This is a genomic window from Streptosporangium album (assembly GCF_014203795.1).
Classification (GTDB): domain Bacteria; phylum Actinomycetota; class Actinomycetes; order Streptosporangiales; family Streptosporangiaceae; genus Streptosporangium; species Streptosporangium album.
Genome location: NZ_JACHJU010000006.1, coordinates 225,548 through 340,890, shown reverse-complemented (window position 1 = coordinate 340,890; position 115,343 = coordinate 225,548). Strand labels below are relative to the sequence as shown.

Genomic DNA, 115,343 nt, shown 5'->3' with positions numbered 1-115,343 from the left:
GAACTGCTCGGCGACGGCGTGTGGTCGGTGAAACTGACACTGCCAGAAGCAGGCGCCTACCGGGCGTTCGCCGACTTCGCTCCGGAGGGCGGCACCGGCATGACCCTGGGCGCGGATCTGTACGCCGACGGCGACCACACGGCCAAGGCGCTGCCCGCGGCCAGCCGTACGTCCACGGTCGACGGCTACAGCGTCACCCTCACCGGCGACCTGGTCCCGGGCGGTACCGGTAAGCTGACCCTCAAGGTGAGCAAGGACGGCAGGCCGGTCACCGACCTGCAGCCTTACCTGGGCGCTTACGGCCACCTGGTCGCACTGCGTGCTGGAGATCTGGCCTACCTGCACGTGCACCCCGACGGAGAGCCGGGCGACGGCAGGACCCGGTCCGGCCCGGAGATCACCTTCCAGGCCGAAGCGCCCAGCCGGGGCGATTACCGCCTCTTCCTGGACTTCCAGCATGAGGGGACCGTGCGCACCGCGGATTTCACCGTGCACGCCGGTGAGGCCACGTCCGCCCCTCCGGCAGACCCGGCCACGACCGGCTCGCACGGCGAACACACCCACTGACGGCAGGCATGACGCGAGAAAGGAGAGGTGATGTCCCCTATCACCGATGACAGGCCGCCAACCGGCGCGGTCGAACTCTCGATCGGCGGCATGACCTGCGCGTCCTGCGCCAACCGGATCGAACGCAAACTCAACAAGCTCGACGGTGTCACCGCGACCGTGAACTACGCCACCGAGAAGGCCAAGGTCACCTTCGCCGAGGGCATCGACCCGCACGACCTCATCGCCGAGGTGGAGAAGGCGGGTTACCGCGCCGAACTGCCCACCCCGCCCAGCGTCGAAGGCGCGCCCCAGGAGCCTCACGACGAGCTCCAGTCGCTGCGCAACCGGTTGATCACCGCCGTGGTGCTCGCCGTACCGGTGATCGCGATGGCGATGATCCCGCCCCTGCAGTTCACCTACTGGCAGTGGCTGTCGCTCACCCTCGCCGCCCCCGTCGTGATCTACGCGGGCTGGCCGTTCCACAGGGCGACCTGGACCAACCTGCGCCACGGCGCCGCCACCATGGACACCCTGATCTCGCTCGGCACGATCGCCGCGCTGGGCTGGTCGCTGTGGGCGCTGTTCCTCGGCAGCGCGGGCACTCCCGGCATGACCCACCCGTTCACGTTCACCATCGAGCGCACCGACGGCTCGGGCAACATCTACCTGGAGGCCGCCGCCGGGGTCACGGCGTTCATCCTGGCAGGACGCTACTTCGAGGCCCGCTCCAAGCGCCGCGCCGGCGCCGCACTGCGCGCCCTGCTGGAACTCGGCGCCAAAGACGTCGCCGTACTGCGCGGCGGCAAGGAGATCCGCATCCCCAGTGATCGACTCGCGGCCGGGGACCGGTTCGTGGTCCGGCCGGGCGAGAAGATCGCCACCGACGGCGTGATCGAGGAAGGGACCTCCGCGGTCGACGCCTCCATGCTCACCGGCGAGTCCGTCCCGGTCGAGGTGCGACCCGGCGACGCGGTGACCGGCGCGACCGTGAACGCCGGAGGCCGCCTGGTCGTCCGCGCCACCCGCGTCGGCGCCGACACCCAGCTCGCCCAGATGGCCAGGCTGGTCGAAGACGCCCAGACCGGCAAGGCGCAGGTGCAGCGCCTCGCCGACCGCATCTCCGGGATCTTCGTCCCCATCGTCATCGCGCTGGCCGTCGGCACGCTCGGCTTCTGGCTCGGCACCGGCGGCGGCGCCGGCGCGGCCTTCACCGCGGCGGTGGCCGTGCTGATCATCGCCTGCCCCTGCGCCCTGGGCCTGGCCACACCGACCGCGCTGCTGGTGGGCACCGGCCGAGGCGCCCAGCTCGGCATCCTGATCAAGGGCCCCGAGGTGCTGGAGTCCACCCGCAGGATCGACACCGTGGTGCTCGACAAGACCGGCACCGTCACCGAGGGCAAGATGACGCTGGTCGAGACGCACGTGGCCGACGGCGAGGACACCGACGAGGTTCTCCGCCTGGCCGGTGCGCTGGAACACGCCTCCGAGCACCCCATCGCCCAGGCGATCGCCCGGGCCGCGGCCGAGCGGGTCGGCGAACCGCCCACGCCGGAGGACTTCGCCAACGTCGAAGGACTCGGCGTCCAGGGCGTCGTCGACGGGCACGCCGTGCTGGTGGGCCGCCCCCGGCTGCTGGCCGACTGGTCGCAGCACCTGCCCGCCGATCTCGAGCGGGCGCTCACCGAGGCTCAGGCGGCCGGCCGTACGGCTGTCGCGGTCGGCTGGGACGGCAAAGCGCGCGCGGTCCTGGTCGTGGCGGATGTGGTCAAGCCCACCTCCGCCGAGGCCATCGCTCAGCTACGTGCGCTGGGCTTGACCCCGGTGCTGCTCACCGGCGACAACGAGGCCGTCGCCCGGTCGGTCGCCGCCGAGCTGGGGATCGACGAGGTCATCGCCGAGGTACTGCCCGCGGACAAGGTCGACGTCGTCAAGCGCCTGCAGGCCGAGGGCAGGTCGGTGGCCATGGTCGGCGACGGCGTCAACGACGCCGCCGCGCTCGCCCAGGCCGATCTGGGCCTGGCCATGGGCACCGGCACCGACGCGGCCATCGAGGCCTCCGACCTCACCCTGGTCCGCGGCGACCTGCGGGTGGCCGCCGACGCCATCCGCCTGTCCCGCCGCACCCTGGCCACCATCAAGGGCAACCTGTTCTGGGCCTTCGCCTACAACGTGGCCGCTCTGCCACTGGCCGCGCTCGGCCTGCTCAACCCGATGATCGCCGGAGCCGCCATGGCGTTCTCCTCGGTCTTCGTGGTCACCAACAGCCTGCGCCTGCGCGGCTTCAAGTAACGACGGGCATGGCCCGCCCCGCCGGGAGGCGGGGCGGGCCATGCGGTTGTCACGGCCGTTATGGGGTGGCCTTGTCGGGGCGCTCGGAGATACGGATGGAGTTGACGATGGGATCGCCGATCCGCTTGGCGAACCGCAGGTTGAGCTGGCCGTGCTCGCCTTGGTGCCGCTGCCGACGTAGCCGTAGCCGCCCGTGGCGTACTTCCGGTCGGCGCTCCAGCGGTCCCCGGTGGCGTCGACGACGTCCTTGGTCCCTCCTGCCTCGACGGCGACCTGGAGCTTGGGCACCACGACCGTCACGATGATCTCGATCTGCGGGTCGCGGCCGCTCGCCGAGCGCACCAGCACCTTGCCGGTGCGGACGGTGCCCCGCAACGCGCCGAGCGCCCCGACGGGAGCGGCCTGGACCGCCGCGAACGCGTCGAGCCGGCCCTCCCCCCAGATGTTGTTGTCCGCGGCGGTGCCGCCGCAGTGCGTGTCGTCGACGTCGATCGCGGTCCGGTCGAGCAGCTGCCGGGTGGAGGCGATGTCGCCCTGCAGGGCGGGAGAGGCCGACCACATCAGCGCCACGGTGGCCGCCACGTGCGGGCTGGCCATGGACGTGCCGGAGAAGACGTCGTACCCGCCGGGTATGGACGAGCGCACGTTGACGCCGGGCGCGGCGAGGTTCGGCTTGATCTCGCCGTTCTCGCCGGAGCCCCGGGTGGAGAAGCTTGCGATGGCGTTGTTGACGTCGAACGCGCCGGCGCTGTAGCTGGAGCCGTACTGCCCGGGCGAGCCGCTGGAGTTGCATCCCGCGCCGGTGAGGTTGCCGTTGGAGAAGGCGGGGAAGATGCCCGCCGCGACCCATGCCTCGACGATCTCCTTGTACCAGGGTCGAAGCCGGCGCCGCCCCAGGAGTTGTTGACGATGTCGGGCGCCAGGTCGGGGCGCGGGTTGGCGCCGTTCAGGTCGGTGGGCGCGAGCACCCACTGCCCGGCGGCGAGAAGCGAGACGTCGGAGCAGCTGTTGGTCGCGCAGCCCTTGGCGGCGATCCACGTCGCACCGGGGGCGACGCCGACGGTGTTGGCGCCGTCACTCCCGGCCATGGCGCCCATGGTGTGGGTGCCGTGGTCGTTGTTGTCGCAGGGCGCGGCGCTGGGGCACACCCCCGTCGGGTCGAACCAGTTGTAGTTGTGGTCGACGCTGCCGTCGGCCTTCCTGCCGCGATACTGGGCGGCCAGAGCGGGGTGGTCGAACTGCACACCGCTGTCGATGTTGGCCACGACGATGCCCTCACCGCGGGTGCTGGGCGGTGAGAAGCTTGCGCAGTCCCGCCTGTGACGTCGCGGCGAGCTCGGTCTTGGCCTTCTCGTTCTTGGTCTTCGCCTTTCGGGCGGCGCTGAGGTCGGCGTCGCTCTTGAGGCGTACCCAGAAGGTTGCCTTGTCGTCCGCGGACAGCTCCGCCAGGACGGACTTATCGATCTTTTCGGGGACGGGTGCGGCCTGGGCCACACCCCGGGGGATCATGAGCGTGAGAGCGGCGACGGTCCCGATCAGGACCGATCGCCAGTGTCGGGGGCGTTGGACACACGATCTCTTTCACGCCGGGCGAGGGTGACCCGCCGGGGAAAGCGACACGGGATGCGCATGATCTTTACAGACCATGTGGAGAATCGTGAATCGATCTTGTGTATTTTTCAAGTACTTAGCGCATCAAATTGCGATATGTCACAAGAATTAACGCGGAAAGGCCGCACCCGCCCGGGACCCGGGCTCCACCCTCCGCCGGACTGATCAGCCGACCATCCGAAGATCGCGAAACATCGAGACTAAGTGATGGTGAACGCTCGAGCACCGTAGGCAGGCACCCAGACAAGCACCTTCGAACCGCCCTCTTCAGGTCGATAAGCCTCTACTGAGCAGCTGAGATCCAGAACGTCCACCAGCCGATCGCCTGGTCGGACGAGCCGGCAATCCACGTTGATGTCCGCCTGGCGGGCGGTGGCAGCACTGTTCAGAACCACAAGCACCTCTTGAGAGCCATGGATACGGCTGAAGGCGAACAGGCCGGGCCCTTCGGGATCCGACCATCGAACCCACTGCTCACCTCTGCGCAGCGCCACGAACCGACCTCGGATCTCCGCCAGCCTGCGAATCCACTGGAAGGTGCCCGACATCGTGGCGAAGTTGTCGCCGGCTGAGCTCTCCGACTTGTACTGCCCCTCAGCGAACATGTCCTCCCGGTTCTGTGGAGACGCTCGATGCGCCGAGGACTCGGGCTCAAGACGGTTCGTCGACTGCCGAAAACCCTGTTCGGTTCCGTAGTAGACGAGAGGAATACCGATGGAAAACATCAGGAAGGCGAGAGCCATCCTGAGCAGGCCCTCCGGCTCTCCGACCCGGAGGAAACGATAAACGTCATGATTGTCAATGAATCGGACAACATTTCCCAGTGCCGGACCAAGGGCATGTGAAGCGATTCGAAAGCTGTCCTCGAGATCCCCTGTCGGTGAACTTCCGTGGAGCGCCCAGTTCTGCCGCCGATACTCGGGATAATTGTATGCGCTGTTGATCCCGGTGCGAAAATCATCGGCGATATCGAAGCAATTCCCCGTGGAGTGCTCGCCGAGGATCAACAGATTATTCTTGCCCAGACTAATCGCGTATCTTTTGACTTCATTTGCCAGATTACAGAGGAAGCCCCTGTCCAAGTGACGGATCGCATCGACCCTGAAACCGTCGGCATCAGTCTCCTTCAACCACCAGCAGGCGATGTGGATGAGAAGTCGCTGAGTTTCCGGCCGCTCGGTGGCAAACCGCCGAAAATTCGGCGGAAAATCACCGAAAGCAGCCTGCTCGGGACTGCTCCAGTCCTCGATCACGCCCCGACGGGTGAAATGCTCGGCCCTCGCCAGCTCGGTCGGATTGAAGCTATTCCATCGCGCGATGACCCCGCGCCGGCCTTCCTTCTTCCACTCGTTCCCGTCGGCGTATTCGAAGATCGGGCCAGCGTGATTGACCACCAGATCCAGAATTATCCGCATTCCGCGCTCATGCGCCCGAGCAACCAGATCCACCAGATCGGATAGCCTGCCCAGATGTGGGTCGACCTCCAGCAGGTGGACAGGCGCATACCCGTGGTACGTGCCAGGCGCGGTCACCGTGACCGGAGACAGGAGGACCGTTGTCACCTTGAGTTCCTCCAGGTATTCGAGACGGCCGGCCAAACCCGCGAGATCCCCGCCGTGCCTGGAGTCTCCGGAGCGCGAATCGCCTACGATGACGCAATCAGCCCCCGGCTGGAACCGGTCGATTATCAGCGAGTAGAAAACCTCGTCACGCCAATCATCTGGCGATGGCCAGTAATCGTGTTTCGGACGCGGCCGCAACGTGGTCTCGGCTATGGAGTTCGGCGCATCAACCGGATCCCCGATCGAGGGAATTCTTCCACCCACCCTCGGAACCCCTTTTCGGCTAGCTCAAGCTGGATTTCAGCGAACCTGTCCGGTTCACCGACTGGGGCGAGGGCGCGCCAACCATCCAACAACGAAGATTGTGTAATCGAATAGTTGCTGAAGAGCGAAAAGAATCCAGAACAAGTGCATGGAACTACTGGCGAATATTGACGACGCCAGCGCCAGAAAAAGGTCACGGCCCTGTTGAATATGCGATCGCGTATGGCGGCCGATGCGACCTTTGTCGTACAAGGCGTTGAGGCCGCGATAGCCCAACGTTCCGGATACCGAACCGGCGACCACCACGATGCTCACGTCCCGCCAGTAAGCAGCCTGCCAAGGGAGAATCGTGGACGGTATGGCCAGCCAGGTTAATATGCGGTAGATCGCCAGCGTCACTTGCATGTAAACAAGGTTCAGAACCGTCTGGTATATGAAACTCCGCGAGCCGATGATGGCCTGGAATTCCTGCCAGGAGTAAACCCATATACCATGGAACCCCTCATGTAACACCGTTATGGTAATTATGATCGCGAAGATCACCGGGTGGTTGGGGAGAAGCAGGCTCGTCCACCATGCGATCGACACGAAGATGCCAGGACCCTTTGATATCACCCCGCCCACGACTTCATTTTTGGTAGGCCAGGTCAAGGCGCAGGCAAGGGCACGGAACGGGAAGGAGATCTCGGATATCAGGGAGGGAGTGACACTCACGTCGGCCCGCAACCCCGGCTCGATGTTTGCAGATCTCAAAATTCACCCCCCTTTCGCGGCCACTGGTGATTCCTATGCTGACGGCACATGTCTCTTGCCGACGTGATGGAGCACCACAGCGCAACGGAGGAAGGTCACCCGGTCCTGCCATCGATCATGATGGTTTCCTTGTCTCCGGGCGGCGAATGCGCCGGAGGCCGACCGATACCCGCGCACGGTCCGGCCAGTGGTCGGCCGCGGGTCGACCACGTCCGCTTCGACCACGTCCGCTTCGATGACGACCACTGCCACATCACCGAGAGCGATCACCTTGAAGATCCTGCTCAAGCGGGCCCCGGTCACCTCACACCACGGCTCACCGCTCGCAACCTCTGGGCCAGGGTCAGCCGGAGGCGGACCGCGGCGAAGATCGGCGCGTGCCTGGCACGGCGCCGTCCCGACGCCGGATCGTCGACCGGTCCCACCCGTGTGGAGTCGATCTGCCACCCCCTCACCTGGTACCCCCATTGGCGATCTGCACTGCGACCTCACCCTCGCCCTGCACTGCGACCTCACCCTCGCCGAAGTCACAGCGCGCAACGGACGCGCGACGGAGACGCGGTGTGACGCCCGGTACGGCACCACCGCCCCGAGCCGGGCGAGCTTCGCCCTGATCTTGGCGACGGTCAGCCGGTCCGCCTGCCCCCCATCCGTGGGCCTGCTCGCGATCGACCATCACCGCCGCATGTCGTCAACCCGTTCGGACACCTACCCCTACGCTGCTGAACTTGACTGAGCGATGCCGGTCACAGGAGCGGCTCTGAGATGTGCAGACTGCCAGCCGCGCCTGCGGTGACCGCCATCGCTGATTGATTACCAGTGATCTCGGCTTTTCATGGCGGATTTATCTTGAGATGACCTTTTAAATGAAAAAAAATGCCTAATTTTGAGAGGGACAGAGCTTGCCTGAGGTCCAGTCCACATCAACTCAAGAGGCATAATCCACACAAACCATACCACTCGTCCCGAGGCCCCAGCAAGCCTCTGACCTCGATGGATCGACATCCGGAGTCGCGGCCGAGCCGGCCCGGCCGCGATAGAGGCAACCGACCGAATTTGAACGGGAACGCTTACGGAAAGAGCAATCCGTTTCGCCCTGGAGGTGTTGAGGTGAACCGCTTTCCCTCCGCCGAGACCTGCGGTCGCTCTTTCGGGGTGATGTGACTGGCCGAGTATTGAACAATTCCCGTTTATAATTTTACGATTCCGCCGGTCAGTGTGGGTAGGTGCATCTGGTCCTCCCGGCGGACGGCTGAGCACCATCCCGTTCCGCTCCGGGACCGTCAAGCCGACTTATGTAAATCTTCAGGCGCAGATGAGAGCCGGACCCGAGTTATCGATCAGCAAAAAACGCAACATCACGGATGATGCGGGAATGTATGACAGGTGTGCTTGTTTACCGAATAGCAGCCCAACGACTATATCCGTCAGTTTCTTACAAAATCTGCAAAGCCTCGCAGGCCCAAGTCACATCAAGACCATGGAAATGCAAACACAGCATAAAAGGTGGGATCACAAAGATATTCATGTCGGAAAGCTCAGAGAACACGAGGAGGTCCAATGCGCGTCCGTGTTGCGGTGGCCGCCGTCGCGGTGGCGGTGCTGGCCTCTGCCGTCACGGCCTGTAGCGGCCAGACGCCTGCCGCGGCAGCCCCCGGCGCGATAACGGCTACCTCAGCCCTCGCGAAGGGCAGCGGCAGGCTTGTCGTCTGGGCTGACCCCAACAGGACCAGGGCCCTCAGGCCTTTCGCCGACAAGTTCGGCACCGAGCACGGTGTCACCGTCGAGGTGAAGGAGATCAGCGACAACAACCAGCAGACTTTCATCACCGCCTCGCAGCAGGGCAGCGGCCCCGACGTGATGATCGGCGCGCACGACTGGATCGGCAACCTGGTCCAGAACGGCGACATCGACCCGGTGCACCTGACAGCCGAGCAGAAGGCCTCGTTCTCCGAGATCGCGCTGAAGGCGGTCACCTTCGACGGCCAGGTGTACGGCGTGCCGTACACCGTGGAGAACATCGCGCTGATCCGTAACACCAAACTGGCGCCCAACGCCCCGGCCTCCATCGAAGAACTGGTCAAGACCGGCAGGAAGCTGAAGGACGACGGCAAGGTCAAGGAGATCCTCTGCCTGCCGGTCACCCAGTTCGGTGATGCCGTCCACATCTACCCGATCTTCGCCTCGGGCGGCGGCGCCCTGTTCGGCACCACCGCCTCCGGTGACCCCGGCCCCAAACAGGTCCTGGTGGACTCCAAGGGATCGGTTGCGGCGTTCGGCAAGCTGAGGGACCTCGGGGAGAAGGGCGACGGCGCGCTGAAGACCTCGCTCACCAACGAGAACTCCATTTCGACCTTCGCCGCGGGCAGATGCGCCTTCCTGGTCTCCGGCCCATGGGCGATGACCGATGTGAAGAAGAGCGGCCTGAGCTACGACATCACCGCGGTCCCGGGTTTCGAGGGCGGCAAGCCTGCGACCCCGTTCGTCGGGGTGCACGCCTTCTACGTGGCTTCCAAGGGTAAGAACAAAGCCCTCGCCCAGGAGTTCGTGACCAACTATGTCACCAATCCGGACGTCGCCACGGCCCTCTACGAGGCCGATCCCCGCCCTCCGGCGCTGACCGCCGTCTTGGACACGGTCAAGGCCACCGATCCTGACGCCGCCAAGTTCATGGACGCGGGCAGGAAAGGTCTCCCGATGCCGGCCATTCCCGAGATGTCAGCCATCTGGATGACCTTCGGCATCGCCGAGAGCACCGTGATCAAGGGCGGCGACCCGGCCAAGGCCGCGGCCTCCGTGCAGAAGGCCATAGACAACTTGCTGAAGAACTGACCCGGGAAGGCCGATGTCCACTCCAGAAACGACGACGGCCGTGGAGGGCGGGAGCCCTCCACGGCCGAGGCCGCGCGGTGGAGCCGGGAACCAAGGGCCGGCTCCCAGACGACGTGAGATCTCCAGGGCCTTCGTGGTGAGCCGGATCGCCGTGCTCGGCGTCGTGTCGGCGATCCTGCTTTATGCGGGGCCCCCGCTGATCGCCACGGGGGCCTGGGTCGCGCTCGCGGTTCTGGGCGTCGTCACCGGGGTAATCGGCTATCTCTATCTGAGCCGCCGGTTCATCCCGGCCAAGTATCTGGTGCCGGGCACGATCTTCCTGCTCGTCTTCCAGGTCTTCCCGATCGTCTACACGATGACCACGGCCTTCACCAACTTCGGCGACGGCCACCGCGGGGACAAGCAGGCCGCGATCGCGGCGATCGAATCCGACTCGGTACGGCAGGTGCCCGGCTCACCCGACTACGGCCTCACCCCCGCGCTCAAGGGCGGCAAACTGGTCTTCCTGCTGACCGACACCAAGATCAAGCAGGTCCAGGTCGGCACCGCCGACGGGCTCACCCCGCTCCCCGGTGCGAAGATCGGCATAAGCGGCAAGGTCGCGCAAGCTCCTGGCTACACGATCCTGACCACTCCGCAGGCGGCCGAACGCGGGCCGGAGATCTCCGCCCTCTCCGTCCCGGCCCCGAACGGCACCATCAAGGCCAATGGCCTGAGCCGGGCCTTCGAGGGCAGGGCTCAGAAGACCTACGACGCCGCGTGCGATTGCGTCACCGACGCCGAGACCGGCCGGCGCTGGGTCGCCGACGGGTCCAGGGGCTTCTTCGTTGATCCCTCGGGCCGGCACCTCATACAGGGCTGGCAGGTCGATGTCGGCTTCGCCAACTTCGCGCGAGTCCTCACCGACCCGGCTATCTCGGGCTACTTCCTCGGCGTCTTCGCATGGAACATGGTCTTCGCGCTGGCGTCCGTGGCCACCTCGTTCGTACTCGGATTGGGAGTGGCGCTCACGCTGCACCACCCGCGGATGCGGGGCACGAGGATCTACCGGGTCGCCCTGATCCTGCCGTACGCGATGCCGGCCTTCGCGATGCTGCTGGTCTGGCGGGACATGTTCAACCGCGACTTCGGCCTGATCAACCATATGCTCGGGCTGAACCTGGATTGGCTGGGCGAACCGACCACGGCCAGGTTCGCAGTCATCCTGGTCAACCTCTGGCTCGGTTTTCCCTACATGTTCCTGGTGGCCACCGGTGCGTTGCAGGCGATCCCCCGAGAGCTGACAGAGGCGGCCGGCATCGACGGCGCCTCAATGGTGTGCACCTTCCGCAAGGTGACGCTGCCGCTGCTGCTGGTGGCGCTCTCGCCGCTGCTGATCTGTTCTTTCGCGTTCAACTTCAACAATTTCAACGCGATTCAGCTCACCACCCAGGGCGGCCCGTTTCCGGCGGACAGCCCCCAGGTCGGCGCCACCGACCTGCTCATCACCTACACGTTCCGGCTGGCGTTCGGCACCGGTTCGGCCCAGTTCGGCTTCGCCGCCGCCATCTCGGTCTTCATCTTCGCGTTCGTGGCCCTCGTTTCGGCGATCACGTTCCGGCAGACCCACCGTCAGGAGGAGGTGCACGCATGACGCGCTGGTTCAAGCAGGTCGGCTGGCGCCATCTGGTGGTGCTCGTGGTGGTGGCGTTCGCGCTCTTCCCGATTCTGTTCGTGTTCTCGGCGGCGATCAACCCGCTGGGCACGCTCACCTCCTCGCAGCTACTGCCGACCGGGGCGAGTCTGGACAACTTCGCCAACCTGTTCGGTTCCGTCACCTATCCGTTCGCACGGTGGTTCTTCAACTCGGTCTTCATCGCGCTGTCCGCCTCGTTCGCGAGCCTGCTGCTGAGCGTGCTCGCGGCCTACGCCTTCAGCCGGATGCGTTTCCGGGGCCGCCGCGTGGGAGTGCTGACGCTGCTGCTGGTCCAGATGTTCCCGCAGTTCCTGGCAATCGTGGCGATCTTCATCATCTTCACGAAGGTCACCGAGCTCTACCCGGCCTTCGGCTTCAACGGGGTGTGGGGCCTCATGCTGCTCTACCTCGGCGGTGCGCTCGGCGGGAACACCTGGCTGATGAAGGGCTTCCTGGACACGATCCCGAAGGAACTCGACGAGGCTGCGAGGGTCGACGGCGCCACGCACGCGCAGATCTTCTGGCGGATCATCCTGCCGCTGGTGACGCCGATCCTCGCGGTCACCGGGATGCTCGCCTTCATCAGCACGATGAGCGAGTTCATCATCGCCAACGTCTTCCTGCGCGACCCGGAGAGCAAGACCCTCGCGGTGGGCATGTTCGGAATGATCGCCGGTGATGGGCGCAACGCCAACTTCGGCATGTTCGCGGCGGCCACGCTGATCACCGCGGTCCCCACGGTCGGGGTCTTCCTCTGGCTGCAGAAGTACATCGTCTGCGGTCTCACCTCCGGAGCGGTCAAGAGCTAGCGATCGCAACCCGGGAACCGGCCCGGAGAACCGGGTTCCGCGACCATGGTTTCGGTGGCGACCACGAGATCTCATCCCGAAGACCGGCGATGCCGGGTGCGAGGACTCCCCTCCTGCGCGGCAATTCGGGCGATACGGTAAGGCGTCATGAGGTTGATCCACGCCGTGACCGCAGTGCCGCTCGTAGTCGTCCTCGCGGGATGCGGTGGTGCGGCGGACGGATCGGCGGCATCGGAGCGGCCCGTCCCGAGCGCTTCCCAAGCACCTTCCCCGCAGGCGGGGGCCGCGGATACGCCCGCGGACGCGCCCGCGCCTGATGTCCGCATCCCCACCGACCCCGTGAAACTGGCCGGCGCCCTGAAAAAGACGACCGCCGCGCTGGATGAGGCGATCGACGGCTGGACCAAGGGATCGCAGGAGCGGCCGCCGCGGGACGTCGTGCTGTTCGCGCTCCATCAGCAGCGCATCTACCGGGCGATGGCCCGCAGCACGGCGCTGGCCCGGGGGACCATCAGGCGGTTGCCCGAACGGCCGGCCGCCGAGGCGCGCGACAATGTCACCGCCGTCGGGAAGCTGTTGTCCCTGGCCCGGCCGATCAGCGCGGCGCGGCGCGAGCGGATGCGCTTGACGGAACCGCCCCCTGCCAAGCGGCTGCGTGACTTCATGGTGCGCGCCGAGAAGCGGTTCGGCGTCGAGTGGGAGGTTCTCGCAGCGATCATGCTCGTGGAGACGAAGTTCGGCCGGGTCAGGTCGGCGAGCTCCGCCGGGGCGCAGGGGCCCATGCAGTTCATGCCGGGCACGTGGCGGCAGTACGGACTGGGCGGGGACGTCCACGACGCGCGCGACGCTGTGTTCGGCGCGGCCAACTACCTCAAGGCGTCGGGGGCACCCCGGGACTACCGTCGTGCGGTGTTCGCCTACAACCACGACAGCCGGTACGTCGACGCCGTCCTGGCGCACGCCCGCCAGATCAAGCGCGATCCCCGCAGCTTCTACGCCTACTACAACTGGCAGGTCTTCGTCCTGTCCGCGGAGGGCGACGTCCGTCTCACCGGCCCCCGCTGACGGTTTCCGAGCTGGGCGGACCCGGATATCCGTCCGGTGTCTCCCTGAGCCCGCCATCGGATCGAACGCGTTTTCGACCGGCGGGAATACCGCGTCAGGTGAAATCTGCGCGGCCTTAGAGGAGGAAGTCGGCGATCTGCATCCACCCGGACGGGCCCAGAGCCGGTGAACTGACCGGATGACGGAGTGGGTCGTAGTCGGCGCGGGTGACGCCCTCGATGAGGAAGGCGATGACGAACAGCGGGCCGCCGATCGCGCCGCAAACGAGCAGCTTCTTCGTCGATGCATTCATCCGATCCGATCGGGATGAGATTTCAGCGGGCGGGGGTCCGAAACGTGGAAGATCGCCCATGCCTGTCAATTTAGGTTGACAGAGAGGTCACCGTCAACTCATGTTGACGCGAACGATCGCCTTCTTCCCGAGAAACGATCTTCTGATCAGCTCCTTGGCCGAGCCTGGCGAGGGCGCGTGCGGCGGCCGGTTCGTCGCCGATCTCGGGAACGAGCCGGTCGTCCGGACCGCGGCGAGCATGTCCCGCGCCCGAAACGCTGACCACGGCCGGAACGGCCAGTGCGGCACGGGCATGAGTGTCATCACCGTGTTCGGTGATGTCGATGGTGACATTCCAGCGCTTGCCGATCATCTTCGGTCCTCCTCGGAGGGCGGCAGATGTCCATAACATGCTTTCACGCCTACGGGGCGCAGGGCCCCCTCTCCGGCCGGAGGGACGCGCCCACCTTCCCGACCGCAGCCGGCCTGCGGCCCCATTGACTCACGGCAAGGACGGGCGTATCCGGGCCCGAGACCGCCGCGGAGGGCGTCTCGTCGGGGCGCCGGCGACGACGCGGGCGTACGCGAGCCGGGCAGGGCGGGATTCAGTCCACGCCGGAACTCGACAACAGGGGCAATGAATTCATTCCATTAATTCGTGAGCCATTTCCGGCATGCTAGGTTGAGGGCATTGCCATAAAAGAAACGAGCATGAATTCATTTCATTGGGAGAATCATGGATTCGCTGGTCATCGAGCGGGTGGAGACATTCGTCGTGGAATTGCCGACCATCCGGTCGTTCAGCATTTCCGGGGGGAGCGTCACCACGGCGGGGAGGCCCGCCGAACGGGTTCTCGTCAAGGTGACGGCCGGAGGGCGGACCGGCTGGGGGGAGGCGACGCCGACGCCCGCCTGGACCTACGAGACCGTGGAGTCGATCTCGACGACGATCGACCGCTACCTCGCTCCCGCGCTGATCGGACGGCCGGCGTGGGATCTCGACGGCGCCTGTGCGGCCTACGAGAGGGTGATCAACCGGGGGCTGACGATCGGCTCGCCCATCGCCAAGTCCGCACTCGACATCGCGCTGCACGACCTGCTCGGCCGGGCGCTCGGAGTCTCCGTCGGCCTGCTCTGGGGCCAGCGCCGCGTCGACCGCATCACGCTCGGCTGGATCGTGGCCGGCCAGACCCCGGCCGAGGTACGGCAGGCGGTCGAGGAGGGCCGGGCGCAGGGCTATCACGCGTACAAGGTCAAGGTAGGCCTGCACGACGAGGCGACGGACGTCTCGGTCGTGGCGGCGGTCAGGGAGGCGGCCCCGGACGCGCCCATCTGGGTGGACGCGAATCAGGCCTACACCGTGGACGGCGCGTTGCGCATGGCGCGCAGGCTCGCCGACCTGGACGTGTCGGCGTTCGAGCAGCCGCTGCCCGCCAACGACGTCACCGGGCTGCGCAGGCTGCGGGACCGGAGCCCCCTGCCCGTGGCGCTGGACGAGAGCCTGCGCCATCCCTCCGACCTGGCCACGTTCGTGAAGCTCGACGCGGTCGACATCGCCATCGCCAAGGTCCAGCGTTCAGGCGGTCTCACGCTGTCCCGCCGGCTGTGCCAGCTCGCCGAGGACGCGGGGCTGCGCATCATGGGCTCGGGGCTGACCGACACCGATCTCGGGTTCGCCGCCTCGCTGCACCTGTTCGCCGCGTTCGGCGTGGACACCCCTGTCGACCTCAACGGACGGCAGTTCGTCCACTCGGCCTATGTCGGGGGGAGCACGGTGGAGGTCGTGGACGGCACGGCTCTGGTGCCCACGGGGCCGGGACTCGGCGTCGAGGTGGACGAGGACGCGGTCCGCGCCCTCTCCACGGCGTACTGGAGCGTCTGACGAGTCTGACAAGGTGAAACCGCCGCTCCCTGACGAGAGCGGCGGCTCACCGAATCGCCTGCGCGGCCCGGGGCCGGGGATGCACTCCCCACCCCCAGGCTCCCAGCCCCGGCCTCAGCACCCCAGGCCCCGCGGCCTCGGTCTCCCGCCTCGGTGCCCAAGGCCGTGGTTCACCTGTGGTCAGCGCAACCAGTCGTCCAGGTGGGCGGCGACGAAGTCGTCGTCGACCAGCCAGGGATAGGCGGCGCCGACCCGGGCGATCTCCTCGGCCTGTCCCGGGGACAGCCCTTCGGCCGGATCGAGGCACCACGTGCCGGCCAGGAGGCCCTGTCCGCGCAGCACCTCGTGGACTCCGGCGATACAGCCGTGGAAGCCGCCGGCCACGTCGAAGACGGCGCCGTTGGCGTCGGTGAGGTCGGCGGCACGGCCCAGCAGGGAACGGAGGACCCGGTCGTCCCCCGCCCACGCCTGCCGCACCTCCTCGAACATGAGCACCGCCGCGCGGGTCCACACGGCCCACTGACCGAGCAGCCCGCCGACGATGCGGCGTCCCGCGACCGGCGTGAGCAGGTCGGCCAGGATGTTGTCGTCGTTGCCGGTGTAGAGCGCGACGCCGTCGCCGCGCCCCGACGCCACGACGGCGCTGACCACGTCGAGCGTGCGGTATCGGTCGAAGGGTGCCATCTTGATGGCCACCAGGGACTCCTGCTCGCTCAGCGAGCGCCAGAAGGACGGGCTCAACCTGCGGCCGCCCACCGCCTCCTGCAGATAGAAGCCGATGACGGGCAGCACCTCGCCCACGGCCCTGGCCCGCTCCAGCAGCTGCGGCTCACCCGCGCCCGGCACCATCGGCGACAGCAGCACGGCGTGGTAGCCCAGCGACGCCGCCAGCTCCGCCTCGGCGACGGCCTGCGCGGTGTCGCCGCAGGCGCCGGCGACCATGACGAACGGCCGGTCCGCCTCCTTCGCGACCACGTCGGCGGAGATCTCCAGCACCGGCCGGAGCAGCCCTGCCTGGCGGATCTCGAACTGCGTCGTGTGCACCGCGACGGCCACCCCGCCCGCCCCAGAGGCGAGGTAGTAGCGGGTGAGCGCGCGCTGGCGGCGCTCGTCGAGCGTGCGCCGTTCGGTCAGTGCCAGCGGATGGGCGGGGATGACGGTCCCCTCCCTGAGCAGGTCGATAGACATCTCAGAACCTCCCGTCGCGCACCGCGAACTTGGTCGGCTTTCCCGAAAGGGGCAGCCCGCGCGCCAGCCAGTCGGCCTGCCACGCGATCAGCGTGTCCAGCGGCACGTCCGGATAGCCGAACAGGCCGTGGCAGCGGGAGGCGTCGTTCAGCAACGCCGTGCCGCTCTCCCGCCTGGTGAAGGCCGCCTCGACGCCGAGCGCGGCGGCGAGCCGGGTGGCCGTGCGCCGTACCGAGGCGGTCTCGGGCCCTGTCAGGTTGAGCGTGAACGCCTCCGGGGCGCGCGCGTGCAGCAACGAGCGCAGCGCGACCTCGTTCGCATACCCCTGCCACACGACGTTGACGTGCCCGGTCGTGACGTCGACCGGCTCGCCCGCCGCCACATTGGCGGCGATGTCCGCGATCACGCCGTAGCGCAGGTCCACCGCGTAGTTGAGGCGCAGGATCGCGACCCGGGTGCCGTACGTGGCGGCGGCGTGTTCGAAGATCCGCTCGCGGCCGAGGCAGCTCATCGCGTACTCCCCCACCGGTCCCGGCTGGTCGCCCTCCGCGCTACCTCCGGAGGCCACGTCCACCAGCGGGTACACGTTGCCGGTGGAGAACGCCGTGATCGCCGAGTCGCGGTAGCGGCGGGCGACGGCGGCGGGCAGCGCCGCGTTGACCGCCCACGCCTGGTACGGCGCGGCCGACGTGCCGAACTTGGCGCCGACCATGAAAACGACGTTCGCCGCGTCGGGCAGCCCGGCCAGGTCGTCGCCGCCCATCAGGTCGTGGCGCACCACGTCGACGCCCTGGTCCGCCAGCGCCTTGGCGGCGGCGTCGTCCGACCAGCGCGACACGGCGTACACGCGGGCGGACTTCCGTCCCGCGGCGTCCAGCGCGCGCCGGGCCAGCCGGACCAGGCTCGGCCCCATCTTGCCGCCGGCACCGAGCACGACGAGGTCGCCGTCCAGCTCGCCGACGTCGGTGACCAGCGCGGCCGAAGGGGTGGCCAGCCGGTCCTCAAGTTCCCGCTCAGAGGTGAACATGTCGCGCTCCTTCGTCGTGTGGCCGCCGGTAGCCCACGCCCAGGCGGTCGAGGAGCGGCAGGTGGGCGGTCAGCCGCCGGGTGAAGTCGCCGAGGTCCCGGCCGGAGGACCAGGCGGCCTCGGCGACGGCGCAGAGGCGGGGAAAGGCGTTGTAGTCGAAGCGTTCCCGCGTGGGGAGGTACTCGCCCCAGAGCTGGGCCTGCATGCCGAGGACCCCGTCCCCCGCGTCGAATCCGTAGACGGTTTCCAACGGAAGCGGCCCCGCGATGCTGACCGGCTCTCCGGGAGCGTCCGATTCGGCGTAGTCGAGGTAGGTGTGCGTGTGCGGGGCGGCGACCACGTCGTGGCCCGCCCGCAGAGCCGCGTCGATCCGGTCCACGCCCCGCCACGCCATGATCACCATGTCCTCGGGCGGATCGTGGTCGAGCATGTCGTCCCAGGCCACCGCGCGGCGGCCGAGCCCACGCAGGTGATCGGCGAGGAGCCGCCCCCACCAGCCGTGCAGGGCGGCCGGCCCGGCGAGCCCGGCGCTCGTCACCCGCCGCGCGGCGTCGGGACTGGCGGCCCATTCGTCGCCGCGGACCTCGTCACCGCCGATATGGACGAATCGGGACGGGAACACGTCGCACAGCTCGTCGAGCACGTCGCGGGCGAAACCGGCGGCGCGGTCGCTCACGTTGAGCACGTGCGACGAGATGCCCCACGAGGTCCGCACCTCGACGGGTTCGGCCGGCGAGTGGCCGAGCCAGGGGCAGGCCGCGATCGCGGCCTGGGAGTGTCCGGGGAACTCGATCTCGGGGACCACGGTCACACCGCGGGCGGCCGCGTAGTCCACCAGGTCGCGCAGCTCCCGCTGGGTGTAGAAACCCCCGTGCGGGGTGCCGTCGAACCTGCCCTCCCGTGCGTGGCCGGCGGGGGACTCGGCGCGGTGGGCCCCGACCTCGGTGAGCCGCGGGTGCCCGCGCACCTCGAACCGCCAGCCCTGGTCGTCGGTGAGGTGCAGGTGCAGGACGTTGAACTTGTGCAGCGCCAGCAGGTCGACGTACGCGCGCAGGAACGAGACCGGGCGCCACCATCGGGCCACGTCGATCATGACGCCGCGCCAGGCGTACCTGGGCACGTCGCGGACGGTGCCGCACGGCACGCCGCCGGGCCCACCGAGCTGGCGCAGCGTCTGGACGCCCCAGCGCAGGCCCGCGACGCCCGCCGCGCCGATCTGGACCCCTTCCGGGGCGACGGTCAGGGTGTACCCCTCCTCCCCCAGGGACGCGTCGTCCACGAGGCGGAGGGTGATCTCCCCGGGACCCTCGCCGTCCGCGGCCAGGCCGAGCAGCTCCCGCGCCGTGCCGGCGTGCGGACCGCGCACCCGCGCGCCCCGGTCCAGCGGGAACAGCCCCTGTCCCGGGGTCGACGAGGCCACCTGCGGGATCATCGCCCGATCACCTGGCGAAAGGCCGCGAGGGCCTCGCCTATCGGGGGCGCGTCGGGATACCACATGCGCTCCCACTCCAGCGCGAGGTATCCGGAGTATCCGATGCGGTCGAGCTCGGCGAGCACGCCGGGCACCCCGACCGCGCCCTGTCCCGGCAGCACCGGCGCGAGCTCGGTGGGCGCCGCCGCGTCCTTGATCTGCACGTGCCGCAGGTACGGCGCCAGCGTGTCCGCCGTGTCGGCGGCCGTCTCCCCCGCGCGCCACGGGTTGACCACGTCCCACAGCGCGCCGACCCGTGGCGAGCCGACACCGGCGAGGACCCCGGCGATCGCCTCGCCGGTGAGGAAGACGTCATGGGTCTCCAGCAGCACGTCGACGCCGTTGTCCGGCAGCCGGTCCGCCACCTCCGCGAGCCTCCGAGTCGCGGTGGTGGCCGGGTCGTCCTGGCCCTCGACCCCGCCGAAGACCCGCACGTACGGCGAGCCGAGCGCCTCGGCGATCTCAACGTGGCGCAGCACCTCGGCCACGGGATCGCCGTCCGGCCGCGCCACGCGGGTGTAGGAGCAGACGGCGACGATCTCGATTCCGGCGGCGTCGAAAGCGCGCGCGACCGCGCGCAGGTCGCCGGGCGATGTGTCCGGGGAGACGATCTCACCTTCGGCGCAGCGCAGCTCCACGCCGGCGCAGCCGTACCGGGCGGCCACCGCGATCACCTCGTCGGCGGGGGCGCCCGGCATGCCGAGCGTGCTGAACGCGAGCGGGTTCACATCTGTCCCTTCACTGTGACGGTGGAACCTTGACGGGCGGACTCGTAGACGGCGAGGGCGACGTCCAGGACGGACAGCGCGTACTCCGGCGTGACCTCGGGCGCGGTCCCCGCCGCGCAGGCCCGCGCGAAGTCGGCGAGCTGCGCGGCGAACGCCCTGGACATCTCACCGGGTTCGGGAGCGGCCACCTGGGTGGCGACGCCTCCGCGGAAGGACCAGACGCCCTCGCCTCGGCTGATCCGTACCGCGCCCTCCCCGCACACGATCTCGGCCTCGTCGGTGAACGGCAGGCCGGTGCCGGTGACGGAGATCGTCGAGCGGGTGCCGTCGGCGTGCCGCGCCAGCGCGACCGCCTCCGTCTCCACCGACCCGCCGGCGGCTCCGGCGATGTGGCCGGTGACCTCGACGATCGGCGAGCCGACGAGCATCTGGAGCTTGTCGATGCTGTGGGTGCCGACGTTGAGCACGATCCCGCCGCCGGCCATGCCGGCGTCGAGGAACCAGCGGGGCCGCGCGGGGTCGGCGTAGTCGGCGGTACGCCGTTCCGAGGCCACGACGACGTGGCCGAGTTCGCCCGAGGCGAGGTAGGCGGCCGCGGCGCGCAGCGTCGGGACGAAGCGCAGGACGTGCCCGACCGCGAACACGACGCCGGCCGCGCGGCAGGCGTCGATCATGCGGATCGCGTCCTCGCGCGTGGTGGCGATCGGCTTCTCCACGAGCACGTGCAGCCCGGCCGCGGCGGCGTCCAGGGTGATCGGGGCGTGCAGGGCGTGCGGGACGGTGATCACGACCGCGTCGAGGCCGCCGGCCTCGATCATCGCCCGATGGTCGGTGAAGACGCGGGCGCCGGCCTCCGCGGCCAGCTTCTCCGCCGCCTCGGCCCGCACGTCGCACACCGCGACGACCTTCACCTGCCCGGTTGTCTGTCGTGCGGCGGCCACATGGAACTCGGCGATGGTGCCCGCACCGATGACGCCCAGGCGCAGCCCGGATGTTGTTGTCACGATTTCCTTTCTGGATCGGATGGGGTCCGGATCGATGGGGGTCCGGATCGGATGGAAGGGCTTCAGCCCTTGAGTCCCGCGGACATGGTGCCGCGGACGAAATAGCGCTGAGCCAGGACGAACACGACGAGCATCGGCAGCAGGCTCATCATGGCCGCGGCCGTGACGAGCTGGTCGTTTCCGACGAACTGGCCCTTGAGGCTCAGCACCCCGACCGGCAGCGTGTAGTTCTCGGGTGAGGTGAGGTAGATGGTGGGTTCCAGCACGGCCTTCCACGACGTGGTGAACGTGAAGACCGCGAGCGTGGCCAGGGCGGGCTTGGCCAGCGGGAGGTGGATCCGCCAGAACACCTGCCAGGGATTGGCGCCGTCGAGGCCCGCGGCCTCCTCGAAGTCCTTGGGGATGCCGAGGAAGGTCTGCCGCATCAGGAAGATCCCGATGGGCGTGGCCAGCCAGTACGGCACGATGAGCGGCAGCAGGGTGTCCAGCCAGCCCAGCGAGCGGAACAGCAGGAAGTTCGGCACGATCGTGATGACGGTCGGCAGCATCATGGTCCCGAGGGCCATGGTGAGCAGCGTCTGCTTGCCCGGCAGGCGCATCCTGGCCAGGGCGTGCCCGACCATGGCGCTGGTCAGCACGTTGCCGGCCACGGCGAGGACCGCGATCACGAGGCTGTTGGCCAAATAGAGCCCGAACGGGGTGCGCCGCCACACCTCCGCGTAGTTGTCCCACTGGACCGGGTCGGGGATCCACGTCGGCGGCACCTGGATGTACTGCGCGAAGCTCTTGAGCGAGTTGCTGAGCGCCGCGGCGAACGGCAGCAGCATGACCAGGGCGCCCGCGAGGACCAGGGCGTAGGAAGCGGTCTTACGCATAGTGCACCCACCTGCGCTGGAGCCGGAACTGCACGAGGGTGAGCGCGAGCACCAGCACGAACAGCACCCACGCGATGGCCGAGGCGTAGCCCATCTGGAAGAACTGGAAGCCCTGCCGGTAGAGGTGGAGCACGGTGAGCTCGCTCGCCCCGTGTGGACCTCCGTCGGTCATCACGAAGACCTGCTCGAACGACTGCAGCGTCTCGATGGAGGTGAGCACCAGCACCAGGAAGGTGGTGCCGGAGATACCGGGCAGGGTGATGTACCGGAACCGGTTCCAGGCCGACGCGCCGTCGATCTTCGCCGCCTCGTAGCGCTCCTCGGGGATGGCCTGCAGGCCCGCGAGGAAGAGCACCATCATGTAGCCGACGCCCTTCCACACCGCGACCGCCGCGAGCGTGGGGATCACCAGCGCGGGATCCTGCAGCCAGTTCTCGGCGGGCAGCCCGAAGAAGCCGAGCACCTGGTTGGCGATGCCGGTCTGCGGGTTGAAGACCGCGTCCGCGACGTACGCGACGACCACCCACGAGGAGACGACCGGGACGAAGTAGGCCGCGCGGAACAGGGCCATGCCGCGCAGCCGCTGGTTGAGCGCGATCGCCAGGCCCAGGGCCAGGACCGTCTGGGTCGGCACGAACAGCACGGCGAAGTACGCGGTGTTGCCGAGCGTCCGCCAGAAGAGGCCGTCGCTGAAGAGCCGGGTGAAGTTGCCGAACCCGACGAACCTGGGCGAGGACATCAGGTCGTAGTCGGTCATGCTGAAGAACAGCGAGGCCAGCAGCGGCCAGGCGGCCAGTGCGACCAGGTGGAGCAGGTAGGGCGAGGCGAAGGCGAACGCCCAGGCCCGCTCCCCTGTGCGCCGTTTCCGGGCGGGTGGCCGCGGCTCCGCGGCCACCTTCCCGGCTCGCCTGGTGAGCACCGTCACTGCGTCTGCCCCGCGTAGAAGCGGCCGATGACCTCCTGGGCGTCCTTCTGCCCGGCCGTGAGCGCGGTGGCGACGGGCGTGGCGCCCGACAGCGCCTCGTTCATCCGCTTGGCCAGAGCCTCGGTGTACTCCGACCACACGGCGTTGGTGCCGAGGTCGGTGGCCGCGTCGAGCGATTCGAGGAACGCCGGGCCGCGGTCGGCGGGCAGGGCCGTGGAGGCGACCTTCTTGTTGATCGGGATCGCCTCGCCCAGCTCGGCCCACTTGCGCTGCGGGCCCTCCCCGGAGAAGAAGGTGATCCACTTCCACGCCGCGTCGGCCTGCGCCGGCGAGGCGGCCTTGCTGACCACCCATGAGTTGACGATCGCGACGTTGCCGCGGCCGGCCGGGCCCTTCGGCAGCGGCGCCACCCCGAAGTCGACGCCCGCGCTCACCGCGGGCAGGGTGCGGGCGTAGATGCCGTACGACATCGCGACCCGGCCGGTGGCGAACAGCGTGTGGACGACGCCCTTGCCCAGGCCCTCGGTGGTCGCGTAGTCGGGGGCGAATCCGTCCTTGCCCATCGCGCCGAGCATCCAGTCGAGCGCGGCCTTCGACTGCGGGCTGTCGACGACCACCTTGCGGTTGTCGTCGGTGACGATGTCGCCGCCGAACGCCTTGACGATGGGCCACCAGCTCTCGGTGAAGCCCGGCGAGTAGGCGCGGAAGCCGTACGTGTCGGGCTTGCCGTCGCCGTTGGTGTCCTTGGTGAGCTTCTTGGCCGCGGCGGCGAGGTCGTCGTAGGTCCAGTCGGCGGTCGGCTCGGCCACCTTGGCGTCGGCGAACAGCTTCTTGTTGTAGAACAGCACCGGCGTCTGGGCGCCCTGCGGGAAGCCGTAGATCCGGCCCTTGGCGTCCCGGTTCAGCTCGATGCCGGAGTAGCCGGCGGCGTCGACGGTCTTGACCCGGTCGCTCAGGTCGGCGAGGGCGCCGCGCGCGGCGAACTCCTGCACGAACACACCGTCGGACAGCCACACCTGCGGGGCCTGGCCGCCGGCGATCTGGGTGCGCAGCTTCTCGAAGAACTTGACGTACGGCGCGACCTCCAGCTGCACCTTGATCGACGGGTTGGCGGCCGTGAACTCCTTGACGAGCTCCCGCATGGTCGTGTCTGCGGCGTCTCCCGCCGCGGCGTAGAAGCCGAGCTTCAGGGTGACCGCTCCCGAATCGTCGGCCGAGCCGCCACATGACGCCGTGCCGGCCACGGTGAGGACGGCCACCGCGGCGGCGGCGAGCATGCGCACTCTCATTGGGTCCTCCAACAGGAAAGGGGGGAAGGGGGGTGAGGATGACGGCCGGCGTCACATGGGGACGCGGACCTCGACGAGGCTGCCGGCGGCGGCGCCGCAGGAGGCCCGTACGGCCAGGCGGGGCTGCAGCACGACGCGGCAGACCGGGGCGACGGGACCGAGCTCGATCCGGCGGAGCAGCAGCTCGGTCGCCATGCGGCCGACTTCGGCCTTGGGCGGCGACACCGCGGTGAGCGGCACCTCGGACAGGTCGGCGACCTCGTCGTCGTAGGCGACCACGGCGATGTCGTCGGGGACGGTCAGGCCGACCCGGCGCAGGTAGGGCAGGAGCGCGGTCGCCTCGCGGTCTCCGAGACACACCACCGCGCGCACCTTCTCCGTGACCAGCGAGTTGGCGTATGCCAGCATGTCGTGCCCGGTCCAGACGGGCTGCCTGGCCACGGCCTCCGGGATCTCCGACAGCCCGAGGTCGGCGACGGCCTGGCGGTATCCCGCGAAGACATGCTCCGAGGTGGCGGTGCCGATCCGGCCGAGGTAGCCGATCCGGCTCCGGCCGAGCCGGCTGAGGTGCTGGACCGCCGCGTAGCCGCCGCCGTGCACGTCGGTGCAGACATAGGACGTCGGGTCGGCCGGGCGGGGGTCGGCCGGCCTGCGCTCCACCAGCACGTACGGCACGGGCAGCTCGCGCAGCCGGGCCAGGTGCGCGGCGGGGTCGGCGACGAGGTGCAGGTTGGGCACCAGCAGCAGACCCGCGACCCCGACGTCGACGAGCTGCTGGATCTGCGCGAGCTCGACGCCGGGGTCGTAGTTGGAGCACGCGAGCACGAGCTGGACTCCGGCGGCGGTGGCCGCCCGCTCGATGCCCTGGACGACCCGGGGGAAGTAGTAGGTGTTCGACGGGACGAGCGCGCCGATGAGCCGCGGCCTGGCCCCCGTGGTGACGGAGGCGGTGGTCACGAAGGTGCCCGACCCCTGCCGGCGCCGGACGAGTCCCTCCTCGACCAGCAGGTCCACCGCGCGGCGCACGGTGTTCACCCCGACCGAGTAGGTCTGCGCCAGCTCGGCCTCGGTCGGCAGCCTGCCGCCGACCGGCCAGCGACCCTGCACGATTTCCTGCCGCAGGCGTGCCGCGAGGGTGCGGAATCGCCTTCCCCTTGGGAGGGAATTCATTCCATCGGGTGGCTCCATAACGGGATTCTTCTCGCCATATATATGCAATGTCAACCCTAAATTCACTCCCTATTTCGCGCTAAAAAGGAATGAATTCCTGCCTTAATGCGTACGCGAAAGGGCCGCCTCCGGCGGGAGACGGCCCTCCGGCGGACGCGGCGTCACCAGCGGGCGGTGACGCCCCTGTCCTGGTCATAGGCGCCGGCCCAGTAGCGGCCGGGCGCGGTCAGCCGGTGACCGGCGAACCCGACCTCGCCCGTCGGCTGCTTCAACGCCTCGGACGTCGCGGTGGCCCAGCCGTCGGCGTTCGCGGTCACCGTCACGTAGCGTCCGGCGGAGAAGGTGAACCGCCCGCGCACCGTCGCGGCCACCGGCTCCCCGGTCTCCTTGTCCACGACGCGCAGCCGTACCCGCGCGGTGCCGCCTTCCAGCGTGACGGCCATCGACTCCACCACCATCGGACGCAGGCCGGTGGTCGCGGTCGTCACGGCGACCGGATCGGATGCGGGGCCGCGGTGTCCCGCCACGTCCACGGGCACGATCCGGTAGGTGTAGGCGGTGCCGGGCAGCAGCCCGGCGTCGGTGTGGGTCAGGCCGCGCGCCTTGCCGGCGAGCGTGCCCGGTCCGGGCGTGAAGCCCGGCTCCGTCGATCTGTGCACCTCGTAGAAGTCGACCTCGGTGTCGTCATAGGCCCGCCCGTAGGTCAGGTCGACCGTGGCGTGGTCGAACGCGACGGCCTTCGGCGGCGACTTGACGCCCGTGGGCGGATCTGAGTCGGCGGGCGGCGCGGGCCACTGCGCCGAGGGGCCCCAGATCGTGGGCAGTTCCCGGTAGGAGTCGTAGTGGTGGAGCGCCACCCCGGCGAAGGCGGGGCGGCCCGAGAACGCCTGGTAGACCTTCGCCAGCTCCACCTCCATCGCGTTCCTCCCCTCCTCCCGGAAGGTGATGCTGGACGGGTCGCCGCTGGTCGCGATGTCCAGCGTCTCCACCCCGACCACCACGGAGAGCGGCTTGCCGATGCGGTCGGCGTAGGCCATCTCGCCCTCGGCCTGCGCGATGATGCCGGCGCTGCCGTCCGCCTGATCCCGGTAATCCATGATCGCGATGTAGTCCGCCATGTCCTGGATATGTTCGGACATGGTGCGGGTGGTCCCGGCGTACGGGATGTCCGTGCAGCAGGCGGAGGTGTCCAGCCACCGAGGCACCGCCGGGCCGAACAGCAGGGGCTGCCCGGACGCGTCTCTGCGCTGGATCATCGCCCGCAGCGTGTCCAGCCACTGGATCTGCACGTCGGGCTTGGCGCTGTTGAACCAGGGCAGGATGTAGGGCTCGATGTCGACGTTGATCCCGTCGAAACGCTCGGCCGGCGCCGACGAGAGGTTGTAGTCGAGAACCCGCTCCACTTCCCTGACGGCGCGGTCGCGATATCGGGAGAGCGCGCCGAGATAGGGCGGGCGCGTGCCGCCGGCCACCGTGGCGTGCACCTTCATCCCCCGGCGGTGCGCCCAGGCCACGAGGTCGCGCAGCTCGGGGCGCGCGTCCTCGATCATGTCGCGCCCGGCGTACGTGTCCACTCCCAGGTAGATCGTCGAGTCGGGCGCCAGAACGGTCTCCAGCAGGCGGCGCGACCCGGGGTTGAGCACCAGGTTGTAGGAGGCCTTCTCCCAGATCCACATCGCCCGGTCCTGCCGGTGCGGCGCCGGGCGTTCCTTCTTCGCCGCGCCGAGCGCCACGTACCGGGTGGCCGACCTGGACACGTGGCCGCGCGCGTCGACCGCCTCGGCCTCCAGGCTCGCCATGACATCGCCGTACTTGGCCGGCTTCACCAGCGTCACGTACCGCCCCTTGGCGCTGGACGCGCTCTGCCAGGGGCCGCTGTTGACCCGGACCCGCACCGAACGCACGTCCGCGCCGGTGACGTCCACCCACACCGTCGTGGGCCGGGTGAGCCTCGCCCCGTCAGCCGGCTCGGCGATCGACACCTTCGGCGCCCTGGCCGGCGGGTTGTCCACCCGCAACGTCAGCGGCTGCGACCACGTGCCGTACCGCGTCTCCGCGTCCGTCGCCTTGGCGTAGATCTCGACCTCGCCGTCCATCGCGCTGGTGTCCAAGTCGTAGGACCACGTGCCGGCGTCGTCGGCGTCCGGATCGCTCACCCTGGCGCGCTCGATCCGCTCGCCGTTCACCACGATGGTCACGTCGTACGCCCCGGTGAACCGTCCGGCGAGCCGTACGACGCCGGGGGCGGCCTCGGAGGAGTCGATCACCACCGATGACGGCTCCGCAACGCGGGCGGCGGCCGGGACGGCCGACATGCTCGCCAGGGCCAGCACGAGCGCCCCGGCGATCCTCAAGAGCCTTACAGGCATGGAAGCCACCTCCACAGGAATGAATTCATGCCGGATTACGAACCATCCGGACACGGGAATCCGCGAGATGGCGAAACAATAACCCCGGAAGAACGGAAGAAGAATGGAATGAATTCGCACCCCGTCCTGCCTGCGCGAGAGCGACGGCCGGCGCGCTCGGATCAGGCGTCTCCAGTCGACGCGCGCCCCCGCAGCTTGACGGGAAGGATGATCGGCCCCGGCGCGGTCTCGCCGTTGAGCCGCGCGATGAACAGCTCGTGCGGCTGCGGGCTGGTGGGCTTCCCCTCGCCGCCTACCTGGGGGTACCGGTGGCGCCCCTCTACCAGTGGCGCCACCTCGGCACCGGCCCAGAGAGTCACAAGGTCGGCCGTCACGTCCGCTACCTGCCCGACGACGTCGTGGCCTGGGTGCGGAGGCAGCCATGACCGTTTATGACCGCCGGCACAAGATGGCGAAGCAACCGGACGGCACCACCAAAAAGGTCCGCAGCTCCGAGTACGGCATCGGCGACCGCCGGCAGGTGCGCTGGCGCGACGAGTCCGGCAGCCAACGCAATTCGCCTGGAAGGCGGTGCTCGCCAAAGTCGGTATCTCCGCCACGAGACAGAACGGCTTCCACAGGCTCCGCCATCACTTCGCCTCGGTGCTCCTGGAGGACGGTGTGTCCATCAAGGCCGTCGCCGAGTTCCTGGGGCACGCGGACCCCGGCTTCACTCTGCGGACCTACACGCATCTCATGCCGTCCAGCGAGGACCGCATGCGCAGGGCGATCGACGGCGCCTGGGAACGTGCCGGAAACCCGGGATGTGCCCTGGATGTGCCCTCAGAAGGGTGACCATCTACGTAACCGCAGGCCAGGCCGCCAGAGCACTAGTAGACCGAGATGTGCGGGTGGTCGAAGTGGTTGGCCGTGGTGCCGCCGCGGTCGGACATCATCCGCCAGGCTCCGGTGCGGACGTGCCAGATCCGCTGACGGAAGATGATGTACATGATGCCGAGCCGCCGGGCGTTCTTGATGGCCCAGGCCGCGATCTCGTGGCCACGGGCGGTCTCGGCGGCGGTGGGCATCCCGCCGCCGGCGCTCAGCATGAAGTCGCAGGCACGGCCCAGGGGGTGCTCGCCGCCGCCCGCGATGCCGCCGTCGGAGCGGTAGCAGCCGATCCCGAAGTGCGGGCCGAAACGCTGCGCGACGAGCTGGCGGACCAGCCGCATCCGCGGTGTGATGTTGTCCGGCCCCGACGGCAGCTGGGGGACCCAGGTGCCGTCGGCCCTCCTGAGCCCCGGAGTCGGGTAGAGCAGGTCGATCCTGTCCTTGATCTGGTCGATCAGCTTCACGGCGCGCTTCTTCTGGCCGTCGAGCTTCTTGAGCGACGCGCGGAGTTCGGCGGCGCGCGCCTCGGCCGTCTCCTGCGCTCTCCGGTGGGAGTCGCGGATCTCAGCGAAGACCCGCAGCTTGGCGTCCTGCTCGCTCACGATCTGCTGGGTGATGGCCAGGCCGCTCAGCAGGGCACGGGGGTCGGCGGCTCCCACCAGTGCGGAGGTCGCGCTCATCCCGCCGGTGCGGTACCGCTCGGCGGCCAGCAGGCGGATCTCCGTGGCGGCCCGGTCGAACTCCTGCTGTGCGCGCTTGAGGTTGCCGCGCGCCACCTTCTCGGTCTTCTCCACCTTCTGCAGCTCGGCCCGGCCGGCGTAGTAGTCGGCGATCATGGTCTCGGACTGTTTCTGCAGCTGCGCGAGCTCCCCGCGGAGCTTCTTGGCGCTGGGTTTGGGCTCGGCCTGACCCGCCGACGCCACGCAGGCGCACAGGATCACGGCGGTGAGCAGCGCAACCAGAGATCGGAGCACGTCGTGACGCCGAATCCCACGGGACGCAGCCGTCACGCTTCTCCCTTCCCCGAAGGTTGAGGCTCCGGCTGTAACGTGTCGAGCCGAGACGCCCTCCGTCCGATGGACGACAGGAGAGGATGATGCCGTCAGGGTGACCAATGTGCCAAATCGGAAATCTGATGCTTCGATAGAAAGATCACAACCTGTGGCCGTTCCCTCCTCCAAGGCCTCGCCCATCGCGGTGCCCGACGCCCTGGCCGCCGCCCATGACAGGTACGGAGGGCCGTCGCCCGGGCCTTGCTCGACGCGTGAGCTGAGCGAGGGGAGCGGTCGGGAGCTCACACGACCGCTGTTCACGGGCTACGGTGCGCCCGCCCTTCCGCCGGTGTCGAGGTGCTCTTCCGACACGGTGTCGCACAGTCCCCGGACGGCGGAGTTCATCCGCTCCAGGCTCTCCTCCTCGGCGAGTTCCGGCTTCGCCGGGGAGCGTCCCGCGCGGACGTCCGCGGCGATGTCCTCCAGGGACGTCACCAGGGCCCGGATGCCCCCGTCTGACGGCGGCGGGGCGCCGTGTTCGGTGCGCGCGACGGTCGCGGCGGTCGCGTCGGTCACCTGTTCCAGTGCGGTCATCGCGGGCAGCCAGGTCGTGATGCGCCGGCTGATCGCGGGTGGCTCGGTCACCGCCCGCTGGAAGGCCGTCCGCATGTCGGCCAGCGCGTCGTAGGCCTTACGGCGGAGCAACGCCCTCCGGCTGCCTCGTGGGTCGAACGCGTGCCGGAGGTAGTCCGCGGTGGCCGACACCGCGTCGGCGAACCTCGGCCCGACCGGCGCCTCCCAGCTCGCCGGCCACGGCAGGTAGCCCAGCAGCAGGACGATGACGCATCCGACCACGGTGTCCACCAGCCGTATCCCGGCCAGCTTCGGGCCGCCGTGGGTCAGCAGGTCCACCAGGAACAGGACCAGCGGCGCCTGGAAGGTCGACATCAGGCCCCAGTTGCGTTGCAGGCCGTACGGCAGGAGCGCCGCGAAGACGGCGATCGGGATCAGGAGCGCCGGGCCGTACGGCACCACGAGGAGCACGACGGTGCCGATCAGTACGCCCACGAGCGTTCCGAGCGCACGCTGTACGGCGCGCGCGAACACCAAACCGAAGTCGGGCTTGAGGACCAGCGCGACGGTCAGCATCACCCAGTAGGACCGCTCGAACCAGCCGGCCAGGCTCACTGCGCAGGCGACGCCCATGCACAGCGCGAGCCGGATGACGTAGACCCGGGCGAGGTGCCCGTACCACACCCTCTCCCAGATCGCCCGGAACCTCTGGCCACGCCCGAGCGGTTCGTAGGGAAGCTGTTCCCCGGCGACGTCGCCGCCGGAGGCCAGCTCGGTGGCTCCCCGCACGGCGGAGTAGAGGGCGCGCAGGGCTGGCGAGTCGCTCCCGTGCTCCCGGACCGACGGCTCACGCCCACCGGCGAGTGAGTCGACGATCTCGTCGACGGCGAACCGCAGCTCTCTGGGTGGCTCGCGATCCTCCTGGCAGAGCGAGAGCAGCGCGTTGCGGATCAGTGAGGCCTGGTTCAGCAGGGCCACCAGGCGGGTCCGCTCGGCGTCCTTGCCCATCGCCGCGGAACGGGCGTTGAGCACGGTGGTGTAGCCGTTGCTGAGGGTGCCGTCGAACGCCGCCACGGTGCCACGGTCGTGCTCGGTGAACAGCAGGCCGAGGACCCGGTAGACCGCGATCACCGCGGCCTCCTCCGCTTCCCGGGGATGCAGCGGCCAGCGGGCCAGAGCCAGCATGAGAGCCGTCAGCACACCCAGCAGGAAGCTCAGCGCGTTGATGTCGGGCGGTCCCGACAGCGGCATGCCGAGGCCCAGCACGGTCATCACGAGCAGTTGGAGCCCGGCCGCCGACCCCGCGGCCCCACCGGCGCTGATCAGCGCGGACACCACCGAGACGGCCACCACGACCAGAACCGTCCACCAGCCGTGGCCCCGGGCCAGGGCGCCTACGGCATAGCCCACCGCCCCGGCCAGGCCGGCCGCGCCCATCACGATGGTCCTGGCCCGGTAGGACCCGCCCCGATCGGCCATGGAGGTGGCCATGGCGCCCATGGCCGGAAGTATGCCGAGCGCGATCCGGCCGGCGGCGAGACCCACGAGCAGCGGGGTGGTCACGACCACGGCCATGCGCAGCATCGGCTCCCAGCGGAGCGCCGCCGGCGCCGGCCGTACCACCTCCACCAGCCAACCCGGGGCGACGTCGGTCAGCCGGTCGGCGACTTTCCGGAAACCTGGTGGCATCGCTCACCACGCTCAGCGCAGTGGACTGCCGAGGTCGTCCGGCCGGCCGGACGGGGACGGCGGCCGGACACCGGTCGGGATCGGGGGCGGAACGCGCGGCCCCGTGATGTTCGCTTCGCCCTTCACGGCGCTGTACTACCCGCGTGCCCGGCGGACCTATCCCTGCGTTTCCCGACGAACATTTGACCGTACGGTGGCCTCGCCGCTCCCCTGCGAGGCCGTCCGTCAGAGTTTGACCCCCATGCCGACCAGCCCGGCGAACTTCTCGGTGCTGGGCGGCCCATCGCCGGGACGCCATTCGGTGGGGCCGACCAGGCCGGGTTCGGCGAGCTCGAACCCGTCGAAGAAACCGAGGATCTCCGTGCGCGTGCGCGCGCCGAGCCGGGCGCTGGCGCCCTGGTAGACCTGCTCGGTCTGGGCCATCTTCTGGGGGAAGCCGTCCCTCGACAGGTGGGAGAGGATCAGGTGGCTTCCGGGCACGACGGCGTCGCGGAACCGGGCGACGATGCCGTGCGGGTCGTCGGCGTCGTCGACGAAGTGCAGCACGGAGACGAACATGAACGCGACCGGTTCGCTGAAGTCGATGAGCTCCCGGACCACGGAGTGGCCGAGGATCTCCGCCGGCTTGCGCAGGTCGGCCTGGACGAAGCCCACCGAGGCGGACTTCGCCAGGATCGCATGGGCGTGGCTGGCGACCACCGGGTCGTAGTCCACGTAGACCACCCGCGCGCCGGGGCCGGCGACCTCGTGGACGTTCTCCTGGGTCGGCAGGCCCGAGCCCAGGTCGAGGAACTGGCGGACGCCGGTCTCGGCGGCCGCCCTCACCGCCCGCCCCAGGAAGGCCCGGTTGAGACGCACTCCTCGCAGGACCTTCCCGTCGGAGATCTTGACGATCTCCTCCGCGCTCTGACGGTCGGCGGCGAAGTTGTCCTTGCCCCCCAGCCAGTAGTCGTACATGCGGGCGATGTTCGGGGCGCCCGCCCCCACCTGGGATGACGGTTCGCGGGTGTCCGCGGATTCTTCCTGAGCCGACATAAAGATCGACTATAGGAGCCCGCCCAAGGGGAAGACCAGGGTTCCGCTAAGCCCATAGTGGGACATATCGGAAATCTTCCATCACCCCGCAGGCGCAGGCCTTCCCCCCCGGCGGTCGAGAGCGGCGGGTGACCGCCACTTCCGGCGTAGGGGCACTCTCGGCCGCACGGAGGAGGGCCTTCGGCCTTGCGGCCGATGGAAAAAACGCCGGGAGCGAGGAGCCTGAGCTTCAGGACCCGGCGTGGGTTCCGTCCTCCCAGGGACGTCGCAGATCCGGGAGAACCCCGGGAAGCAGGGGGCGATCCATGAAACACGCAGTCCGGCCGGCGCGGTGGCTGCTCGCGACAGCCGTCGCGCTCGCGGCCATCCTCCTCATCGCGTCATGCTCCGGGCAGCGGCATCCGGCCGCCTCGAACCATCCGGACGCGGCACCCGCCACCGCGGCGCACGGCGGACACGGAGAGTCGTTCGAGCCACCGCCGGTGGCGCCGTTGCGGGCCTCCGAACGGTTCGTCAACCTGAAGCTGCCCGAGCCGTACACCCCCGCGGCCCCCTCCGGAGGGACCGACGAGTACCGCTGCTTCCTGATCGACCCCGGGCTGACCGGCAGGGCGTTCCTCACCGGCAGCCAGTTCCTGCCGCAGAACACCGACATCGTCCACCACGCGATCATCTTCCGGGTCGGGCCGGACGAGGCCAAGGCGGCCGGTGAGCTCGACGCCCGCACCCCGGGCGAAGGATGGACCTGCTTCGGCGACGCCGGTGTCGGGAACGGCTCCTGGGTCGGCCACTGGGCGCCGGGAGCCAACGAGACGCTGCTCACCCAGAAGGTCGGCTACCCGATGCCGCCCGGCAGCCAGCTGATCATGCAGGTCCACTACAATCTGCTCACCGCCGAGGACAAGCCGGTCGGCAGCGACCAGTCCGGGCTCCGGCTGCGGCTCACCGACGGCAAGGCCGACCTCGCCCCGCTGGAGACCGAACAGCTGCCGGCGCCGGTCGAGCTGCCCTGCACGGCCGAGGAGTCAGGGCCCCTGTGCGACCGTGAGGCCGCCGTCCGTGATGTCGTGCACCGCTTCGGGGACCAGGCGGGATCCACGGTGACCGGACTCAACCAGCTCTGCAACGACGCCAGACCACCGGTCGCCTCGGCGACCCAGCACTGTGACCGAAAAGCCGAGGAGGCGGCCACCGTGTACGCCGTGGCCGGCCACATGCACCTGCTCGGACGCTCGATCAAGGTGGAGCTCAACCCCGGCACGCCCGGCGCCCAGACCCTGCTCGACATCCCCACCTACGACTTCGACGAGCAGGCCATCCGCCCGCTGGCCAAGCCCGTCACCGTCAACGCCGGCGACACTCTCCGGGTGACCTGCACCCACGACGCGGGCCTGCGCAAGCTGCTGCCCGCGATGCGCGACCTGCCCCCTCGCTACGTCGTCTGGGGCGAGGGCACCAGCGACGAGATGTGCCTGGGACTGCTCGTCTGGTCGCCCCGCTCCCAGCCGGCCGGCTGACCCCCGCGGGCAGAGGCGGGACACCCCGATCCCGGCACCGCGGCGCGAGGCCGGGATCGGCGGTGGAAGGGCATGGAGGACGGGGGCGCGATGCCGTACCGTCATGCCATGTGCCGGAGCATCAAAACCCTTCGTGAACCGTACGCCAGCGACGTGACGGACGAGGATGTGCGTGCCGCCGCCCTCCAGTACGTCCGCAAGCTCTCCGGGTTCCGGTCGCCGTCCGCGCGCAACGCGGAGGCCTTCGACCGGGCCGTGGACGCCGTCGCCGCCGCGACGCAGGTCCTCCTGCGGGACCTGCACGTGCCGCAGACCTCCCGGCGGCCGTAGGAGGAGCGCCCCGGGACCGGTCCCACCGGGCTCACCGGATGTCCACGGCGTGGACGCCCGTCCTTCAGGGCGGGAGAGGACGTCAAGGCGGTCCGGGGCCGGTGCGTGGTGCGATAGGCCGTCGGACGCCGCGGGTGCATGCTGGAGTGGATCGGCAGGCGGAACTCACCCGACGCCCGAGGAGGGCAAACATGAGCACTTCGGCCGAGACCAGCACGACCGGCGCCGACGGCACGGTGGACCTGACGGATCCCGAGCTGATGGCCGACCCCTTCGGCGGATACGCGCGGCTGCGCGAGCAGGCTCCCCTGGTCCGGGGTTCCTTCCTCGGAGCGGCCTCGCCGATCTGGCTGGTCACCCGGTACGACGACGTGAAGACGGTGCTGAGCGACCCGAGGTTCGTCAACGACCCGGCGAACGTACCGGGAATGGACGTGCAGAACCTCCGCGAGAAGCAGCTCAAGGCGCGGGGCATCCCCGAGGAGTACGCACGGTATGTGCTGAACAGCGTCCTGGACGCCGACGGCGCCGACCATCTGCGGCTGCGCAAGCTCGTCTCGCGCACGTTCACCGCGCGCCGGGTCTCCGAGCTGCGGCCGCGGGTGGAGCAGATCACCGAAGACCTCCTCGACCGGCTCGCCGCCACCGCCCAGGACGGCGTCGTGGACCTGATCGAGCACTTCGCCTATCCCCTGCCGATCACCGTCATCTGCGAGCTGGTCGGCATCCCCGAGGAGGACCGCCCGCAGTGGCGCAGGTGGGGAAAGGCCCTGACGACCCTGGAGTCGGACGGCTTCGGGACGGTGCTGCGGGAGATGGTCACGCACATCGGGGAGTTGATCGGACGGCGACGCGCCGCACCCGGCGACGACCTGCTCAGCGGCCTGATCCGCACCCACGACGAGGACGGCGACCGGCTCAGCGACAGCGAGATGGTCACGATGGTCCTGACCCTGGTCCTCGCGGGACACGAGACCACCGCCCACCTGATCGGCAACGGCACCGCCGCCCTGCTCACCCACCCCGACCAGCTGGCCCTGCTCCGCGGCGACCCGGAGCTGATGCCGCGCGCCGTCCACGAGCTGATGCGCTGGTGCGGCCCCGTCCAGGGGACGCGGATGCGCTACGCGGCCGAGGACCTCGACATCGGCGGCATGCGGGTGAGGCGGGGCGAGGCGGTGATGGCCATGATCGTGGGAGCCAACTACGACCCGCGCCGGTTCGACGCTCCCGAACGGCTCGACATCACCCGCCAGCCGGACGGGCACCGGGAGAACCACGTCGGCTTCGGGTACGGCCTGCACTACTGCCTGGGAGCGGCGCTGGCCCGCCAGGAGGGCGAGGTGGCGTTCGAGGCACTGCTGCGCCGCTTCCCCGATCTCAGCCTCGCCGTCAAGCCGGAAGACCTGGAACATCAGCTGATGCCGGCGTCGTGGCGGCTGGCGCGGCTGCCGTTGAGGCTCTGACCAGCGGAGGGTCCGGTGGGCAGGTGGCAGGGAAGCCTCGCGGGTGGCGTGGTGATCACGGTCCGCGGCGAAGGAGAGGTGGGAATGGCCACCTGCGGGCGCGGGGCCACGGGCCGGGTGAATACGCGGTCATCCCGGGGCTGTGCTAACCTTGCATCAGTTGCAGTTGTGGTATCCATTAACTCTGTGTGCACCTGACGGTTGTGACCATCGGGTGCATTTTTGTTTGCCGGTCATCTCCGGATGGACACATTACGGCGACGCGGAATCCGTAAAGCGCGGATTCTACCTCTGCCTCACCCGAAGGAGATTGATATGGCTACTGGGACCGTGAAGTGGTTCAACGCGGAAAAGGGCTTCGGCTTCATCGAGCAGGACGGCGGCGGCGCTGACGTCTTCGCCCACTACTCGAACATCGCCGCCCAGGGCTTCCGCGAGCTGCAGGAGGGCCAGAAGGTCTCGTTCGACGTCACGCAGGGCCAGAAGGGCCCGCAGGCCGAGAACATCGTTCCTGCCTAGTCGCAGCGCACGACCCGAGCCGGGGTCCGCATCCGAAGGGGTGCGGACCCCGGTTTTTTCTGTGAGCGGTGCCGGACGCGACCTGTCTGGCCGACTCCCACCAGGCGTCGCGGGTGAACGCGCTGCGACCCCCACGCCGCGTACGGAGGCCGGGCCCGGATGAGCAGGATGAGGTCCTGCGGACACCAGCGATCCGCATGTCAGCGCGACCATGTGCCCGCCGGATGCGATGACGGCCCAGACCGCTGGACGAATACGACCAGGACGACGAGGAGGGCGAACGCCACGAGGGCTGTAGCCGTTCGGATGTTGTGGAACGTCTCCCATCGTTGCAGGATCTCCACGTGACCGGCTGGGGCCGAGCCGACGGCCCACTGCCTGATCTGGCCGTGGATGGGGACGTTGCCGAAGAGTGTGAACAGCAATGAGGCCAGGACCAGCACGCCCGCGCCGGTGGCGAGAAGCCGGGGGGTGGCGCGTGTCACGACGGCGAGTCCAAGCGAGCTGAGTATCGCCAGCGCCATCGCGGTCTGCATGACGGGTTCGTTCACCTTCATCATCTCGGTGTGGAAGGTCAGGCGGACATCGAGGGGGACGGCTCTGAACGTCGGTACGACGTTCGCGGCGCCGTAGCCGAACGCCCCCGCGAGTAGACCCGTCGACAACAGGGCGAGCCCTTTGATGAGTCGAACCAGCACGAATTTGTCCTCCGTTGACATGATTACCGGGTGACCGCCCGCCGTCGACGCCGTAGACCGGTCCACTCGACGTGCCGGAAGGAGCCGAGCATCGGACTCAGCCGCTTCCATGAGCGATTCAGGATGAGATCATGGCCTCGCTGAGCCCTCGCGGTCGTCATGCCTGGGGAGAATTCTCCGTCTACACCGCAGAGCGCAGCTGCGACGGAAGGAACTACCCCGCCAGGAGCAGCGCGGGATTCCGGTCCGGAACGGAGGACGGCCTTTCGGACCGGCATTGATGTGCGGGGGTGAGGTGCGGGCGTGCAATGGACGCGGCGCCCGCGGTGATGGCCGCGGGCGCCATGTTCCTGTCATGTGACCGGGATCGTCCAGGTCGACCGGGTGTCCCATCGGTCGATGAGCAATTCGTACTCGCCGGCATCAGGGTGTCGGGCCCGTCCGGGCGGCCCTGGCCCGTCGGGCGTCAGCTCAGCGGCTGGTCCTTGGTCTCCTTGAGCGCGAAGACGTAGACCAGGGTCGACCCCAGGGCGAGCGCCGACATGTACCACGCGAACAGCCCCGCGTTGCCGCCGTCGATCAGCGCCGTGCCCACGAGCGGGGCGGTGCCGCCGAACATGGCGACGGTCAGGGAGTAGGGGAAGCCGGCGCCGGAGGCCCTGACCCGGGTCGGGAAGAGTTCGGAGTTGACGGCCGCCGAGATCGAGGTGAAGCCGCCGAGGAAGACCATGCCGACGCACTGGACGAGCAGCAGGCTGGCGAAGGAGTCGGTCAGCATTCCCATCAGCGGGACCGGCAGCAGGGTGAATCCGAGGCCGAAGGCGATCAGCATCGGCCTGCGCCCGATCCTGTCGGAGAGCATGCCGAGCAACGGCTGCAGCACCATGAAGAAGACCAGCGAGATGGTGCCCACCTGGAGGGCCTCGGCCTTGTCGAACTTGACCGTGAGCTGGGCGTAGGTGGGCAGGAACGTCGTCCAGGTGTAGTAGGCGACGGTGCCGGCCATGGTGATGCCGACGATCATGAGAGCCTTGCTCGGGTAGCGGACCAGGAACTCGAAGAGCTTCGGCTTCTTGGCCACGCCCTTCCTGATGTCCTCGGCCAGGGTCGTGGTCTCCTCGGCGCCCTTGCGGATCCACAGCCCGACGAGGCTCGCCAGCGCACCGATGGCGAACGGGATGCGCCAGCCCCACGAGCCCATCTCGGCCTCGGTCAGGCCGGCGGCCAGGAGTGCCGCGAGACCGGAGGCGAGGAGCTGGCCGATGGTGGTGCTGACGTACTGGAAGCTGGAGAACAGGCCCCGCCTGCCCGGCGGGGCGGACTCCACGAGGAACGTGGTGGCCGCGGCGAACTCGCCGCCGACCGAGAGCCCCTGGGTCAGACGCGCCAGCGTCAGGATGATCGGCGCGAGCATGCCGACGGACTCGTAGGTCGGGGTGATCGCGACCAGCAGCGACCCCACGCCCATCAGCATGATCGTGAAGGTCATCGCCGCCTTACGGCCGAACCGGTCGGCGAACGAGCCCACGATCAGCCCGCCGAGTGGCCGCATGAAGAACCCGACGGCGAAGACCACGAACGAGCTCAGCAGTGGCACCAGGCTGTTGCCCGCACTCTTGGGGAAGACCTGTGTCGAGAAGTAGACGGCCAGAAACGAGTAGGTGTACCAGTCGAACCACTCGACGACGTTGCCGACGTTGGCGGCCATCAGCTGGCGGACCCGGCTCCGCGGGACGCCAAGCGGGGCTTGGGTAGGGGGGGCGGTGGCCACGGGAGCTCCTCATGCCTTGTTCTTTACGAAAGTTCTCAGATGGCCTAGCCTGCAACTAGGTGATAGAAATAGTCAAACATCTTTAAATCTCTTTACGTTTCCGACATATAACGAGCTTCTGTGACCACTTTCGACGACCTCGACCGCCGCCTGGTCGCCGCCCTCCAGGTCAGCCCCCGCGCGACCTGGGGCGAGATCGGCGCTGCCGTCGGCGAGCACGAACGGACCGTGGCCCGCCGCCTGCAGCGGCTGCTGGCCACCGGAGCCGTGCGGGTCACCGCCATCCTCGACGAGCTGCGCTGCGGGCTGGGCACGCCGATGCACCTGCACGTCCAGGTCGATCCCTGTATGACGGAGCAGGTCGCCGAAGCTCTCTCCGCGCGCCCCGACACCCGCTCGGTCTACGCGGTCACGGGCTCCGCCGACATCGGCTGCGAGCTGGTGGCCCCCTCCAGAGAGCTCCTGCACGAGATCCTGACCGCGCAGATCCCCGCCACGCCCGGAATCGTCCAGACCCGGACCCAGGTCGTGCTGCACACCTTCCAGACGGTGGCCGAGTGGCACGCGCCCTACCTCACCGAGGAGCAGGTCGGGCGCCTGAAGGCCACCGCGTCGCCGCCCGCCGGAACGCTGCCGGAACGTGTCGATCCGACCACGGCCGAAAGGGACGTCGTCGGCCTGCTGGCCGTCGACGGCCGCATCGGTTTCACCGCGCTCGCCGAGAGGTTGGACGTGTCCGTGCCGACCGCCCGCCGCCGGGTCGCGGCACTCCTCGAGCGAGGGGTGGTGCATCTGCGCGCGGAGGTGGAGCCCGCACTGCTCGGCCTGGAGGTGGAGGCCCAGCTCTGGCTCTCGGTCCGCGCCCACGGCCTGGACGAGGTGGGACAGACACTCGCCGGCCATCCGAGCGTGCGTTACTGTGCCGCCACCTCGGGCACCCACACCATGATCGTTCAGGTCGTCGCCGCCCACGAGGCGGAGCTCTACCGCTTCCTCACCACCGTCGTCGGCCCGCTCGACGATGTCACCGACGTCAACGTCACCCTCATCACCCGTGCCTACAAGCGTGGTCACCTGCGCAAGTCGGGCCTGCTCACCCTGGAGTACCAATGACCCCCGCCGAGACCGAGGTAGCCGAGCTCTGCAGTGAGCTCATCCGCGTCGACAGCAGCAACTACGGAGACGGCAGCGGCCCCGGCGAGCGCGCCGCCGCCGAGGTCGTCATGGCCAGGCTCGCGGAGGTCGGAGCGGAGGCGACCTACGTGGAGAGCGCGCCGGGCCGCGGCAACGTCGTGACCAGGATCGAGGGCGCGGACCCCGGCCTGCCCGCACTGCTGGTCCACGGCCATCTGGACGTCGTGCCCGCCAACGCCGCCGACTGGACCGTCGACCCGTTCGCCGGCGAGATCCGGGACGGCTACATCTGGGGCCGGGGCGCAGTCGACATGAAGGACATGGACGCCATGATGCTGGCGGTCCTGCGGCAGATGGTGACCGAGGGCCGCAGGCCCAGACGTGACATCGTCTTCGCCTGGATGGCCGATGAGGAGGCGGGTGGCGAGTACGGCGCCAAGTACCTCACCGCCAAGCATCCCGAGCTGTTCGAGGGGGTCGACCACGCCATCAGCGAGGTCGGCGGCTACTCCCTGGAGGTCGATCCCTCGCTGCGGCTCTACCTGATCGAGACGGCGCAGAAGGGCCTGGCCTGGATGCGCCTGGTCGCCGACGGCACGGCCGGGCACGGCTCCATGCTCAATCCGGGCAACGCGGTCACCGAGGTCGCCAAGGCGGTGGCCAGGCTCGGCTCGCACGAGTGGCCGGTCAAGCTGACGCCGACCGTGCGCCGCTTCCTGACCGAGGTGGCCGACGCCTTCGGCCTGCCCTTCGATCCGGAGAACCCGGCGCCGGTCATCGACGCCATCGGCCCGCTGGCAAGGTTCGTCGGCGCGACCCTGCACCACACGACCAACCCGACCATGCTCACCGCGGGCTACAAGGCGAACGTGATCCCCGGTCAGGCCAGTGCCGTGGTGGACGGCCGCTTCCTGCCCGGCTTCGAGGAGGAGTTCCTCTCCACCGTGGACGGGCTGCTCGGGCCGAACGTCCGGCGCGAGACCGTCACCCACGACATCGCGCTGGAGACGACGTTCGACGGCGCGCTGGTCGAATCGATGATCGCGGCGCTGAAGGCGGAGGACCCGACGGCCCGTGCGGTGCCGTACTGCATGTCGGGCGGCACCGACAACAAGACGTTCTTCGCCGACCTGAACATCAGGGGTTTCGGCTTCGTCCCGCTGCGGCTGCCCGCGGAGATGGACTTCGCCGCGATGTTCCACGGCATCGACGAGAGGGTGCCGGTGGACGCCCTGCACTTCGGCACCCGGGTCCTCGACCGCCTGCTGATGAGCTACTGAGACACGCCCGGGAAACCCGGGGTACCGGTAGCAATGAAGAAATTTCCAACGAAGTTGCCTCTGACCTGCGGTGACCCCGGACCCTATGACTAAGGTCTCGATTCGCTTACGGTGTGGACCATGAGCAACGACGACCCTCAATTCGGATACGGCGCAGGTCCGCGGCCGTTGTGGGCGGTGCGGGATCGGGACGCGGAGGTCATTCGCGCGGTGCTGCGTAAGTGCCCGTGTACAAACTGATCGTCAGGGCGACTCGGGAGAGGCGGATCGTGCGAGCCGTCGTCCCATGAGGATGATCATCGCCCACAGGACCATGGCCTCGTGGTGCTCGGATAACCGTTCATAGTCACGTACGCACCGCCTGCGCTGACAGATCCACGACAGCGTCCTCTCCACCACCCACCTGCGAGGCAGGACCACGAAACCGCTGACATCGTCGCTGCGCTTGACGATCTCCAGGGTGCGCCGGACGTGCTTCTTGGCCCAGGTGACGAGCTTGCCCGCGTAGGCGCTGCCGGCCCAGATCGGCGAGATCCTCTCGTACCAGTCGCGCAGGCGTTCCAGCGCGGGCTTGGCGCCGTCGCGGTCCTGGACGCCGGCGGCGGTGACGATGACGACCAGCAGCAGGCCCAGGGTGTCCACGATGACGTGCCGCTTGCGGCCCTGCACTTTCTTGGCCGCGTCGTATCCGCGGGAGTCGGTGGCGACGGTCTCGGCTGCCCGCAGCGACTGTGAATCGATGATCCCTGCGCTGGGTTCGGTCTGGCGTCCTTCGGCCAGTCGGACGTGTTCGCGCGGGTCGTTGTGGAGGACGTAGAGATCGCCGTCCTGCCACCAGCGAGTGAAGATCGCGTGGACGGTGCGCCAGGGCGGGAAGTCGGCGGGCAGGTTGCGCCACTTGCAGCCGTTGTCGACCACGTACCGGATGGCGTCCACGATCAGGCGACGGCAGTACTTCTCGGGGCGTCCGCCGTTGCCGTGTAACCAGGCCGGCCGGGGCATGACCGGCTCGATGGCCTGCCATTCGGCGTCGGTCATGTCGGTGGTGTAGCAGCGCGTCCGGGCCGGGCGCCGCGCTCCGTGACCGTAGCGGCAGGCCACGCATGAGCAGGCAGTTTCTTCGTTGCGGGGGACAGCGGCAGGAGCGGTGGCGTACAACGGCGGCAGACCTTCCGGTTGGTGACGGGGCATCGATAACCGCCGTTACTACCGGAAGGTCGCTCCACGTCGTCGACGATTCGCGCTACGTCACCATTTCGCCCATTTATCGCCCCACGCAGCGGGCTCAGGGATCAGTTTGTACACGGGCACTCAGCAGCGACAGCTGGGTGGAGACCGCTCCGTAGGCGGCCAGGCGCGCGGCGTACCGCGAGTCTGGGTTGGGCATCAGTGGTGGCTCCTGAGTCTCCCCGCCAGACGTTGGCGAGCTATCGGCGTGATCGGCCCTATTCGACAAGGCCAGCATGTTCTCACAAACGCTCCATTCCCGGAGGAAGATCAATCGGACATCGCGGTGACCGTCTGGATCACCAATCCCTTTTCACAACTCGTTCTCACTCAAAAAGTGAGCCCCACCCCTTGTGAGAAATGTTTGTGACACGATGCGAGGTGTGGCCGACCTCCCCGCATCCTCCGTGTCCCCTGCCGACCGCGACGCCGACGACGTCGAGCGCCACCCGTGCCCGCGCTGCGGCGTGGCGGCGGGCTCGCCGTGCCGATCCCGTTCCGGCGCCGTCGCCGGGACCTACCACACCGGCCGCTTCACCAAGGTCGGCCGGCTGGCAAAGCTGCTGCGGGTACAGACCCCTGCCGATCGCGGTCCGGGACAGCCGTGGCGGCCCGGCACCCCGCCACCGGCCCCACTCGCCACGGATGCGCCCACCGCTGACATCCGGATCGGATACGCCCGTTGCAGCTCGCTGACCCAGGAACTGCAGTCACAACTCGATGCCCTCGCGGCCCACGGCATCGATCGCGACAAGATCTTCTCCGAGAAGATCTCGACCCGGGTCCGGGTCCGCCCCCAGTTCGAGGCCGCGCTCGCCCTGGCCCGCCAGATCAAGGCGCATGCCCCGCACTGCCGCGTCATCCTGACCGTGTACGAAATGAAACGGCTCGGCCGCGACGCCGCCGAACTCACCGCACTGGCCGACCACCTGGTCGCGCACGGACTGGTCCTGGAGATGCTCGACGGGCCGCTGGCCGGCCTGTACGACCCGTCCGGCCCGGGCCGGATGCTGTTCGCCTTCTTCGCCGCGATGGCCGAAACCGAACGCGAAGCCATACGGGAGGCGACCCTGGAGGGCCTGGACGCCGCCGCCCGCAAGGGTAACCACGGCGGACGGCCCGCCGTCATCACCGAGGACATGCTGCACACCGTGCTGCGCCACAGGGCCGCCGGCGAGTCCGTTGAGACATCCGAGGCGACCTGATCATCCCCACCGGGAAACGCAAGGGCCGCAATCCGAGCCTGACCAGGCAAAACGCTCTCGATTCACCCCCATTAGAGCTATATCTGTTGGATTCTTCGACAGGACTACCGGGACCCCTTATATGACCACGCCTACCGCCTGCGCTGCCGTCCGCCGGGCGGGGCTCCCACTGGCGACATACCCACCTCGCCTGCGGCGACTGGACGGCGGTGTCGTCGCCAGTAGGACCAGGTGACTGCGAGCAGCAGGGGGCCCCACGCGAGCAGCGGGAGGTAGCAGACGGCCAGAACGGCCAGCCCAGCTGGAGACCATTGGTCAGTCAACCCGACAAGGAGCCCGCGTACCGCCCAGGCGCAGATCAGCGCGACGAGTCCCGCGCCGATGCACGCGGGGATCACCGCAGCGAGCGGGCGTACCCGGCGGCCACCGAGCAGCGGGATCCAGCGCGGCACGACTTCGCCCCACGGGCGTACCAGCCCGAGCGTCATGAACGCCGCCAGTTCGCTGACCACGCTGAGCGAGAGGATGTAGACCTTCTCCCCAGCCCCGATGATCACCGGTTGGGCGATCCCTGTTGGGATCCCAGCCACCAGTGCCACCCGCCACAGTGACGAGGGGAGAACGACCAGGGGTACAGCGTGCGCAGCGCGGACGGCCCAGCGAGGCGGCGGAGGGATCATGAGCATGTCGCCCAGGCTAGAGACCGCCGCGCGGACGGAGCCTCCCACTGCGGCGTGAGGCAGCTCCCCCGCATGGGGGATTCCTCATCCGTTAACCCGCGCCTTGGGGCGCTTCTGAGGAAGAGCGCCAGATCGCCGGTCGCGATGACGACGAGGGCGACCGCGCGGCGGGCTCCAGCTCGGCGGCGCGGAGGAAGTCGGCGACCTTACCCGGCATGTCGAGAGTGACCGGCAGCTCCGTGGCCGGCGTGCCCTCGTGGCCAGCGGCGGTGTGCTCGGGCATGAGGTCGGCGACGGCCGTGCGGACGGCGCCCCGGCTGACGTCGTGCTCGCGGGCCAGAGCGGCGACGGACCGGCCGCCCAGGTAGGCGGTGCGGACGGCGTCCGTCTTCCCGGCCGGGATTGCCGGGCGGCGGCCGCCCTTGCTGCCCTTCGCCTCGGCGGCCCGCAGCCCGTCATAGGTCAGCTCGCGCTGGAGTTCACGCTGGAGTTCGCCCGCGGCCGCGAGGGTCTGCACCATGAACTTCACGGTGGACAGCAGTTCTCCGGTGCGCGGGTGGCGGGCGGTGAGGTCCATTGCGGAGAACGCGCCGTCGTGGATGCGCAGGGCGAGACGATCGCGGTGGAGGACGTCGAGCACGTCGAGGATGTGCTGGGTGCCGCGTACGAGGCGGAACATCTCGGAGATGTGCACGGTGTCGCCCGGCCGCGCGTAGTTGAGCAGTTCGCCGAACTTCGAGCGCTGGAGGGGGTGGAGGCGGCTGGAGGTGCCGGACTCCTCCTCGAACGGGATCGGGTCCTCGATCCCGGCCTCGTCGAGGACGAGGTTTTGCCGGGCGGTCGACTGCTGGTCGGTCGAGACCCGCTTGTAGATCAGGTTGGCCATTCCGGCCCCTTCCGCGTGGAGGAACGGAGCCTATCTGTCGTCAAACCCTGTCATCAATCACCATCGGATCTGATTGGATCGGCGCCGTCTCGGCGCCCCGGAATGTCCGGGTTCATTGGGTGCCCGCCGCCCCTGTCGTCAAACGATCGTTAACCGTCAAGATCCTTCTCGCCGCCAATGACTGTTCCTGCGTTCCTCAACCCCGGCCTCGATGCGGACCCCGAACGGATAGTCCACGGGTTCGGACTCTTCGAAGATGACGCCGCGCTGGCGCAGGATCTCGAAATCCTTTCGCAAATCGTCATTTCTGCGAACCACACGAGCTACATCCGGGTCCGCGCGTACGCTTGCAGTGCGTCGCGGACGAACGCCGCCCCCGCGGCGTCGTCGTACATGCCGGTGAAGCGGGGGTCGTCGACGTACATGTCCCCCAGGCCTTTCACCATCTCGATCGAGCGCTCCCGGTCGCCCTCGGCCGTGGGGGTACCCGGGATCTGGCTCAGCCACCGGACGTGCCGGGCAGCCAGTGACTGAGCGTGTTCCGATGTCGGAGAAACCCCGGCCTTCACTGCGGCGACCCATGCGGCGACGAGGTCTTCGGTGTCCTGCTTCCAGGCCAGCTGCTGGTCAAGGGACTTGTCGTGCCACCAGTCGTTGCCCGCTTGGAACGCGCGCTCGCCCCAGCGTGAGATCACCTCGTCCTTGTAGTGGTCGTTGAACCCCGCCAGCATCACGTCCATCCGCGGTTCCGCCCCCGCCTGCAGGGCCTCGAGCGTGTGACGCACGGACCGGAGCTGCCGTTCGATGCGGTCCCGTTCCTCCTCCAGTGCGGCGATGTGGGCGCGGAGCCCGTCGCACGCTTCCACCTCGTCGGCCAGGACCTCGGCGATGGCCGGCAAGCCCATGCCGAGCCGGCGCATGAGCAGGATCCGCTGCAGCCGGGCGACCGCGGTGGGGTCGTAGAAGCGGTACCCGTTCGCGCCGACCCGGGACGGGGCCAGGAGCCCGAAGCGGTCGTAGTGACGCAGGGTGCGGCTGGTTATGCCGGCCCTCGCCGCGAGCTCCTGGATCGTCCACTCCATCGTTCCAGTGTTACCTGCTGCGGAGAGTGGTCGCGATGATCTCCGCCGCGTCAGCGCGCAGGGCCTGCGCCGCCGTCTGCCCGGTCGCCGCCAGGTAGGTGTCGACCAGCCGGTTGCCCGCGGCGTACCCGGCGCCCATCGGCAGTCCCACCGGGGTGACACCGAGGTGCTCGGCGCCGGCGTCGCCGTGCACCCAGGCGGTGAAGTTGTGCATGCCTGTCACGTCGAGCCCGGTGAGCACCTTGGCGAAGACCTCGTCGTCGTGCAGGTGCGGCACGCCGATGCGGGCGGGGCCGAGCTCGTCGCCGTAGAGTTGCCGGGCGAAGGCGTCGGCCAGGCCCTCGCCGACGATGTGCTCGCCGACTGTGACGGTCATCGGGTCCCACACGACACCGCCCGGGCTCCACCGCAGGTTGTGGTTGAGTTCGTGTACGGCGGTGGCCTCCAGCCGCTCCACGTTCTCGGGGAAGGGCCAGAACGTGATGGCGATGTGGCCCGAGATGCCGCCGAACCCGGTCAATCCCTTGCAGGGGCCCATGAAGTGCTTGTCACCCGGATCGCCGAGGAGGAACAGCACGGTGATGTCCGGGGCCTCCAGCCCCGGCGTCGCCTCCAGAAGTACGGCCAGAGCGTCGTCGAGCGCGCGTTGCATCCGCTCCCAGGCTCCGGCCGCCGCCAGGGTTTCGAGCGCGTCGAGGCAACGCTGCTCGTCGCGGTCGATGGGGAACCCGGACGATTGGAGGTGCACGGCGACCAGGTCGATTTCGCCGGGGTGGTAGCGGTACATGCCCTTGTTGGCCTCCAGCATCGAACGCAGCAGGTCAACGCGGTCCGCGACCGGGGCCAGCAGGATCCGCCTCATGGCGGAGTAGGTGTCAAGAACAGTGATCGACATGGCCCCGATGCTAGAAGTTGACGCAGCGTCAAGGTCAAACCAGCGACGGCTCTTCGTCGAGATACAGCCAGGCATGCCGTCACCCGGTCCCGTCGCGATCGGCGGTTCGCCGCTGCGATGGACTCACGCAACTTGGTCAGCCGCTGTTCCAGCGTGCGCGGCTCCTCGGTCTTGCGATCCGCGGTGAACAGCATCCACCGCTGCACCCCCGCCGTCGCCAACTGCGCCAGAGAGCCTCCTCGGAGGCCTGTCGGCGCGACCCGACAGACACAGCACCGCGACCGCGATGACCGGCGATCGCCAACCTAACCCGTCACACGGAGCTACTTTGCCCGTGGTGACGCCGACCCGAGTGGGGGGCCTAGTTGGCGGCTGGGGACACGTTCGGTTGCGACATGAGGTCGCACGCTTTGAGTGATCACGAGGAAGGAGGCCCGTTGATGTCGGGACCGTGATCCGGGTCAGTGTCCGAGACCTGTCCCTGCTCTGACGTGCGCTGCGGGTGACTGTGGGGTGCGGAGCTCAGAGGAAAGCCCAAGGGTGCCCGTTCCGTCCGGGGACCACAGGCGAGGGGAAGGCTGGAGGGGCGAACGACCGTGAATCCTTGCTGATGCCTCGTCATGTCCACATCGCGGGACGGGATGTCAACCGTGGTGAATAGGGGCCGTGCCGTTGGAAGGCGGCGAACGGCTGCCGGGGACCGAACCCGGCTCTGTGGACACCGTTGCCCCCGGGGTACAGAGGCCGCCCAGCCCCAGCCGCGTCTCATGCGTGCGGAACATGGAAACCCCGTCCGGGTCCGCTCCAGGTCCGACCAGAGCGGTAGGCCGACCGTGAGGAGAGCTGAACTCCCCGGCGGGAACAGGATGCCCAAGAAGCCAAGGCCGGCGGCCGAAAGGCAACGGGAAACCGGGACGGCAAGGTCGCTTCCTCCAGCGACGGTCTCGGATAACCGGCCGGATACCGGGCACGGTGCCCGGGCCCGAAAGGGCGCTGACGTGGGCAGGTGAGCCTTTGACGACGAAGCACCGACTACGCTGGAACCGAGGGACAAGTTGGACGCCACATGGTGAACGGACCCGAGGATCTGCTGCGCCTGGACGCCGAGAAGTGGGAGACCATCGACTGGCGGGCGCAGGAAGAGCAGATACGGCGGCTGCGGCGCAGGATCTTCAAGGCGGTTCAGGAGGAGGACTGGCCCAAGGCCAGAAACCTTCAGAAGCTGATGCTGCGGAGCCGGGGCAACACGCTGATGAGCGTGCGGCAGGTGACGCAGCGCAACGCTGGCCGCAAGACCGCGGGCATCGACGGGGAGGTCGCGCTGACCTCCGAGGCCAGGGCCGAGATGGCGGTGCGCGTGCACGCCACAATCGGTTCCTGGAAGCCGCACGCGGTCAAGCGGGTGCACATCCCGAAAGCCAGCAACCCCGCCAAGCTCCGCCCGCTCGGCATTCCGGTGATCATGGACCGATGTCATCAGGCACGGGTCCGTAACGCGCTGGAACCCGAGTGGGAGGCCCGGTTCGAGCCCCGATCGTATGGGTTCAGGCCAGGCCGGAGCTGCCAAGACGCGATCCAGTCCATCTTCCAGGCCACCAGTCAGAAGCTGGCGAAACGGATGTGGGTACTGGATGCGGACCTGGCGGCGGCGTTCGACCGCATCGACCACACCCGGCTTCTGGAGGCCATCGGGTCGTTCCCCGCCAGGGACATGATCCGGGACTGGCTGAAGGCCGGGGTGTTCGAGAAGGGCACGGGATTCTCACCGACCGACGAGGGCACCCCTCAAGGCGGCGTGATCTCCCCGTGCCTGATGAACGTCGCGTTGCACGGACTGGAAGAAGCCGCCGGGGTCAGCTACCGAACTGACGGCTGCCATGCCGGAGAAACGGTGGCAGGACGCCCGATAGCGGTCCGCTACGCCGACGATATGATCGCCTTGTGCCACTCCAGGCAGCAGGCCGAACAGGTCAAGGCGCGCCTTGCCCAGTGGCTGAGACCCAGGGGTCTGACCTTCAATGAGGATAAGACCCGCATCGTTCACCTCACCGAGGGGTTCGAGTTCCTGGGCGTCCTCATCCGCCGCTATCCCAACGGCAAGACGCTGACCACGCCGAGCCCCTCGGCGGTCAGGCGGCTGAAGCTGCGGCTCGCGGCCGAAATGCGCAGTCTGCGCGGCTCGAACGCGCAGGCGGTCATAGCCCGGCTCGATCCCATCGTGCGGGGCTGGGCCGCCTACTACCGCAGCATGGTCTCGTCCAAGGTGTTCACCGCCCTGGACAACTACGTATGGAGGCTCACCTTCAAGTGGGCCAAGTGCGGCCATCCGAACAAGCCAAGGCGCTGGATCGTCGACCGGTACTACGGCAAGTTCAACAAGTTCAGGAACGACCGGTGGGTGTTCGGCGACCAGGAGACCGGCGCCTGCCTCACCAAGTTCGCCTGGACCCCCATCGTCCGACACAAGCTCGTTCTGGGCAGCGCATCCCCCGATGACCCTGCCCTGGCCGAGTACTGGACCAAACGGCAAACGCGGGTCAAACCTCCGCTTGACAGCTACACCCTCCGCCTGCTCACCATGCAGGACGGCCGGTGCTCGCTCTGTGAAGACGCCCTGCTGACTGCCGACCAGCCACCCGAGTCACCCGAACAATGGGCGCGGTGGTGGCTACACGTCGTCAGACGCGCGATAGCAGCCGACTATCTCGTGCACCACGGGCGATCTGGTCCATCCGGCGATGGTCAGACCCGCCTCGTTCACGCTTCCTGCCATCGCAGCTACCTCAGCCGACGACACAGGAATCCAGCACAGCACACCTGAAACGCCCTTCGCGGCTTGCTTGAGCCGTGTGCCGCGACGAGTGGCACGCACGGTTCTGAGGGGGCCCCGGTGCAGCAATGCACCGGGGCTACCCGGCGAGAACACCCCCTCTACCGAGCACTCGCCGAGCACGACAAGCGCCAGCGGCACCCGGACACGATCGAACAGGCCCACACCACGTTCGCAGCCGATCAGGCGAACACCTGACCAACCGAAACGGCCATCACCGCTGGTCAGCCATATCCGCCCGATTTTCGGCGAGTACTACGGCGACCCCAATCTCGACAAAAGCCGCCTATGATCATCTGAATGGGAAGATGCCTGTTGGTCCTCGCGCTGCTTCTGGCGGGATGCGCCACGTCTCCTCCCCTGAAGGAGACACCGCACCACCCGCAGGCGGCCACGCCGTACGGAACCAACGTCCCCCTACCGGGCGGATTGCCGCAGCAGGACCTCCCGCCCCTCACGGCGAAGCCGGCACGGTGTGTCCAGCCGTCCTCAACGGCCGGCGACATCCGGCCGCTCCACGGGAGATCGGGGTGGGCCAAGGTGTCCACGCTACCTCGCGCCAACCTCGTCGATGATTTCGACGTCGCGCCCGACGGCGCGGTGTGGATGCAGATCAGATGGCTGAACCCTGCCATCGGCGGGCAGGAAACCCAGATTCGCCGCTGGTACGCCAACGAGTGGCAGGCCTTCCCCCGACCCTCCATCGGCCCGCCCGGCAGTGTCGACCAGGTGGGCGTGCTCGGTGCGGCCTCGGCTCAGCAGGCTTGGGCGCTGGGCACCACCAGCGAGAGCGTGAAGGCCGTCACCGAGACGGGTAAGAGCCGCATGTTCCTCGGCACGCTGCAGGACGGCCGCTGGAGCGACGTCGTCTTCACCGACCCTGAAACCAGGGGGCTCCAGGCAGGCCCCAGCTTTCTCGCCCGCGGAACGTGGGCGTTCGTCGGCGATCCCGTCGCGCTGCACTGGGACGGCAGGGCTTGGAAGAGCCACAAGTTGCCCGGTGATTTGGGAGTCGTCGCTCTGGGCGGGGAGGGCGACAACATCTGGGCGCTGCGGAGCGACCCTCGGGAACCAGCCGACCAGCCGACGCTCATTCGCTGGATGGGGCAGGGCTGGCAGCCGATCCTGCTGCCTGCCCTGGGCGGTCCCGCACTCGGCAGCGCGCCTGAGGCCTATCCCGTCGACGTGGCGATAAACGCGCCCGATGACGTCTGGGTGACGGGCTACGTCGGGTGGGACATGAACAACGAGGAGTACGAGGACGATCCGCTGCGTGCCCGCCCTGTGGCGCTGCACTGGGACGGCGCCGCGTGGACCTGCTTGTGGGGGCCGATGAGCTGGATCTTCGACGACGCAGAGCCCGATGGCAAGGGCGGCCTCTGGGTCGTGGCGTCGCAGGGGTGGGGGGCGCCGGAGCTGTGGCACCTGTCGGGAGGACGCTGGACCCGGGCGCGGCTGCCTGCTGGGAAGGGGCAGCACGCGTTCGTCTCCAAGCTGGTCAAACGTGCGGAGACCTCGGAGGTGTACGCAGCAGGGCATATCAGCACCAACGCCGACTCCTACCAAGGCATCGACACCTCCCAACACGCAACCCTGTGGCGAATCCCCTAAGGGTGTAGCTCGTCCTCAGTGAGTTTCCGAGCTGGGCTTTTGTGGTCGTGACTGTTTGATCGGGGAACGGGCGGTATCAAGCGGTGGAAGCAAGTTCGGAGAGCATCTCGACGAACACTTCAGCTGGCGTTCTGTAGCCAATTATACGCCGCGGGCGGGCTGGGCCGCTGCCGGTGGATTGAACCGTGTACTCATACCTCGTCGATTCGACCTCGGCGAAGGTGCGCGAGCTCAAAAAGGTCAGCTTCCAGCTCTGCTCCTGCAGCACCTGCCCTTGGAGGGCTTTGACGTCGGTGACGGTGCGGGGGTCGAAGTGCAGCGGAACGAAAACGTACGCTAAGCCCGTTCATGCAGGTCAGCAGTCGCGCGTGAGCGCAGGGCGGTTGAGGTCCTTGGCATACATTCCCGTTCCATCGCACACCGCCGGCGCATCGTAGGAAAGGCGTCCGTGGCCACCACGGTGCACCCCTCGGACCAGCCGCTGCCCTGCGGTTCCGTGACGGCCGTCACCCGCGCAGTCCGGGTCACGGAGGCTTAACGTACGTTTTTGTTCCGCTGCACTCCGAGGGCCGTGTTGGTCGTGTTCTTAACTGGCTTCTGGTGCGTCGTAGGAGAAGTCGTACCCGGCGAAGTCGGTAACCGGGACGTACCCGATTCGCTGGTAGAGGGCGTTGCTGGTGGGGTTGGCCGGGTCTGCGAACAGTACGACGTCCGTCGCGCCTGCGGTCAGCGCGGCCCTGCTCACCTCAACCGTCACGGTGCCCGCGTAGCCGCGACCCCGGAGGTGGGCCGGGGTGTAGACGGGGTCCACCCGGATCATGCCGCCGACCATCGAAGTCGAGCCTGCCATGGAGACGGGAGTGCCGTCCGGGGTCTCCCAGAATGTGAAGCGTTTGTCGGCGAAGCGCGAGCCGGCCCAGGAGCCAGCGTCTATGGAGAAGTCTTCTCCGACGGCGGCGACGAACTCACTGCACCAGTGGATGAGTTGCTCATGGTTCTGCTCGCCCACGGCGCGACCCCGGCCCTCTGGGAGCGGCTCCGGTGGGGTGAGCGTGCCGAGACGGTAGAGACGGCCCCGCCAGCTGGGTACCGGCGCTGCGTCTGTGTGCTGCTGCCAGGCTTCGGCGAAAGCGGTGGCGGTGTCGTGGTCCGCGGTGACGCCGGAGAGGGGGTGGCCGAGGTCGGCCAGGTGGGCGGCGAGGGTGTCGGCTTGCTCGGGGGTGAGGGGGGTGAGGCTCAGGCGGCGGGACGGAAGGCGGTAGAAGATGGAGCGGACCTCGCCCGCTCGCTCCAGTCGGCCGAATACGGGGGCTTCGGCGCCGTATGCGTCCGCCCCGCGCGTTCGCAGTTTCTCGATCACCGTCAGCGGCGTGGTGTGCAGGGCGGGGCGCGAGCGCAGGAAGTCTCCGGCTCGGGCGAGGAAGTCGTCGAGGTCTTCGGTGAGGTGCCAGTCATCCGGGCGCATGCTTCATGATCCCTCGTGTACTCGACTCCGGGGAGCGCATGCCCGGAGATGAGTCGTCCGCGTTGCCCCTGGTGACAGCTCCCGCAGCCGCTCTGGACACACGCGACAGAAACCGTAGTTCTGTCCCAAGCCCAGCCCGCTGACCTGGGCTAATGCGATCGCGTGTCCCTCATGACAGCTTCGTTACCGACACCCCGTACGGGGAAGTGCTCGGCAAGAGGGACGCGTTGCTGACCGTCTGGGAGCGCCCGTCACGTCCGCAGTGGTCCCGGAACCGTCCCGTATCGGTGATCGGTGCCGCTACCGTGGCGCCCGTCGTCGTCACGAAGGGCCGGTTCGCTGTGGGCACCATTCACCAGATCAAGGTCACCTTGCGGGAGGTCTCTCCGCCGGTGTGGCGGCGCGTCCACGTGCCGTCGACGGCGAGCCTGGCCGAGCTGCACGAGGTGATCCAGGTCGCGATGGGCTGGGAGCAACACCACCTGCACCTGTTCTCCGACGGGGAGCGGCAGTACGGCGACAACGCACGCGACGAGACGAAAGTGACGCTGGCCGGTCTCGTCCCGAAGGCGGGCGGCTGGCTCGGTTATCGCTATGACTTCGGCGACATGTGGGATCACGACGTCGAGGTGGAGAAGGTCCACCGGGCCGGGGCGAAGGCGACCTATCCGCGCTGCAGCGTCGGCGGCCGCTGTGGTGATCGAGGCCTCCCCCGCGGTCTCTTCTTCGACAAATGGCCGTCCCGAAAACAATGGTTTCCGGGACGGTGAAACGATCAAGGTCGGCGAGGGGCATTCACCCAGGAACGACCGTCCCGAAACTCATCCCGAAACACCGGCTCCGAAAATGGAGTTTCAGGACCGTTTCCGAGACGATGGGGGGATGAGCGCCCCCACCGCCTCCCCACAAGAGGACACCGTCATCGCCGAGCAGAAGACGAGCGCCTCCCCCGCCCCCCTCGCCGAGCTCCCCTTCGACACCACCCCGGCCAACGCGATCCGCTGGGGGTATGCCCGGGTCTCCACCCGCGTCCAAGACCACCGGCTGCAGCTGGACGCCCTGGCCGAGGCGCACTGCCGCGAAGTGGTCACCGAGACCGCCAGCACCCGGACCGAGCGGCCGAAGCTGGCCGGACTGCTGGAGCGGATGCACGCCGGCGACACTCTGGTCATCTACAAGCCCGACCGGGTGGCCCGCTCCATCAAGGAACTGCTGGTCTTCCTCGAAGACGAACTCGCCCCACGCGAGGTGAACCTTCAGATCCTGTCCGGCATCTGCGCCGGAGTCCACCGACCGACCGGCCAATCCATGGCGGACAAGCTGTTGTTCATGGTCGCGGCGATGGCCGCGGAGATGGAACGCGAGATGATCCGCGAACGCACCCTCGACGGCCTGGCGGCTGCCGCTGCCCAGGGCCGCAAGGGCGGCCGGCCCTCCGCTTTGGACGCCGACACCCTGGCCATCGCCCGGGATCGCCGGAACCGCGGGGAGTCCATCACCGCGGTCGCCAAGCACCTCGGGGTCGGCAGGTCGACGCTGTATCGGGCCATGGAAGGCGACGACCGGCAGTAGGAGGCGCGGCAGCCGCGCCGCCTGTCCCAGCAGGGCCCCGGTGAGCGCGTGCCGCCGGGGCCCTTTGTCGTTCCGGGACGCACCCCACCTACCCGGGGTCCCGGTAGCGATGGAGCAGAATCCAACGAACCTGCCCCTGACCTGTGGTGACGGTATGTTCCGCGCTGAGACGGAAGGACGATCCACTCTGGTTATTGGCGCTGAGGGCTGATCTGCGGGCCAGCGAGGTTAGAACCCTTGGTGGAGGGCTGCGTACTCGTCGCGAGCCTGTTCGATGGCGTCGGGGTAGCGCTGGGCCTTCTCGTGTTCTGCGAGGGCGCGGTAGACGCTGGCGAGGGAGGGGTTGTGGCCCTTGCGCTTGCCGGTGGGGATGATCAGGTCCTTGCGGATCTTGTCGACGGGCTCGCCGGCCGCGCGGCGCCGTAGCAGGGTGTGGATCATGTCGTCGGTGACGACGGCCGGGCGGCCGCCGTGGTTGCCCTTGCGGGCCGCGGCGTCCAGCCCTTCCAGCGTGGCCTCGCGGATCGCTTCCCGCTCGGTCTCGGCCATGGCGGCGAAGAACGCGAACAGTATCCGGCCGGGTCCGGCAGGGTCGTAGATCCCGGCGAGCGGTCCGGCGAGCATCTCCAGGACCAGGCCGTGCGCGGTGAGGTGGTCGGCCAGGGCGGTGAGTTCGCCGGCGTCGCGGCCGAGCCGCTTCATCTCGTACACGGTGAGGATGACGCGGCAGTGCGGGGCGTGGGCCTTGATCTGCCGGGCGGTGGCCAGGGCCTTCTCGAACTCGGGCCGGGCCTTGAGGCGGGTGGAGATCTTCTCGCTGAAGATCTTGTCGCGGCCGATGCCGTGCGCCTCCAGGGCGTCCAGCTGGGATTGAAGTTCCTGGGTGAGGGAGGAGCAGCGGGCGTAGCCGATGCGGATGTCGGCCGCGGGCCGATCGGGGTCGACGGGGGCGGGTGGCGGGGTGCCGGGCCGCCAGGGCTGGCCGGGCCGGCGGTCGGCGGGGGTTTGAACGCGCAGCCGCTTGGCCAGCCGGGGCACTTTGGTGAAGCGGCCGGTGTGGTAGGTGCCGGCGCCGGACCGTGACCGGCAGGGCGATCCGGGTGCGACGTCGCATCGCGGACAGGGGTGACGTTCGACTTCATCGCCGTCACGGGTGACGTCGTCGGCGGTGCCGGAATCGGCGGCGGATACGGCGTTTTCGTGGGGTTGGGGGCGTCGACCATTTCCCGAATCTTCTCACAAACATTTCTCAAAACAACCTCGGCCGAGGACTTGAGTGAGAACGAGTTATGAGAGGGATTCGAGGCTGTCGGCCGTCCCGTGAGGCGTGTTGGTGATCTTCTCTCGGAATCGTCCGTTTATGAGGACCATGGAGCCTTCCACGCGGGTTCGCCGTCCTCGCTGGGACAGGTCCACCGGCCCGTCCCATTACCTCTGCCTTTCCCTCCATCCCTCAGTTGGCGGCGCCAGTCCAGGAGATCGCCAGGTGTAGCGTTTTGACACCTCCTATGGGTAACCGCTATCTATTGGGCAACCGTTAGGGGGATGGAGTGCAGGACGCAGTGCTGGCGATGCTCGCCAAGGAGCCGTCGCACGGGTACCACTTGCACGCTCGGCTGCGGCGCAGTCTTGGCCCGCTGGGCGAGTCGATGAACCGCGGTCAGATCTATGTGACGTTGGCCCGGTTGGAGCGAGCGGGGCTCGTTGTCTGTGAGCGGGCGGACGGCCTGCCCGAGCGGCCGGAGCGCAAGGTCTATGCGCTGACGCCGGCCGGGCAGCAACGGGTGGCCGCCTGGCTGGCCGAGGTGGGCTGGCCGAAACCGGACCTGGCGGAGTTTCATCTCAAGCTCGCCGCTGCCGCCGCGGCCCGGCTGGCCGACCCGGTGGAGCTGGTGGCGGCGCAGCGCCGTGAGTTGCTGCGCCGCTTGCGTGAGGCGCAGCAGGCGGCGCTGGCCGCGCCGGCGGGGTCGGGCGCCGGCCTGCTGCTGGAAGGGGTCGTGCTGCGATTGCAGGCGGACCTGCGCTGGCTGGATGCCTGTGAGCGGGCCTGGTCCAAGGTCGATGACGAAGTTGAGGGTGGATGAACGTGTCAAGTGCCGCGGTCCGGGCCTGCGGCCTGGTGAAGACGCATGGTCAGGGGCAGAGCCGGGTCCGCGCGGTGGACGAGGTCGACCTGGAGGTGCCGCAGGGGCAGATGCTGGCGGTGATGGGGCCCAGCGGCTGCGGGAAATCCACTCTGCTGCACCTGCTGGGCGGCCTGGAGCGGCCTACCGATGGAGAGGTGTGGCTGGCCGGGCGGCGCATCGACGCACTGAGCGAGCGAGCTCTGGCGCGCATGCGGCGCCGGTCGGTGGGGTTCATCTTCCAGGCCTTCCATCTGGTGGAGGAGTTGTCGGCGGCCGAGAACGTGGAGCTGCCCGTGCTGCTGGCCGGGCGCTCGCGCCGCCAGGCCAGGCGCCGCGCGAGCCTGCTGCTGGAACGGGTCGGGCTCGCCAACCGTGCCCGGCATCTGCCGTCGCAGCTGTCCGGTGGGCAGCGTCAGCGGGTCGCCATCGCCCGTGCGCTGGCCAACGACCCGCTGATCGTCCTGGCCGACGAGCCGACCGGCAACCTCGACACCGCGGCGACCCTCGATGTGCTGAGGATCTTCGAAGATCTGCGTTCCGCGGGGCAGACCCTCGTGATCGTCACGCACGACGAACGGGTCGCATCCACCGCGGACCGGCTGATCTCGATGCGCGACGGGATGTTCGTCGACGACACCCGGCTGGCCGGCACCGGCACCGGGTGGCTCGGCGGCCTGATCAGGCTGGAGGGCTGAACGTCATGGGCTCCATCGTGCTCGTCGTGCGTCTGGTGCTGGCTGACGTGCGGCGGCACAAGGTCCAGGCCGCGATGCTCCTGCTCGCGGTGACCGTGGCCACCGCCACCCTGGCGTTGGGCCTATCCCTGCGCGGCGTGAGCGACGCGCTGTACGAGCAGACCCGCGCGGCCACCGCCGGGCCGGACGTGGTGGCACTCTCCGGCGTCACGGGCCCCGCCGTGACCTCGGTCCTGACCTCGCTGGCGGACGCTCCCGAAGTGATCGCCCACCATGGCCCCTATCGCGTCGTCTACGCCGACCTCACCACGCGCGATTCCACGTCGTCCCCAGTGGTGGTGCACGGCTTCGCCGAGACGCCCGGCACGGTCAACCGGCCGCTGGTGACCTCGGGTCATTGGGTACGCTCCGGCGGCACGGTCCTCGAACGCGGCTTCGCCACCGCGCTGGGCGTCGGCGTCGGCGTCGGCGACCACGTCACCATCGCCGGCCGGTCGTACCCCGTCGTCGGGATCGCCGTCACCGCGGCCACCTCCATCTACCCCTGGGCGGCGCAGATCGGCCCGTACGGCGGCCCCAGCGACTACAGCGGCCTGGCCTGGATGACCCGATCAGATGCCCGGGCCCTGGCGTCGTCCCAAGATCTCCCGGTGACCACGGCCCTGGACCTCAAGCTGCGCGACCCCGCCGCCACCGAGGACTTCATCGACGCCCACCACATCTCCACCGTCTTCCACTCCTGGCAGTTCACAGCCAAACAGGACATGGTCATCCTCAGGGACAGCCAGCCGATCCTGGTCGTCGGTAGCTGGCTGCTCAGCTTCCTGGCCATCACCGGAGTGGCGGCGCTGGCCGCGGGACGCGCCGTCGAGCAGACGCGCCGGGCCGGGCTGCTCAAGGCCGTCGGCGCCACCCCGGGTCTGATCGCCACCGTCCTGCTCACCGAGTACCTGGCGCTGGCGCTGGTCGGCGACGCGCTGGGGCTGGTGATCGCCCGCCTGACCGTGCCCGCCATCGCCAGCCGGATCGGCGACGCGGTCGGGCCCGGCGGCGCCACCGTTGCCACGGCGACCGTCCTCGCCGTGGCGGTGGCGGTGCTGTCCACGCTGCATCCCACGCTGCGGGCCATGCGTACGGCGACCGTCACGGCGCTGACCGCCACCGCGCACCAGCCCCGTCACCGACCCTGGCTCACCGCGCTGTCCGCGCTGCTGCCCACGCCGCTGCTGCTCGGGCTGCGGCTGACCGCCCGCCGGCCGGGCCGCGCCGTGCTGCAGGCGTGCTCCACCGCCACCACGGTGATCGCGATCGTCGCCCTGCTGACCCTCTACGCCCAGCCGGAGAGGGGCTACGGCCTGGATGGCTCCTCCGCCCTGCCCAACCTGCGCGGCGAGCACGACCGCCGGCTGATGCTCGCCGTCACCATCCTGCTGATCGCACTCGCCGTCGTGAACACCATCACGCTCACCTGGACCACTGCCATGGAGGCCCGGGCGAACATGGCCATCGCACGTACGCTCGGCGCCACCCCCGGACAGATCGCCGCGGGACTGTCCACCGCCCAGCTCCTGCCCAGCCTGCCCGGCGCCATCATCGGCGTCCCTCTGGGCATCGGCCTGCTCTCGCTCTTCGCAGCCAGGAATTCGGCGGAACCCCCCTCCTCCTGGCTGCTCGGCGCCGCACTCGCGACTCTCCTGGCGACGGCGGCACTCACCGCCCTGCCCGCACGCCTGGCGGCCCGCCGACCCGTGGCGCAGACCCTCAGCGCCGAAACAGCGTGACCGGCCCCGCTCAGCAGGCGCCGGCAGCAGCGGCACTCAGCGGAGCCCCGCGGATGGGTGGCCCCCAGGACAGATCACCACCCGCTACCGCAGCCTCGGCCTGAACTCCTTCGCCCCGCCTTCCGCAGGACGGACGAGTGGTCCGGTGTCCCTGGCCGACCGCCGCGCCCTGCTCGGGCTCTCCGGCCTGGTCGGCACGGCCCTGACCGCGGCTCCCGCGCAGGCGGCGTCACTGGTCCAGGTCGGCTCGTTCGGCGGCAACCCCGGCAACCTCGCCATGTACAGCTACCGCCCCGACGGCCTGGCCAGTGGTCGCCCGCTCGTTGTGCTGCTGCACGGCTGCACGCAGAACGCCAGCGGATACTTCTCCAACTCGGGATGGCGCAAGTACGCCGACCAGTCGGGCTTCGCCCTCGTGGTGCCGCAGACCAGCAGTTCCAACAACTCGTCGAGCTGCTTCAACTGGTTCGAGACCGGTGACACCACCCGCGGTCAGGGGGAGGCGGCCTCGATCCGTGCCATGGTGAGCTACGCGGTCGCCAACTACGGGACCGATCCCTCGCGCGTCTACGTCACCGGCCTGTCGGCGGGCGGGGCCATGTCGGCGGTCATGCCGGCCACCTACCCGGCGGCACCTCGCTGAAGGTGTACGGGAACAACGACGTGCGCCTGTACGAGATCAACGGGATGGGACACGGCCTGCCGGTCGACCCGGGCAGCGCCGCCGACCAGTGCGGCACCGCGGCGGCGTACTTCCTCGACACCATCTGCTCGGCCTACCACGACGCGCAGTTCTTCGGCCTGGACGGCGGATCCCAGCCGGCCCCGACGCCGACCCCGACCGTCACGCCGACCCCACGCCCACGCCGACCGTGCCTCCGTCCTGTGTGACGGCGAGCAACTACCCCCATACCACCGCGGGCCGGGCCCACCAGTCCGGCGGCTATGTCTACGCCAACGGGTCCGACGACGCCATGGGCCTGTGGAACGTCTTCACCACCCACACGCTCAAGCAGACCGGCCCGGACTACTGGGTCCTCGCCGACGGTCGCATCATCCGCCTCCCTCCGCGGCCGGCCGATCCAGATCCGTCGTCGTCGCCGGTTCTCCGACCGTCCGCCCGTCGATGTCGGCGCGGCTATCTGACGGCTACCACCTCCGGCTTGCGGACCAGAAGGAATGCCTGCGAGGTCTTCTCGATCTCATCGGGCTCGCGCACCAGCCGTGCGACCTCGTTGAGTCCGGCCTGGCTCAACAGCTCGGCGACGCGGTCGGGCGGGAACCGGTAGACGTCGAGCGCTACCGCGTGGCCGTACGCCCGCTCCAGGCGCACACGCTCGTCGCCGACCTTGAAGGCGAGCAGCAGGTGGCCGCCCGGGGCCAGGACCCGGTGGAACTCGGCGAACATCACCGGCAACTCCTCCAGCGGGGTGTGGACGGTGGAATACCAGGCGATGATGCCGCCGAGCAGTCCGTCTTTCAGGTCCAGGGCCGTCATCGAACCCTCGTCGAACCGCAGACTCGGGTATGTCCGCCGGGCCACCTCGACCATCGCCGGGGACAGGTCGATGCCGAAGACGCTCAGCCCGAGAGAGTCGAGGTGTGCTGTCACGCGGCCGGGCCCGCAGCCGAGATCGGCGACCGGCCCGGCGCCGGTGGCCTGCACGAGTCCGGCGAACGCGGCAAGCATCGCACGGTCCAGGGGCTTGTCCGCGAGTTCGGTGCTGAGGAGTTTGGCGTAGTCGACGGCGACGGTGTCGTAGGACGCCCGGATGGCGTGCAGGCGTGAGGTCTCGGTCATGATCGAAGACAATAGACCGGCCCCGGCTCGCCCGGCCGACCAAGCCGGCCCCGTGACGCCGGGGATCCTCACGCGGCCTCAACGGGCCGGCATTTCACATCCATGCCCACCCAGCGCGAATATCCGCCGCCCCACAATCCGGGCGACCGCTCACAAGACTTTCCGAGCGCTGCTCTCTCCACGTCACCGCCTCATCGAGAGTGGGTCAGCGCCCATCTCTCCGCGCTCAGCGCACCGCAGACTCGACCGCGGTCAGCACGTTGCGTAGCGGGGCGCCGGTGAGCTCACGTCAGCTTCTCAGCCCTGAAGGACTGAGCTTGCAGCTCCTCGCCGTCGGTGGCTTCGACGGTTTGGTCCGCGTCAGGCAGCGTGACTCACTGCCCAGCTTGTGACACCGCGTGCGGCGATGTTACGAGCTGCGTTGACGTCGGCGTGCTCAGCGAAGCCGCACGACGTACAGAGAAAGGTTTCCTGGTCGGGCCGGTTCTTCTTGTCCACGTGCCCGCAGGCCGAGCAGCCTTGCGAGGTGTAGGCCGGGTCCACGTAGACCAGAGCGACACCGGCACGGGCCGCCTTGTAGGCGATGAACCGGCCGAGCCGGTGGAAGCTCCACGAATGCAGCGTGACCCGCTGGGGCTTACGGAGCCGTACCCGGTCGCGGATGCCCTGGAGATCTTCCAGGGCGATACCTTGCCCGGTGCGTGTCGCCTCGGTCACGATGCGTTTGGCAATGGTGTGGTTGGTGTCGGCGGCGAAACGCGCTTCTTTGCGGCGGCGTTTCTTCAGCAGCCGTTTCGCGGATTTGGTGTTCTTACGCTGCAATCGGCGACGCAGTTCCCGGTCGCGGTGGCGGACCGCGTTCAGCCCTTTACCCGAGTGATGAGTGCCGTCGTCGGTGGTGGCGATGTCGGCGATGCCCAGATCCACGCCGAGGAACCCGTCCGGGTCGGTGACCGGCACATCCGGCAGGTCGCAGGTAGCGATGAGGAACCACATGCCATCGCGGTATACGAGGTCCGATTCGCCCTTGCGGTAGGCGGCCAACGTCTTGAGCTGATCGGCCGAGGCGGTGAACGCCACGCTCTTCATCCGCCCCCAGGTGGTCCAGATCGACACCGTCCGCGCGTCCATCTGCCAGGACAGACAGCGGTCGTCGAACGGCTGGGCCGCGCTGGGGCGAAAGACGATCGGCTTGGCCTGGACCCGCTCGCGCCGCGCGGAGCCGGGCTTGCCCACATTGCCGTTGCGGAGATTGGCGTGCAGCGTGGCGTAGGCGTCGGTGACCTTCTTGATGACATGCTGCGCGGCCTGAGCCGCCAGCCCGTACCTGTCCTTGATCTGCCCGTAGGCGTGCTTGCGCAGGTCGTAATCGCGGAATACCCGCTGGTTGTGGGCGAGCGTCGAGACCCAGGTGGCCGCGTCGTTGACCGCGCGTAGAGTCGCCTCCAGCGCCGCCGCCTGCTCAGGCGTCGGCAGGAGCTTGACCCGCACCACCAGCTTCATATCGAACACTCTAGCATTAGGTCCATGTCACCGAGATGGGGACCGAATCCCGACATCCGCCGAGGCCGTGCCGTGGTCCACAACCTGCACGCCCACTTGGTCTTCACCCCAAAGTATCGGCGAGGTGTGTTCACCGACGAGATTCTGCGTCGCTGCGAAGACATCATGATCGAGGTGTGCGACAGTTTCGGGGCGGAGCTGGTCGAGTTCAACGGCGAGGAAGATCACGTGCACCTGCTCGTGCACCACCCACCCAAAGTCGCCCTCTCGACGCTGGTAAACAGCCTCAAGGGCGTGTCTGCCCGGCTACTGCGCAAGGAGTATCCGGCACATATCCGTAAGTATCTGTGGGGCGGGCATTTCTGGTCGCCGTCGTACTTCGCCGCCTCCTGCGGCGGCGCACCCCTATCGATCATCAAGGAGTACATCGAAAACCAGAAACGTCCGGGCTGAGCCGCTCGACGGCCTACCGGTCACCACACCGCTCGGGCCTTGGCGGCCCTCCCGCGCTGTCGTTTCCTCCCGGGCGTGGGCGCCCGGGGTTCCACGCCAGATCACGCTGAAGATCGTGTCCCGGTCAGGACGGTGGTCGCATGGATGACCGCGACGTGAGGTACGTCACGAATTAACCATGAAAAGCGACATAAGGTATAAAAAACGACAAGGGTACCTCTTCGGGAGGGCCCCCGTCCCCGCACATATTCGCGTGATCACAAAAGGTCCGCCCCCGCCGTACCCCCGCAGCGGCCGCACCCTCCCCCGCCCGGCACCTCCCGATCATGTGGACGACACCTTCGCCACCCCACCGGAGAACCGCCCATGACCAAGGACAGCAGCGCACACCCCGACTTCGAGTTCGACCTCACCTTCGACGAGACCCGCCGCCGCGCCGCGGTCATCGCGGCCCTCGGGACGGGGTGGGATCCGCCGGCGGTGATGCGGGGCGAGGAGGAGGCCTACGACCTGCTCTACTCCGATCTCGACGAGCACCAGCAGGAGACCTACGACATGCTCGTGGCCTCCGGCGTCCTCCCGCGAAGGAGGCCGGACCGTGCTGCCGATTGATCCGCACGCCGATCTGGGACGCAGGGCCTGGGTGCCCTGCCCCGGATGCCACGACCACAAGGACTGCCGGACCTGCCTGGACGGCCGGAACTGCGGGGAGCACTGGCGCTATCTCATCGGCAACACCGGAAGCCGCCTGCACCTGCAGTGCCCGGGATGCACCCACCTGTGGGTACACGAGACCCATTTCGGTGCCGGCGGAACCACCCCGTTCTGACCGTCCCGTGACGGCCGCCACACCACGACCGTTCCGGTGCCGGTCCGCGACCGGCGCTCGACGGGGCGGCATGGTCGCGGGCGCCGCCGACCGGCCCGGACCGATCCGCCGTGATCAGGTTTGATCTCATGTCCGTATCCGGGCAGCATCGGAGTGCTCGACTGCCTACGGCAGCCATATCCGGAACGGACACCCATGACACACATAGATTTCAGCACTCCCCCGACGCTGCCGCCGACCAACGGCTACAGCCATGTCGCCACCGTCTCGCCGAACAGCAGACTCGTCTGGACCTCGGGCCAGGTCCCGATCGCCGTGGACGGGACGCCTGCCGCCGCCGGTGACTGGGAGGCGCAGACACGCCTGGTCATGCGGAACGTCGGAGCCGCTCTCGAAGCCGGTGGCGCCACCTGGGACGACGTCTTCAAGCTGACGATCTACGTCGTCGATACCTCGGCGCTGCCCGTCATCCGGGCCGTCCGCGACGAGTTCGTCAACCTGGAGAGGCCGCCGACGAGCTCGCTCGTGCAGGTCGCTGGCCTCTTCCGGCCCGACATCCTGGTCGAGATCGAGGCGGTGGCGGCGGTCCCCGCGGCCTGACGCCCCGCAGGGGACCTTCCCCGAGGGCGGCCGGGACGATCACGGGTGTGGCGGTTGGCCGGTACGGAGACGGGCATGTCGACCTCATTGCCGGACGGGGGAGAAAGCACATGTCACAGGGGCAGAGCAGGGTCTCCTGGGAACGGCGCACGGAAACGTGGGCCGCCCGTTCCGCCGGGGACGAGAGCACCGAAGGGACGCGGCGCATCCGCGCCTCCGGCGTCCCTCCACGGGCCGGTGGCGTCCTCCCTGCGGGGAGGTGCCGTCCATGAGCCTGGCCGCGGGGATCTTCGCGGGTGCGGCGGGCACGACCGCACTGGATGTCACCACCTACCTGGACATGGCCGTACGCGGTCGCCCGGCGAGCGAACTGCCCGCCCGGGCCGCCGGCGAGCTGGCCGACCGGGTGGGTGTCGATCTCGGGTCCGGGGAGCCCGCCGCCGGCAGGCGCGAGGGCGTGGGCGCGCTGCTCGGATACGCGGCGGGCCTGGGAGTCGAGGCGCTCTACGGGCTGACGACCGCGGTGGTCTACCAGCGGCTGACCCGCCCCTGACCCCGCCTCGGGGCCGGTCGGACCTCCGCCGAACGACTACACCCTGGCCTGGATGAGGGCGTGCGTGCCGCTGGTGCGCCAGGGTTCCCCGGTCTTCTCCAATGCCGCCACCGTCGCGGCGCCGAGGCCGACCACGACGTCGGACTTGAGGGTGCGCAGGGCCGCCACCGGGCCGGGGAAGTAGCCGACCGCCGAGGCGAACGGCGTGGTCGGCGGCCGCCGTCAGCCGCCGCACGCAGCCGAGGACGTCGGCGGGCACGGCGTCCGAGACGTAGTACGGCGTGGGCTTGACATGCAGGAGCACCTCCCCCAGAGCGCTCGCTGGAGCAGCGTCCGAGCCCGCTCCCCGGCGGGCATGGCGGGCAGGTCCTCAAGGGCGCGGAGCTCGGCGTCGACCCCCTCGCCGAGCAGTTCGGCCTGTTTGAAGGGCTCGAACGGGTCGATGCCCCGCCACGGCCCCGGTTCGAAGTATCCGACCGCGGTCAGCAGCCTGCGGTAGAAGTAGCTCTCCGCCCACAGGAACGGGGCGTCGTACCACCGCTGCCCGACATGGCCCCTATCCCAGCTCCGCCAGAGCTCACGGTCGTGCGCGGTCTCCTCCAGGGGGCCGATCACACCATCGGTGACCTCCTGGAGCAGGAGGTCGAGCGCGCGCCGCCGGTCGGTGCCGGGCGGGTCGCGGGACCGCCGCGGCGGGTCAGGCGGAGACCGCGGGCGGTGTGGCGTCCCCGGTGGCCGGGCAGGTTGCGCTCATGGAGGCGGAGTCGACGGGGGATTGAGCGACCATGATGCGGGTGGGGACGTCCGGCTGGCAGTACGCCGACTGGCGCGGGGTGCTGTATCCCCCCGGACTGCCTCAGCGGCTCTGGCTGGAGCGGTACGGCGAGTGCTTCGAGACGGTTGAGAACAACAACACCTTCTACCGGCTGCCGGCCCGCCGGACGTTCGAGGACTGGAGGGATCGGACCCCGGACACGTTCGTGATGGCGGTCAAGGCGAGCCGCTTCCTCACCCACGTCAAACGGCTGAAGGACCCCGAGGAGCCCGTCGGACGTCTGCTGGCGGCGGCCGAGGGCCTGGGGGCCAAGCTCGGACCGGTCCTCCTGCAGCTCCCGCCGACGTTGACGGCCGATCCCGTACGGCTCGACGCGTGCCTGCGCTGTTTCCCCTCCCATGTGCGCGTCGCCGTCGAGCCGCGGCACGTGTCCTGGTGGAGCGATCCCGTCCGTGAGGTGCTCTCGGCCCACGGCGCGGCCCTGTGCTGGGCCGACCGGCTGGGCCGCCCGCGGACGCCCCTGTGGCGGACCGCCGACTGGGCCTACCTGCGCTTCCATGAGGGGCGAGCCGCCCCCTGGCCCGCGTACGGCGACGGCGCGCTCCGCTCCTGGCTGCGCCGCCTGGGCGAGTCGTGGGATGAGCGCCGCGACGTCTACGTCTACTTCAACAACGACCCGGGTGGGGCGGCGGTGCGCAACGCCGCCCGGTACGCGAGGCTCGCGCACGCCGAGGGGTGGCCGGTGAGCCGCGCACCTGCCCGGCTCCCGGCACCTCACCCCGACGGCCCTCCGGCGTGACGCCCTCGCGGATCGCCGCTTAGCACGTCAGGGTGCGTGGCCACCGTGCCAGGACGCCTGGACCAGAGCGCGTTCGGTGGCCTCAAGGTGGACCACGGCGGCGAGCCACGCCCGGGCGTAGCGGTCGCCGTCGGCGTCCACCAGACGCCCGAAGACGTCGCGGGCGCGGCGGCCGGCCTCCGCGGTGAGCTCGGTGATCAGCTCGGCGGCCGTCTCGAACCCGGCGCGGCGGAGCGGGCCTCGCTGGGCGAGGAGGTCGCCGCCGCGCGCGGACTCGGCGACCGCCCACCGGCCGCCGGAGACGGCCAGCTCCACCAGGCGGCGTACCCGCCACAGGGGCGATCCGGCCAGCGGATCCGTATCCGCCCCGGCGCTCCCCTGCTCTGGCGGGCACGCGTCGCGCGAGGGGAGATGGGAACCTTGCAGGCGGTCGTATCCGAGGTCGGCGCGGCCCAGCCACTCCGCGGGCAGGCGGAGCGTCGGTTCCGCACCCGGGACCGGCCCGACCGCGAGCGGGCGCAGGGTGGACGCCCGGCTGGGATCCAGCCTGCCGATCACCCGCACCCGCAGGCCCGGCCGGGACGCGAGCCGCCGCAGGTTGGCGACATGGGCCAGGTCGGGGTGGGAATCGGCCGCCACGAGCCGGATCAGCGGCCCCTCCGGCCCTGCCATGGGTGGCAGCTCCCGGGCGAGCACCCGGTCTCCCTCGGCGCCGACGATCACCAGGTCGCATCCGACCGGCTGTCCCGGTCCCTCGGCGGCCCCGTTCCAGATGTTTCCCGAGAGCCTCTCGTCGGCCACCTCGCCGAGCGGGCGGGCGAACAGGGCGGCCAGTGGCCCGGCCGACCAGGGCAGGCCGGCGACGGGATTGGCGCGCACGCTCCGGCCGGCTCCGAGACGGCCGTCGGCTGAGATCGTCGTGCCGGAGATCAGCAACCCGCCGCGGGCCAGCTGGGCGTGGTTCAGGGCGGCCGCGCCCAGCGCGACCACGGCGGTGGCGGCGGCGCAGGCGCGGGCCGGCCCGCCGGGTCTGACGTCCGCGACGGAGAACCAGCGGCCGTCCTCCGCGACGAGATGGGTGACCACCCCGGCGTAGCCGGTGGCGCTGATCACCGGTTCCCGGCAGACCCCGTGAACCCGAAGTCCGTCGCCCTGCCGATACGCGCGGCGTACGGTTCCCACCAGGGCCGGATCGGGGTCGGCGGCGGCGAGCCTGCCGGTGGTCAGCAGGAGTTCGCCCAGTGCGGAGACCAGGTCGGTGAGACGGTGGCCGTCGTGGTGCGCGCGGGCGGCCTGCAGGCCGCGGACCACGCGCAGCGCCTCGGCCTCGGCCCTGGGCAGGCCTGCCAGCCGGGCGGTGTGGGCCGCGCGGAGCAGTTCGGCCTGGGGCACCGCGCCGGCGCCGGTCACCCCGCCCACGAGCACGGCCGCGGCGGCGCCCCACAGCTCGGCCGCCGCCGCCACCTGCGCGGCGGTGGGCTCCCCGCCCGTGGTGACGGTCTCACCATCCGTCGCATCGGGGCCGGTACCGCCGTCCGTCCGCGCGGCGGGTTCGGGCTCGGCACCGAGTCCCGAACCCGGATCCGGGTCGGTGTCCGTACCCGTGTCCGCGCCTGGATCCGCGATGGGGCAGGTGCTGAGCACGGCCGCGCGGTGCAGGCAGCGCGGGGCCAGCAGGCAGCTGCACCGCGCCGCGCCGGGGTCGGTGATCGCGCCCGACGGGCCCGGCTCAAGCGTGACCACCGCGTCCTCTCCCCAGCTCACGCGGACGGCCTGCCCATCGGCGGTGACGGGGAGCCCGGTGCAGCGTTCGACCGCCGCGTCCAGCTTCTTACGCAACCGGGGCGTGAGATCCTCCACCGCCGCGGCGGCTACATGTGGTTCCACCGGTGGCAGCGGCGTGGCTGGGGGAACGGCGGACACAGGGAGACTCAACGGGCTTCTCCTCGGAGGCGGTCGCCCACCCATCGGGCGAGGGCGAGGGGGCTGAGCGCGGCGACGGGCATGCCGGCCGCGACGAGCTGCTGGGCGACGGGCACCGAGTAACGCGGGGCACCCCCGCCGTCCAGGGCGGCGCAGCCCAGCAGGCGTACGCCGGAGGAGACAAGGGAGCGGACCTCTCCGAGCAGTCCCCCGAGGGGGTACCCCTCCTCGAAGTCGCTGACCACCACGACGAGTGTCCGGCTCGGCACGGTGACCAGGGAGCGCGCGTGGGCGAGCCCCGCGGCGATGTGGGTGCCGCCGCCGACCCGCACGTCGAGCAGGAGGGACAACGGGTCGGCGACCCGGTCCGTCAGGTCGATCACCTGGGTGGAGAAGGCGAGGAAGTGGGTGGAGAGGGTGGGCACGCCCCCCAGGACGGCCGCGGTCAGCGCCGACCAGATCACCGAGGCCTCCATCGAGCCGGACACGTCGACCACGAAGATCAGCCGCCAGTCGGCCTCATTGCGGACCCGGGCGCCGAAGACGGGCCGTTCCGGAATGAGGAGGATCCCGCCGTCGGCGGTCCGGCGCGTGTGCGTCAGGTTGGCCCGGATCGTGGCGGGCAGGTTGAGCCGGCCGCCGGGGCGGCGGGTGGGACGCGGCGTCGACAGTCCGGTCAGCGCGGGACGCAGCCGGGTGGCGAGCTCACGGGCGAGCTCGGCGACCAGGCGGCGGACGAGCGGCCGCAGCCGGGAGAGCTGCTGTTCCGGCAACCCGCCCGCCAGGGAGAGCACCGAGGTCAGCAGCTCGACGGACGGACGCACCGTGTCCGGGTCGAGTACGGTCAGCACGTCGGACCGCCCGTTGTCGGCAGCCCGGCCCAGCACCTCCTCACGCACCTCCGTCCCGAACAGGACGTCGAGTTCCTGCGCCCACTCGCGGGCCGTGGGGAAGGACATCCCCTGGCCGCCGCCCTCGCCCGGCCGGGAACCCGGTCCCCGCTCGATGTCGGCGGCCCCCTCTCCCCGCCCCGCTCCGTACAGCTCGTCCAATGCGTAGGCGTAGCGCCGGGCGTCGGCGGGGAGCCGTCCGGCCTCCCTGCCGAGCAGCAGGCGCCACCGGTCGGCTGGAGCGAGCCGTCGAGGACCGGTCTCGCCGACGTCCGCGTCGGGCGTGCTCCGGTGGTCCGGCCCGGGGACGTCGGGGACGTCGGGAGCCACAGGACGGCGGCCGGGCACGGGGAGACGCAGAGCGTTCAGCGCGGCCAGGCCGGCGGCGTCCGCGGCGGCCCAGAGGGCGAGGATCGCGGGCGGGGCGCTCAACGCCAGATCGAGCCGGTCGCCGACACGGTCGGCCACCGCCTGGAGCAGGCGGTCGCGGCCTGCCGGAGCGAGCGTGTCGAAACCACCGCGCAGCGCCGGCAGGCGGTCCAGGAAGTCCCGGTCGGTGAGAGCGTCGACCCGGTCCAGCAGCGGGTCGAGGACCGCCGCGGCCGACTGCAGGAGCGGTCCCGCGGCGGTGAGCAGGCCGGTGAGCAGGTGCGACAGGCGGCGACGGCCGTCCGGGCCGGTGGCGGTGTCGACCCACCCGGCGATACGGGTTCCCAGGGTGGGCGGGGTGTCCAGCCCGAGCAGGACCCGGGCCGCCAGCGCGGCCCCCTGCATGAGAGGCGAGCCGGTACGCACGAGGGTGCCCAGCGCGTCGTCCATGTGCAGCCCCAGCCGATGCTCACTCGCCCGGGTGACGAGCGCGATCAGGGCGGCCGCGTCGTCCGTCTGGTCGCTGCCGGCCAGGCCGGGCAGCGTGCGGACGGCCGCCTCCAGCAGGGTGCCGGCCAGTTGGGCGGCCTGTTCGCGGGTCTCCGGCGTGGTGCCGGGGATGTGCTCCCGGCGGAGCGCCTCCAGCAGGTCGAGTCCGCGGAGGAGGTCGGGGAGTCCCGCGGTGGCGGGGAGTACGGCGGCGGCGTCCGTGAGGCGGTCGGCGACCAGGTCGGGCAGGTCGCAGACGGCCGCCCCGCGCAGGTTCGCGAGGACCAGTTCGCAGGTGGGCCCGCCCTCCGCGGACTCACGGCGGAAGGTCTCCCGCAACGTGCCCGCCGCCGCCAGGCCGGCGGTGACGCCGCGTGCGCCCACCAGGTCGAGCATGGCCGCGGCGGAAGGGGTCCACGAGAGCTCCCACCGGGTGGTGAGCGCGGCCCCGTCGCCCGTCCCCGCCACTTCGGCCGGCACGCCGTACCTGATCCCGCACACCAGCAGGCGCTGGAGCAGGATCTCGCGGCGGCGGTCCAGGTCGGAACGGAGCGGGTCGAGACGGATGTCACGGGAACCGGGGTTGTCCGGGCAGGGCAGTCGCAACGTCGCGAGTTCGGCCTCGACCGCGGGACCGAGCCCGGAACGGGGTGTCGCCGGTGCCGTCCTGCCGCGCTCGGTGCCGACGAGGACCGCTTCGAGGGAACGGGCGAGCGCCCGGCCGCGTCCCAGGGGCTCGCCCTGCCCGAGCACGGACGTCACCGCCTCCAGGAGTTCGCCGCGGCCCGGCGCGGGCAGCCCTCGGAGCCGGGCCAGATCGCAGGCGAGGCGCAGGGTCTCCGCGGCCTCCCCCGTGCCGGCCGTGTGGCCGGTCGCGCGCAGTTCCCGGCACAGGTCGGTGATCGCGCGGGCGGCGGCGTCCCGGATCTTCTCGGGATCGCCTCCGGCGGTGAAGATCGCCTGCTGCCAGCGCGGATCGCGGATACCGGCCGGGTAGCCGGATCGGGAGTCGAGCAGGTCGAAGGAGTAGGGGACGAGCGAGGTGGAGGGCGGGGGTCCGTCGCCGGCGGGCGGTGTGGTGAGCACGCCGGGGCTGTGCGGCACGCTCGAAGTGTCTGCCGGGCCGTCGGAGTCGTGTGCCGACGCGCCGACGTCATATGCCGGCGTGCCCGGCAGGGCCGGGGCGTGGAAGGCACCGACCACCGCGGCGACACGCCGGCCGCCCGCGGCGGCTCCGGCCAGTACCTCGCGCATGCACGCCTCGCGTGCCAGGTCCCTGGGCGGCACTCCGCCCGAGCCCTCCGCGTCCTGGCGCAACGCCCACCCCACGCCCAGCGCGGCCCGGCGTACCGACTCGGGCGGACATCCGGGGGCGAGCACCTCCACGACGCGGTCCCACATGTCGTCCCCCTCCCGGCCCGTGCAGGAGGCGGTGAGGGCGTCGGCGAAGGCGTTCCCCCTCGAGATCGCCGTGCCGGTCGGGGCGTGCCCGCTCCCGGAGTCACCGGCCGGCGCCGGACGGGGCTGTTCCGGGCCGCGCGTGGACCAGCCCGGAGCCGACAGCGGCAGGTCGCAGCAGAGCACCTCGGCCCCGCGTTCCCGGGCCCAGCGGACGGCCGCCAGCTCGGGTGAGAAGTCGGCGAAGGGATAGAACCCGAGCCCGCCGTCCTCGGTCGTCCCGGCGAGGGCGACCGGCGCGCGGGTGGCCGGATCCGCCAGGTGCACCAGCCACGGCTGGAAGTCGGCGGGCAGTTCGACGCAGACCACCTCGGCCCCGGCGGCGTCCAGCAGCGCCGGGACGGCCGCCGCCAGCGCGGGGCTGTGGTGACGCACGCCGATCAGATACGGCTGGACGGAGCCGGCGAGGGCGTCCACCGCGTCCCGGGGACCCTCCGCGGCCACGTCCCCGACTTGATCACTTGTTCTCCGCCCGGCGGTCAACGCAGGTTCTCCCGCAGGTCCCAGAGCCGCCGCCACATCGCGGAGCCGTCCTCGGCGCGGCGCCGCACCGGGCCGTCCCAGTAGCCGAGCAGTCGCGAGTGGTCGGCGGGGTCGTCCTTGCGGACCACCCCGAGCAGGTGCCCGGGCATCAGGTCGAGGACGTCGCCATCCGGCAGGTAGGCCGCCGCCACGCCGAGGGAAGCGGCGACCTGCACCGCCTCGGCGGTGGACATCACCGTTCCGGGCCGTTCCACGTCCCAGCCCTCGGCCGAGCGGCCGGAGCGCAGGTCACGGAAGACGGTGACCAGCGCGTCCAGCACGGCGTCGTCCACGTCGAAGGCGGCCCCGGCACGCCGTACCACGGCGGTCGCCTGGTCGCGCACCAGGGCGGTCTCGGTGTCGGCGTCGGCGATGGGGTGGACCGTCTCGAAGTTGAACCGGCGTTTGAGCGCCGCCGACATCTCCGAGACACCCCGGTCACGCAGGTTGGCCGTGGCGATCACGGTGAAGCCGGGGGCCGCCGCCGGCAGGGCGTCGTCGGTGCCGGCGAGTTCGGGCACGCTGAGGCGCCGGTCGGACAGGATCGACACCAGGGCGTCCTGTACCTCGGGCAGGCAACGGGTGATCTCCTCAACCCGGGCGACGCGCCCGGTGCGCATGGCTGCCAGCACCGGGGAGTCGACCAGTGCCTGACGGCTCGGGCCCTGGGCGAGCAGCAGGGCGTAGTTCCAGCCGTAGCGGAAGGCGTCCTCGGTGGTGCCGGCGGTGCCCTGCACGGTGAGGGCGCTCGTGCCGCAGACGGCTGCGGCGAGCAGTTCGGAGAGCATCGACTTGGCGGTGCCGGGCTCGCCGACCAGCAGCAGGCCGCGTTCGCCCGCGAGAGTGACCACGCACCGTTCGACCAGGGCGCGCTCGCCGACGAACTTGGGGGGAATCACGAGCCGGGTGGGCGGTTCGGGACCGTCACCGCCGGTGGCCTGCCGGTCTTTGGGCAGCCGCAGGGCCTCGCCGCCGCTGCCGCAGATGAACGTGACCACCGCCCGCGGGGTCAGCGCCCAGCCGGGTGGGCGGGCGCCGTCGTCATAAGCGGCGAGGAAGGCGAGTTCGGTGGCATGGCGTTCCTCGGCCGGCAGCGTCTGCCGGTTCGGGGAGGCGGGGAGTGCCTCCGCCTGTTCGGTCATGGTCATGGGGGAGATCCTTCTGTCGGGCCGGGCCGGGCCGGGTCGGGTCGGGTCGGGTCGGACCAGGTCAGGCCGGGTCGGGGCGGGTCTTGGTGAAGAGCCGGGGCGGGTCCCGGTGAAGGGCCGGCCCGGGTGGGCCGGACCTGCTGGAGGCCGGAGAAGGGGACGCGGTGCCGTGTCCCCTTCTCCGGGACGCCGGGGTCAGCGGCGTCCGCCTCGCCGTACGCGGAGTTCCTCGAAACCGGGAGCGTCCCCGCCGCCGAGTCTCCGCCATGCCCTGCCGTAGAGGTCGGCGGCCGGTTCGATGGGGACGATCACCTCCAGCTGCGCCCTTCCGCCGCTGATCAGGTCAAGCAGGGAGACCTTCCACTGTTCGAGCGGGACGCGCGGGCTCCCGAGGTCCGTCCAGGCGCCGGGGAGGAAGATCGACCGGCCGGCGCGGGTGCGGGTGGCCTCGACCACCAGATCGGTGGCGGCCAGTTCGGCGCGGGCCGCCTTGAACCGGGCGGGCTTCCATCCGGTCCACCGGGCGACGTTCTTGTCGGTGGGGTCCGGCATCGCGAGCAGCGTCAGGTAGAGGGCGGCGGCGTCCTGGCCGAGGCCGTACTCCCGCGCCGCCTCGGAGACCAGCGCCGGCACCGAGCGGACGGGGTCCTGTGGCCACCAGGTGCCGTCGGCCGCCCGCTCCCCCGCCGCCGGATCACCGGGCTCGGCGAGGAGCGCCTCGAAGCGCGGGTCCCGGGCCGTGCGCAGCGCCGCCTCCTCCGGGAACGGCGTTCCGGCGTCCCCGGTCAACGCCCTCAGGACGGGCAGGTAGGGATCGTCCCCGGCCTCGTCCAGCAGGGCCGGGCGGAGGCCCGGCACCGGCTGGACGTCGTGGGTAGCCATGATCACGGCACCGTAGCGCTCCCAGCCCTCGGCCACCTCGGTGGGGGCTCCGGCGACCTTGCGGAAGCCGCGCAGGTCGGCGTAGACGGAGGAGGAGCTCAGCGAGAGCATCAGATCGGGGTTCTCCAGCCGGCTTCGGACCGCGGCCAGGGCGGCGGGCAGGGTGGCCCGCACGGGGTCGCCGGCGGGCAGGCGGTGGGCGAGCCACGCGGTGAGCGCGACGGCGCCGACCAGCGTGGCCGCCGTGAACCCGACGGCGTTCGCGTCGGCCGCGCGGACCCGATCGTGGTGCACCTCCCAGCGCAGGTCCCTGCTCAGCTCAGCAGAGGCGGCCGGGTCGACCAGGGCGGGCAGTGCCCGGATCGGCACCCAGTCCGTCCGCACCGCGCGGGCCGCCTCCCCGATGATCCACTCGGGGACCGCCGCCCGGCGTCCCACCCTGGCGTTCCACACCTGCGCCGCCGCCGCGACGTCCGGGCCGTCCGTCCACAGCGTGGCCGGACGCGCGGGCAGCAGCGCCGCGACGACCTCCCGCCGGACGTCCGCGTCCGTCCCGCGCAGCTCATCCCTGGCGACGGCGAGGTCGGCCGCCTTCAGCCCGAGCGCGGTCCGCGAGTCACCGGGCAGGAAGGTCCTCTGGTAGCTGTCCACGTACGGCATGCCCGCCACGACCAGCCCCGCCACCGTCGGGGTCACCCCGGTGAGCCGCGCGAACTCCTCGGCCGCCTCCGGCCGCCACGGCGCCGGACCACGTTCGGACAGCTCTGCCAGGAACTCCGCGAGCCACCCCTCCTCGCGGTCCTCGCCGACCGGACCCGAGGAACGCACCGTATAGGGGTGAGGGACCTCGAACCGGCCGGCCGGGTCGTGGAAGAGCACCGTGTAGCGATAGCCGTCGCTCTCCGCCTCGGCGTCATGGAAGACGGCGCACGCTCCCCCGTCCAGGGGGAGCACCCCCGTCAGGTGGCCGTTGCGCCTGTCGTCCTTGAGCCAGGCGCCGTCGAGGTGCAGGGAGAGCCGGCGCCACGGGGCGGACTCCGCAGCCCGGGCCGGCCCGAGCGCGTCGATCTCGCGGAGCAGCTCGCGCAGCGCGTCCGCGTGCTCCGGCCGCAGCGCCGCCGACGCCGCCCGGTAGGCGACCGCCGCGCACCGATCGAGCAGCGGCTCCCACCTCAGCCTGCTGGAGGGCAGCCGCGGCCCGTCGACGTGGAGGCGGACCGCCTGGCCGGAGACGGCCTGTCCGGAGGGGGCCCGCAGTGCCCTGCCGACCACGCCCAGCCACCCGAAGACGGAGTGCTCTTCGCCGTACCACGAGGTGCTGGAGACGTCGAGGCCGTTGAGCGCGTGGGCGAGCAGCTCGTCGGAAGGGCCTGTCGGCTCCTGCTCCTCCTCCCGTTCTCCGGCGAGGGCGCCGGCGAGCCGGGCCGCCACGGTGTCCAGGGTGGTCTGCAGGGCGGCGGCGAACCGTGCCGTCCCGGCGATCCCGGCGATCAGCGCGTCATGGCCGACCTGCGGCAGCAGCGTGCGGACCAGCGCGCGTAGCTCCTCGGAGCCGGGCTGTCCCGGCTGCCCGGGGTCGGCCGACTCCACCAGGCCGGCGCCCTTCAGCAGGGCCGCCGCGGTCTCCTCGTCGATCCGGCGCAGGGCCGAGGAGCCCTCCGGGTCGCGGGGCCCCAGGAAGTGCCAGTAGCGCAGCGGCGGCAGCAGCGCGGTGCCCGCGGCGAACACCCCGGGAGAGCCGTTCACGCTGACCGTCGCGGTGACGACCCGCTCCGGGTCGACCAGCGCGACGTCACGGTGGCGTCCGGTGACGGCACGGGGCCTGTCGTCTCCGGGGAACGTCACGGCGAGCACCGGCAGCGGCTCGTGCGGGCCGCCGTTCAGGGTGACGGTGCGCCCGGCGAGGTCCTCACCACGCAGCGATCCGTCGGGCAGCTCGACCACCCGCCAGCCGAGCAGGCCGCCCACCGGGACTCCGGCCGGGGTGGCCTCGCCGGAGGGGGCGGGCAGCAGCCGGCCTTCGCGGAAGGTGCTGCCCGCCGGAGCCGAGCGCAGCGCGTCGGCGAGGAAGCCGGGCATGCTCTTCCTGCCGTAGGCCATGCCGACCGGGTCGTACTCGCGCCAGCCCTCGTCGGGGTCCCATGCCCAGAACGACGTCCCGTCGCTGCTCAGGTGCCCGCTGGCGGGCAGGACGGTGTCTCCCGGGTGGAGCACACCGGCGCCCGTCGTCCGCCCACCGGCGGGCAGCGGCAGAGTGACCCTGTCGCCGCGCAGCTCCCACCTGTTCCCCTGGGCCTCCATCGTCCTGAGCTCCCCTGCCGAGGAGTGCCAGTAGCCGCGCAAATCCGGGGTCTGGCCGTAGGTGTTCCAGTAGACGAGCAGCTCGCCGTCGACATAGTGGAAACCCGGGCTGCTGTAGGCGTCGTCCGGCCGGCTCCGCAGGTCGTGGGTGAGCACGGCGCCCTCGGCTCCGATGACCCTGACCTGGGACGGGCCCGAGACGATCAGGTGCGGCCAGGCGTCGGCGACCGTGATCTCGCCGATGCCCCCCGGGCCGGCGAGGGCGGCGACCGCCTCCTCCCAGACCGGCCAGCCCAGCTCGTCGAGGAGCCCGCCGCGCAGCGTCCGGGCGAGTTCGGCGGCGAGATCGGTCCGCGTGATCGCGGCGACCTCCCGCTCGGCGAGGAGCAGCGCCTCGGCGGGCAACCAGGTCAGCCTTCCGAGCGCGGCGGGCAGCTGGGGCAGGCCGACGGCCGACGAACGCCGGGTGACCGTCCTCATCCATTCGGCGAGCATCGGCCGGCCGCCGGGGGAGGCGGCCAGGCGGCGTATGGCACGCAGGCCGTCCTCGTCGTCGTCGAACCGGTCGGCGGCCTGGTGGAACGCCGGCCGGAACCGGGTGTCGGCGGCCAGGGCGAGCAGGTCACGCCGCGTCCCTTTCTCCGCCCACTGTTCCAGTCGCAGCCACATTCTCTCGCCGGGATCGGCGACCGGCACGTCCAGCGAGAGCAGCAGGTCGAGCAGGTCGACGTCGAAGGTGGCGTCCAGCGCCCTGCCCGGCCCGGCGAGCTCGGCGCGCAGCCGCCCGGCCACGCGTTCCACCAGCGCGTACAGGTCCGGCGACCGCAGCTCCTCGCGCCGCCCGAGACGCCAGATCTTCAGGAAACGCCCGAGCCAGCCGACCGTGCCGTCCGCGGGACGCTCCTGTCCGGACACCTCGCCGTCGCCCAGGCCCGCGGTGGCGCCCGACTCCTCCAGCAGCTCCAGCCAGAAGCCGGACATCCCGCCGCCGCCGTCGTGGGGCATCAGGTTCAGCAACGTCCCGCGGATCTCCGGGTCCTGTCGCGCCATCGCCACCAGGGCGGGGCGGTGCGCCTTCCACCAGCCGAGCGGCGCCCCCGCGACGGGCGGCATGCCGAGCAGTTCGGCGAGGTAGGAGCGCTCCTCCGCGTCAACGTCCCGGCCCGCCGCCCGGGCCAGGCGGCGCAGGTCGGCGGCGATCTGCGCCGACGGCGCCAGGCCGGCCGCCGTACGGCGGACGCACAGCCTGCGGAACCTGAGCAGGGCCTCCTCCGCGGGCACCCGGGCGGCCAGCTCCCTGGCGTATCCGGACAGGGCCTTCACCGGCAGCACCCCGGCGAGCGCGAACTCCAGGAACACCTCGTCGAGCCGCTTCTCGTCGACGGGCAGGCCGTGCTCGGCCTCCGCCTTGCGCGCCTGGGTGAACATCTGCGCCGCGTAGGTGAGATTGTCCACCGCGAGGAACAGCCGTCCCGCCTGCTCGAAGAACGTCGGCAGGAAGTGCGGGACGGACACGGCCAGCTGTGCGGCGAGCCGCCGGAAGGTGTCGAGGGCGGCCTTCGGCTTGGACCTCGCCTGCCGGGCCGTACGTTCCAGCTCCGGCACCACGGCGAGCGCGTGGTGACCGTCGCGGGGATGGTGCACCAGCACCCACTCGGGGAAGCCCAGTGAGCGCCGCAGGCCCAGCCCGACCACGGCCGGCTCTCCGGCCGGCTCCAACCCGAGGAAACCGGCCGCCGCGTCCTCCGCGGCGCCCAGTTCCTCGGCGACCAGGCGCACCACCACCCGGCCGTCCAGCCCCGGATGCCGGTAGGCGCGCGTGGTCAGCGGCACCACCCGCTCGTCGTCTCCGTCCGCACCCGGCGGAAGCACCGCCCCGGCCTCGACCAGCTCCCGCATCCCGATCTCCGTCCCCGTTCCGGGCAGCTCCCGCGTCCCGATCTCCGCCTCCGATCCGGGCAGCCGCCCGGCTCCCGTCCCCGCTGACGACACGGCGCCGCTCATGCGTCCCTTCCTCCCTCGACCGTCCGCCCGGCGTACAGCGCCGCGGCCATCCGCATCCCCTCCGACCAGGCCACCGGGCCGACCTTCCGGGGCGGCAGCTCCCTGCCGTCCTGGTCGTGCCAGCTCAGGCTGCCCGTCTCGGTCTCCCCGTCCCAGTAGGGCTCCCCGATCCACACCGACGCCTCGGCGATCAACCCGGCGTCACGCACCGAACAGGTGGCGTAACCTCCCGACACCCGGTAGCCGAGGGAGGTGGCCCGGGCGGTGAGGCCGGACCGGGAACCGAATCTTCCTCCGGCGAACTCCGTCATCGCGGTGGCCCTCGCCGCCGGATCGGCCGGCATGGTCCAGGTCGCCCGGTGGATCTGCTCGACGCGCTGGTCGACACCCAGCTCCGCGGCGAACTCCCGCAGCTCCTCCAGATCGGGCAGCAGCACGGGGTGCGGCAGGGTCACCGTGGCCGGGGAGAGCCGGACGGTCTCGCCGTCCAGGTTCACCACGCGCAGCTCTCCGGAGCCGGTGACGTCCCGCAGGAAGCCCGCCTCGTCGGGGTCGTCGCCGACCACCACGAGGTCACGCAGCACCGACTGCCACGCCTCGTCCGGCCACACCCGGGCCACCAGCCCGGTGGGGACGGGCAGGGACGACACCATCCAGGTGTCCACCTGGGCCTGGCAGGCGGCCGCGTGCCGGTCGAGCCATGCGGCGAAGAGGCGCAGCCGCTGTGTCTCGGGGTGTTCCCGCACCTGTTTGGGCAGCGATTTCAACTGCCGTCCCGCCGCCCGGCCGGCGGTGGCCCTCGCCACCACCCGTCCCTCCATCAGGGCGATCTCGTACCCGTCTCCCGCCGACAGCCAACCCAACGGTTTCCCCCTCATCGCGCACGGATCGTCAACTTTCACAGGGGTTTCAGCACCTGTGACTGCGATGCGCGGAACGTTAACGCCCTCGACCGACAATCGAGTAATCAGCGCTCCGGCCGATCCGCCTACGGGGAGAGGCCCGTCCGAGGCTGCCGGCGCCACCCGGGGCGGGGCTCCGGCCCCGTCTGGCGCGAGGTCCTCCGGCAGTCGGCTCATCTGTTTTCGGTTACCACTTATTGCGGGCCGAAATTGAGAAGCACCCCTTCATTTACCGGGTGAGTAATGAGACGTTGTCAGCAACGGTCGATGACCGTGTGTAGCCGATCACGGCGGGCGTGGGAGTGATCAAGTAGAGAAAAGCGTGAAGCCCCTGGTAGGGGTGGGTCTTGTCGAAGGATCCACCGCACCGCACACAAGGGCTTCACGTGACCTCCAGTATCACCTACACAGCCGAGTTGGACATGCCGCGCGAGGTTGTGCTGTTTCTGGCCGGGCTGTTGCGCGCCGAGCGGGTACGGCGCCGCACCCGCGCGGGCACTCGGGCGCTGGGCGAGTTCAAGCAGGCCGTTCTGATCATCCGCTGGCTGGTGGACGGCGCTCGGATCGCCCGGCCGGCCGCCGATAACGCCATCTCGCACGCGACCTGTGATCGGTACGTCGAAGAAGGGGTCACCGTATTGAAGGCCCAGGCGCCGACGCTACAGGAGGCGCTCACGGCGGCGAAGGCCGCCGGCTACACCCACCTGCATCTGGATGGCACGCTGATCGAAACCGACCGCTGCCGCGCCCTGGGCCCGAACGGCGCCGACCTGTGGTGGAGTGGAAAACACAAGCAGCACGGCGGCAACATTCAGGTCCTGTCCAGCCCCGGCGGCGACCCGCTGTGGACTTCTGAGGTACGGCCCGGCCGTGAACACGATCTCACCTGTGCCCGCCTGCACGGCCTCCTCGACCCGCTGGCCAAGGCCGCCGAGGACGGGCTGATCACGTTGGCCGACCTCGGCTACGTCGATGCGGGTATGGGGTTTCGCCTGCCGTACAAGAGGTCTCGGGGTGGCACACTCACCGACGATCAGATCCAGTACAACAAGGTCCACGGTGCGCTCCGAGCCCTCGCCGAACGAGCGAACGCCCAGCTCAAGATGCGGTTCAAGGCACTGCGGAACGTCAGCAAGTGCCCTTGGAAGATCGGCGGTATCGTCGCCGCGGCGCTCGTCCTCTTCCACCGGGAGCAAGCTCACAAGCAGCTGTCACCCAGCGTGAACGCCGGTTGCTGACAATGACTCAATGTCAATCGCTTACAGACGCCGGGCGCTGGTACGAGGCCGTGGCCCGGTACGGCAACGCCTCGACACCCCAGGTGGCACGGCTGTACGCCGACACCGTCTACGACTTCCTCGGCAGAGGCGTCGCCCCCGACCACCCGAACGCGAGCTGGGTGGCCGCCGACCCCGGCGGGACCCCGCGCGGGGCCGGCCGGAGACGTCAGCACAGCCGGGGCCCGGCGCCCCGGCCGCCGCGGAGACCGTCCGCCCCGACGTGGGCGGGTTTCCCCACCCCGCGGAGGCGGAAATCAATCGGGGCGCAATCCACCGAAACCTTTCAAAGACCAATCTCGTTACGTTATACAAGGAGGGACGTCTCCCCGCTCACCGGAGCTGATGAATACATGCCCGGGCCACAGCTTCAATCGGACGATCCGCACTGGGAATTCCACCTGGACGGTCTCCGCTGGGAGCACGAGGGGAACGGGCGTGCGCTGAAGCCCGATTCCCTGGTCGTCCAGACCGGGCAGACGGGGGTCGTGCTGGCGGACGGCACCGCCGACGCGGAGACCTTCACCGACGTGCTGCTGGGGCAGGCCTGGCCGATCAGGGGCAGGATTCTGATCGGCCACCGCGAGATCACCTCACTGAGCTCAGAGGAGCGCGGCATCGCCTTCGTGCCTGCCGGGGGCAGTCTTTTCCCCCACCTGACGGTCGAGCAGAACATCGAATTCGGGGTGCGGAACCGCCATCCGGACAACTCCCGAAAAGAGCATGCAAATCACCGAAAAGGGCACGTGAACTTGGTGGCCGGACGGCTGAACCTTCACGGGTTCCTGGGCTGGCGGCCGCACGACCTCTCCCCCGACGAAAGGCTCCGGGTGGCGCTCGCCCGCGCGATGTGCCACTGGCCGACGGCGGAGGCCGTGGTGATCGAGGATCGCGCGGGATACCCGCCCTGCCACGTGGCGGTGAGCGAGAGCCTGAAGGCCTACCCGGACCTGCCGGTCCTGGTGGTGAGCGATGACAGGCACCGGGTCGAGATGCTCCGTACCCCCGCAGCCTCCTGGGAGGTCGTCGATGCGGATGGACCGTAGGCATGCCCTCGCCGTACTGTCGGGCCTGGCCGCCGCCGGGCTGACGGGCTGCGGCGGCGACCCCCCGCTGCGGATCGCGGTGGTGTGGAGCGGCTGGGAGCTGGGTCGCTTCAACCGGGTCCTGCAGGGACAGTCCGCCGTCGTCTACTCGGCCGGGGACAACATCGCCGCCCTGCTCGGAAGTTCGGTGGCTCCGGCGGCCACCCCCGACGTGGCGATCGTGCCGCGACCCGGGCTGATCAACGAGTCCGCCGTCTGTGCGCGGCTGCAGTCCCTGCCGTCCGGCGACCCTCCCTTCTGGCAGGACCTCATGCGCTGCGGGGCGGACGGCACGCTCAAGGGCGCCTGGTTCAAAGTCGCGCACAAGTCGCTGGTGTGGTACCGGCCGGAGGCCGTACCGACCCTGCCCACCGACTGGGAGAGCTGGGTGGAGCTGTGCCGCGACCGCGCGCGGGCGAAGGACGGTCGCCCGCCGCTCGCCATCGCCGCGGCCGACGGCTGGGTGCTCACCGACTGGTTCGAGAACGTCCTCCTCGGGCTCGACCCGGCGACCTACAGCACCCTGCACAGGAAGCCCGAGAGCTGGGGCAACGACTCCATCAGGAAGGCGCTCAACCGGCTGGCGGACCTGTGGTCCATCCGCGGCCTCGTCCCCGGCGGGGGCCGGCAGGCACTGGTCACCCAGTTTCACGACTCGATCCTCGACGTCTTCCGGTACGGCAGCGCCGACATGCTGGCCGCCCCCGATTTCGCCTGGCCCGTCATCGATCACTACCGCTCGCCGGGACAGGAGGCGTGGCGGTTCCGCTTCCCCGGCCCGCGGGGCCACCCCGCACCGCGTGTGGTGGTCGGCGGGGACGCCGTCGTGGCGCTCGAGTCGAGCGGAGATCGCGGCAGGAGGTTCGTGGAGTGGCTCACCGGCGAGGGCGCCGGTGAGCGGCTGGGAGGCTGGGCCGCCGCGGGAGGTTTCCTGTCGCTCAACCAGAACGTCCGCGGCTACCCGGCCCCGATACGGGACCTGGTGCCGGAGCTGAGCCAGTCGATCGAGTTCGACCTCTCCGATCGGCTCACGGGGCCCCTGTCGGGTGGGGACGGCCAGGGCCTGTGGCGGGTCCTGACCGAGCTGTTCGTCGCGGTCGCCGTCGACGGGCAGGCGCCCGAACAGGCCGCGGACGACGCGATGAGGATGATCGCGAAGCTGATCAGGAGGGGACGGCCGTCATGACGCGCGACGACCTCCCCGGCGACCTTCTCTTCGAGGCCACGCCCCATCACGACATGCGCGCGCCGGCCAAGTCGTCCGGGCATGGCCGCTGGGACGCCTGGCGGCACCTGCTGCCCGCCGTCGTTCTCGCGTCCGTCGTCCTTCTCGGGCCGCTGGCCGTGACCGTGGTGGCGAGCGTGACCGAGGGCGCCGGTCCGGCCAACTACCTGGACGTCCTGATCGATGAGGAGATCTGGCGGGCCCTGTCCCACAACGCCCTCTGGCTGATGCTCGCTCCGGTGGTCTGCGCGCTCGGGCTCGGGCTGGCCTGGCTGGCCCGCGACGCGGGGCGGGGCACGCGCGTGCTGCTGCTGACCGTGCTGGGGCTGCCCGCGGTGACCTCCCCGCTGACGGCGGGGGTGGCCTTCCGCCTGATCTTCGACCCGGACCCCCATCGGGGCATGGTGAACGCCCTGCTGGCCGACCGCGTGCTCTTCACCGGGCCCGGCTGGATCTGGCTGGTCCTCGGCACGGTGTTCGTCTGGCAGTGGACGGGTCTGGCCTTCCTGGTCTTCCACGTGGGCCTGGCCAAGATGCCGGCGGATCTCCTGCGCGTGGGGCGCGTCTTCGGCGCCGGGCGGCTGCGCCGCCTGCGCATGGTGGTGATCCCGGCGCTGTTCCCCACGGCGGCGCTGGTGATGCTGATCATGCTCACCGCCGCCGTCCGTGTGTTCGACCTGATCCTGGTGGGCGCGCCGGGTTCGGTCCAGCCCGAGGTGGACGTGGTGGGGCTCTTCTGGTGGCGCCACCGCGACGATCTCGGAGACGGACGGGCGTCGGCGCTGGCGGTCCTGCTGACCGTGCTGGCCGCCGCGGTGGCACTGCTGGTGCTGTGGAGGCTCCGCCGTGACTGGCCGGAGGCGGGACTGCGGAGACGGAGGGCGAGCCCGCCCGCCGCGCGCCGCACCCGCTGGCCGCTGCGTGCCATGACCGCGGCGGTGACCGTGCTCTGGGCGTTCCCGTTCGCCGTCCTCGTGCTCACCTCGTTCAGGGCCCCGGACGCGGTGGCCGTGTCCGGATGGTGGACCGGAGGCTACGGCCTGAGCTCGTACGCCGAAGCCCTCGACGGCGGTTCCTTCGCCGGAGCGCTGGTGGCCACGGCGCAGCGCGGGTTACTGGTCGCCTCCGTCGTCCTGCTGATGGCCGTCCCCGCCGCCTACGCCCTGACACACGAACGGCTGTCCAGCCGTACGCGGCGGATCGTCACCGGGGTGGCGGTCGTGCTCGCCGTGCTGCCGCCGCAGGTGCTGGCCGTACCGCTGGGAAAGGTGCTGGGCGTCTCCCTGGGCAGCGTCGTGGTCCTGGGCTTCGTGCACGCCGCGCTGGTGCTTCCCCTGGGCGTGCTGCTCCTGCGCAACGCGTTCATGTCGGTACCGCGGCCGGTGGTGCGGCGACCGCTCACCGAAGGGCGTTCCGCCATGGTCCAGATGATGGCCGAGAGCGTTCCCGCGGTGGTCGCGGTGGGGGTGCTGACCTTCATCCTCGTCTGGAACGACCTGGTGGTCGGCCTGCTGCTCAACTGGCCGGCGGCGGATCAGGCGCCGTTGCTGCTGCTGCAGCAGGCACGCTACTTCGCGACCTCGGCCGGAGGACTGGCAGCCCAGGGGGTCATGATGACCGCCGTGCCCGCCCTGCTGCTGTTCACCACTGGCAAGTGGCTGGTCAGAGGGTTGACACAGGGGGTTCATCGATGAGCTCCTCCCCCGGGAGGCCGTCCCCGAAGCGGCCGGTCCTGGCCGGGCTGCGTTCGGCGCTGCCGGGAAACCGCAAGGAGCTGCTGGATGCCGCGCTCCTGTTCGGCCCTTCGGTGGGAGCGGCCGTCCTTCTGGAGATGACCTTCGACCTCGTCCTGCCGGCGATCCCCACCGGGCTGACGCTCTCGGTGTCGCTGTTGCTGCTCTCCGCGCGGTGGCTGCGCAGGCATAAGACCTCCCCGTCCTTCCCGCTGGAGTCCCGGCGACTCCCCCCACGGATCGAGGCGCTGATCGGAAGGGACCGGGAGGTAAGGGAGGTGGCCGACCTGGCCCTGAAGTCACGCCTGGTCGTGGTCCGGGGGGTGACCGGGATCGGCACCTCCGCGGTGGCCGTCAACGCCGGGTGGAGGGTGGCGCCGGAACCAGAGCAGCAGCACTACGCCGACCTGCGAGGGCAGGACAGGGACGAACCCGAGAACTGGCAGAGCGTGGCGGAACGGGTGCTGCGGACGCTCGGCCGCCCGCTGGGGCCGATCAAGGACGAGCGGGTGGCGGCTCAGGAGGTCTCCACGACACTCCATCTGAGCGGCCGTCTCCTGCTCCTCGACAACGTCGCGCGGTGGGACCAGGTGGCCTGGCTTCCCCGTCATGTGCCGGGGAGCCGGATCATCGTCGCCGGAGACCTCGTCGTCGCTGCGGACGACCTCAACGACGTGGAGGTCGTCCACGTCGGCATTCTGGACGCGGCCGACGGCCTGGAGCTGCTGCGTTCCCGGATCGAGGCGGAGCAGATGGGGGTGGAGCGGCTCCGGGACGAACCCGAGGCCGGGGACAGGCTGGCGAAACGCTTCCTGCGCAGGCCCGCCCTCGTGGTCGGGATCGGCCGCTGGCTCACCCAGAACAGGAAGGAGTCGATAGCGTCGCTGGTGGATCAGCTGGAGGCGGGACCCCGCGACCGCGTCCTTCAGGTCCTGCTCGACCTGCAGCTGAGACGGGTGAGCCAGGAGGCGCGGCAGCTGCTCGGACTGCTCGTGTACGCACCGATCGCCGAACTCGGGACCGATGGGGTCGCCGCCCTCGCCGGCAGCTCGGAAGACGAAGCCGGACAGGCGATGGAGGAGCTGAGCCGGTACGGCCTGGCGGAGATGACGAGGCGGCGGATCCGTGTGGTGGGCGCGGCCCGCGCGATCGTGACCTCACCGGACGGGAAACCGGGAGACGCGAAGCCGGAGAGATGGAAGGCGGCGTTGCAGCGTCTGGTGAAGCACTTCGCGGACCGGGCCGACCTCCTGGCCGACCGGCTCCCACAGGAGGAGGCACGGGGCTGGTTCGGCCTCGAGGACAGGGCTCTGCTGCAGATGCTGAAGATGCCCGAGCCGGCCCCGCAGGCGGCCGAGTCCCTGTGGCGGATCGCGGACGCCCTGGAGGTGTGGTTCGCCCTTGAGCAGCGCCACGAGGAAAGGCGCGAGGCCGCCTGCGCCCTGGCGAAAGCAGCCAAGAAGCTGAGATATCCGGACGCCTGGGCGACCGCCGAGCTACGGCTGTGCCTGATCGCCCTGGAGCTGGGCGAGCCGGGCAGGGCCCGGGAACACTTCGACGAGGCCGCACGGTTGCAGGCCGGCGTCGAGTCATGGCCCGCCCAGCTCCATCTGGCACGCGCGGCGACGCTCCTGGCGGCCGGCGACGAGTTCGCCGCGGTGGAGGCGGCACTGGTGCAGTACGGCCAGGCCCTGCCGGGTGGGGACACCACGGGACAGGCCACCCGGTTGATCAACATGGCCGTCCTCCAGATACGCCGGGGGCAGGTCAGCGGCTTCACGGGCAGGAAGGACGGGACGGCCCCCCAGCACGGAGACGCCGTACCTCATGAAAGCGTCCCCGGGACACAGGATGAGGCGCACCGCCTGTACAGGGATGCGGTGGAGACCCTGGTCCAGGCCCTGGAGATCGCACGGCGGTCGGGCGACCTGCGCGCCGAGGCCCACACCCTGGAGCTTCTCGCGCTCGTCAACCGCTGCCTGGGCCGGACGCACGAGGCCTCGAACGGCTGGGAGGAGGCGGCCGAGCTGTACGACCGGGCAAGGGACACGATCGGTCAGGCCCGCTGCCAGATGCACCGGGCGGCGACGCTGCCGGAGGCGGACCACGCGGAGGCCGCCAAGCTCCTGTGGTCTGCCGTGGAGCGGCTCCCCGCGATGGGGGTGAGCACCGCGCTGGCATGGCTGCATCTCGCCCGGGTGGACCCACGGAACACGCGGGAACAGCGCGAGAAGGGGCTGGCCGCGCTCGCGCAGTGGGATGAGGGGGCCGAGCCGCTGCAGGTCACCGAGATACGGCGGCGGCTGGAGAGCCTGTGAGCCGACCGGTTCCCCGGGACGTTTCACGGCCCGGCGCGCGCCGTACCGGTCCTCCGGCTTCCGGGAATAATCCAGGTGCCACGGCGTTCAACACGGTTGAAACTTCAATGATCTGGAGGATGGTGAACACGATGCAGTTCGGGATCTTCACCGTAGGCGACGTCACCACGGACCCCACCACGGGCAGGACACCGAGCGAGCGCGAGCGGATCAAGGCGATGGTCGCCATAGCGCTGAAGGCCGAGGAGGTCGGGCTCGACGTCTTCGCGACCGGCGAGCACCACAACCCGCCTTTCGTGCCGTCGTCGCCGACGACCATGCTCGGCTACATCGCCGCGCGGACCGAGCGGCTCATCCTCTCCACCGCCACGACCCTGATCACCACGAACGACCCGGTCAAGATCGCCGAGGACTTCGCGATGCTGCAGCACCTGGCCGACGGGCGCGTCGACCTGATGCTGGGCCGGGGCAACACCGGGCCGGTGTACCCGTGGTTCGGCAAGGACATCCGCCAGGGCATCCCGCTGGCCATCGAGAACTACGCGCTGCTGCACGAGCTGTGGCGCAAGGACGTCGTGGACTGGGAGGGCCGCTTCCGCACCCCCCTGCAGTCGTTCACCTCGACGCCCCGGCCGCTCGACGGGGTCGCGCCGTTCGTCTGGCACGGCTCGATCCGCAGCCCGGAGATCGCCGAACAGGCCGCCTACTACGGCGACGGGTTCTTCGCCAACAACATCTTCTGGCCCAAGGAGCACTTCATCCGCCTGATCGAGCTGTACAGGGAGCGCTTCGCCCACTACGGCCACGGCACTCCCGAGCAGGCCGTCGTCGGCCTCGGCGGCCAGGTGTTCATGCGCAAGAACTCCCAGGACGCCGTACGGGAGTTCCGCCCCTACTTCGACAACGCGCCCGTGTACGGCCACGGCCCGTCGCTGGAGGAGTTCACCGACCAGACCCCGCTCACGGTGGGCAGCCCGCAGGAGGTCATCGACAAGACCCTGACCTTCCGGGAGTCCTTCGGCGACTACCAGCGCCAGCTGTTCCTGATGGACCACGCCGGGCTGCCGCTCTCCACCGTGCTGGAGCAGCTCGACATCCTCGGCGAGGAGGTCGTGCCCGTCCTGCGCAAGGAGTTCGCCTCCGGCCGGCCGAGCCAGGTGCCGGACGGCCCCACCCATGCGGCGCTCGTCGCCCGCCGCGACGCCGGTGACGGGACGGAGTCGCCCGTCCCCGCCGGCTCCCCGGCCTGACAACCGTCCCGTGGCGGACCCCGTCCCTGGGACGGGGTCCCGCACCGAAAGGATTCCGATGAAGCCCCTGAAGCTCGTGGTCGTCTCGGCCGGTCTCAGCCGGCCGTCGTCAACGCGCCTGCTGGCCGACCGGCTGGCCGAGGCGACCGAGCGGCGCCTGGCGGACGGGGAGGCCGCGGTCGAGGTGCGCGTGGTGGAGCTGCGCGACCTCGCCGGCGACATCGCCAACGCCATGGTGACCGGCTTTCCGGCCGCCGCCCTCCGCGAGGCCGTCGAGGCCGCCACGGAGGCGGACGGCGTCATCGCGGTGACGCCGATCTTCACCGCCTCCTACAGCGGCCTGTTCAAGTCGTTCTTCGACGTGATCGACAACACCGCGCTCGCCGGAAAGCCCGTGCTGATCGCGGCGACCGGTGGTACGGCGCGGCACTCGCTCGCCCTCGAGCACGCCCTGCGCCCGCTCTTCGTCTACCTGCGCGCGCTCGTGGTACCCACCGCCGTGTACGCGGCGTCGGAGGACTGGGGCACCGGCGGGGACGCGCGCACCGACGGCCTGGCCGCCCGCGTCGTCCGCGCGGGCGGCGAGCTGGCCGGTCTGATGCTGCGCCGGCCGCCCGCCGCCGGACCGATCGACGCCGGGCGGCTCGACGACGTCGTCCCGTTCGAGCAGCAGCTCGCGGCGCTGCGCCCCTGAGCCCGGCGGGTCTCCGGTGACCGCGCGAACTGTCACGGCCGGTCTATCTCACCGGCGACCCGCCGGCTCCTGCGCCGGTGATCGTGAGCCCGGGCCGGCCGGGCCGCCGAGGTCGCGCCCGCCCGGCCCGGGCGGGCGCGAGGAACTCACTTGCGGCCGCTGCTGACCGCGTTGTACTGCAGGTCCTGCACCGAGAAGCTGCTCTTGACCTCCCACGGCGACGAGACCGTCACCGCGCCCACGGACGCCTTGTTCAGTCCGTACGCCAAGGGGAAGAGCTGCGCCTGGACGCCGGCCTTGGCGTCGTAGCTCTGCTCCTTGCCGCCTATGGTCGCCTTCACCGCGGCCGCCTTGGTGAGGAACGACAGCACCTCGACCTTGTCGCGCGGCGTGGACGTGCCACCGCGCGGGTTCATGAACATGGTCTGCGAACCCGACGTCGGCCTGGCCGCGACGGGTTGCGAGCGGTGCGTCAGGTAGAGCGTGTCACGCACGATCGCCGGAGCCTTGCCGGTCTTCAGCCAGGTCAGGTAGTAGGACGAGATGTCCAGGTACGTCGAGCCGTTGTGCACCGAGGGAACGAACTGGGTACCTTCGGAGAAGTCGTTCCAGGTGGTGAGCTGGATCCATTCGGCGTCGCCCGAGATGGACTTCTCCCACGTCGTACGCAGGTTCTCGGTGTTGTTGGCCTCGTCGTAAATGCCCTGGTTGGGTCGCTCATCCTGGACCGAGACCGGCTGCATCCAGATCTTGTTCAGGCTGTGCGCCTTGGAGATGTTGGACTCGATGCCGGTCTGCTGAGCCGGGCTGCGGTTGCCCCAGTTGGAGAAGCCGTAGCTGATCGGCGCGAAGGCCGAGGCGTTGGACGAGAAGTTCAGGAAGACCGGGACCAGCGCGACGTCGATGCCGTGGGAGCTCTTCATGATGCCCATGAAGCTCTTCCACCAGGCGGCGTTCTGCTGCTCGGCCTTGAACGGCGAGATCACCAGGCGGTTGTCGCCCAGGCGGTAGACCGACTTGGAGGCGGCCAGGCCGGCCATGGCCGAGGCGAGCGTGCCGGCGTCGACCTTCAGCGAGGTCATGTCCGGCATCAGCACGATCTTGAAGCCGGGGTCGACCGCTTCGGCGGCCTTGATCAGGATCTTGAGCCGGTCCCAGTGGGCGCTGGTGAGGGAGAGCACGTCCACGGTGAAGCCGTCCAGCCCGGCCTTGGCCGCGGTCTGCACCTCCTTCTTCATGTCGGCCAGCTGCCAGTCGCCGGACAGCACCTCCCGGGGGAAGGGCCGGTCACGCAGCAGTCCGCCGTACGCCACGTGCTTGCCACTCTCGCCGGCGGGGTTCAGGTAGTTCTTGGTGTAGTAGTCGTCGGCCCCAGCCTTGTTGTTCAGCGAGATCGGGTACGGCGTGAAGTAGTGCGCGAACACCTTGTGGGAGGACGCGCGCAGCGTCGAGGTCGACGGCAGGTCGAATGGCAGCGGACCGGCCGGAACCGTCGGGGGCGCATCGACGTACGTCACCGTGAGCCTGGGCCCCTCGCCGCTGGTGGCCTGCGAGGAGTGCAGCACGCTCTGGACGTTCGAGGGCGAGGTGATGGCGAACGAATAGGTACCGTTGCCAGTGAAAGCAGAAGAGACGTCCAGTTTGACCGTTTGTCCACTGGTCAGGCCCTTGGCGGTGGCCAGCACCGCACCGGTGGCCGGCCGGCTGTTCCAGTTCAGAGTGGACTCGGACCACGTTCCGGTGACCGGACGCACCTCGAGGACGGTATCGGTCGTCCTGACCGGTTGCAGCTCCAGCGTCAGCTTGACATCGGAAGCGTTGTCGGGCAGGCCCTTGAGGGTGAAACGGACATAGGCGCGGCGCTCGGTGTCGGTCGCGCCGTCGGATGTGGCCGCGTTGGCCGAGAGCCAGGCGTGGCTGCCATGCGGCGCCGTGGGGCCGGCTTGGCTGACATAGGTGTCCTCGACCGCTTCGACGGTCACCGTCTGGCTGGTGGGGGCGGTCGCGGAGGCGGGGGTGGTCACGGCCATCAGGCCGGTGGTAGCGGCCAGAGTCACCACCGACAGAGCCATCGCACTTAAGCGAGATCGCATGGCGTCCTTCAGTTACGGTATGTAACGACACATTATCAAGAAATGATCATCGCAAAACCCGAACATCATATACACCAGTTAGCAATTTTCATCCCGTTTTGCGCTTTTGTACAACGAGAATGACCTTGACGAGCCGACCTGCGCCGAGGCGTCCCCTGCCGTCGGCGTCCTCAGGCCGGCAGCGCTCCCTCTCCCCGTCCGCTCTGCAGCCGGTGCGCGGAGTCGGCGTGCCAGGTTCACGGCATCGCGGGTTCCTCGTCGGCCGAGAAAACTTCGCCGTTACCGGGCACGCCGACTCCGCGCCAGGAGAAGGGGACTCCGTGGGCCACATCCAGGTCGGGGCCGTCCATCAGCTGGAAGTGCACATGCGGCTCGGTGGAGTTACCGGAGTTTCCGCAGCGGGCCAGCGGCCGGCCCGCGCGGACCCGGTCACCCTCACGGACGGCCAGCGAGCCACGCTGAAGGTGGGCGTACATGGCATACGTGCCGTCGCCGAGGTCGAGGACGATGTGGTTGCCGACGACCCGGCCCGGACCGCCCATGTCGCGGAACATCCCCTCGAAGACGAGGTAGAGCAGGGCGGGGAACGAGTTGCGGCTGAGATGGTCGCGGTGGCGGTCGGTGGCACGCACGACGGTGGCGTCGGCGACGGCCAGGAGCGGGGCGCCGAAGGCCGGGAAGTCGCGGTTGCGGCGGACGACGGGCCACCAGCCGAAGCGGGGACGGGCCTGATCCTCCGGCTCCGCCACGATGTCGATGGCGTATGACTGGCCGTAGCCGTGGGTGCCGTGACTGGGGACCTTGTCGGCCGGGCTGTTGAGGGCGGACCAGCGGCCGGTGACCGGCAGGCCGACCTCGACGGCCCGCGGGGGGCCGGGCAGGACAAGCTGCCGGTTCACCGCGGACTGCAGGACGATCGCCAACCCCAGCGGGATCCAGCCCCACATCCAGGAGAAGTCGAGGAAGAACCCCGCCACGAGTTGTGCGAAGAACACCACCCAGCAGAAGCGGCCAAGGATCATGAATGTTTTGCGCATGACGCCCTTCCAGGGATCGGGTGTCGGACGGGTTCAGGGCCGGGAGGCGGCCAGCACCACCAGCAACGGGACCATCCGTCCCGGAGGGACCTGGTAGCGGCCCCGGCCCGCGACGTGCAGCCAGCCCGCGGAGGTCAGTTGCCGCAGGTGGTGGTAGACCTGACCGGTTGTGCCGAGGCCGTCGAGCGCGGCCAGCTCGGCGACGGTGCGACGGCCGTCGAGGATCTCGCGGAGCAGGCGCATCCGCACGGAATGCCCCAGTGCCGCGAAGGACTCCGCGACATCCGACCAGTCCTCGCCGAGGAGCGCGTCGGTGGGCAGGGACTGCTGCCATTCGTACCGCTCGCCCGTCGGCAACCGGACCGCTCCGGTGAACAGCACTCCGCCATGGGCGACCTCACCCTCGGCGAACTTCGCCTTCAGGCCCTCCAGGGCCCAGAAATCGGAGTCCTCCGGATGGGCGGCGCGGCCTCCACCGCGGTCGGCTCCCTCAAGCGCCGCGAGTCGGCGTTCCAACTCTGCGACGCGATCCTCTAGGTCCATGGTTTTATTTTACGTAACTACGTAAAAACAGCAAATAGGCAGGGGGGCAGCCTGCCGAGCGGCCCGGGTTCCTCGCTGAACAGCGCTGAAAACCGTGAGGTTCCCGTACTCGAGCCTCACCGGCAGACCGCCTCTCCCTCGAAAAACCGTTTGTCACCGGTGCCGCTCACTGGGAGGATCGCGTCTCTATGAGCCGCCCCGTCATCTCCGAGATCCCGACCGGCCCCGTGGCCGTCCCCGCCGTCGTCGCGGCGCTCGCCGGCGGCGACACCGTCACTCCGGTGTGGCGCAACGAGCTCGGCGGCCTGACGTTCCGCCTCGAGAACGGGCGCGAGGGCACCAGGTACGCCAAGTGGGTCGCCGCCGGCACCCCGGAGATCGACCTCCCCGCCGAAGCGGAGCGCCTGGCCTGGGCGCAGCGGTGGGCGACCGTTCCGCGCGTCATCGAGCACGGTACGGACGCCGACGGTGCGTGGCTGGTCACGGCGGCGGTCCCCGGCCGCTCGGCGGTGGACCCTCGCTGGATCGCCGACCCGGCGACCGCGGCGGCCGCGATCGGCCGAGGGCTGCGCCTGCTCCACGACGCCCTGCCCGTGGAGGGATGCCCGTTCGACTGGAGCGTCGATCGGCGGCTCGCCCGCGCCGACGAGCGCATCGCCGACGGCGAGGGACCGGCCGACTGGTTCCCCGAGCACCGCCATCTCGACCTCGCGGAGGCCCGGGCGCGCATCGGCGAGCCGCCCGCGATCGACCGCCTGGTGGTCTGCCACGGGGACGCGTGCGTCCCCAACACCCTGTTGCACGACGACGGCACGTTCGCCGCGCACGTCGACCTCGGCTCGCTCGGGGTGGCCGACCGGTGGGCCGATCTCGCGGTCGCGGCGTGGAGCACGGAGTGGAACTACGGCCCGGGCTACGACGGTGTCGTGTACGACGCGTACGGGATCGCCCCGGACCCGGAGCGCATCGCCTACTACCGGCTGCTCTGGGACATGGCGTGACGGTCGCCCCCGTGCCCGCCCGGGCGGGAGCACTCGCGACCGACGTACCGAGACCTCCCGCATCGGCAGGCCCGCCAGCCAGCCGGATGGCCTGAACAGCGCCGATGCCAGGCGTGGCAGCGGCAGGACGGCCGGGAAGCGCCGCCGGGTGGCCAGGTCGAGCAGGATCGCCTTCACCCCCGAGACGCCGCTCTCGCGGACGTGGCGGCAGTGGTCGAGCTGCGGATCCGCTGAAACTGCTCGTGGAGCCGGCCGATCCTCCTCTATCCCAAGGGGAGGGCGGTGTTCTCTTCGGCGGGTCCCTGAACGCAGCTTTCGTCTCAGAGGGCTTTGAGGAACCTCGCGGCGAGCGGCGCCGCCGCCTTGCCGCCGTTGCCACCGTTCTGGACGAACACCGCGAAGGCCAGCGTGTCGCGGTAGCCGATGAACCAGGCGTGGGACCCGCCGTCGGCGATCTCGGCGGTCCCGGTCTTGCCGGCGGTGCCCGGCGGCAGTCCGGCCTGGGCGGCCGTGCCCTGGGCCACCACGGCGCCCATCATCGCGCGCAGGCCGGCGGCCACGCCCTCGTCCAGCGGCACCGGGGCCGGCGAGCCGGCCGGAGGCTCGTCGGTCATGATCGCGGGTCTCCAGACGCCGCCCGCGACCGCGGCGGCGACCTCGGCCATGCAGAGCGGGCTGGCCTGCACCGAGTTCTGGCCGATGGCGTCGGAGCCCAGCTCGTTCAGGTCCGCCTGCGGCCGGATCCGGCAGGAGCTCAGGCCCGGCTTCTCCCGGAAGCCGAACCGGTCGGCGGCCTCGGCGCGCAGCCGGTCGTCGCGCAGCCGCTCGTAGGCCTGCTGGACGAAGGTGGTGTTGCAGGAGAACGCGAAGGCCATGGTGAGGGTCACGGTGCCGTGATCGGCACCGCCGTCGTTGGTGAAGCTCCGGGCGTTCGGGATGGTGTAGGCGGCCGGGCACGCGACCGGTGACTCCGGGGTCAGGCCGGTGCGGAGCAGCGCGGCGGCGGTCACCACCTTGAACGTCGAGCCGGGCGGGTAGAGGCCGTTGAACGCCAGCTTGCCGCCCAGCGTGTCCGCCACCGCGCGCACCTGGCCGGTCGGGACGTCCACGGCCACGATCGCGGCGGGCCGTTCGACGCCGTCCAGGGCACGGGCGGCCGCGGCCTGCACGGGCTGGGAGATCGTGCTGCGCGTCCCCGGGAGCGGCGGGGCCGGGGAGGTGAGCAGCGTCCGGCCGGAGGGGGTTTCCTCCAGCGCCAGCTCGTCCGCCGTGTCGTCCAGCCCGGTGACGTAGGCGCCCGCCCTGCTGTCGCGGGGGAAGGGCACGCCCTCGCGGGTGAGCGTGGCCGGACGGCGGACCCGGGTCTCCTTGAGCCGGAGGCTCCCGCCGTCCTTGAGCGAGGGGTGCAGCGTCTCCGGGGTCCAGAGCACCTTCCAGGTGCCGGCCCGCAGCGTCAGCCGCAGGGCCGAGGAGAACGGCCACCGCCCCAGCCCCGCCACCTCTCGCGCCCCCTGGAAGGGCACTTCGGCCTCCTCCCCCTGGCGGAGCGGCTCACCGGGGGTGAGGGACAGCGACGAGACCCGCAGTTCGGTGTCGAACCGCCGGTGCCGCTCGGCGAAGTCGGCCGGCGGATCGGCGACCAGGCCGGCCATTGAGGAGAGGTCACCGGCCTGCCAGGCGGCGAGGTAACCCGCCGCGGTCTGCCCCGGATCGGCCGGAGGGGTCGGTGTGGGAGTGGGCTCCGGGAGGAGGGTGAGCATGGGCGCCGGGGCGGGCGGCGGTTCCCCGACCGGCTCTCCGGAGAGACCGGACCGCTCCGGAGAGGAGGCCACCACGTCGTCCGGGGTGACCACCAGCGCGTACACGCCGGTGGCGATGATCGCGACCACCGAGGTGATCACCGCGAGAAGCCACCGCCTGCGCATGCCGTTCCCCCTCCGAGTTCCCACGGGTGTATATCAGCGACGGACCCCGGCATGCCAGACCCACAGTCGGCCGGGCTCATGGCGAGACCCGGCCGGCGCGGTCGGATGAAGCTCTGGGCGGGCGGTCGGCGACTCACGAGGCGACTCGCCGGGCTCGCGCGTGAGCCCGGCGTTCAGGACCGGATCACCGCCACCGGGCAGTGGGCATGGTGCAGCACGCCGCGGCTGACGGAGCCCAGCACCACCGAACCGACCACGCTCCTGCCCCGCGAGCCCACCACAACCAGATCGGCCCTGGTGGACGCGTCGGTGAGAGCTTGGACGGGGTGAGCGCCCTGAACGTCCTCCACCACTTCCACCTCGGGGAACTTCTCCGGCCAGGCGGCGAACCTGTCTCTCACCCGCTCCCATCTGATCGCAGCACCGGTGGTTTTCCCAGGGAGGATCGTCCCGGCGCGGAGAGGCCTTCGCCCTTTCGCGCGGAAGAAACCCACCTCAGCGCGTCGACGTGTCATGGCTCGGCACCAGCCGCACCGCGGTGACCTTGTACTCAGGGCACGACGTCGCGGTGTCCGCGTGATCGGAGGTGAGGGTGTTGACCCCGCTGGAAGGGAAGTGGAAGGCGCAGAAGACCTGCCCAGGCGCCATGTCGCGGCTGAGCCGGGCGGTCAGGCCGGCCCGGCCGTGGCGGCTCTCCACCGTGACCGGGTCGCCGTCGCCGAGGCCGTACCGGGCGGCGTCGGCGGGATGGAGGTCGAGCCAGTCGGTAGCGGCCAGCCGGATGTTGGGCGTGCGGCGGGTCATGCTGCCGGAGTTGTAGTGCGCCCAGCGCCGCCCGGTGACCAAGATCAGGGGGTAGCGGTCGTCCGGCTTCTCGCCTGGCGGGAGGTAAGGGCAGGCGGCCAGGTGAGCCAGACCGTCAGGTGTCGCGAACCGCTCCCGGTAGAGCTTGGCCTCTCCGGGGCGGTCAGGGTCCGGGCACGGCCATGGGATGGCGCCCTCCCGGTCCAGGCGCTCATGGGACAGTCCCGCGAACAGGGGTGCCACCCGGCCGCATTCGGCCAGCGCCTCGGCCGGCGTCCGGCAGCCCAGGTCCACGTCGAGCGCCGAGGCAATGGCGTGGACGGCCGCGAAGTCGGTCATGGCCTCTCCCGGCGGGTCCAGCGCGGAACGCACCCGTTGGAAGCGGCGGTCGAAATTGACGAAGGTGCCGTCTTTCTCCAGCCAGGACGCGACCGGCAGCACGACGTCGGCGCGGCGCGCCGTCTCGGACAGGAACAGCTCCTGGCAGACGACGAGCGGACAGGCATCCAGGGCTTCGGCGACCCGGGTGGCGTCCGGATCGGTGGCGCACACGTCTTCTCCCACGATCCACAGCGCCCGCAGCTCTTTCGCGCGTGCGGCTGCGAACATCTCCGGGATGCGCATTCCGGGCCGCGCGGCGGCGCAGGAACTCCTCGTCGATCAGCCCCTCGGCGAGCAGCACATGCGCCAGCCCGTGGAACAGGGCGACGTTCGTGCCGGGGCGGGGCCGCAGGTGCACGTCGGCGTAACGGGCCAGCCCGACGGCCCGCGGGTCGGCAACGATCAACCGCGCCCCGCGCAGGACGCGCTGGAGCAGTCGCGCGCCGACCACGGGATGGGCCTCGATCGGGTTGGCACCCACCAGTAGCAGGCAGTCGGCCCTCTCGACGTCGTCGAAGGTGTCCGTACCTCCGGACAGGCCGAATGCGGCGGTCAGCCCGGCGGCCGAGGGGGCGTGGCAGAGCCGGGAGCAGTTATCGATGTTGTTGGTGCCGATGGCGACCCGCATGAACTTCTGGATCAGGTAGTTCTCCTCGTTGGTGGCCCTCGACGAGGAGATCGCCGCCACCGCGTCGGGACCGCCCTCGGCGACGGCGGCCCGCAGGCCAGAGGCGACGTGGCCGAGCGCCTCGGCCCAGCTCACCGGTTCCAGGCGGCCGTCGCGGCGCAGCAGCGGCCGGGTGAGCCGTTCCGGTGAACGGAGGAAGCCATGGGCGAAGCGGCCCTTGACGCAGGCGTGCCCGTGGTTGACCGCGCCGTCGTGGTCCGGCAGGACGGCTGTCACCTGGCCGTCACGGGTGAGCACCTCCAGGGAACAGCCGACGCCGCAGTAGCCACACGTGGTACGGGTACGTGCGGGAACCGCCGCATCAGCGCCGAACGGCAGTCCAGGCTCGGTGAGCGCCCCGGTGGGACAGGTGTCGACACAGCCACCGCAGGCGACGCAGTCGGAGTCGGCCCACGCCCCGCCCGTACCGGGAGCGACCACCGTATCGGAGCCCCGACCGACCAGGGTGAGGGCGAACGTGCCCTGGACCTCGGAGCACATCCGCACGCACCGGCCGCAGGCGATGCACAGATCCCGATCGAGGCGGACGTAAGGGTGGGTGTCGTCGCGGCCCCGGCCACCGCGGCCTTGGGCGGTCTCCGGCGCGATCCCCAGCGAGTGACAGATCCGGGCCAGCTCGCCGCTGCCCACGCCGTCGCCCAGAGCGTAGGGCGGCAGGACGGAGACGATCAGCTCCACCGCCTCGCGGCGCAGCGCTCGCAGATCGTCGGAGACGACCTCGACCACCGCGCCGTCGGCGGCCGGGGTCACGCAGGCGGCCACCACATTCCCACCGGATCTCACCAGGCAGGTACGGCAGGAGCCCATCGGAGTCAGACGGTCGTCGTGGCACAGGGTGGGCAGCTCGACGCCGGCCGAGCGCACCGCGGTGAGCAGCGAGGCACCGTCGGCCGGCCAGACGGTGACACCGTCGACGTCGACCCTCATCGGTCCCACCCCGCCAGCCTGTCCCCGTAGGCACGGACAAGACTGCGCACCGCGGCGGGCACCCGCCGCCCGAAGGCGCACAGGCTGGCCTGGCCCATCACCCGGAGCAGCCGCGCGTACTCCTCCCCCGGCGGCACACCGGCCTCGGCGATCTCCAGACCGCGGCGGGAACCGACCCTGCAGGGTGAGCAGGCCCCGCAGCTCTCGGCGGCGGCGAACTCCCACACATGCCGCAGCACCTCCTCGGGTTCCACCTGCTGGTCGAAGGCGACGAGGCCGGCGTGCCCGAGCGTGGCGCCCTGGCTCGTCAGGGCGGCATCGGTCAGCGGCACGTCCAGCCGGTTGGGGGCGAGGAAGCCGCCCAGCGGCCCGCCCACCTGCAGAACGCTCAGCTCCGCCCCCTCGCGCAGGCCGCCGCCCAGCTCGGTGACGATGCGGAGCACCGATGTGCCGAGTTCGACCTCGTAGCAGCCGGGCCGGGCGAACCGCTCGGACAGGCAGACCAGCTTCGTGCCGGTCTCGGCCCCCGTACCGCGGCGGGCGTACGCGGTCCCGCCATGCCGCAGGATCCACGGGACGGCGGCCAGCGTCTCGACGTTGTTGACCACGGTCGGCGCGTTCCACAGGCCCCGCTGCGTCGGGTAGGGCGGGCGGGCCCGCGCGCATCCACGAGCACCCTCCAGCCCGGCGATCAGGGCGGTCTCCTCGCCTGCCACGTAGGAACCGGCGCCCTCGACCACCTCGACGTCAAGCTCGACGCCGCTGCCGTGGATCATCCGTCCCAGGTGCCCGCCGGCGTAGGCCCGCTCCACCGCGGCCCGCATCCTCACCAGCGCCCGCGGGTACTCCGAACGCACCAGCACCACGCCGCGGCGGGCTCCGCAGGCGAAACAGGCCAGCGCCAACCCCTCCAGCACCCGCGCCGGATCGGCTTCCATCAGCAACCGGTCGGCGTAGGAGCCGGGATCGCCCTCATCCCCGTTGGCGACCACCACCGTGTCAGGCGAGCCGCCCGCGGCGGCCCACTTGGCGGCCACCGGGAAGCCGGCGCCACCACGCCCCCGCAGCCCGGAGACCGCCACCTCGGCGTGGACCTGTTCCGGCCTGCGCGTGTCCACGGTTTCGGGCCACACCTGCCAGGAGGACTCCCCCGCGACGATGCCGGCGAGCACAACCGGGTCACCGGTGGCATCGGCGACCGGAATCGAGGGTGCCCGTGGCAGGGCGCGGCCGGCGAGCTGATCGGCGACGGCCGGGCCGGTGCAGGGTAGGTCGCCGTCGAGGCAGGCCGGGCCCGCGTAGCAGTAACCGAGGCAGCGGACACCCTGCAGCGAGGCCCCGGCCTGCGGATCGGCGCTGTTCACAGGGGTGCCGAGCACGTTCTCGACCTCGGCGAGGTGCCGGCCCGCGCAGGCGGCGAAGCAGGCCGCGGCGGTGCAGACCCGCACGTGGCGGCGGCCGTGCCGGGCGGCGAGGTCGGCGTAGAAGGTGGCCGGTCCCAGCCCGGCGGCCGCCGGCAGGCCCAACCGCCCGGCTACCGCGGGCGCCCATGCCCGCGGGCCTTCCGCTGAACCGGCGGCGGCCCTGGCCAGAGACTCCATCAGCCGGGTGCCGGGCCGTCCGCGTAGGTCGGCCAGTGCTCGAAAGGCGTCCAACCAACCAGCCGAACTCATGGTCCCATCATGAACCCGCTCCGTCCGTCGCCTCAGGGCCCATGGACCTTGCCCGGAGAGACTTTTGGCCTCTCTCTACCGTTTCTCGGTCCTTGATGCTGATATCTCGGAAGCGGAGGAGGCTCACCCGGCTCGGTGGGCCTGGAAAGTCGCCTTGTGCAGCGCGCCTGCTGCCACAACGGCGGACTCTCCGATCACTTGCACGCGCCAGTGGATCGGGCCCACGTCAGGCGGTACGGAAGTCACCCACCCTCGGGACCTCCTGCCCTATCCCGGCGGAAGCCATCAGACCAGATTGGAATGACGGACTGACGGACTGACGGGAGGCGATCATCGTGATCACCCTGAGCGCCGTCACCTCGGAGGACATCGATCAGCTCACCGGGCCCACGTCATGATGAAAGCCCTTCCGGGCCGCCCGGCGCATGGCCGGCGTTCACGCCCGGGTAGAGCTGGAATGGAAGAGAGAGGAAAGGGGCCAGCCATGAAGGCAGATATCGGGGACCGGCTAGTCGTTGAAAGTGCCCATCTGGGCGAGCCACGACGCATCGGCGTCATCACCGCGTTGCACCATGCCGACGGTTCACCGCCGTACGAGGTCCGCTGGCTTGACCAGGAACACGAGGCCTTGGTCTTCCCAGGACCGGACGCCCACATCGAGCACCAGGGCACGGAACCCGCACCGTCCTGATCAGGCCGCGGGTCCCCGCAGAGGCGTGCCTGGACCGACGATGAGTGATCGATTGTCGCCGCGCCCGGGAAGGACGCTCCAGCTCGGGGTCACGTTCCGCAAGCCGAAACTGTCGGTGCCGGGCAGCATGATGGGATCATGACCGACGCGCCCCCCAGCACCCTCCTCGCCGATCAGATCGCCTACGCCGAAGCCGTTCAGCTCGCCCTGGACGCCGCCGAGGCCTACTACCGCGACGGCACGTCCGCGCTGGACGACGACGCCTACGACCGGCTGGTCCGGGGCATCCAGGCGTATGAGACCGAGCATCCCGATGAGGTGCTGCCGTCCTCGCCGACGGGCAAGGTGGCCGGTGGCGCGGTGGTCGGCGATGTGCCGCACACGGTGCCGATGCTGAGCCTGGACAACGTCTTCGGCGCCGAGCAGCTGGTCGACTGGGCCGCGTCGCTGGAGCGCCGGCTGGGCCGGCCGGTGACGGCGTGGAGCGTGGAGCCGAAGCTCGATGGGCTGGCGATCTCCGCGCGTTACCGCGGCGGGCGGCTGGTGCAGCTGGTCACCCGGGGTGACGGGACCGCGGGTGAGGACGTGAGCCACGCGATCGGCACCATCGTGGGGCTGCCCGCCAGGCTGGCCGAGCCCGTCACGGTGGAGTTGCGCGGTGAGGTGATGATGACCGCGTCGCAGTTCGAAGACGCGTGCGCCAAGCGGCAGGCGCACGACGGCACCACGTTCGCCAACCCGCGCAGCGCCGCCGCCGGAACGCTGCGTGCCCAGGACCGGCCGTACGTGTGCGAGCTGACGTTCTTCGGCTACGGCGCGCTGTCGCACCCCGACGACGCTTCCGAGCCGGCTGCGCGGCTGCGCGAGCTGCCACACAGCGAGGTCATGGCGTGGGTCGCCGGCCAGGGCGCGCAGACTCCCGCGGTCACCGACGTCGGCGGGATCGTCGCCACCACCCTGGAGCAGGTCCAGGAGCGGGTCGAACAGATCGCCGCCAAACGGGCCGATCTGGCCTTCGGCATCGACGGCATCGTGATCAAGTGCGATCTCGCCGCCGACCAGGCGCAAGCCGGCTTCAGCTCGCGCGCGCCCCGGTGGGCGATCGCCTACAAGCTGCCCGCCACCGAAAAGATCACCAAACTGATCGGCGTCGAGTGGAACACCGGCCGCACCGGCATCATCGCCCCGCGCGCCGTGCTGGAGCCGGTCGAGCTCGACGGCAGCACCGTCACCTACGCCACCTTGCACAACGCCTCCGACATAGCGCGTCGTGGCTTGATGCTCGGCGACAGCGTGACCGTCTACAAGGCCGGCGACGTGATCCCGCGGGTCGAGGCGCCGGTCGTGCACCTGCGCACCGGCGACGAGCGGCCGATCCCGATCCCGCAGGTCTGCCCGAACTGCGGCGACGCCATCGACAGCTCCCAGGAGCGGTGGCGGTGCGTACGAGGCCGCGCCTGCCGGGCCATCGCCTCCATCGGCTACGCCGCCGGCCGCGACCAGCTCGACATCGAAGGTCTGGCCGAAAGCCGCATCCAGCAGATGCTGGACGCCGGGCTGATCGCCGACTTCGCCGACCTGTTCTCCCTGACCCGCGAGCAGGTGCTGGGCCTGGAACGGATGGGCGAGACCAGCACCGACAACCTGCTGGCCGCCATCGAGCGGGCCAAGACGCAGCCGCTCAGCAGGGTCTTCTGCGCGCTGGGCGTGCGCGGCACCGGCCGATCCATGAGCCGCCGCATCGCCCGGCACTTCGGCAGCATGGACGCCGTCCGTACGGCCGACGCCGAGGCGATCCAGGCGGTGGAGGGCATCGGCCCGGAGAAGTCGCCGGTGGTGGTGGCCGAGCTGGTCGAACTCGCCGACCTCATCGACAAGCTGATCAAGGCCGGGGTCACCATGACCGAACCGGGATGGACGCCACCCGCCGATCCTGACGCCGGCGCCGACGTGGAGGCGGGCGACATGCCCGAGCTGCCGCTGGCCGGGATGTCCGTCGTGGTCACCGGCGCGATGAGCGGGGCGCTGGAGGCGCTCACCCGCAACCAGATGAACGAGCTCATCGAACGCGCCGGAGGCAGGGCGTCCTCCAGCGTCTCGGCGAAGACGTCGCTGCTGGTGGCCGGGGAGAAGGCGGGCTCCAAGCGGGCCAAGGCCGAGAGCCTGGGCGTGCGAGTCGTCGGCCCGGAGGAGTTCGCCGGCCTCATCGGCCCGTTCATCTGATCAGGACTGGAGTCGTCTCCTCTGATCGACGAGCTCGAATCAGCCGCGTAGCGATCTCCCGGCAGAGGCCTGCGCGAGCGGGCGGCATAGCCGGGCTCAGGGGGGTGCCCGCAGCGGGGTGCGGTCAAGACCGGCGATCAGCTCGGTGAGGGAGTCGAAGACGTGGGCGGCGCCGGCCTCGCGCAGCTCTTCGGGTGAGAAGCCGCCGGTGCGGACCGCGACGCCGGGCATCCCGGCCCTGCCCGCGGCGAGGAAGTCCCAGGTGGAATCGCCCACCGCGACACCGGAGCCGCCTCCCACCTTGTCCAGCGCCACCTGGAGCAGGTCGAGGGCGGGTTTGGTCGCCTCGACGTCCTCGGAGGTGGTCCATGCCCGGCAACGTGACCAGCCGTCGATGAGGTCGAGGAAGTGCTCGACGTGCTGGGGCTTGCCCGATGAGGCCAGGACGACGGTGAAACCGCGACCGCCGAGCTCGTCCAGGAGCTCGGTGGCGCCGTCGAAGGGCCTCACCTCGTCGATGAACGGGTCGAACTCCTCCACCCACGCGTCACGGAGCGCGTCGCCGTGCCGCTGCTCGGCCTCGTCACCGGCGAGGGCCGCCACCAGCTGGTCACCGCCCATGCCGATGTGCCGGTGGATGCGCCACAGCGGCAGCCACACGTCGTAGCGGCCGAACGCCCGGAACCACGCGAGCGCGTGCTGGTAGTTGGTGTCGACCAGGGTGCCGTCGATGTCGAGGATGGCGGTGTCGGGCATGTGAGGGATGTGCCCGACACCGCCGACGTCACTCCGGACGGTGATACCGGGATTGGTGAAAACCCAACCTGTCGCGCTTTACGGACCGTCGCCCGCGCGCAGGGCCGGCGGGGACGGAAAGCGGCCGGCTCCCCCGCCGTTCTTTCTCACCCTTTTCCGCCGCGGCCGGAGCATCCCATCAATTGTTGGAGCCGAAATAGGTGGAATAGAAATAGGGGGAGAGGGTCACCTGGATCTGGTACGAGTCAACCTCGTCCTGGATACGGAACATGACCGATATCTCGGGATAGGCGGCGCTCAGGCCCAGAGCGACGAAATACTGGTCGCTGTCGAAGACGATGCGGTAAAGGCCGCGTTCCAGGCTGGCGCCGTCCCACTGCTTGATGCACCCCTCATAATCGGTCTCAACCTCGGCGATGTCCTCCCAGGTCCCGTTCACCACCCGCTCCAGACGAGCCCGTACGCCGGCCGCCTTCCGGCCGTATACGCTGTCCAGCGCCAGTGCGGTAATGCTCATTTCCAGGACACACCAATCTGCCCGAGCCCGCCGGGACGGACCAGTCGTCAATGCCGCGATAGCCGTGATCCGCGTCCATCATGTGCCGATCGGCCTCGCGTGCGCCCAGATTGCCCGACCGCGCTATCCATCGGCTTTCGCCCGGCTATTTCGGGGAGAGGAGGATGTCCGGCTCGGCCGGGGAGGTCGTCAGATCGTGGTCGAGCAGACGGGTCAGGGCCTCATGGCGCTCCTGCCGGCTGTCCTCGGCATGGGCGAGGTCGGCGGCATAGGCGCGCAGCAGGTCATGCATGCCGTACCGGCCGGTGGAGGCCGGCTGGATCAGATGAGCGCGGGCGAGCAGGTCGAGGAGCCGGTGGGCCCGCTCCGGCGGCTCTCCGGTGAGGGCGGCGGCCGCCGGGAGGTCGAGGTCGGAGGCCGGATGCAGGCCCAGGAGCCGGAACATCCGGGCGGCGTCGGCGGGGAGTCGGGCGTAGGACCGGGAGAACACCGCCCGCACCGCCGCCCGCGGGTCCCCGCCGGCGTCCAGCAGATCCAGACGCCGCCGCCGGTCGGCCAGCTTCCCGGCCAGCTCGGTGAGGGAGATCGCCGGGCGGGCGGTGGCCAGCTCGGCCACGACCCGCAGGGCCAGCGGCAGCCGCGCGCACTGTCCGGCGAGAACGGAGGTGGCCTCGGAATCGGCCTCGGCCGGCCCGCCGATGAGGGCCGACAGCAGAGCGGTCGCGTCGGCGACGGGGAGCAGGTCCAGCTCCAGGCGGTGGGCGCCGTGCAGGGCCACCAGCCCGGCCAGGGAGTCCCGGCTGGTCACCATCACCACGCACGACGGCGTGCCGGGCAACAGGGGACGGACCTGCTCGACCGACAGGGCGTTGTCCAGGAGGATCAGCATGCGCCGGCCGCTGATCTCGGTGCGGTAGCGGGCGGCCCGCTCGTTCACCTCCGGGGGGACGTCCTGCTCGGCCACGCCCAGAGCGGACAGGAAGCCGGCCAGCGCGGCGGCGGCCGCCACCGGCTGCTCGAGGTCATGGCCACGCAGGTTGACGTAGAGCTGCCCGTCGGGGAAGGCGTCCCGGACCCGGTGGGCCCACCGTACGGCGAGGGCGCTCTTGCCCACCCCGGCGGTGCCGGACACCGTGTAGGTCACCATCGTCGTCCGGCCGGTGCCGGCGAGGTGGTCGGACAGCCGGGACAGCTCGTGCTCCCTGCCGACGAAGGTGGGCACGTCGGCGGGTAGCTGCGCCGGCACCGGCCGGGCCGCTGAGGGGGCACGCCGCACACGAGTGGCCCGATCACGGTCACGGCGCAGGATCATCTCGTGCACCTCGCGGAGCTCCGGCCCGGGCTCGGCCCCGAATCTGCCGACCAGCCGGGCTCTGGTGGTGGCGTAGCAGTCCAGGGCCTCGGCGTCCCACCCCGCGGCCACGAGCGCCCGCATCAGGACCGCCACCAGCGGCTCGGCGAACGGATGCTCGGCCACCAGCTCCCGCACCGGCCCGATCACCTCATCGTGCCGGCCGAGCCGCAGCTCGGCCCGGGCCCAGTACGCGACCGCGTCCAGCCGCTGCCTGTTCCACGTCTCGCGTGTCCGCGCCGCCCATGCCCCGGGCAGGTCGGCCAGGGCCGCCCCGTCCCACAGGTCCAGCGCCTCTCGCAGCAGCCTTGACCGGTCGGCGTCGGAGCACCGCTGATCGTGGGCGGTGCTCACCAACCGGCGGAACCTGTGCAGATCCACCCGGTCGGGCTCGACCTCCAGCACGTAGCCACCCGTCCGGCGGACCAGTGCCGCCTCCGGCCCGCCGGCCGCGTGTGCCCGCTCCAGCAGCCGCCGGATCCTGTTGACGTAGGTGTACAGGACGTTGCGGGCGTCGGTCGTCGGCGCCTGGTCCCACACCCGGTCGACCAGGGCCGACCAGGTCACCAGCCGGCCGGCGTCGGTCAGCAGTGCCGCGAGCACCGTCCGCTGCTTGGCCGGCCCCAGGTCGACCCTGCTGCCCTGCACGGTGAACTTGACCGGCCCGAATAGCTGAAACACCGCCGCTCCTGACAGTCACCTGTTACTACACCAGAGACGACAGAGCGGTTCAAGTTTCTTTGAGAATTCCTCCAGACACTTCCTGAATGATTGCGGACACGAGCCATCACAGCGCGGTGTGGCGCGACGCCCACGAAGAGTCACTCTATCGATCCAGGGTGCGTGTCTCCGGAGCCGTCCAATCAACGGGCAACGGACACCGTCCAATCCGTTCCATTTTCAATACCGGTGCAAGTGATGACGCATGTCGATTATCAGGTGCCTTGGAAAGGACGCTCCATGGGAATGCGAAATGGCGTCGCGGGAGTCGCCGCCGCTGTGACGGTGGCGGCCGCGGGTTTCATCGGCGCGATGCCGGCCCATGCCGACTCCGCACGCCTTTTATCCCTGACCCAGGTCGAGCTGCAGCAGAAGACCGACGAGTTCCTGTTCGATGTCTCGATGGGGACCTTCCTCAGCAACCGGGCCGCGCAGCCGTACGCCGACCAGCTCGACTGGTCCTCGGACGGCTGTTCCTGGGCGCCGGACAAGCCGGAGGGATTCAACTTCCTGCCCTCCTGCCAACGCCATGACTTCGGCTATCGCAACTACAAGAGACAGGGCCGGTTCAACGAGGACGTCCGCGGGGACATCGACCAGAACTTCAAGGACGACATGTACGACGTCTGCCGCAAGTACTCGGGCCTGGAGTCCTACAAGGGCGTCATCTGCCGCCGGACCGCCGACACCTACTACGCGGCGGTGCGCGGCCTCGGCGGGACCCGCGCCGACGCCGCCTGAGGCGCGTTCTCCCGGCGATCATCGCCCAGGCCGCCGCGACACTCGCCCTGATGTCCGGCGGCCGTTTCACCCTCGGCGTCGGCTCCGGCGAGCGACTCAACGAGCACGTCCTCGCGCAGTTCGCCTGCGGCCCGGACCCGGCCCGCTTCGTCGAGGTCGCCCAGCAGTACGTCGACGCCGGCTTCGACCGGCTGGTGACGCAGAACGCCGGTCCCGACCCCGACGGGTTCATGGACTTCTACCAGTGCGAACTCGACGGACGGCTCCGCGGGCTGACTCCGGGGTCGCGATGACGGATCACCGGGGCTCGTAGGCGAGGTTGGGACGGAGCCAGCGTTCGACATCGGGCAGGTCGAGGCCCCGCCGCGGGACGTAGTCCTCGATCTGGTCCCTGCCGACACGGCCCACGGTGAAGTAGCGCGACGCCGGGTGGGCGAAGAGCAGCCCGCTGACGCTGGCGGCCGGGGTCATCGCGAAGGACTCGGTCAGGGCCATGCCGAGCTTCCCGGCGTCGAGCAGGTCGAACAGGGCCTCCTTCTGGCTGTGGTCCGGGCTCGCGGGGTAGCCGAGCGCGGGGCGGATGCCGCGGAAACGCTCGGCGTGCAGGTCCTCGATCGCCGGATCGGCGTCCGGCTCGTACCAGTCACGCCGCGCCTGCAGGTGGATGTGTTCGGCGAACGCCTCGGCGAGACGGTCCGCGAGGGCCTTCACCATGATCGCGCGGTAGTCGTCGTTCCGGGCCTCGAAGGTGGCGGCGAGCTCTTCGGCGCCGTGGATGGCCACGGCGAACCCGCCGAGGTGGTCTCCTGCGGGGGCCACGTAGTCCGCCAGGCACCGGTTGGGCCGGCCCGCCGGCTTGGTCGTCTGCTGGCGCAGCATCGGCAGGCGGAGACCGCCGTGGCCCGGCGGGCCGGCGTCGATCAGGATGTCGTCGCCCTCGGAGTGGGCGGGCCAGAAGGCATAGGCGCCCTCGGCCTGGAAACGGCCTTCCGCGATGATCTGGTCGAGCAGGGTGTTCGCGTCGTCGTAGAGCTCGCGGGCCACCGGCTGGTCGAGGATCGCCGGATACTTGCCCTTGAGCTGCCAGGCGAGGAAGAGGAACTGCCAGTCGATCATCTCGCGGAGGGTGGACAGGTCCGGGTGGACGGTGCGGACCCCGGTGAAGGCCGGGACGGGCAGGTCGTCGAACGGGACCTGCTCACGGTTCGCCCGGGCCTGCGCGAGGGTCAGCAGGGGGACCCGTTCCCTGGTCGCGTGCTGCTCCCGCAGGCGCTCCTGCTCGGCCCGGTTGCTCACCGCCAGCTTCTCGGCCCGGCCTTCGTCCAGCAGGTCCGAGACCACGCCGACGACGCGGGACGCGTCGAGCACATGGACCGTGGTGCCGTCGTAGGCGGGGGCGATCCGGACCGCGGTGTGCTGGCGCGACGTCGTGGCGCCACCGATCAGCAGGGGCAGCTTCAGCCCGCGGCGCTGCATCTCCGCCGCGACGGTGACCATCTCGTCCAGCGACGGGGTGATCAGTCCAGACAGGCCCACGGCGTCGGCGCCTTCGGCGACCGCGGTGTCGAGGATGACGGCGGCGGTCACCATGACGCCGAGGTCGATGACCTCGTAGTTGTTACAGCCGAGGACGACGCCCACGATGTTCTTGCCGATGTCGTGCACGTCGCCCTTGACGGTCGCGAGCACCACCTTTCCCTGGCCGCGCCCGGCGTCGGCGCGCCCCTCCAGCCGCGCCTGCTCCTTCTCGGCCTCCATGAACGGCTCAAGGTAGGCGACCGAGCGCTTCATCACCCGCGCGCTCTTGACCACCTGCGGCAGGAACATCTTGCCGGAGCCGAACAGGTCGCCCACGATCTTCATGCCGTCCATGAGCGGCCCCTCGATCACTTCGAGAGGCCGCGGCGCCCGCTGCCGGGCCTCCTCGGTGTCGGCCTCGATGAAGTCGACGATGCCGTGCACGAGCGCGTACGCGAGCCGCTCCTCCACCGGCGCGTCACGCCAGGACAGGTCCACCGTACGGCGGGTGCCGGACCCGCTCACCGTCTCGGCGAACGCGACGAGCCGGTCGGTGGCGTCGGCGCGCCGGTCGAAGATCACATCCTCGACGAGTTCGAGCAGGTCCGCCGGGATGTCCTGGTAGACCGCGAGCTGCCCCGCGTTGACGATCCCCATGTCCAGTCCGGCACGTACGGCGTGCAGCAGGAACGCCGAGTGCATCGCCTCGCGCACGACGTCGTTGCCGCGGAAGGAGAACGACAGGTTGGAGATGCCGCCGCTGATCCGCACCCCCGGGCACCGCTGCTTGATCAGTGGAAGCGCGTCGATGAACGCCTTCGCGTAGCCGTTGTGCTCGGCGATGCCGGTGGCGACCGCGAGCACGTTGGGGTCGAACACGATGTCCTCGGCGGGGAAACCGGCCCGCTGCGTGAGCAGGTCGTAGGCACGGGCGCAGATCGACACCTTACGCTCGACGGTGTCGGCCTGCCCGAGCTCGTCGAAGGCCATGACGACCACGCCCGCGCCGTAGTCCCGGATGCGCCGGGCCTGCTCCAGGAACGGCGCCTCTCCCTCCTTGAGGCTGATCGAGTTGACGACGCCCTTGCCCTGCACGCACTTGAGACCGGCCTCCAGCACGCTCCACCGCGAGCTGTCGATCATGATCGGGATACGGGCGACCTCCGGCTCGGTCGCGATCAGGTTCAGGAACGTGGTCATGGCCCGCTCGCTGTCGAGCAGGTCGGCGTCCATGTTGACGTCGAGCAGGTTGGCCCCGCCCCGCACCTGCTCCAGCGCGACGTCGACCGCGCCCTGGTGGTCATCCGCCTCGATCAGGCGCCGGAAGCGCGCCGAGCCCGTGACGTTGGTGCGCTCCCCGATCATGACGAAGCCGGTGTCGGCGCCGATCTCGAACGGCTCCAGCCCGCTGAACCGGGTGCGCGCCGGCGGTGCCGGGACCGGGCGCGGCGGAAGGCCGGACACCGCGGCCGCGATCCGCGTGATGTGCGCCGGAGTCGTCCCGCAGCATCCGCCGATGATGTTGACCATTCCCGAGCCGGCGAACTCGCCGAGCAGTCGTGCGGTCTCGTCCGGCGTCTGGTCGTAGCCGCCGAACGCGTTCGGCAGGCCGGCGTTGGGATGGCAGGCCGTGTAGACGCCGGCGAGCCGCGACAGCTCGGCGACGTGCGGGCGCATCTCCTCGGCGCCCAGCGAGCAGTTCACCCCCACCACCAGCGGATGGGCGTGTTCGATCGCGTCCCAGAACGCCTCGACGGTCTGTCCCGACAGCGTGCGCCCGCTCAGGTCGACGATCGTCACCGAGATCCAGAGCGGCAGGTGCGGAGCGACCTCGCGCGCGGCGGCGATCGCGGCCTTCGCGTTGAGCGTGTCGAAGATCGTCTCGATCAGCAGCAGGTCGACCCCGCCGTCGGCCAGCGCCTGGATCTGCTCGGCGTACGCGGCGCGGACCTCGTCGAACGACACCGCCCGGTACGCGGGGTCCTCCACCCGCGGGGACAGCGAGAGCGTGACGTTCAGCGGGCCGATCGAGCCGGCGACGAAACGTCCGCCCGCCTCGTCCGCGGCCTGGCGTGCCAGCTGGGCGCCCCGCAGGTTCATCTCCCGCACCAGCGGCTGCAGCAGGTAGTCCGACTGACCGATGCTCGTCGCGGTGAACGTGTTCGTCGTGGTGATGTCCGCGCCCGCCGCCAGGTACTGCCGGTGCACGTCCAGGACGATGTCGGGCCGCGTCAGGTTCAGCAGGTCCGGGTCACCGGTCACGTCACGCGGGTGATCCTTGAACCGCTCCCCGTGGTAGTCGGCCGGGGTGAGCCCGGCATTCTGCAGCATCGTGCCCCAGGCCCCGTCGAGCACCGCGACCCGCCGGTCCAGAAGCTCCCGCAGGGCCTGCGTCCTGGCGGCCGTCTCCGCCGCGGACCGCGTCCCTGAGCCGCCGGGTGCGTGCCGGACGGTGTCGTGCTCGTGCTCGCCGCCGTGGTTCAAGGTTGTGTCCACCGGACCACCTCCCGTTGTGGGAGGCGCCCTTGCTACACGGTTCAGACCGAGCGTGGCGGGCCTGAGCCCGTTGCAGCGCCTCTCGATCTAGAAGCCGAGGGTACCGAAAAGAAAATGACGGCGCCAGAAACCGGCCCTCCAAGATCACCGGATCAGCCTTCTCCGAGCGGTCAGGTGATCCCCGGTCCGTCGAAGCCGACGGTCGCGCCGACCTCTCAAGTGCCGAAAGTCCCTATTTATCGGGAAATCAGGGCACAGAGCCTCAGTCCTACGGCCCTGTCCGCCAGCCCGCCCAGACGATGTGCTGGGGGCGGAAGAAAACAGTGACCCCCGCGCTGAAGGGCCCCGTCATGGCACGCACCGAGAGCCGCCCCCGGACTGACGCCGATCCCCGCACCCCCGCCGTGCAGGCCGGCCCGCTCCGCACATCGACCCGCCCGGTCGACCGCGTCTGGGCGGTCGCCCGCATCGCCCTCGGCTGGATCTTCCTCTGGGCGTTCCTCGACAAGGCGTTCGGCTGGGGGTTCGCCACCCCCGCCGACCGCGCCTGGATCCACGGTGGCAGCCCGACCACGGGTTTCCTCATGGGCACCGCCGACAACGCGCTCGGCGGGTTCTTCGCCGGCCTGGCCGGCCATGCCTGGCTCGACTGGCTGTTCATGGTCGGCCTGCTCGGCATCGGCACCGCGCTCGTCCTGGGCGCCGGGATGAGGATCGCCGCGGCCGCGGGCGGCCTGCTCCTGCTGTTCATGTGGGCGGCGGAACTCCCGCTGGCCACCAACCCGTTCATGGACGAGCACCTCGTCTACGCCGTCGTGCTGGCGGGTCTCGCCCTGGCGGGCGCCGGTGACACGTTCGGCATCGGCCGGTGGTGGGGCGGCACCTCACTGGTCAGGCGTTACCCCATCCTCAAGTAGGCGTCCCATGACGCCACCGGCGCCCGTCTCCCCCGCCGGGGAGACGGGCGCCGACGTGTGTGGAGCGTGACCTCCCGCCCCGCTCGGGGCTGCGCCCGGTCGCTGCTCGACGAGCTCACCGCGTCCTGCGCAGCGGTGGGACGGCGGTGATCCACGACACCGCCTGAACCTCGCCCGCCGAAGACGCCGGTGCGGAGCCGGGCGGGCACGCGCCGTACTCGGGCGAGGGGATCACCCGTTGGCGGGCAGTCCCGGTGCGGTGGCGGGCAGTGCGTGGGCGGCGGCGACGAAGCTCCTGATGAGCGCGGTGTCCTTGACCCCGGACGCGACCTCGACACCGCTCGACACGTCGACCCCCCAGGGTCGGGCGGCGGCGACGGCCTCGGCCACGTTCGACGGGTCCAGGCCGCCCGCCAGCATCCAGCGGCCCTCCGGACGCCCGCGCACCGCCGCCCAGTCCCACGGCTCGCCCGAACCGGGCCGGGGCGCGTCGACGATGAGCAGGTCCTCGTCGAAGGCCCCGCAGCGCAGATCGCGGTCCTCGGCGCCCGCGGCTCCGGCCCGGATCAGCGTGACGCCGAGGTCCTTCAGCGCGGTGAAGTCGTCATGCGGGTGGTCACCGTGCAGCTGGACGGCGCGCACGCCGGCCTCCAGCGTGGCCGCCCGGACCTCGTCGGGAGTCTCCCCGGCGAACACCGCCACGGTCAGCACGTGCGGCGGCACCGCGGAGGCCAGCTCACGTGCCCGCGCGGGGGTGATCCGCCGGGGGCTCCTGGTGAGGACGAAGCCGATCGCGTCGGCACCCGCCTCGACGGCGGCTTCCACGTGCTCGGGTTCGCGCAGTCCGCAGATCTTCACATACATGTGCCGCATGCCGGACGCGGAGAAGGCCACGCCCGTCATCGCGCGGTGTCCGGCCGCAGACCGTCGAAGAGGTGGCTCTCACGGTCGGGAGCGGGGACACGGCTGAGCCGGCGGACGAACGCCTCCTGGGAGAAGGCCCGGTGCTGCGCTTCGGCGGGCATGCGCAACAGGAAGATGTTCTCGCCCTGGCTGGCGTGCGCCTCCAGCGCCTTGCGCTTGCGCTCCACGTAGGGGGCCACGTCGACCCAGGTGGTGATCTGCTCGTCCGGGGTGCCGAAGTCCGGGGGGAACTCCAGATCCTCGGGGGCGGCACCGGTCGAGCGGAGATAGTCGAACAGCTCGGTGATCCGCTCGCGCGGCACGGCGGTGTAGTAGAGCTTGGCGGGGATGCCGCTCGCCTCGACCGCGGCCACGGTGATCCGGTGGGCCTGGATGTGGTCGGGGTGGCCGTAGCCGCCGTTCTCGTCGTAGGTGACGACGACCTGCGGGCGGTAGCGCTCCATCAGCTCGGCCAGCCGCGCGGCGGCCTGCTCGACGGGGATGTTGGTGAAGGCGTCCGGCGTCTCGTTGGTGGCCCAGCCGACCATGCCGGAGTCGCGGTAACCGAGCAGCTCCAGGTGGTCGATTCCCAGATGGGTCACGGAGTCGCGCAGCTCGTCCAGCCGCCGCGCGCTCACCGCCGCCTCGTCATGGCCTTCGTCTCCCGGCTTCACCCCGCCGGGACCGTCGCCCTGCTCGCCGTTCGTGCAGGTGACCAGGACGGTGCGGATGCCCTCGTCCGCGAACCTGGCGAAGATGCCGCCCGTCCCGATCACCTCGTCGTCGGGATGCGCGTGGACGGCCATCAATGTCAGCTCGTCATCCATGGATATCGACCTCTCTGCGACAGACGGCCGTACGGCCCCGCACACTCTACGGCGGCCGACCGACAGCCCGAATCGCCGGTCTCCGCGCCCCTGTCTCACCGGCTGCCGCGGGCGGAGCCCCCGTACGTGCCGGGCGCCCGTGAACGGATCACGCGGCGGGCCGCCGTACCGGACACCGGGAGAATCCTTCCCTGCCCGGCCGGTAGGCCGTGTTGGAAGAATTCATACGACAAGTCACCCGATCCACCGTTACAGTCGCTGATCAAGGGGCGGCTCCTGGACGTGCTTCCTTCTTCTTCTTCTGCAAAAAGATCTAGCGCGTCCGCTCTCCGCCCCTTCCTGCTTCCCGGCACGAGAGGGGGACCACGATGGACGGGCTGGCCGAGATGTTGCTGCGGCACCGCCGCCTCGTCGCCCCATCGCTGCTGGCCACGGTGCCGGCACCGGAGCCGGCCGGACCGGAGCCGCGCGGGTGGAGGAGACGGAAGGTCACCACCGCGCCGGAGGTCTCCGATGGCCTGGTGGCTCTGGAGGCCGACCTCCTGGTGCTCGGCTACCTGCTGTCCGCCCCGCTCCGCCGCCGCCTGGGCGAGCTGACCGGCACCGAGCTGGCCAACGCCGGCCGTCACCTGCTCCAGGCGGTCCTGGCCGAGCTCGGCGGCTATGTGGACCACGTGCCGCTGTTCCGGAACTTCCCGGCGAGCATTCCCGCCGACACCTTCGAGTTCTACGTGCGGCGCGTGTTCACGCTGCTGGTGCAGCAGCCGGAGCAGCCGTGCGTGCTGTGCGGGAAGACCGGCACCGTCCACCCGGTGGCGCCCTGCGCGCACCTGGTCTGCGACGCCTGCTGGGACGGCGCGGACTTCAGCGCCTGCCCGATCTGCCACCGCCGCGTCGATCCGGACGACCCGTTCCTGCGCCCCTCCGACGCCCCCGCATCGGGGGCCGGCCGGGAGTGGCGGCCGGAGCGCACCACCCTGCTCTGGCTCTGCGACGACCCCGCCGAAAGCGCCCGCGACCTGCTGCAGACGCTGCTGGCCCGGCAGACGCCGCTGCGCCGGGAGGACCGCGCGGCGGTCGCCACCCTGGTCGAGGGCTTCTGGCCGCGCTCGGCCGGCTGGCTGCCCGACCGCATCCCGGTCCGCGAGACCCGGGCCACCGTCCTCGCCGCGGCTCTCCGCCACGGCGCGCCGGAGGACCTGCTGGACCGGCACGCCGACAGCGCCGTCGACGTGCTGCGCCTGCTGTACGCGCTGATGGACGGCGACGCGGGCCTGCGTGAGCGCCCGGC

At 70.2% G+C, this 115,343-nt stretch carries 95 protein-coding genes, 5 pseudogenes and 1 riboswitch (2 of these 101 running past the window's edge); of the genes and pseudogenes, 48 read left to right on the top strand and 52 right to left on the bottom strand.

Features of this window, described 5'->3' with window-relative positions:
* Both FHR32_RS40325 and FHR32_RS40320 read left to right on the top strand, forming a co-directional pair.
* Positions 1-567, top strand: the 3' portion of a protein-coding gene (locus FHR32_RS40325) for a DUF8832 domain-containing protein (protein ID WP_184759854.1). The gene continues 423 nt to the left of window position 1, outside the view; 567 of the gene's 990 nt are visible here — the last part of the coding sequence; its start codon lies beyond the left edge, outside the window; it ends in the stop codon at positions 565-567.
* A 30-nt stretch (positions 568-597) separates the two neighbouring features.
* Positions 598-2,838, top strand: coding sequence for a heavy metal translocating P-type ATPase (locus FHR32_RS40320; RefSeq protein ID WP_184759853.1), 2,241 nt, complete (start codon positions 598-600; stop codon positions 2,836-2,838).
* Positions 2,839-3,372: 534 nt separating this feature from the next.
* Here FHR32_RS40320 and FHR32_RS45540 read toward each other — a convergent pair.
* The 4 genes and pseudogenes from FHR32_RS45540 to FHR32_RS40305 all read right to left on the bottom strand — a co-directional run.
* Positions 3,373-4,082 (bottom strand): annotated as a pseudogene (locus tag FHR32_RS45540) (S8 family serine peptidase); the annotation flags it as partial.
* 31 nt (positions 4,083-4,113) lie between these two features.
* Complete coding sequence (locus FHR32_RS45535; protein WP_246468559.1) at positions 4,114-4,347, bottom strand: hypothetical protein; 234 nt, start codon at positions 4,345-4,347, stop codon at positions 4,114-4,116.
* A 302-nt stretch (positions 4,348-4,649) separates the two neighbouring features.
* Entirely contained in the window at positions 4,650-6,275 is a 1,626-nt protein-coding gene (locus FHR32_RS40310; RefSeq protein ID WP_184759852.1) for an alpha-amylase family glycosyl hydrolase, read from the bottom strand.
* A gap of 54 nt (positions 6,276-6,329) precedes the next feature.
* A complete protein-coding gene (locus FHR32_RS40305) occupies positions 6,330-6,989 on the bottom strand; it encodes a hypothetical protein (protein WP_184759851.1) in 660 nt (219 codons plus the stop codon).
* Positions 6,990-7,455: 466 nt separating this feature from the next.
* On the opposite strand from FHR32_RS40305, the gene FHR32_RS40300 reads away from it, so the two are divergent.
* The 5 genes from FHR32_RS40300 (at position 7,456) to FHR32_RS40280 (ending at position 13,409) form a co-directional block, all read left to right on the top strand.
* Complete coding sequence (locus FHR32_RS40300) at positions 7,456-7,764, top strand: hypothetical protein (RefSeq protein ID WP_184759850.1); 309 nt, start codon at positions 7,456-7,458, stop codon at positions 7,762-7,764.
* A gap of 824 nt (positions 7,765-8,588) precedes the next feature.
* Complete coding sequence (locus tag FHR32_RS40295; protein WP_184759849.1) at positions 8,589-9,860, top strand: sugar ABC transporter substrate-binding protein; 1,272 nt, start codon at positions 8,589-8,591, stop codon at positions 9,858-9,860.
* Positions 9,861-9,996: 136 nt separating this feature from the next.
* Entirely contained in the window at positions 9,997-11,493 is a 1,497-nt protein-coding gene (locus FHR32_RS40290) for an ABC transporter permease subunit (RefSeq protein WP_312882924.1), read from the top strand.
* Positions 11,490-12,344, top strand: a complete 855-nt coding sequence (locus FHR32_RS40285) for a sugar ABC transporter permease (RefSeq protein WP_184759847.1) — start codon at positions 11,490-11,492, stop codon at positions 12,342-12,344. Before FHR32_RS40290 ends, FHR32_RS40285 begins: the two co-directional genes overlap by 4 nt.
* A gap of 147 nt (positions 12,345-12,491) precedes the next feature.
* Entirely contained in the window at positions 12,492-13,409 is a 918-nt protein-coding gene (locus FHR32_RS40280; RefSeq protein ID WP_184759846.1) for a lytic transglycosylase domain-containing protein, read from the top strand.
* Between the two features lie 115 nt (positions 13,410-13,524).
* Here the strand turns inward: FHR32_RS40280 and FHR32_RS40275 are convergent, their stop codons facing one another.
* A complete protein-coding gene (locus tag FHR32_RS40275) occupies positions 13,525-13,701 on the bottom strand; it encodes a DUF998 domain-containing protein (RefSeq protein ID WP_184759845.1) in 177 nt (58 codons plus the stop codon).
* 70 nt (positions 13,702-13,771) lie between these two features.
* Entirely contained in the window at positions 13,772-14,053 is a 282-nt protein-coding gene (locus tag FHR32_RS40270; RefSeq protein ID WP_184759844.1) for a dsRBD fold-containing protein, read from the bottom strand.
* 363 nt (positions 14,054-14,416) lie between these two features.
* Between FHR32_RS40270 and FHR32_RS40265 the strand changes: the two genes are divergently transcribed.
* On the top strand, positions 14,417-15,562 hold the full coding sequence (locus tag FHR32_RS40265) for a mandelate racemase/muconate lactonizing enzyme family protein (protein WP_184759843.1): 1,146 nt from the start codon (positions 14,417-14,419) through the stop codon (positions 15,560-15,562).
* Positions 15,563-15,742: 180 nt separating this feature from the next.
* Here FHR32_RS40265 and FHR32_RS40260 read toward each other — a convergent pair whose 3' ends face one another.
* The 10 genes from FHR32_RS40260 to FHR32_RS40215 all read right to left on the bottom strand — a co-directional run bounded on the left by FHR32_RS40260 (position 15,743) and on the right by FHR32_RS40215 (position 27,608).
* Entirely contained in the window at positions 15,743-16,750 is a 1,008-nt protein-coding gene (locus tag FHR32_RS40260; protein WP_184759842.1) for a dihydrodipicolinate synthase family protein, read from the bottom strand.
* A gap of 1 nt (position 16,751) precedes the next feature.
* Positions 16,752-17,777: an NAD-dependent epimerase/dehydratase family protein gene (locus FHR32_RS40255; RefSeq protein ID WP_184759841.1), complete on the bottom strand. Its 1,026-nt coding sequence runs from the start codon at positions 17,775-17,777 to the stop codon at positions 16,752-16,754.
* A complete protein-coding gene (locus FHR32_RS40250) occupies positions 17,764-19,209 on the bottom strand; it encodes a beta-N-acetylhexosaminidase (protein ID WP_184759840.1) in 1,446 nt (481 codons plus the stop codon). The genes FHR32_RS40255 and FHR32_RS40250 overlap by 14 nt, the downstream gene beginning before the upstream one ends.
* Positions 19,206-19,976, bottom strand: a complete 771-nt coding sequence (locus tag FHR32_RS40245; protein ID WP_184759839.1) for a sugar phosphate isomerase/epimerase family protein — start codon at positions 19,974-19,976, stop codon at positions 19,206-19,208. Before FHR32_RS40245 ends, FHR32_RS40250 begins: the two co-directional genes overlap by 4 nt.
* A complete protein-coding gene (locus FHR32_RS40240; RefSeq protein WP_184759838.1) occupies positions 19,973-20,980 on the bottom strand; it encodes a Gfo/Idh/MocA family protein in 1,008 nt (335 codons plus the stop codon). Before FHR32_RS40240 ends, FHR32_RS40245 begins: the two co-directional genes overlap by 4 nt.
* 62 nt (positions 20,981-21,042) lie before the next feature.
* Complete coding sequence (locus FHR32_RS40235; protein WP_184759837.1) at positions 21,043-21,855, bottom strand: carbohydrate ABC transporter permease; 813 nt, start codon at positions 21,853-21,855, stop codon at positions 21,043-21,045.
* A complete protein-coding gene (locus tag FHR32_RS45530; protein ID WP_184759836.1) occupies positions 21,848-22,774 on the bottom strand; it encodes a carbohydrate ABC transporter permease in 927 nt (308 codons plus the stop codon). Before FHR32_RS45530 ends, FHR32_RS40235 begins: the two co-directional genes overlap by 8 nt.
* 2 nt (positions 22,775-22,776) lie before the next feature.
* Positions 22,777-24,069: an ABC transporter substrate-binding protein gene (locus tag FHR32_RS40225; RefSeq protein WP_184759835.1), complete on the bottom strand. Its 1,293-nt coding sequence runs from the start codon at positions 24,067-24,069 to the stop codon at positions 22,777-22,779.
* A gap of 51 nt (positions 24,070-24,120) precedes the next feature.
* The gene (locus FHR32_RS40220; protein ID WP_221466862.1) at positions 24,121-25,239 is read right to left on the bottom strand and encodes a GntR family transcriptional regulator; all 1,119 of its coding nucleotides are present in this window, start codon (positions 25,237-25,239) and stop codon (positions 24,121-24,123) included.
* A gap of 161 nt (positions 25,240-25,400) precedes the next feature.
* The gene (locus FHR32_RS40215) at positions 25,401-27,608 is read right to left on the bottom strand and encodes a fibronectin type III domain-containing protein (RefSeq protein WP_184759833.1); all 2,208 of its coding nucleotides are present in this window, start codon (positions 27,606-27,608) and stop codon (positions 25,401-25,403) included.
* Positions 27,609-27,865: 257 nt separating this feature from the next.
* Here FHR32_RS40215 and FHR32_RS47590 point away from each other — a divergent pair, with 257 nt between their 5' ends.
* Entirely contained in the window at positions 27,866-28,033 is a 168-nt protein-coding gene (locus tag FHR32_RS47590) for a helix-turn-helix transcriptional regulator (protein WP_345005725.1), read from the top strand.
* 100 nt (positions 28,034-28,133) lie between these two features.
* Complete coding sequence (locus FHR32_RS40205) at positions 28,134-28,442, top strand: tyrosine-type recombinase/integrase (RefSeq protein WP_184759943.1); 309 nt, start codon at positions 28,134-28,136, stop codon at positions 28,440-28,442.
* A gap of 35 nt (positions 28,443-28,477) precedes the next feature.
* Here FHR32_RS40205 and FHR32_RS40200 read toward each other — a convergent pair whose 3' ends face one another.
* From FHR32_RS40200 to FHR32_RS40190, 3 genes are all read right to left on the bottom strand, one after another.
* Entirely contained in the window at positions 28,478-29,452 is a 975-nt protein-coding gene (locus tag FHR32_RS40200; protein ID WP_312882923.1) for a coiled-coil domain-containing protein, read from the bottom strand.
* Between the two features lie 342 nt (positions 29,453-29,794).
* On the bottom strand, positions 29,795-31,732 hold the full coding sequence (locus FHR32_RS40195) for an FUSC family protein (RefSeq protein ID WP_184759830.1): 1,938 nt from the start codon (positions 31,730-31,732) through the stop codon (positions 29,795-29,797).
* A gap of 225 nt (positions 31,733-31,957) precedes the next feature.
* A complete protein-coding gene (locus FHR32_RS40190; RefSeq protein WP_184759829.1) occupies positions 31,958-32,767 on the bottom strand; it encodes an SAM-dependent methyltransferase in 810 nt (269 codons plus the stop codon).
* A gap of 305 nt (positions 32,768-33,072) precedes the next feature.
* Between FHR32_RS40190 and FHR32_RS40185 the strand changes: the two genes are divergently transcribed.
* The 4 genes from FHR32_RS40185 (at position 33,073) to FHR32_RS40170 (ending at position 36,599) form a co-directional block, all read left to right on the top strand.
* Positions 33,073-34,284, top strand: a complete 1,212-nt coding sequence (locus FHR32_RS40185; protein ID WP_184759828.1) for a monooxygenase — start codon at positions 33,073-33,075, stop codon at positions 34,282-34,284.
* 72 nt (positions 34,285-34,356) lie between these two features.
* The gene (locus tag FHR32_RS40180; protein ID WP_312882922.1) at positions 34,357-34,614 is read left to right on the top strand and encodes a DUF2277 domain-containing protein; all 258 of its coding nucleotides are present in this window, start codon (positions 34,357-34,359) and stop codon (positions 34,612-34,614) included.
* 191 nt (positions 34,615-34,805) lie between these two features.
* Complete coding sequence (locus tag FHR32_RS40175) at positions 34,806-36,080, top strand: cytochrome P450 family protein (RefSeq protein ID WP_184759827.1); 1,275 nt, start codon at positions 34,806-34,808, stop codon at positions 36,078-36,080.
* Positions 36,081-36,395: 315 nt separating this feature from the next.
* Positions 36,396-36,599, top strand: coding sequence for a cold-shock protein (locus tag FHR32_RS40170; RefSeq protein ID WP_034275260.1), 204 nt, complete (start codon positions 36,396-36,398; stop codon positions 36,597-36,599).
* Positions 36,600-36,799: 200 nt separating this feature from the next.
* On the opposite strand, the gene FHR32_RS40165 is transcribed toward FHR32_RS40170, so the two are convergent.
* Complete coding sequence (locus FHR32_RS40165; protein ID WP_184759826.1) at positions 36,800-37,297, bottom strand: anthrone oxygenase family protein; 498 nt, start codon at positions 37,295-37,297, stop codon at positions 36,800-36,802.
* Positions 37,298-37,763: 466 nt separating this feature from the next.
* Positions 37,764-39,068 (bottom strand): MFS transporter, encoded by a 1,305-nt coding sequence (locus FHR32_RS40160; protein WP_184759825.1) that lies wholly within the window; start codon positions 39,066-39,068, stop codon positions 37,764-37,766.
* A 120-nt stretch (positions 39,069-39,188) separates the two neighbouring features.
* On the opposite strand from FHR32_RS40160, the gene FHR32_RS40155 reads away from it, so the two are divergent.
* Positions 39,189-40,181: an Lrp/AsnC family transcriptional regulator gene (locus FHR32_RS40155; protein WP_184759824.1), complete on the top strand. Its 993-nt coding sequence runs from the start codon at positions 39,189-39,191 to the stop codon at positions 40,179-40,181.
* Positions 40,178-41,482 (top strand): M20/M25/M40 family metallo-hydrolase, encoded by a 1,305-nt coding sequence (locus tag FHR32_RS40150; protein WP_184759823.1) that lies wholly within the window; start codon positions 40,178-40,180, stop codon positions 41,480-41,482. The genes FHR32_RS40155 and FHR32_RS40150 overlap by 4 nt, the downstream gene beginning before the upstream one ends.
* Positions 41,483-41,725: 243 nt before the next feature.
* Here FHR32_RS40150 and FHR32_RS40145 read toward each other — a convergent pair whose 3' ends face one another.
* On the bottom strand, positions 41,726-42,520 hold the full coding sequence (locus FHR32_RS40145; RefSeq protein ID WP_184759822.1) for an IS5 family transposase: 795 nt from the start codon (positions 42,518-42,520) through the stop codon (positions 41,726-41,728).
* A 572-nt stretch (positions 42,521-43,092) separates the two neighbouring features.
* Between FHR32_RS40145 and FHR32_RS40140 the strand changes: the two genes are divergently transcribed.
* Positions 43,093-43,914 carry a recombinase family protein gene (locus tag FHR32_RS40140; protein ID WP_221466860.1) on the top strand — a complete coding sequence of 274 codons (822 nt, stop codon included), beginning with the start codon at positions 43,093-43,095 and terminating at the stop codon, positions 43,912-43,914.
* Positions 43,915-44,045: 131 nt separating this feature from the next.
* Here the strand turns inward: FHR32_RS40140 and FHR32_RS40135 are convergent, their stop codons facing one another.
* The 4 genes from FHR32_RS40135 to FHR32_RS40120 all read right to left on the bottom strand — a co-directional run bounded on the left by FHR32_RS40135 (position 44,046) and on the right by FHR32_RS40120 (position 47,457).
* The gene (locus tag FHR32_RS40135; protein WP_184759821.1) at positions 44,046-44,600 is read right to left on the bottom strand and encodes a hypothetical protein; all 555 of its coding nucleotides are present in this window, start codon (positions 44,598-44,600) and stop codon (positions 44,046-44,048) included.
* 85 nt (positions 44,601-44,685) lie between these two features.
* Positions 44,686-45,480 carry a recombinase family protein gene (locus tag FHR32_RS40130; protein ID WP_184759820.1) on the bottom strand — a complete coding sequence of 265 codons (795 nt, stop codon included), beginning with the start codon at positions 45,478-45,480 and terminating at the stop codon, positions 44,686-44,688.
* Positions 45,481-45,803: 323 nt separating this feature from the next.
* Complete coding sequence (locus FHR32_RS40125) at positions 45,804-46,562, bottom strand: MerR family transcriptional regulator (RefSeq protein WP_184759819.1); 759 nt, start codon at positions 46,560-46,562, stop codon at positions 45,804-45,806.
* Positions 46,563-46,572: 10 nt separating this feature from the next.
* Entirely contained in the window at positions 46,573-47,457 is an 885-nt protein-coding gene (locus FHR32_RS40120) for a DUF2268 domain-containing putative Zn-dependent protease (RefSeq protein WP_184758832.1), read from the bottom strand.
* Positions 47,458-48,523: 1,066 nt separating this feature from the next.
* On the opposite strand from FHR32_RS40120, the gene ltrA reads away from it, so the two are divergent.
* The 3 genes from ltrA (at position 48,524) to FHR32_RS40105 (ending at position 51,898) form a co-directional block, all read left to right on the top strand.
* A complete protein-coding gene (ltrA, locus tag FHR32_RS40115; protein ID WP_184759818.1) occupies positions 48,524-50,278 on the top strand; it encodes a group II intron reverse transcriptase/maturase in 1,755 nt (584 codons plus the stop codon).
* A 69-nt stretch (positions 50,279-50,347) separates the two neighbouring features.
* A complete protein-coding gene (locus FHR32_RS40110; RefSeq protein WP_184759817.1) occupies positions 50,348-50,485 on the top strand; it encodes a hypothetical protein in 138 nt (45 codons plus the stop codon).
* A gap of 342 nt (positions 50,486-50,827) precedes the next feature.
* Positions 50,828-51,898, top strand: coding sequence for a hypothetical protein (locus tag FHR32_RS40105; RefSeq protein ID WP_184759816.1), 1,071 nt, complete (start codon positions 50,828-50,830; stop codon positions 51,896-51,898).
* 586 nt (positions 51,899-52,484) lie between these two features.
* Here the strand turns inward: FHR32_RS40105 and FHR32_RS40100 are convergent.
* On the bottom strand, positions 52,485-53,363 hold the full coding sequence (locus FHR32_RS40100; protein WP_184759815.1) for a GNAT family N-acetyltransferase: 879 nt from the start codon (positions 53,361-53,363) through the stop codon (positions 52,485-52,487).
* Positions 53,364-53,515: 152 nt separating this feature from the next.
* On the opposite strand from FHR32_RS40100, the gene FHR32_RS40095 reads away from it, so the two are divergent.
* Together FHR32_RS40095 and FHR32_RS40090 are read left to right on the top strand one after the other, a co-directional pair.
* Positions 53,516-54,133: a plasmid pRiA4b ORF-3 family protein gene (locus FHR32_RS40095; RefSeq protein ID WP_184759814.1), complete on the top strand. Its 618-nt coding sequence runs from the start codon at positions 53,516-53,518 to the stop codon at positions 54,131-54,133.
* A 112-nt stretch (positions 54,134-54,245) separates the two neighbouring features.
* Complete coding sequence (locus FHR32_RS40090) at positions 54,246-54,935, top strand: recombinase family protein (RefSeq protein ID WP_184759813.1); 690 nt, start codon at positions 54,246-54,248, stop codon at positions 54,933-54,935.
* Positions 54,936-55,163: 228 nt separating this feature from the next.
* Here FHR32_RS40090 and FHR32_RS40085 read toward each other — a convergent pair whose 3' ends face one another.
* A complete protein-coding gene (locus FHR32_RS40085) occupies positions 55,164-55,973 on the bottom strand; it encodes a recombinase family protein (protein WP_312882921.1) in 810 nt (269 codons plus the stop codon).
* Positions 55,974-56,060: 87 nt separating this feature from the next.
* Here FHR32_RS40085 and FHR32_RS40080 point away from each other — a divergent pair, with 87 nt between their 5' ends.
* From FHR32_RS40080 to FHR32_RS45520, 6 genes are all read left to right on the top strand, one after another.
* Positions 56,061-56,228 carry a hypothetical protein gene (locus tag FHR32_RS40080; protein WP_184759812.1) on the top strand — a complete coding sequence of 56 codons (168 nt, stop codon included), beginning with the start codon at positions 56,061-56,063 and terminating at the stop codon, positions 56,226-56,228.
* Positions 56,229-56,485: 257 nt separating this feature from the next.
* Positions 56,486-57,019 (top strand): PadR family transcriptional regulator, encoded by a 534-nt coding sequence (locus tag FHR32_RS40075; protein WP_184759811.1) that lies wholly within the window; start codon positions 56,486-56,488, stop codon positions 57,017-57,019.
* Positions 57,016-57,756: an ABC transporter ATP-binding protein gene (locus tag FHR32_RS40070; RefSeq protein WP_184759810.1), complete on the top strand. Its 741-nt coding sequence runs from the start codon at positions 57,016-57,018 to the stop codon at positions 57,754-57,756. The genes FHR32_RS40075 and FHR32_RS40070 overlap by 4 nt, the downstream gene beginning before the upstream one ends.
* Positions 57,757-57,761: 5 nt before the next feature.
* Complete coding sequence (locus FHR32_RS40065; RefSeq protein WP_184759809.1) at positions 57,762-59,537, top strand: ABC transporter permease; 1,776 nt, start codon at positions 57,762-57,764, stop codon at positions 59,535-59,537.
* 145 nt (positions 59,538-59,682) lie between these two features.
* Positions 59,683-60,180: an extracellular catalytic domain type 1 short-chain-length polyhydroxyalkanoate depolymerase gene (locus FHR32_RS45525; protein WP_312882920.1), complete on the top strand. Its 498-nt coding sequence runs from the start codon at positions 59,683-59,685 to the stop codon at positions 60,178-60,180.
* A 2-nt stretch (positions 60,181-60,182) separates the two neighbouring features.
* Positions 60,183-60,428, top strand: a complete 246-nt coding sequence (locus FHR32_RS45520; protein ID WP_246468557.1) for a hypothetical protein — start codon at positions 60,183-60,185, stop codon at positions 60,426-60,428.
* Between the two features lie 247 nt (positions 60,429-60,675).
* Here FHR32_RS45520 and FHR32_RS40055 read toward each other — a convergent pair whose 3' ends face one another.
* Both FHR32_RS40055 and FHR32_RS40050 read right to left on the bottom strand, forming a co-directional pair.
* The gene (locus FHR32_RS40055; RefSeq protein ID WP_184759808.1) at positions 60,676-61,338 is read right to left on the bottom strand and encodes a class I SAM-dependent DNA methyltransferase; all 663 of its coding nucleotides are present in this window, start codon (positions 61,336-61,338) and stop codon (positions 60,676-60,678) included.
* Between the two features lie 360 nt (positions 61,339-61,698).
* Positions 61,699-62,841 carry an RNA-guided endonuclease InsQ/TnpB family protein gene (locus FHR32_RS40050; RefSeq protein WP_184759807.1) on the bottom strand — a complete coding sequence of 381 codons (1,143 nt, stop codon included), beginning with the start codon at positions 62,839-62,841 and terminating at the stop codon, positions 61,699-61,701.
* A 24-nt stretch (positions 62,842-62,865) separates the two neighbouring features.
* On the opposite strand from FHR32_RS40050, the gene tnpA reads away from it, so the two are divergent.
* From tnpA to FHR32_RS40025, 5 genes are all read left to right on the top strand, one after another.
* Positions 62,866-63,294, top strand: a complete 429-nt coding sequence (gene tnpA, locus FHR32_RS40045; RefSeq protein WP_184753172.1) for an IS200/IS605 family transposase — start codon at positions 62,866-62,868, stop codon at positions 63,292-63,294.
* A gap of 366 nt (positions 63,295-63,660) precedes the next feature.
* Positions 63,661-63,906, top strand: coding sequence for a DUF6400 family protein (locus FHR32_RS40040; protein WP_184759806.1), 246 nt, complete (start codon positions 63,661-63,663; stop codon positions 63,904-63,906).
* The gene (locus FHR32_RS40035) at positions 63,893-64,123 is read left to right on the top strand and encodes a hypothetical protein (RefSeq protein WP_184759805.1); all 231 of its coding nucleotides are present in this window, start codon (positions 63,893-63,895) and stop codon (positions 64,121-64,123) included. Before FHR32_RS40040 ends, FHR32_RS40035 begins: the two co-directional genes overlap by 14 nt.
* 195 nt (positions 64,124-64,318) lie before the next feature.
* The gene (locus tag FHR32_RS40030; protein WP_184759804.1) at positions 64,319-64,723 is read left to right on the top strand and encodes a RidA family protein; all 405 of its coding nucleotides are present in this window, start codon (positions 64,319-64,321) and stop codon (positions 64,721-64,723) included.
* A gap of 268 nt (positions 64,724-64,991) precedes the next feature.
* Positions 64,992-65,276 (top strand): hypothetical protein, encoded by a 285-nt coding sequence (locus FHR32_RS40025; protein ID WP_184759803.1) that lies wholly within the window; start codon positions 64,992-64,994, stop codon positions 65,274-65,276.
* Between the two features lie 36 nt (positions 65,277-65,312).
* Here FHR32_RS40025 and FHR32_RS43700 read toward each other — a convergent pair whose 3' ends face one another.
* Together FHR32_RS43700 and FHR32_RS40020 are read right to left on the bottom strand one after the other, a co-directional pair.
* Positions 65,313-65,444, bottom strand: coding sequence for a hypothetical protein (locus tag FHR32_RS43700; RefSeq protein WP_345006079.1), 132 nt, complete (start codon positions 65,442-65,444; stop codon positions 65,313-65,315).
* Positions 65,445-65,498: 54 nt separating this feature from the next.
* On the bottom strand, positions 65,499-65,891 hold the full coding sequence (locus FHR32_RS40020; RefSeq protein ID WP_221466859.1) for an ARMT1-like domain-containing protein: 393 nt from the start codon (positions 65,889-65,891) through the stop codon (positions 65,499-65,501).
* A 170-nt stretch (positions 65,892-66,061) separates the two neighbouring features.
* Here FHR32_RS40020 and FHR32_RS40015 point away from each other — a divergent pair, with 170 nt between their 5' ends.
* Positions 66,062-66,850, top strand: a complete 789-nt coding sequence (locus FHR32_RS40015; RefSeq protein WP_184759802.1) for a DUF72 domain-containing protein — start codon at positions 66,062-66,064, stop codon at positions 66,848-66,850.
* A 27-nt stretch (positions 66,851-66,877) separates the two neighbouring features.
* Here FHR32_RS40015 and FHR32_RS40010 read toward each other — a convergent pair whose 3' ends face one another.
* From FHR32_RS40010 to FHR32_RS39990, 5 genes are all read right to left on the bottom strand, one after another.
* Complete coding sequence (locus tag FHR32_RS40010; protein WP_312882919.1) at positions 66,878-68,737, bottom strand: SWIM zinc finger family protein; 1,860 nt, start codon at positions 68,735-68,737, stop codon at positions 66,878-66,880.
* Between the two features lie 44 nt (positions 68,738-68,781).
* Positions 68,782-72,423 carry a vWA domain-containing protein gene (locus FHR32_RS40005; RefSeq protein WP_184759800.1) on the bottom strand — a complete coding sequence of 1,214 codons (3,642 nt, stop codon included), beginning with the start codon at positions 72,421-72,423 and terminating at the stop codon, positions 68,782-68,784.
* Positions 72,424-72,458: 35 nt separating this feature from the next.
* On the bottom strand, positions 72,459-73,649 hold the full coding sequence (locus FHR32_RS40000; RefSeq protein ID WP_184759799.1) for an ATP-binding protein: 1,191 nt from the start codon (positions 73,647-73,649) through the stop codon (positions 72,459-72,461).
* A gap of 195 nt (positions 73,650-73,844) precedes the next feature.
* A complete protein-coding gene (locus tag FHR32_RS39995) occupies positions 73,845-78,836 on the bottom strand; it encodes a DNA-binding protein (protein WP_221466856.1) in 4,992 nt (1,663 codons plus the stop codon).
* Entirely contained in the window at positions 78,833-79,699 is an 867-nt protein-coding gene (locus FHR32_RS39990) for a DUF4132 domain-containing protein (RefSeq protein WP_184759798.1), read from the bottom strand. Before FHR32_RS39990 ends, FHR32_RS39995 begins: the two co-directional genes overlap by 4 nt.
* Positions 79,700-80,160: 461 nt before the next feature.
* Here FHR32_RS39990 and FHR32_RS39985 point away from each other — a divergent pair, with 461 nt between their 5' ends.
* The 7 genes from FHR32_RS39985 to FHR32_RS39955 all read left to right on the top strand — a co-directional run bounded on the left by FHR32_RS39985 (position 80,161) and on the right by FHR32_RS39955 (position 89,320).
* Entirely contained in the window at positions 80,161-80,976 is an 816-nt protein-coding gene (locus tag FHR32_RS39985) for an HARBI1 family protein (protein ID WP_184757841.1), read from the top strand.
* A gap of 392 nt (positions 80,977-81,368) precedes the next feature.
* Positions 81,369-82,061: an ATP-binding cassette domain-containing protein gene (locus FHR32_RS39980; protein ID WP_184759797.1), complete on the top strand. Its 693-nt coding sequence runs from the start codon at positions 81,369-81,371 to the stop codon at positions 82,059-82,061.
* Complete coding sequence (locus FHR32_RS39975; protein WP_184759796.1) at positions 82,045-83,286, top strand: ABC transporter substrate-binding protein; 1,242 nt, start codon at positions 82,045-82,047, stop codon at positions 83,284-83,286. The genes FHR32_RS39980 and FHR32_RS39975 overlap by 17 nt, the downstream gene beginning before the upstream one ends.
* A complete protein-coding gene (locus FHR32_RS39970; protein ID WP_184759795.1) occupies positions 83,283-85,019 on the top strand; it encodes an ABC transporter permease subunit in 1,737 nt (578 codons plus the stop codon). The genes FHR32_RS39975 and FHR32_RS39970 overlap by 4 nt, the downstream gene beginning before the upstream one ends.
* Positions 85,016-87,376 carry a hypothetical protein gene (locus tag FHR32_RS39965; protein WP_184759794.1) on the top strand — a complete coding sequence of 787 codons (2,361 nt, stop codon included), beginning with the start codon at positions 85,016-85,018 and terminating at the stop codon, positions 87,374-87,376. Before FHR32_RS39970 ends, FHR32_RS39965 begins: the two co-directional genes overlap by 4 nt.
* A gap of 131 nt (positions 87,377-87,507) precedes the next feature.
* Complete coding sequence (locus tag FHR32_RS39960; protein ID WP_184759939.1) at positions 87,508-88,626, top strand: LLM class flavin-dependent oxidoreductase; 1,119 nt, start codon at positions 87,508-87,510, stop codon at positions 88,624-88,626.
* A gap of 58 nt (positions 88,627-88,684) precedes the next feature.
* On the top strand, positions 88,685-89,320 hold the full coding sequence (locus FHR32_RS39955) for an FMN reductase (RefSeq protein WP_184759793.1): 636 nt from the start codon (positions 88,685-88,687) through the stop codon (positions 89,318-89,320).
* Between the two features lie 146 nt (positions 89,321-89,466).
* On the opposite strand, the gene FHR32_RS39950 is transcribed toward FHR32_RS39955, so the two are convergent.
* The 3 genes from FHR32_RS39950 to FHR32_RS39940 all read right to left on the bottom strand — a co-directional run bounded on the left by FHR32_RS39950 (position 89,467) and on the right by FHR32_RS39940 (position 92,993).
* Positions 89,467-91,392: a glycoside hydrolase family 71 protein gene (locus tag FHR32_RS39950; RefSeq protein WP_184759792.1), complete on the bottom strand. Its 1,926-nt coding sequence runs from the start codon at positions 91,390-91,392 to the stop codon at positions 89,467-89,469.
* Positions 91,393-91,649: 257 nt separating this feature from the next.
* Positions 91,650-92,450, bottom strand: a complete 801-nt coding sequence (locus tag FHR32_RS39945; RefSeq protein ID WP_184759791.1) for a M23 family metallopeptidase — start codon at positions 92,448-92,450, stop codon at positions 91,650-91,652.
* Between the two features lie 33 nt (positions 92,451-92,483).
* The gene (locus FHR32_RS39940; protein ID WP_184759790.1) at positions 92,484-92,993 is read right to left on the bottom strand and encodes an ArsR/SmtB family transcription factor; all 510 of its coding nucleotides are present in this window, start codon (positions 92,991-92,993) and stop codon (positions 92,484-92,486) included.
* Positions 92,994-93,181: 188 nt separating this feature from the next.
* Here FHR32_RS39940 and FHR32_RS39935 point away from each other — a divergent pair, with 188 nt between their 5' ends.
* The gene (locus tag FHR32_RS39935; protein WP_184759789.1) at positions 93,182-93,994 is read left to right on the top strand and encodes an aminoglycoside 3'-phosphotransferase; all 813 of its coding nucleotides are present in this window, start codon (positions 93,182-93,184) and stop codon (positions 93,992-93,994) included.
* Between the two features lie 320 nt (positions 93,995-94,314).
* Here FHR32_RS39935 and FHR32_RS39930 read toward each other — a convergent pair whose 3' ends face one another.
* The 6 genes and pseudogenes from FHR32_RS39930 to FHR32_RS39915 all read right to left on the bottom strand — a co-directional run bounded on the left by FHR32_RS39930 (position 94,315) and on the right by FHR32_RS39915 (position 100,392).
* Positions 94,315-95,919: a penicillin-binding transpeptidase domain-containing protein gene (locus tag FHR32_RS39930; RefSeq protein WP_184759788.1), complete on the bottom strand. Its 1,605-nt coding sequence runs from the start codon at positions 95,917-95,919 to the stop codon at positions 94,315-94,317.
* Between the two features lie 173 nt (positions 95,920-96,092).
* Positions 96,093-96,299, bottom strand: a pseudogene (locus FHR32_RS45515) (universal stress protein); the annotation flags it as partial.
* Positions 96,300-96,414: 115 nt separating this feature from the next.
* Complete coding sequence (locus tag FHR32_RS45510) at positions 96,415-97,062, bottom strand: molybdopterin oxidoreductase family protein (protein ID WP_246468592.1); 648 nt, start codon at positions 97,060-97,062, stop codon at positions 96,415-96,417.
* Between the two features lie 24 nt (positions 97,063-97,086).
* A pseudogene (locus tag FHR32_RS45505) lies at positions 97,087-97,332 on the bottom strand (molybdopterin-dependent oxidoreductase); the annotation flags it as partial.
* Between the two features lie 103 nt (positions 97,333-97,435).
* Positions 97,436-98,719, bottom strand: a pseudogene (locus FHR32_RS45500) (molybdopterin-dependent oxidoreductase); the annotation flags it as partial.
* Complete coding sequence (locus tag FHR32_RS39915; RefSeq protein ID WP_184759786.1) at positions 98,716-100,392, bottom strand: NADH-ubiquinone oxidoreductase-F iron-sulfur binding region domain-containing protein; 1,677 nt, start codon at positions 100,390-100,392, stop codon at positions 98,716-98,718. The gene FHR32_RS39915 and the pseudogene FHR32_RS45500, both read right to left, overlap by 4 nt.
* Before the next feature lie 484 nt (positions 100,393-100,876).
* Between FHR32_RS39915 and FHR32_RS39910 the strand changes: the two genes are divergently transcribed.
* Positions 100,877-101,083, top strand: coding sequence for a DUF1918 domain-containing protein (locus FHR32_RS39910; RefSeq protein ID WP_184759785.1), 207 nt, complete (start codon positions 100,877-100,879; stop codon positions 101,081-101,083).
* 138 nt (positions 101,084-101,221) lie between these two features.
* On the top strand, positions 101,222-103,306 hold the full coding sequence (gene ligA, locus FHR32_RS39905) for an NAD-dependent DNA ligase LigA (protein WP_184759784.1): 2,085 nt from the start codon (positions 101,222-101,224) through the stop codon (positions 103,304-103,306).
* 96 nt (positions 103,307-103,402) lie between these two features.
* On the opposite strand, the gene FHR32_RS39900 is transcribed toward ligA, so the two are convergent.
* The 3 genes from FHR32_RS39900 to FHR32_RS39890 form a co-directional block, all read right to left on the bottom strand.
* Positions 103,403-104,062: an HAD family hydrolase gene (locus FHR32_RS39900; RefSeq protein WP_184759783.1), complete on the bottom strand. Its 660-nt coding sequence runs from the start codon at positions 104,060-104,062 to the stop codon at positions 103,403-103,405.
* A gap of 178 nt (positions 104,063-104,240) precedes the next feature.
* Positions 104,241-104,579, bottom strand: a complete 339-nt coding sequence (locus FHR32_RS39895) for a hydroxyisourate hydrolase (protein WP_184759782.1) — start codon at positions 104,577-104,579, stop codon at positions 104,241-104,243.
* A 145-nt stretch (positions 104,580-104,724) separates the two neighbouring features.
* Positions 104,725-106,611: an AfsR/SARP family transcriptional regulator gene (locus tag FHR32_RS39890; protein ID WP_221466855.1), complete on the bottom strand. Its 1,887-nt coding sequence runs from the start codon at positions 106,609-106,611 to the stop codon at positions 104,725-104,727.
* 279 nt (positions 106,612-106,890) lie between these two features.
* Between FHR32_RS39890 and FHR32_RS39885 the strand changes: the two genes are divergently transcribed.
* Positions 106,891-107,391 (top strand): phospholipase, encoded by a 501-nt coding sequence (locus FHR32_RS39885; RefSeq protein ID WP_246468556.1) that lies wholly within the window; start codon positions 106,891-106,893, stop codon positions 107,389-107,391.
* 2 nt (positions 107,392-107,393) lie between these two features.
* Positions 107,394-107,510 (top strand): annotated as a pseudogene (locus FHR32_RS47585) (LLM class flavin-dependent oxidoreductase); the annotation flags it as partial.
* A gap of 178 nt (positions 107,511-107,688) precedes the next feature.
* Here the strand turns inward: FHR32_RS47585 and metH are convergent.
* Positions 107,689-111,405: a methionine synthase gene (metH, locus tag FHR32_RS39875; protein WP_184759781.1), complete on the bottom strand. Its 3,717-nt coding sequence runs from the start codon at positions 111,403-111,405 to the stop codon at positions 107,689-107,691.
* A 14-nt stretch (positions 111,406-111,419) separates the two neighbouring features.
* Positions 111,420-111,495: riboswitch (S-adenosyl-L-homocysteine riboswitch) on the bottom strand.
* A gap of 260 nt (positions 111,496-111,755) precedes the next feature.
* Between metH and FHR32_RS39870 the strand changes: the two genes are divergently transcribed.
* Positions 111,756-112,322: a hypothetical protein gene (locus FHR32_RS39870; protein ID WP_221466853.1), complete on the top strand. Its 567-nt coding sequence runs from the start codon at positions 111,756-111,758 to the stop codon at positions 112,320-112,322.
* Between the two features lie 231 nt (positions 112,323-112,553).
* Here FHR32_RS39870 and FHR32_RS39865 read toward each other — a convergent pair whose 3' ends face one another.
* Together FHR32_RS39865 and FHR32_RS39860 are read right to left on the bottom strand one after the other, a co-directional pair.
* Entirely contained in the window at positions 112,554-113,225 is a 672-nt protein-coding gene (locus FHR32_RS39865) for a phosphoribosylanthranilate isomerase (RefSeq protein ID WP_246468555.1), read from the bottom strand.
* Positions 113,222-114,052, bottom strand: a complete 831-nt coding sequence (locus FHR32_RS39860) for a PIG-L family deacetylase (protein ID WP_184759780.1) — start codon at positions 114,050-114,052, stop codon at positions 113,222-113,224. The genes FHR32_RS39865 and FHR32_RS39860 overlap by 4 nt, the downstream gene beginning before the upstream one ends.
* Positions 114,053-114,420: 368 nt before the next feature.
* On the opposite strand from FHR32_RS39860, the gene FHR32_RS39855 reads away from it, so the two are divergent.
* Positions 114,421-115,343: the 5' portion of an MXAN_6230/SCO0854 family RING domain-containing protein gene (locus FHR32_RS39855; RefSeq protein WP_184759779.1), read on the top strand. It continues 1,666 nt past the right edge of the window; only the first 923 of its 2,589 coding nucleotides appear in the window; its start codon is at positions 114,421-114,423; the stop codon falls past the right edge of the window.

Bases quoted from the DNA above. Each gene is read 5' to 3' on its own strand.
- FHR32_RS40320 (WP_184759853.1), top strand. From the start codon at position 598: ATGTCCCCTATCACCGATGACAGGCCGCCAACCGGCGCGGTCGAACTC.
- FHR32_RS45535 (WP_246468559.1), bottom strand. From the start codon at position 4,347: ATGATCCCCCGGGGTGTGGCCCAGGCCGCACCCGTCCCCGAAAAGATC.
- FHR32_RS40295 (WP_184759849.1), top strand. From the start codon at position 8,589: ATGCGCGTCCGTGTTGCGGTGGCCGCCGTCGCGGTGGCGGTGCTGGCC.
- FHR32_RS40285 (WP_184759847.1), top strand. From the start codon at position 11,490: ATGACGCGCTGGTTCAAGCAGGTCGGCTGGCGCCATCTGGTGGTGCTC.
- FHR32_RS40280 (WP_184759846.1), top strand. From the start codon at position 12,492: ATGAGGTTGATCCACGCCGTGACCGCAGTGCCGCTCGTAGTCGTCCTC.
- FHR32_RS40275 (WP_184759845.1), bottom strand. From the start codon at position 13,701: ATGAATGCATCGACGAAGAAGCTGCTCGTTTGCGGCGCGATCGGCGGC.
- FHR32_RS40270 (WP_184759844.1), bottom strand. From the start codon at position 14,053: ATGATCGGCAAGCGCTGGAATGTCACCATCGACATCACCGAACACGGT.
- FHR32_RS40265 (WP_184759843.1), top strand. From the start codon at position 14,417: ATGGATTCGCTGGTCATCGAGCGGGTGGAGACATTCGTCGTGGAATTG.
- FHR32_RS40260 (WP_184759842.1), bottom strand. From the start codon at position 16,750: ATGTCTATCGACCTGCTCAGGGAGGGGACCGTCATCCCCGCCCATCCG.
- FHR32_RS40255 (WP_184759841.1), bottom strand. From the start codon at position 17,777: ATGTTCACCTCTGAGCGGGAACTTGAGGACCGGCTGGCCACCCCTTCG.
- FHR32_RS40250 (WP_184759840.1), bottom strand. From the start codon at position 19,209: ATGATCCCGCAGGTGGCCTCGTCGACCCCGGGACAGGGGCTGTTCCCG.
- FHR32_RS40235 (WP_184759837.1), bottom strand. From the start codon at position 21,855: ATGCGTAAGACCGCTTCCTACGCCCTGGTCCTCGCGGGCGCCCTGGTC.
- FHR32_RS40225 (WP_184759835.1), bottom strand. From the start codon at position 24,069: ATGAGAGTGCGCATGCTCGCCGCCGCCGCGGTGGCCGTCCTCACCGTG.
- FHR32_RS40220 (WP_221466862.1), bottom strand. From the start codon at position 25,239: ATGAATTCCCTCCCAAGGGGAAGGCGATTCCGCACCCTCGCGGCACGC.
- FHR32_RS40215 (WP_184759833.1), bottom strand. From the start codon at position 27,608: ATGCCTGTAAGGCTCTTGAGGATCGCCGGGGCGCTCGTGCTGGCCCTG.
- FHR32_RS40195 (WP_184759830.1), bottom strand. From the start codon at position 31,732: ATGCCACCAGGTTTCCGGAAAGTCGCCGACCGGCTGACCGACGTCGCC.
- FHR32_RS40190 (WP_184759829.1), bottom strand. From the start codon at position 32,767: ATGTCGGCTCAGGAAGAATCCGCGGACACCCGCGAACCGTCATCCCAG.
- FHR32_RS40185 (WP_184759828.1), top strand. From the start codon at position 33,073: ATGAAACACGCAGTCCGGCCGGCGCGGTGGCTGCTCGCGACAGCCGTC.
- FHR32_RS40180 (WP_312882922.1), top strand. From the start codon at position 34,357: ATGGAGGACGGGGGCGCGATGCCGTACCGTCATGCCATGTGCCGGAGC.
- FHR32_RS40175 (WP_184759827.1), top strand. From the start codon at position 34,806: ATGAGCACTTCGGCCGAGACCAGCACGACCGGCGCCGACGGCACGGTG.
- FHR32_RS40170 (WP_034275260.1), top strand. From the start codon at position 36,396: ATGGCTACTGGGACCGTGAAGTGGTTCAACGCGGAAAAGGGCTTCGGC.
- FHR32_RS40150 (WP_184759823.1), top strand. From the start codon at position 40,178: ATGACCCCCGCCGAGACCGAGGTAGCCGAGCTCTGCAGTGAGCTCATC.
- FHR32_RS40145 (WP_184759822.1), bottom strand. From the start codon at position 42,520: ATGACCGACGCCGAATGGCAGGCCATCGAGCCGGTCATGCCCCGGCCG.
- FHR32_RS40135 (WP_184759821.1), bottom strand. From the start codon at position 44,600: ATGCTCATGATCCCTCCGCCGCCTCGCTGGGCCGTCCGCGCTGCGCAC.
- FHR32_RS40130 (WP_184759820.1), bottom strand. From the start codon at position 45,480: ATGGCCAACCTGATCTACAAGCGGGTCTCGACCGACCAGCAGTCGACC.
- FHR32_RS40125 (WP_184759819.1), bottom strand. From the start codon at position 46,562: ATGGAGTGGACGATCCAGGAGCTCGCGGCGAGGGCCGGCATAACCAGC.
- FHR32_RS40120 (WP_184758832.1), bottom strand. From the start codon at position 47,457: ATGTCGATCACTGTTCTTGACACCTACTCCGCCATGAGGCGGATCCTG.
- ltrA (WP_184759818.1), top strand. From the start codon at position 48,524: ATGGTGAACGGACCCGAGGATCTGCTGCGCCTGGACGCCGAGAAGTGG.
- FHR32_RS40100 (WP_184759815.1), bottom strand. From the start codon at position 53,363: ATGCGCCCGGATGACTGGCACCTCACCGAAGACCTCGACGACTTCCTC.
- FHR32_RS40095 (WP_184759814.1), top strand. From the start codon at position 53,516: ATGCGATCGCGTGTCCCTCATGACAGCTTCGTTACCGACACCCCGTAC.
- FHR32_RS40090 (WP_184759813.1), top strand. From the start codon at position 54,246: ATGAGCGCCCCCACCGCCTCCCCACAAGAGGACACCGTCATCGCCGAG.
- FHR32_RS40070 (WP_184759810.1), top strand. From the start codon at position 57,016: ATGAACGTGTCAAGTGCCGCGGTCCGGGCCTGCGGCCTGGTGAAGACG.
- FHR32_RS40065 (WP_184759809.1), top strand. From the start codon at position 57,762: ATGGGCTCCATCGTGCTCGTCGTGCGTCTGGTGCTGGCTGACGTGCGG.
- FHR32_RS40055 (WP_184759808.1), bottom strand. From the start codon at position 61,338: ATGACCGAGACCTCACGCCTGCACGCCATCCGGGCGTCCTACGACACC.
- FHR32_RS40050 (WP_184759807.1), bottom strand. From the start codon at position 62,841: ATGAAGCTGGTGGTGCGGGTCAAGCTCCTGCCGACGCCTGAGCAGGCG.
- tnpA (WP_184753172.1), top strand. From the start codon at position 62,866: ATGTCACCGAGATGGGGACCGAATCCCGACATCCGCCGAGGCCGTGCC.
- FHR32_RS40040 (WP_184759806.1), top strand. From the start codon at position 63,661: ATGACCAAGGACAGCAGCGCACACCCCGACTTCGAGTTCGACCTCACC.
- FHR32_RS40030 (WP_184759804.1), top strand. From the start codon at position 64,319: ATGACACACATAGATTTCAGCACTCCCCCGACGCTGCCGCCGACCAAC.
- FHR32_RS40025 (WP_184759803.1), top strand. From the start codon at position 64,992: ATGAGCCTGGCCGCGGGGATCTTCGCGGGTGCGGCGGGCACGACCGCA.
- FHR32_RS40015 (WP_184759802.1), top strand. From the start codon at position 66,062: ATGATGCGGGTGGGGACGTCCGGCTGGCAGTACGCCGACTGGCGCGGG.
- FHR32_RS40000 (WP_184759799.1), bottom strand. From the start codon at position 73,649: ATGACCATGACCGAACAGGCGGAGGCACTCCCCGCCTCCCCGAACCGG.
- FHR32_RS39995 (WP_221466856.1), bottom strand. From the start codon at position 78,836: ATGAGCGGCGCCGTGTCGTCAGCGGGGACGGGAGCCGGGCGGCTGCCC.
- FHR32_RS39985 (WP_184757841.1), top strand. From the start codon at position 80,161: ATGCCGCGCGAGGTTGTGCTGTTTCTGGCCGGGCTGTTGCGCGCCGAG.
- FHR32_RS39980 (WP_184759797.1), top strand. From the start codon at position 81,369: ATGCCCGGGCCACAGCTTCAATCGGACGATCCGCACTGGGAATTCCAC.
- FHR32_RS39975 (WP_184759796.1), top strand. From the start codon at position 82,045: ATGCGGATGGACCGTAGGCATGCCCTCGCCGTACTGTCGGGCCTGGCC.
- FHR32_RS39970 (WP_184759795.1), top strand. From the start codon at position 83,283: ATGACGCGCGACGACCTCCCCGGCGACCTTCTCTTCGAGGCCACGCCC.
- FHR32_RS39965 (WP_184759794.1), top strand. From the start codon at position 85,016: ATGAGCTCCTCCCCCGGGAGGCCGTCCCCGAAGCGGCCGGTCCTGGCC.
- FHR32_RS39960 (WP_184759939.1), top strand. From the start codon at position 87,508: ATGCAGTTCGGGATCTTCACCGTAGGCGACGTCACCACGGACCCCACC.
- FHR32_RS39955 (WP_184759793.1), top strand. From the start codon at position 88,685: ATGAAGCCCCTGAAGCTCGTGGTCGTCTCGGCCGGTCTCAGCCGGCCG.
- FHR32_RS39950 (WP_184759792.1), bottom strand. From the start codon at position 91,392: ATGGCTCTGTCGGTGGTGACTCTGGCCGCTACCACCGGCCTGATGGCC.
- FHR32_RS39945 (WP_184759791.1), bottom strand. From the start codon at position 92,450: ATGCGCAAAACATTCATGATCCTTGGCCGCTTCTGCTGGGTGGTGTTC.
- FHR32_RS39940 (WP_184759790.1), bottom strand. From the start codon at position 92,993: ATGGACCTAGAGGATCGCGTCGCAGAGTTGGAACGCCGACTCGCGGCG.
- FHR32_RS39935 (WP_184759789.1), top strand. From the start codon at position 93,182: ATGAGCCGCCCCGTCATCTCCGAGATCCCGACCGGCCCCGTGGCCGTC.
- FHR32_RS39930 (WP_184759788.1), bottom strand. From the start codon at position 95,919: ATGCGCAGGCGGTGGCTTCTCGCGGTGATCACCTCGGTGGTCGCGATC.
- FHR32_RS45510 (WP_246468592.1), bottom strand. From the start codon at position 97,062: ATGACCGACTTCGCGGCCGTCCACGCCATTGCCTCGGCGCTCGACGTG.
- FHR32_RS39915 (WP_184759786.1), bottom strand. From the start codon at position 100,392: ATGAGTTCGGCTGGTTGGTTGGACGCCTTTCGAGCACTGGCCGACCTA.
- FHR32_RS39910 (WP_184759785.1), top strand. From the start codon at position 100,877: ATGAAGGCAGATATCGGGGACCGGCTAGTCGTTGAAAGTGCCCATCTG.
- ligA (WP_184759784.1), top strand. From the start codon at position 101,222: ATGACCGACGCGCCCCCCAGCACCCTCCTCGCCGATCAGATCGCCTAC.
- FHR32_RS39900 (WP_184759783.1), bottom strand. From the start codon at position 104,062: ATGCCCGACACCGCCATCCTCGACATCGACGGCACCCTGGTCGACACC.
- FHR32_RS39895 (WP_184759782.1), bottom strand. From the start codon at position 104,579: ATGAGCATTACCGCACTGGCGCTGGACAGCGTATACGGCCGGAAGGCG.
- FHR32_RS39885 (WP_246468556.1), top strand. From the start codon at position 106,891: ATGGGAATGCGAAATGGCGTCGCGGGAGTCGCCGCCGCTGTGACGGTG.
- FHR32_RS39870 (WP_221466853.1), top strand. From the start codon at position 111,756: ATGGCACGCACCGAGAGCCGCCCCCGGACTGACGCCGATCCCCGCACC.
- FHR32_RS39865 (WP_246468555.1), bottom strand. From the start codon at position 113,225: ATGACGGGCGTGGCCTTCTCCGCGTCCGGCATGCGGCACATGTATGTG.
- FHR32_RS39860 (WP_184759780.1), bottom strand. From the start codon at position 114,052: ATGGATGACGAGCTGACATTGATGGCCGTCCACGCGCATCCCGACGAC.